The sequence below is a fragment of the Pseudoalteromonas sp. SG45-5 genome (genome assembly GCF_014164085.1).
Lineage (GTDB): Bacteria > Pseudomonadota > Gammaproteobacteria > Enterobacterales > Alteromonadaceae > Pseudoalteromonas > Pseudoalteromonas aliena.
This window is the reverse complement of sequence record NZ_JACJEM010000014.1, coordinates 1-82201: the sequence shown is the minus strand read 5'-3', so window position 1 is coordinate 82201 and position 82201 is coordinate 1. Positions and strand designations below refer to the sequence as shown.

The 82201-nt window shown below is 39.1% G+C and carries 65 protein-coding genes, 2 tRNA genes and 2 pseudogenes; 30 read left to right on the top strand and 39 right to left on the bottom strand.

What is annotated here, in order from left to right:
• Positions 1-231: 231 nt before the first annotated feature.
• Complete coding sequence (locus H5119_RS06465; RefSeq protein ID WP_182701645.1) at positions 232-1119, top strand: LysR family transcriptional regulator; 888 nt, start codon at positions 232-234, stop codon at positions 1117-1119.
• Between the two features lie 54 nt (positions 1120-1173).
• Complete coding sequence (locus H5119_RS06460; protein ID WP_182701644.1) at positions 1174-1938, top strand: YdcF family protein; 765 nt, start codon at positions 1174-1176, stop codon at positions 1936-1938.
• A gap of 78 nt (positions 1939-2016) precedes the next feature.
• Here H5119_RS06460 and H5119_RS06455 read toward each other — a convergent pair whose 3' ends face one another.
• A complete protein-coding gene (locus tag H5119_RS06455; RefSeq protein ID WP_182701643.1) occupies positions 2017-2769 on the bottom strand; it encodes a Nif3-like dinuclear metal center hexameric protein in 753 nt (250 codons plus the stop codon).
• Between the two features lie 150 nt (positions 2770-2919).
• Between H5119_RS06455 and H5119_RS06450 the strand changes: the two genes are divergently transcribed.
• On the top strand, positions 2920-3276 hold the full coding sequence (locus tag H5119_RS06450) for a hypothetical protein (protein ID WP_096792834.1): 357 nt from the start codon (positions 2920-2922) through the stop codon (positions 3274-3276).
• A gap of 109 nt (positions 3277-3385) precedes the next feature.
• Here the strand turns inward: H5119_RS06450 and H5119_RS06445 are convergent, their stop codons facing one another.
• From H5119_RS06445 to H5119_RS06425, 5 genes are all read right to left on the bottom strand, one after another.
• Positions 3386-6565: an amidohydrolase family protein gene (locus H5119_RS06445; protein WP_182701642.1), complete on the bottom strand. Its 3180-nt coding sequence runs from the start codon at positions 6563-6565 to the stop codon at positions 3386-3388.
• A 104-nt stretch (positions 6566-6669) separates the two neighbouring features.
• On the bottom strand, positions 6670-7494 hold the full coding sequence (locus H5119_RS06440) for a M90 family metallopeptidase (protein ID WP_182701641.1): 825 nt from the start codon (positions 7492-7494) through the stop codon (positions 6670-6672).
• 179 nt (positions 7495-7673) lie between these two features.
• Positions 7674-8312: a chloramphenicol acetyltransferase gene (locus H5119_RS06435; RefSeq protein WP_182701646.1), complete on the bottom strand. Its 639-nt coding sequence runs from the start codon at positions 8310-8312 to the stop codon at positions 7674-7676.
• A 185-nt stretch (positions 8313-8497) separates the two neighbouring features.
• Complete coding sequence (locus tag H5119_RS06430) at positions 8498-9538, bottom strand: Glu/Leu/Phe/Val dehydrogenase (RefSeq protein WP_182701640.1); 1041 nt, start codon at positions 9536-9538, stop codon at positions 8498-8500.
• Between the two features lie 427 nt (positions 9539-9965).
• Positions 9966-11492, bottom strand: coding sequence for a fumarate hydratase (locus H5119_RS06425; protein ID WP_182701639.1), 1527 nt, complete (start codon positions 11490-11492; stop codon positions 9966-9968).
• Between the two features lie 155 nt (positions 11493-11647).
• Between H5119_RS06425 and pabB the strand changes: the two genes are divergently transcribed.
• From pabB to H5119_RS06410, 3 genes are all read left to right on the top strand, one after another.
• Positions 11648-13006 (top strand): aminodeoxychorismate synthase component I, encoded by a 1359-nt coding sequence (pabB, locus tag H5119_RS06420; RefSeq protein ID WP_182701638.1) that lies wholly within the window; start codon positions 11648-11650, stop codon positions 13004-13006.
• A gap of 6 nt (positions 13007-13012) precedes the next feature.
• Entirely contained in the window at positions 13013-13588 is a 576-nt protein-coding gene (locus H5119_RS06415; protein ID WP_182701637.1) for a CoA pyrophosphatase, read from the top strand.
• A 100-nt stretch (positions 13589-13688) separates the two neighbouring features.
• Positions 13689-15065 carry an L-serine ammonia-lyase gene (locus tag H5119_RS06410; RefSeq protein WP_077537642.1) on the top strand — a complete coding sequence of 459 codons (1377 nt, stop codon included), beginning with the start codon at positions 13689-13691 and terminating at the stop codon, positions 15063-15065.
• A gap of 77 nt (positions 15066-15142) precedes the next feature.
• Here H5119_RS06410 and cysB read toward each other — a convergent pair whose 3' ends face one another.
• The gene (gene cysB, locus H5119_RS06405) at positions 15143-16120 is read right to left on the bottom strand and encodes an HTH-type transcriptional regulator CysB (protein ID WP_182701636.1); all 978 of its coding nucleotides are present in this window, start codon (positions 16118-16120) and stop codon (positions 15143-15145) included.
• 300 nt (positions 16121-16420) lie between these two features.
• On the opposite strand from cysB, the gene H5119_RS06400 reads away from it, so the two are divergent.
• On the top strand, positions 16421-17179 hold the full coding sequence (locus tag H5119_RS06400) for a hypothetical protein (RefSeq protein WP_138584044.1): 759 nt from the start codon (positions 16421-16423) through the stop codon (positions 17177-17179).
• 78 nt (positions 17180-17257) lie between these two features.
• Here H5119_RS06400 and H5119_RS06395 read toward each other — a convergent pair whose 3' ends face one another.
• Entirely contained in the window at positions 17258-18550 is a 1293-nt protein-coding gene (locus H5119_RS06395; RefSeq protein ID WP_182701635.1) for an NCS2 family permease, read from the bottom strand.
• Positions 18551-18668: 118 nt separating this feature from the next.
• Between H5119_RS06395 and H5119_RS06390 the strand changes: the two genes are divergently transcribed.
• The 3 genes from H5119_RS06390 (at position 18669) to H5119_RS06380 (ending at position 20376) form a co-directional block, all read left to right on the top strand.
• Positions 18669-19133, top strand: a complete 465-nt coding sequence (locus H5119_RS06390) for a tetratricopeptide repeat protein (RefSeq protein WP_182701634.1) — start codon at positions 18669-18671, stop codon at positions 19131-19133.
• A gap of 289 nt (positions 19134-19422) precedes the next feature.
• On the top strand, positions 19423-19866 hold the full coding sequence (locus H5119_RS06385; protein ID WP_138584047.1) for a SulA-like leucine-rich domain-containing protein: 444 nt from the start codon (positions 19423-19425) through the stop codon (positions 19864-19866).
• Positions 19867-19896: 30 nt separating this feature from the next.
• Complete coding sequence (locus tag H5119_RS06380; RefSeq protein ID WP_182701633.1) at positions 19897-20376, top strand: YchJ family protein; 480 nt, start codon at positions 19897-19899, stop codon at positions 20374-20376.
• Positions 20377-20845: 469 nt separating this feature from the next.
• On the opposite strand, the gene H5119_RS06375 is transcribed toward H5119_RS06380, so the two are convergent.
• Both H5119_RS06375 and H5119_RS06370 read right to left on the bottom strand, forming a co-directional pair.
• Positions 20846-21148, bottom strand: coding sequence for a DUF6172 family protein (locus tag H5119_RS06375; protein WP_002961433.1), 303 nt, complete (start codon positions 21146-21148; stop codon positions 20846-20848).
• 320 nt (positions 21149-21468) lie between these two features.
• Positions 21469-21996, bottom strand: coding sequence for a VC2046/SO_2500 family protein (locus H5119_RS06370; protein WP_182701632.1), 528 nt, complete (start codon positions 21994-21996; stop codon positions 21469-21471).
• 112 nt (positions 21997-22108) lie between these two features.
• Here H5119_RS06370 and H5119_RS06365 point away from each other — a divergent pair.
• A tRNA-Tyr gene (locus H5119_RS06365) sits at positions 22109-22193 on the top strand.
• Between the two features lie 49 nt (positions 22194-22242).
• A tRNA-Tyr gene (locus H5119_RS06360) sits at positions 22243-22327 on the top strand.
• Positions 22328-22358: 31 nt separating this feature from the next.
• Here H5119_RS06360 and H5119_RS06355 read toward each other — a convergent pair.
• Positions 22359-23045 carry a M48 family metallopeptidase gene (locus H5119_RS06355; RefSeq protein ID WP_182701631.1) on the bottom strand — a complete coding sequence of 229 codons (687 nt, stop codon included), beginning with the start codon at positions 23043-23045 and terminating at the stop codon, positions 22359-22361.
• Between the two features lie 203 nt (positions 23046-23248).
• Here H5119_RS06355 and H5119_RS06350 point away from each other — a divergent pair, with 203 nt between their 5' ends.
• Together H5119_RS06350 and H5119_RS06345 are read left to right on the top strand one after the other, a co-directional pair.
• Positions 23249-26575 carry an MHYT domain-containing protein gene (locus H5119_RS06350; protein ID WP_182701630.1) on the top strand — a complete coding sequence of 1109 codons (3327 nt, stop codon included), beginning with the start codon at positions 23249-23251 and terminating at the stop codon, positions 26573-26575.
• The gene (locus H5119_RS06345; RefSeq protein ID WP_182701629.1) at positions 26575-27567 is read left to right on the top strand and encodes a two-component system response regulator; all 993 of its coding nucleotides are present in this window, start codon (positions 26575-26577) and stop codon (positions 27565-27567) included. Before H5119_RS06350 ends, H5119_RS06345 begins: the two co-directional genes overlap by 1 nt.
• Here the strand turns inward: H5119_RS06345 and H5119_RS06340 are convergent.
• Both H5119_RS06340 and H5119_RS06335 read right to left on the bottom strand, forming a co-directional pair.
• Positions 27564-28004, bottom strand: a complete 441-nt coding sequence (locus tag H5119_RS06340; RefSeq protein ID WP_182701628.1) for a VOC family protein — start codon at positions 28002-28004, stop codon at positions 27564-27566. The two genes, H5119_RS06345 and H5119_RS06340, sit on opposite strands and share 4 nt — an antisense overlap.
• A 1-nt stretch (position 28005) precedes the next feature.
• A complete protein-coding gene (locus H5119_RS06335; protein ID WP_259398969.1) occupies positions 28006-28737 on the bottom strand; it encodes an HD domain-containing protein in 732 nt (243 codons plus the stop codon).
• Between the two features lie 64 nt (positions 28738-28801).
• Here H5119_RS06335 and H5119_RS06330 point away from each other — a divergent pair, with 64 nt between their 5' ends.
• Complete coding sequence (locus H5119_RS06330; protein WP_182701626.1) at positions 28802-29992, top strand: class I SAM-dependent methyltransferase; 1191 nt, start codon at positions 28802-28804, stop codon at positions 29990-29992.
• A 15-nt stretch (positions 29993-30007) separates the two neighbouring features.
• Here H5119_RS06330 and H5119_RS06325 read toward each other — a convergent pair whose 3' ends face one another.
• The 11 genes from H5119_RS06325 to H5119_RS06275 form a co-directional block, all read right to left on the bottom strand.
• Positions 30008-30304, bottom strand: coding sequence for a PilZ domain-containing protein (locus tag H5119_RS06325; RefSeq protein ID WP_077537629.1), 297 nt, complete (start codon positions 30302-30304; stop codon positions 30008-30010).
• Between the two features lie 8 nt (positions 30305-30312).
• A complete protein-coding gene (locus H5119_RS06320) occupies positions 30313-30693 on the bottom strand; it encodes a PleD family two-component system response regulator (protein ID WP_077537628.1) in 381 nt (126 codons plus the stop codon).
• Between the two features lie 75 nt (positions 30694-30768).
• Positions 30769-34656: an ATP-dependent RNA helicase HrpA gene (gene hrpA / locus H5119_RS06315; RefSeq protein ID WP_182701625.1), complete on the bottom strand. Its 3888-nt coding sequence runs from the start codon at positions 34654-34656 to the stop codon at positions 30769-30771.
• 272 nt (positions 34657-34928) lie between these two features.
• Positions 34929-35960, bottom strand: a complete 1032-nt coding sequence (locus tag H5119_RS06310) for an isoaspartyl peptidase/L-asparaginase family protein (protein WP_182701624.1) — start codon at positions 35958-35960, stop codon at positions 34929-34931.
• 290 nt (positions 35961-36250) lie between these two features.
• Positions 36251-36955, bottom strand: coding sequence for a SapC family protein (locus H5119_RS06305; RefSeq protein ID WP_182701623.1), 705 nt, complete (start codon positions 36953-36955; stop codon positions 36251-36253).
• Between the two features lie 337 nt (positions 36956-37292).
• Positions 37293-38003, bottom strand: coding sequence for a 6-phosphogluconolactonase (pgl, locus tag H5119_RS06300; protein WP_182701622.1), 711 nt, complete (start codon positions 38001-38003; stop codon positions 37293-37295).
• 2 nt (positions 38004-38005) lie between these two features.
• Complete coding sequence (zwf, locus tag H5119_RS06295) at positions 38006-39478, bottom strand: glucose-6-phosphate dehydrogenase (protein WP_077537624.1); 1473 nt, start codon at positions 39476-39478, stop codon at positions 38006-38008.
• Positions 39479-39736: 258 nt separating this feature from the next.
• Entirely contained in the window at positions 39737-41383 is a 1647-nt protein-coding gene (pgi, locus tag H5119_RS06290; protein WP_182701621.1) for a glucose-6-phosphate isomerase, read from the bottom strand.
• 359 nt (positions 41384-41742) lie between these two features.
• Entirely contained in the window at positions 41743-43998 is a 2256-nt protein-coding gene (locus H5119_RS06285) for an aminotransferase class V-fold PLP-dependent enzyme (protein WP_182701620.1), read from the bottom strand.
• Positions 43999-44124: 126 nt separating this feature from the next.
• Positions 44125-45198 (bottom strand): AI-2E family transporter, encoded by a 1074-nt coding sequence (locus H5119_RS06280; RefSeq protein WP_182701619.1) that lies wholly within the window; start codon positions 45196-45198, stop codon positions 44125-44127.
• Positions 45191-45409 carry a hypothetical protein gene (locus H5119_RS06275; protein WP_077537620.1) on the bottom strand — a complete coding sequence of 73 codons (219 nt, stop codon included), beginning with the start codon at positions 45407-45409 and terminating at the stop codon, positions 45191-45193. Before H5119_RS06275 ends, H5119_RS06280 begins: the two co-directional genes overlap by 8 nt.
• Positions 45410-45692: 283 nt before the next feature.
• Between H5119_RS06275 and H5119_RS06270 the strand changes: the two genes are divergently transcribed.
• The 5 genes from H5119_RS06270 to H5119_RS06250 are packed head-to-tail and all read left to right on the top strand — an operon-like array spanning position 45693 to position 49209.
• The gene (locus H5119_RS06270) at positions 45693-46352 is read left to right on the top strand and encodes a hypothetical protein (protein WP_077537619.1); all 660 of its coding nucleotides are present in this window, start codon (positions 45693-45695) and stop codon (positions 46350-46352) included.
• 1 nt (position 46353) lies between these two features.
• Positions 46354-47811, top strand: a complete 1458-nt coding sequence (locus H5119_RS06265; RefSeq protein ID WP_182701618.1) for a M48 family metalloprotease — start codon at positions 46354-46356, stop codon at positions 47809-47811.
• A 53-nt stretch (positions 47812-47864) separates the two neighbouring features.
• Entirely contained in the window at positions 47865-48212 is a 348-nt protein-coding gene (gene arsC / locus H5119_RS06260) for an arsenate reductase (glutaredoxin) (RefSeq protein WP_077537617.1), read from the top strand.
• Positions 48212-48766 carry an NAD(P)H:quinone oxidoreductase gene (gene wrbA / locus H5119_RS06255; protein ID WP_077537616.1) on the top strand — a complete coding sequence of 185 codons (555 nt, stop codon included), beginning with the start codon at positions 48212-48214 and terminating at the stop codon, positions 48764-48766. The genes arsC and wrbA overlap by 1 nt, the downstream gene beginning before the upstream one ends.
• Positions 48763-49209, top strand: a complete 447-nt coding sequence (locus tag H5119_RS06250) for a DUF2069 domain-containing protein (protein WP_138584994.1) — start codon at positions 48763-48765, stop codon at positions 49207-49209. Before wrbA ends, H5119_RS06250 begins: the two co-directional genes overlap by 4 nt.
• 277 nt (positions 49210-49486) lie before the next feature.
• Here H5119_RS06250 and H5119_RS06245 read toward each other — a convergent pair whose 3' ends face one another.
• Entirely contained in the window at positions 49487-50824 is a 1338-nt protein-coding gene (locus H5119_RS06245) for an ankyrin repeat domain-containing protein (protein ID WP_077537614.1), read from the bottom strand.
• A gap of 240 nt (positions 50825-51064) precedes the next feature.
• Positions 51065-51658 carry a phospholipid-binding protein MlaC gene (locus H5119_RS06240; protein ID WP_182701617.1) on the bottom strand — a complete coding sequence of 198 codons (594 nt, stop codon included), beginning with the start codon at positions 51656-51658 and terminating at the stop codon, positions 51065-51067.
• Between the two features lie 241 nt (positions 51659-51899).
• On the opposite strand from H5119_RS06240, the gene H5119_RS06235 reads away from it, so the two are divergent.
• Positions 51900-52436 carry an acyloxyacyl hydrolase gene (locus H5119_RS06235; RefSeq protein ID WP_182701616.1) on the top strand — a complete coding sequence of 179 codons (537 nt, stop codon included), beginning with the start codon at positions 51900-51902 and terminating at the stop codon, positions 52434-52436.
• 88 nt (positions 52437-52524) lie between these two features.
• A complete protein-coding gene (locus H5119_RS06230) occupies positions 52525-52671 on the top strand; it encodes a DUF2897 family protein (protein WP_182701615.1) in 147 nt (48 codons plus the stop codon).
• Between the two features lie 40 nt (positions 52672-52711).
• Here the strand turns inward: H5119_RS06230 and H5119_RS06225 are convergent, their stop codons facing one another.
• Both H5119_RS06225 and bamC read right to left on the bottom strand, forming a co-directional pair.
• Positions 52712-54082 (bottom strand): YjiH family protein, encoded by a 1371-nt coding sequence (locus H5119_RS06225; protein WP_182701614.1) that lies wholly within the window; start codon positions 54080-54082, stop codon positions 52712-52714.
• A gap of 64 nt (positions 54083-54146) precedes the next feature.
• Positions 54147-55205: an outer membrane protein assembly factor BamC gene (gene bamC / locus H5119_RS06220; protein WP_182701613.1), complete on the bottom strand. Its 1059-nt coding sequence runs from the start codon at positions 55203-55205 to the stop codon at positions 54147-54149.
• A 358-nt stretch (positions 55206-55563) separates the two neighbouring features.
• Between bamC and H5119_RS06215 the strand changes: the two genes are divergently transcribed.
• Positions 55564-56097 (top strand): glycine cleavage system protein R, encoded by a 534-nt coding sequence (locus tag H5119_RS06215; RefSeq protein WP_182701612.1) that lies wholly within the window; start codon positions 55564-55566, stop codon positions 56095-56097.
• Between the two features lie 10 nt (positions 56098-56107).
• Entirely contained in the window at positions 56108-56587 is a 480-nt protein-coding gene (gene bcp / locus H5119_RS06210) for a thioredoxin-dependent thiol peroxidase (RefSeq protein ID WP_182701611.1), read from the top strand.
• 122 nt (positions 56588-56709) lie between these two features.
• Here bcp and H5119_RS20685 read toward each other — a convergent pair.
• Positions 56710-56844 (bottom strand): annotated as a pseudogene (locus H5119_RS20685) (transposase); the annotation flags it as partial.
• Positions 56845-56925: 81 nt separating this feature from the next.
• On the opposite strand from H5119_RS20685, the pseudogene H5119_RS06205 reads away from it, so the two are divergent.
• Positions 56926-57357 (top strand): annotated as a pseudogene (locus tag H5119_RS06205) (NAD(P)H-binding protein); the annotation flags it as partial.
• Positions 57358-57419: 62 nt separating this feature from the next.
• Here the strand turns inward: H5119_RS06205 and H5119_RS06200 are convergent.
• Genes H5119_RS06200 through H5119_RS06190 form a run of 3 tightly spaced genes read right to left on the bottom strand, consistent with a single transcriptional unit; the run spans position 57420 to position 60826 of the window.
• A complete protein-coding gene (locus H5119_RS06200) occupies positions 57420-58565 on the bottom strand; it encodes an ABC transporter permease (RefSeq protein ID WP_182701609.1) in 1146 nt (381 codons plus the stop codon).
• A complete protein-coding gene (locus tag H5119_RS06195) occupies positions 58562-59296 on the bottom strand; it encodes an ATP-binding cassette domain-containing protein (RefSeq protein ID WP_054203417.1) in 735 nt (244 codons plus the stop codon). Before H5119_RS06195 ends, H5119_RS06200 begins: the two co-directional genes overlap by 4 nt.
• A 3-nt stretch (positions 59297-59299) precedes the next feature.
• Positions 59300-60826: an alpha/beta fold hydrolase gene (locus H5119_RS06190; RefSeq protein WP_182701608.1), complete on the bottom strand. Its 1527-nt coding sequence runs from the start codon at positions 60824-60826 to the stop codon at positions 59300-59302.
• Positions 60827-60918: 92 nt separating this feature from the next.
• Here H5119_RS06190 and H5119_RS06185 point away from each other — a divergent pair, with 92 nt between their 5' ends.
• Genes H5119_RS06185 through H5119_RS06175 form a run of 3 tightly spaced genes read left to right on the top strand, consistent with a single transcriptional unit; the run spans position 60919 to position 63373 of the window.
• Positions 60919-61293, top strand: coding sequence for a GntR family transcriptional regulator (locus H5119_RS06185; RefSeq protein WP_008167164.1), 375 nt, complete (start codon positions 60919-60921; stop codon positions 61291-61293).
• 2 nt (positions 61294-61295) lie between these two features.
• Positions 61296-62132 carry an ABC transporter ATP-binding protein gene (locus tag H5119_RS06180; RefSeq protein ID WP_169327292.1) on the top strand — a complete coding sequence of 279 codons (837 nt, stop codon included), beginning with the start codon at positions 61296-61298 and terminating at the stop codon, positions 62130-62132.
• On the top strand, positions 62129-63373 hold the full coding sequence (locus H5119_RS06175) for a hypothetical protein (RefSeq protein WP_169327293.1): 1245 nt from the start codon (positions 62129-62131) through the stop codon (positions 63371-63373). Before H5119_RS06180 ends, H5119_RS06175 begins: the two co-directional genes overlap by 4 nt.
• A 100-nt stretch (positions 63374-63473) precedes the next feature.
• Here H5119_RS06175 and H5119_RS06170 read toward each other — a convergent pair whose 3' ends face one another.
• Positions 63474-65327: a serine hydrolase gene (locus tag H5119_RS06170; RefSeq protein WP_182701607.1), complete on the bottom strand. Its 1854-nt coding sequence runs from the start codon at positions 65325-65327 to the stop codon at positions 63474-63476.
• A 152-nt stretch (positions 65328-65479) separates the two neighbouring features.
• Here H5119_RS06170 and H5119_RS06165 point away from each other — a divergent pair, with 152 nt between their 5' ends.
• Positions 65480-67243 (top strand): histidine kinase, encoded by a 1764-nt coding sequence (locus tag H5119_RS06165; protein ID WP_182701606.1) that lies wholly within the window; start codon positions 65480-65482, stop codon positions 67241-67243.
• A complete protein-coding gene (locus H5119_RS06160) occupies positions 67240-67953 on the top strand; it encodes a LytTR family DNA-binding domain-containing protein (RefSeq protein WP_182701605.1) in 714 nt (237 codons plus the stop codon). The genes H5119_RS06165 and H5119_RS06160 overlap by 4 nt, the downstream gene beginning before the upstream one ends.
• Before the next feature lie 197 nt (positions 67954-68150).
• On the opposite strand, the gene recD is transcribed toward H5119_RS06160, so the two are convergent.
• From recD to H5119_RS06130, 6 genes are all read right to left on the bottom strand, one after another.
• Positions 68151-70199 carry an exodeoxyribonuclease V subunit alpha gene (gene recD / locus H5119_RS06155; RefSeq protein ID WP_182701604.1) on the bottom strand — a complete coding sequence of 683 codons (2049 nt, stop codon included), beginning with the start codon at positions 70197-70199 and terminating at the stop codon, positions 68151-68153.
• On the bottom strand, positions 70196-73759 hold the full coding sequence (recB, locus tag H5119_RS06150; protein ID WP_182701603.1) for an exodeoxyribonuclease V subunit beta: 3564 nt from the start codon (positions 73757-73759) through the stop codon (positions 70196-70198). The genes recD and recB overlap by 4 nt, the downstream gene beginning before the upstream one ends.
• Positions 73746-77045, bottom strand: a complete 3300-nt coding sequence (gene recC, locus H5119_RS06145; protein WP_182701602.1) for an exodeoxyribonuclease V subunit gamma — start codon at positions 77043-77045, stop codon at positions 73746-73748. Before recC ends, recB begins: the two co-directional genes overlap by 14 nt.
• Positions 77046-77206: 161 nt before the next feature.
• On the bottom strand, positions 77207-78268 hold the full coding sequence (locus H5119_RS06140) for an alkaline phosphatase D family protein (RefSeq protein ID WP_182701601.1): 1062 nt from the start codon (positions 78266-78268) through the stop codon (positions 77207-77209).
• Entirely contained in the window at positions 78265-79389 is a 1125-nt protein-coding gene (locus H5119_RS06135) for an alkaline phosphatase family protein (protein WP_182701600.1), read from the bottom strand. The genes H5119_RS06140 and H5119_RS06135 overlap by 4 nt, the downstream gene beginning before the upstream one ends.
• A gap of 82 nt (positions 79390-79471) precedes the next feature.
• The gene (locus H5119_RS06130) at positions 79472-81841 is read right to left on the bottom strand and encodes a TonB-dependent receptor domain-containing protein (RefSeq protein ID WP_182701599.1); all 2370 of its coding nucleotides are present in this window, start codon (positions 81839-81841) and stop codon (positions 79472-79474) included.
• Positions 81842-82201: the final 360 nt, after the last annotated feature.

The window sequence follows — 82201 nt, the reverse complement described above, 5'->3', positions numbered from 1 at the left end:
GCAAGCTATTCCATAACAGATATATTTTCAATATCAAACATGAAGTAAACTCATCTACAACTGTTCCAATCAGTTTTTTAATTACGTAAAAAATTAATTTTTTTAATCTTTAATCTATTTATAATAAAAACTCTTTCATTTAGCCATCTAGACGTTGAAACGTATTTTATATAGAGGTAGTATGTAGTTAATCTGAGCTGTATTTACTTTTCCCCATGAGAATTTTTAAAGATGATTGGCATTAAACATTTAAAAACCATTGCAACACTAAAAGAAACCGGTTCCTTGGTTAATACAGCACGAGAACTATTTTTAACACAGTCCGCTTTATCTCATCAAATCAAAGATTTAGAGAACAAGTTGGATTGCCAATTATTTGAGCGTAAAACTCAGCCAGTGCGTTTCACTCCACAAGGCATGCTATTGCTTGAACTTGCTCACGAAATACTGCCTAAGGTAGAAGCAACTAAGTGCCGATTAAAAGAAAGTTTAAACCAGCCGATTTCTCAACTTAGCTTGAGCGTAGAATGCCATGCGTGTTTTCATTGGTTACTACCTACGATTAAAGAATTTAATAACTTTTGGCCTGATATAAAAATTGATTACGAACGCGGCTTTAGTTATGACGCTATTCCTGACTTACTAAATGATGAACTCGACTTAGTTTTGACGTCTGATATACGTGAGCCAGATAAACTCGAATATGCCCATTTATTCGACTTTAAACTCAAACTTATTGTCGCTCCAGATCACGATTTAGCAAAAAAAGCCTATGTCACCGCGCTTGACTTAAAAAACGAAACCATTATTTCATACCCTATTCCACGTGAACGCCAAGATATTTTTAAACACTTCATTCAAAATGCACGGTTTGACGGCACGTTAAAAACGGTGGATCAAGGGCTGCTTATTTTTCAATTAGTGAGTGCTGGGATGGGCGTTGCTGCATTACCTGATTGGTTAGTTACCCCTTATGAAAGCCAAGGCTTAATTAAGTCTATTCCGCTAGGAGCACTTGGGCTTACTCGCCCTATGTATTTAGCGATGAAAAAAGACATGAAAGATAACCCTGTTTATCGTCACTTTTTAAATACGTGTAAGCTAAATAACGGTCGATAATCATCAATATAATAAGTAATATCGCTGTAATTAACCCTACAGCGTTTAACTCTTATGTTTGTTATTAAAAAAATGATTGGTGGCTTACTTATGCCACTACCTCTATTTGGTTTATTTGCGTGCCTGATGCTCCTACTCGCATTTAAAGGCCGCAAATCAGCTCTCTTCTTATCTACTTTAAGCTTAATTGTATTACTTGCATTGAGCACACCCTTTATCGCCAATTTAATTATCCAAAATAATGAACCTGCGTCGCTTGCATTTAATACCCTAAAGCATCCAAAAATAGACAAAATAGTTGTACTAGGTTGCGATATAAACCCAAATCCAGCTTTAAGTGCAAATAATCAACTAGGTAATTGTGCACTAACACGCTTAGTAGAAGGTGTAAAACTTGCCAAGCACTACCCTAATGCAGAGCTTATAGTTTCAGGCGGGGGTTATCAAAATACTACTAATAGCGGGCTTATGTATCAAACAGCGGTGAGTTTAGGAATTAATAAAAGCCGTATATTCCAAAATCCAAAAGCAATGGATACTGGTGAAGAAGCTAAGTTACTGGCATCAAAATTAGTCGACTTTAAAGTTGCACTAGTAACATCTGTACTGCACATGCCCCGTGCCAAAGACTTATTTAATGCTCAAGGCATTAAAGTCATAACCGCAGCCACTGATTACCATAATTTTGCAGCGCTGCCGTGGAGCAAGCAGTTTATTCCAAATGCTCAAGCCTTACTTGTGGTTACGCAATATAGTCACGAAGTAGTAGGAAATACATGGATAAGTTTGCGCCGCTGGATAGATCCAGAGGCGCTGTAACTTATATAGTCCTAACCTGAACTCTGGACAATAAAATCTATTTCAACCAAAGTTCAGGTTAGCTAATAGATAGCCTAGTTAAACTGGGTTATCTATGTCTATAAATGTCACATAAAAACCATGCTCTTGCGCTAATAACTCACCCAAAGCTTTTACACCATAGCGCTCTGTTGCATGATGCCCTGCTGCAAAAAAATCAATATTTTGCTCACGAGAGCTATGAATTGTTTGCTCCGATGCCTCACCAGTTAAATACGCATCAATACCTTGCTCTGCAGCTAAATCAATATACCCTTGTCCACCACCGGTGCACAGCGCTATTGATTCAATCTTAGCAGCGCGTACTAAACTGGTAAGCGGTGTGCGATTCAGCACTTTTGCAATTTTGTCTGCAAATTCTTCACCACTTAATGGCGTTTTTAAATGCCCCTTCATCGCCACGCTATTTACAACAGATTCAAGTCCACCTTCTATTTCAATATCGAGTAACTTTGCAAGTTGCGCGTTATTACCTATTTCAGGGTGAACATCAAGAGGCAGATGATAAGCGAATAAATTAATATCGTTTGCTAATAATGCGCCTATACGGCGTTTTTTCATACCTGTAATTGGTTGAGATTCTCCTTTCCAGAAATAGCCGTGATGGACCAAAATAGCATCTGCTTTTTGAGCTATTGCTGCATCAATTAATGCCTGGCTTGCCGTTACACCGGTTACAATTTTTTTTATCTCGTTTTTACCTTCAACTTGCAAACCATTTGGGCAAAAATCTTTAATTGTATGAGGTTTCAAAATGTCGTTTAATAGTTGGTTAAATTCTCGACGTTGCATATAACTTACCTTACTAAGCACTGAATTTTGTGCAAATTTTGGCGTTTATGGCGTAAAAATGAAAGGAAAATCGCAAAAAATTGAAAAACTGATTCAAAATAGGTATAAATACGTCTTCTTTATCTGTGTTCACAACGTATAGGGTCTCTGATGAGCAAACTAGACAAAACAGAAGTGTTATCTGCCTTTGAAGCAGCGTACGAAGCTGCCAATGGTAAAAAACCTGAAATAACAACTAAACCTGGCTGGTACAGCATTGATGGCGGTAAAAATTTACGCCTAGCTGATTTAGTAGAGCTGACTGAAGAATTAAGCTCTGGTAAAACAACACCAAAAGCGCCTGCTAAAAAAACTAAAACCAAAGCGGCTGCGCCTGTAAAAGCACAGAAAAAAGCCCCATTCACTGTTGTTACCGAAAATGAAGAAGGTTACACAGCGGAAGAGCTTTGGATTGTAATTTTAGCTCGTAAAGATCATGATTGTCGCTTACCGCGCGGTGTTGTTTAATCAACATTTATGATTTTTAAAAGAAACCGCGCTAAGCGGTTTTTTTATGCCTGCTATTTTCAAAGCTAAAAAAAGCGGCTAATAGCCGCTTTAAAAAGTTCAAAATAAATTATAACTTTTCGAAGTAAAGTGGTTCGCGTTCTTTTTTGCCCACTTCACTCATTGTCTCTGCATTGAATAATCGACCATTGATCATGGTGTAATCTACTTTATCCGAATCTCGAATATTTTTGAGCGGATCGCCATCTATAACCATTAAATCTGCCAGTTTGCCCACTTCAAGCGAGCCTACGTTTTTATCAAGCCCTAAATACTTAGCCGGATCGAGTGTTGATGCACGTATAGCCTCAAGCGGTGTCATTCCGCCTTGTGCAAACATCCACATCTCCCAGTGTGCACCTAAGCCTTCACGCTGACCGTGAGCACCTAAGTTAACTAATACACCTAGGTCTTGCAGCTCAGCAGCAACGCGTGCGTTATTAAAGTGATTATAGTGATGATCGGGCGCTTTAATGCGGCGCATAGAGCGTGGTAATAATTGATTTTTTGGCACAAATTTACTTAAACGCGGATGATTCCACACATCAGTTTTATCATACCAGTAATTTTCACCCCAAATGCCACCATAAGCCACTACAAGTGTTGGTGTGTAACCTACATCACTTTGCGACCATAACTGCTTTATATCGTCATATATGTGCTCTACAGGGATTGAATGCTCAATACCTGTGTGTCCATCTACAATCATACTTAAGTTATGTTGTAATAATGAGCCACCTTCAGGGACAACCATCATTTCAAGCATCCGGCCTGCTTCAATAACTTGTTGGCGCTGCTCACGGCGAGGCTGGTTATACGATTTAACACTAAACGCCCCTACTTTTTTAAGGCGCTCTAAATGAAATTTAGCATCGTCTAACGAGTCAATATGCGACGTATAACCTGGCATATTTGCGCCATATAAAATAGTACCGGTTGAGAAAATACGCGGGCCAACAATCATGCCTGCCTTTTGCATTTCGCTTGCGGTAAATATTTCTGAGGTATCGTTTGATGGATCGTGAATTGTAGTTACACCCAGCGCTAAACCAGCAAAGTTTTTCCAGTTTTGCTCAGGTATAATTTCGTCACTTGCTTGCGAGCCATGTGCATGAGCATCAACAATACCAGGCATAATAGTTTTACCTGTTACATCAATAACCTCAGCACCTTTAGGGATGCTTATCTCGCTGGCTGTACCAATTGCTTTAATATGCTTGCCATCAGTGATAATTACACCATTTTCAATAACCTTTTCGCCGTCCATCGTTATAATTTTTGCACCAGTGAGCGCAATCATGCCTTTAGGCTCTGCCATTTTTTTACTGAAACCGATATTATCGCCACTTTTCACTTTAAAGTCGGCATCTTCGGCTTTGTTAATGGCAAACATCCCCTCAAGGCTTGCATGATAAAGCTCAGGCCCTAATGTCCAATAAAGTTTGTTGCTCTTAGCACTCCAGCTAATGTTTTCACCAGCACGTACCGATAACTGCTCTATTGGAAATTGACTGTCTTTAGGCCCAATATTAATTGTTTTACCACTTTGTACAAACGGGGTTACAAATACTTTAAATCGCTCTGCAAACGCTAAATATTTGCCATCTGGTGATACTCTAAATTCTGTCGCATGCTCTGACTCGTATAGTTTGCTAACTTTTTTACTTTCAAGCTCTACTACACTTAACGTTGGTTTTGGCCAAGGACTCATAATGAAAACACGATCGTTTGCATCTCCAAATTGTGGTTGATAACCACTTTTTGAAATAAGCTCACTTTTACCGCCTTTAGCGCTTACGCTATAAACCCCCGGATTAAGTGACCACTTAGGGTTTAAAATACTGCCGCCAGTGGCTTTACGATAAACAACCGTTTTACCATCTGGGCTAAACGTAGGCTCTACATATTTCCCGGGCTCTTTAGTAATTGTATCGCCACGACCACTACGCGCAGAAACCACTCTTACAGACCCTTGTTTGTTATCATCCCATGTGGTGTAAACTATTTTTTTACCATCGCGAGAGTACTGTGGAAATAATTCGTAATGATCAGTTTGCTTTGTTAAGCGCTTAATTTTACCCGACTCTAAATCACGTTTATAAATATGCCCAAGCGCTTCAAAAATTGCAGTTTCGCCATCTGGGCTTACTTGCACATTACGCAGCATTTTTACATCAAACTCATCAGTATCTAAGTTTTGTGTAAAGCGCACCGCTTTTTGGATTTTTTTAGTCGTTTGCACTTTAAAAGGAATGGTTTTAACAGATTTGTCTGCAACATCTAGCTTGTGAATTGTGCCACCAGCCCAAAATACCAGTTCTTCATTATCGGGTGTCCATGCAATGGTTGGGTATACACCATGAATAGCCCAGGTTTCTTGCATATCTCGCTCAAGCTTATCGTAAAGCTTAGTGTGCTCACCGCTGGTTAAGTCATATAAATAAAGACTAGTTTGAAAATCATCACGCTTTATATACGCCAGTTTTTTACCATCAGGTGACGGTGTAGGCCTAATGGCACCGCCCATCGTATCGATTATGGTTTCAATTTCACCCGTTTCACGGTCGTAGCGCTTAATTTTATAAATGCCCGCTACAGAATCCTTTGAATAATGAAAGGTTTTACCGGGTGTTGCATCATGCGAGAAGTATACATAACGACCATCAGGTGAAAACATTGGCTCACCTAAATCTTTTTGATCGTTCTCGCGTTTTGTAAGCTGCACACCCTTGCCACCCGCTTTATGATACAACCACACTTCACCTGCACCTAATGAGCGGCTAGCTGTAAAGTGTTTACGCGCAACTAAGTAGTCGCCATCAGGACTCCATGCAGGGCTATTTAGTAATCTAAAGGTTTCATCGGTAACAGCGTGTTGATTTTCGCCATTTAAGTCCATTATCCAAATGTTATCGCCACCACCTTGGTCGGAGGTAAACGCAATACTTTTGCCGTTAGGACTAAAGCGTGGTTGCATTTGCCATGCAATATCAGAGGTGAGCTTTGTAGCTGTACCACCACTCATTGGCATAGTATAAATATCGCCAAGTAAGTCAAATACTACCGTTTTACCATCTGGGCTTACATCAATATTCATCCAAGTGCCTTGCTCAACGTTAATTGCAGCGTCAACAAATTGCCCCTTAGGTGAATCTACGTGCCATTTTTGTTCGTCTTTTTCGGCGGCATTCACTTGCCCTATCGCTAATGACACCGACAATGCCAATACTGTATGAAGCATTTTTTTCATGCGTTTCTCGCTTGTTTTTGTTGCTGTAAAACTATTTTACACAATTGCAACAAAAACAAGCACAACTTGCCAGTGTTATATGATAAAGCGCGGTTTATATAAGTTTAATGCCAAACTATAGGGTCAAATTGATAGTAATTAACGAGCATACTATAAATTTCAGGATCGTATCGGCGCAGCTCTGCGGGTTTTTCGAGGAAGGTTTCGGTGATAACAGCAAAAAATTCGGCTTCATTAGTTGCACCATAGCTGTGAATAACGTGTGGCATGCTATAAGCAACATGACTTTTCAACTGCGTAAACGCGCGGCTAAATACTCGGCCCCACTCTTTGTAATCTGCTGAGCTTTTTAAAAGTGGCGTGCCTGTTGTTTTTCCTGTTTCTTGATCGAGTTGATGCGCAAATTCATGAAAAACTAAATTATGTCCATCACTTGGCAAGCGGTTACCTTCAAGCACGTCATGCCAACTGAGTACTAGTGTGCCGCCAGGCCAAGACTCACCAAGCCTTACTGCATTATGGTAACTCACAAGCCCTGCACTATCGCGTGTTGATTGCGGGGCGTAATAAGCACTTGGGTATAATAAAATTTCTTTTACATTTTTATATAACGGCCAAGGTTTATTAAGCACTAATACACACGCATCGGCGGCAACAATTAACTTCATTGCAGACGTTAGCTTTAAGCCATCACAACCGACAAAGCGTTTTTCGTTTAAAAACCACGTTATGTGTCGCTCTAATTTTTCTCTGTCGGCGTCGGTCATTTTTTTATAGATGGGCATGCAACGCAGTAAAATATCTTTTTGCTGCGAATTTAAAGCAAAGTCTTTATATTTACTGCGCCATAATCGGTTTTGAATTGATGGCCAACGCCAGAAAATCACCACAAAAAGAATTAAAACAACAATTAACAGTCCATTTATCATGGGGATTTCCTGAGCTAAGGTATGCTATATAAATATGTCCAGCACACGTGCTTTTCAAGGATATAAGGTTATGTATTTGAATATAAAGTAATTCGAATTGTGTGACCTATAAACTACTTATAAACTACTTATAAATTACTTACTACTTTGCACTACCGTTAAAATGGTGACTTTTAAGATTAACCTTTGCAAAAGGTGTCAAATGTATCCTGCAATGTGTTTATAAATTTCGCTACGTGCAAACCATCCATTAATGAGTGGTGTACATCGATAGCTAAAGGCATTGTGCCGGTGTGTTTATCAAACTGACCAAATACAAATTTAGGAATGCCTAAACTCTCCCCTTCACTAAATGCATGCGAAAACGCACTAAAATTCAGCCACGGCAAAACAGATATATGAATTAAATCAGCTTGCCCTTCTGTTTGAGCAAATGCATCAGAAAATAACGGCTGTTGTTTCGCTTTTTTGCTTACGTCACTTGCATGATTTGCAAACTCTTTAAAATCGCTTGCGCTATTAAAATAACTAAAAACAAATGTATCGTTTTCAGACAGCTCAACCACACTTGCGCGAACACTGTTAAGTAGCCATGGCTTACTATCTATTATACGTAGCATTATTGAATCGTACTCATGGCACGCTTTTAATGTGCAATATACATACGCTTGAAAAAAAGAAAATTGATTGGTTTTGCAATAGTCGTAAAGTGCTTGAGCATCTAAACGCACACACACATTAAAATAAGGCTGAGAAAAGTGTTTAAATAATTCAAAGTGTTGCTTTCTAGGCCAATTATCTAAATCGATAGGCTGCATAAGAGAAGTTGAGGAAGTCATAATTTGCCGCACAAAATTAAAAATAAAGTGTACCGCCGTTCAATAATAATTGCATTAGGATCTGTTGATCTTTCAAGGTTAAATCCGCAAAGATCAACACCCCTTAACTTACAGATAAACAAAAGGTGTGCAATTGCACACCTTTATTGCATTTTAGCTTAAATTTATAGACCGTTTTTAATGATCTCTTGCGCTAATTCGTCAGCAATTAAATGCGTTGATTTTTGCTCTTTTTCGCTACGGGCAAAGATTTCAGTTAACGTATTAAAAATACCTTTAACATGCTTATTTGAAGCATCGCTGCTGTAGCCTTCTGGCGCTGTTTCGTAATAAACATTAATAATACCACCCGCGTTAATTACGTAATCTGGTGCATATAAAATGCCTTTTTCACGAATAACTTCACCGTGGTGAGACTCTGCCAGCTGATTATTAGCACAACCTGCAATGATAGTCGCTTTTAAACGCGGTATCGTTAAATCGTTAACAGTGGCACCTAATGCACACGGTGCATAAACATCAACATCTAAGTCGTAAATTTCATCAATGCCAACCGCAGTCGCGCCAAAATCATTAACTACGCGATCAATTGCAGCTTGGTTAATGTCAGTTACAAACAACTCAGCGCCTGCATCATGTAAATGTTTACATAAACCATAAGCAACAGCACCTAAACCTTGCACAGCCACTTTCACGCCTGCAAAATTTTGATGACCACGTTGATGCTGTAGCGCTGCTTTAATTCCTAAAAACGTACCGTATGCTGTAAATGGCGATGGGTTACCGCTTTTACCTTCAAGACCCAATACGTAATTAGTTTCTTTATTCATCAAAGCTACATCAGCACATGTGATGTTTACATCTTCTGCTGAATAATAACTGCCATTTAATCGCTCTAACTGGCGACCGAATGCACGAAATAACTGCTCAGATTTAATTTCTTTCGCATTACCTATAATTACAGATTTACCGCCACCAAATGGTAAGCGCGCAACTGCATTTTTATAAGTCATGCCTTTTGATAAACGTAGCACGTCGTAAACAGCATCTTCGTCGTTCGTATAATCCCACATTCTACATCCGCCAACTGCAGGACCTAGGTTGGTATTATGTACAGCAATAATTGCTTTTAAACCCGACTCTTCATCAGAACAAAAAACCACTTGTTCATGGTTATCAAATTCAACTCGATTAAACACAGCCACTTAAAATACTCCGAAATAGTTAACCCGTGAGAGGGTATGCGCGCTGGAAATTGCCGAGACTTTATCACTTCATATTCGTGTTCGCTACATTGACTGAAGATAAAACCAATGAAAAAACGCTATTGAATTAAATAATCAAATTTAAACTTTTAAGTAGATAAAAAATCCATAAAATAGCGATTAGTAAGTCTTAAAAACTACAGGTTAAAGTAATTACATAGTTCACGTTTACGTGAACGTAAAATCATCATTGTGTGTAAAGTTTAGTATACAAGTGCTACTAACCCGCCACATACTGCTCCCTATAGGTTTTCAGTAAAAAGTGAGTTTTCCCGCAAACTGGTCAGAGCTGTAGGCTTGATAACAACCCTATTTGAAAAAACAAAAAAGCGAGCACTCGGCTCGCTTTTCTAATGCATAACTTGCGTTATTTTAACTTACTATCAAGCTCTTCAATTTTAGCTTTCCAGATTGCAGGGCCTTGCGTGTGCGCATTAGCGCCTTCACTGTCTACTGCAACAGTCACTGGCATATCTTCTACTTCAAATTCATAAATAGCTTCCATACCTAAATCTTCAAAAGCAACTACGCGTGCTTTTTTAATCGCTTTAGATACTAAGTAAGCTGCGCCGCCTACAGCCATCAAATAAACAGATTTATGCTCTTTAATAGATTCAACCGTAGCTGGTCCACGTTCAGCTTTACCAATCATGCCTACAATGCCTGTTTTTTCTAGCATCATATCGGTAAATTTATCCATACGAGTTGCCGTTGTAGGGCCAGCAGGACCTACTGCTTCATCGCGCACCGCATCAACAGGACCAACGTAATAAATAAATTTATTATCAAAGTCTACGCCCTCAGGTAAACCTTCACCTGAATTGATCATATCTTGCAGACGTTTATGCGCTGCATCACGGCCTGTTAAAATAGTGCCTGAAAGTAAAACGGTTTCGCCCATTTTCCATTCTTGAACATCTTTTTTAGTCAATGTATTTAAATCAACACGACGTGTGCCTTCGCCTACTTCAAATGTTACTTGTGGCCAATCTTCCAGCTTAGGTGCTTTTAAATTAGCAGGGCCAGAACCGTCAAGCGTAAAATGTACATGGCGAGTTGCCGCACAATTTGGGATCATTACTACAGGTTTTGAAGCTGCATGCGTTGGTGCTGTTTTAATTTTAACATCAACAACCGTTGTTAAACCGCCTAAGCCTTGTGCGCCAATACCTAATTTATTAGCACGATCAAAAATTTCTAAACGCAATTTTTCTTCAGTTGTTTCTGCACCGCGCTCTATTAAATCGTGAATATCAACTGGGTCCATTAACGACTCTTTAGCCATTACTGCCGCTTTTTCAGCCGTACCACCAATACCTATTCCTAGCATGCCAGGTGGACACCAACCTGCGCCCATTGTTGGTAGTGTTTTTTCTACCCATGCAGCAACATCATCTGACGGGTTTAGCATAACCATTTTACTTTTGTTTTCAGAGCCGCCGCCTTTAGCCGCAACCATGACTTCCACTTTACCACCCGCTACTAAATCAATATGCACAACCGAAGGCGTATTATCTTTCGTGTTTTTACGCGTACCAGCAGGGTCTGCAACAATAGATGCACGTAAAGGGTTATCTGGATTCAAATATGCACGACGAGTACCTTCATCAACCATTTGTTGAACGGTTAAATCTGTTTTATCCCACTTAACATCCATACCTACTTTAACAAAACAGGTAATAATACCGGTATCTTGGCAAAGTGGACGCTTGCCTTCGGCCGACATGCGTGAGTTAATTAAAATTTGTGCAATGGCGTCTTTAGCCGCTTTACTTTGTTCTTTGTTATACGCTTTTTCGAGTGCTTGAACAAAATCAAGTGGGTGATAGAACGAAATATATTGTAATGCATCTTCAATGCTATCAATAAAATCTTGCTGACAAATTGTACTCATAGTGGTTCCTTAAGTTACCGTTACGCGTTGTCGCGTAATCTAAATCAAACCGGTGACGGTGGTTTGCACTGTTTTTTGCAGCTTAGTGCTGCCAAAAAATTTGACTTATGATACCCTCCCAGCCCGTTTCGAGCCAGTTCTTAAAGGGGCAGTAAATGCTAAACAATAAAAAAAATTGTATTAAATTAGGCATAACACAAAACTGCATTGACGTTTTTGCGCATTTTTCACATTTGCCTTACGCAATTTTATTAGATTCTGCAAATAGTAATCATATAAACAGCCGTTTTGATATTATTGCCATTGAGCCGCAAAGTACCCTTGAAGTAAGAAATAATAAAAGCTTTTTAAATAATATAGAAAGTAGTGATAACGGCTTTGAAATTATGAATAATGAGCTTTCACGCCTTGATAAAACAAAAGCCGATTACAATTTACCCTTTAACGGCGGCTGGCTTGGTTACTTTAGCTACGATCTGGGGCGTACAATTGAAAACATGCCTACAATTGCTATTGAAGATATTAATCTTCCGCAAATGGCTATTGGTCTTTACTTAGATGCCCTTATTTACGACAAGCAGCAACAAAGCTGGTTTTATGTATCGCAGCCAAATACCGATCGATTAGCGCTTTATCAGCAATATTTAAATACACACGTTAAATCCCAAGTTAATACGCAGTGCTTTGCCCTAAACAGCGACTGGCAATCAAATATGAGCAAAACGGAATACGCTGCAAAATTTGCCCAAATTGAGGAGTATTTAAAAAGTGGCGATTGTTACCAAATTAATTTAGCGCAGCGCTTCAACGCTCAGTTTGAAGGCTCCCCTTTGGCAGCTTACATTAAACTACGTGAAGCAAATAAAGCGCCATTTTCGAGCTTTATAAATCACCCTCAAGGGGCAATTTTATCAATTTCCCCTGAGCGCTTTATATCAGTAAATAATAACGTTGTAGAAACAAAGCCTATTAAAGGCACACTGCCGCGAAAAGCGGATTCGCTGGAGGATCAACGCCAAGCCCAAATACTCGCAGCATCAGCTAAAGATCGCGCTGAAAATGTAATGATTGTTGATTTACTGCGTAACGACTTAGGCAAAGTGGCAAAACCTGGCAGCGTTCACGTCCCTTCTCTTTTTGCTATTGAAAGCTTTCCGGCAGTGCATCATTTAGTAAGCACGGTAACCTCTGAACTTGATGAAGGTAAAACAGCCGTCGATCAGCTAAAAGCGGCTTTTCCGGGTGGCTCAATCACCGGTGCGCCCAAAATTAGAGCGATGGAAATAATTGAAGAGCTAGAACCACATCGCCGCAGCATTTATTGTGGCTCAATTGGTTATTTAAGTGCGTGTGGAAATATGGATACGAGTATCACTATTCGCACCTTGGTGTGCCACAAAGCGCAAATTTACTGCTGGGCCGGTGGCGGAATAGTCGCTGATTCTAAAGTCGAATTGGAATATCAAGAAACTTACGATAAAGTGAATAAAATTCTTCCCTTATTAAAACAGTAGGTTGCTTTGAATAGTGAACACATTATGGCGCGGTTTCTGTTAAGCCCTACAGCTGCGCCAAACCAGTTAAAAGATACGCGTAAAAAACGCGCGAGCGCCGTGATGCTGCCAATTATTGATGTAGATAATCATGCGCATATTTTATTGTGTAAACGTCCTACTTATTTACACCATCACCCAGGGGAGATTTGTTTGCCCGGCGGCAAGTTTGAAGTAAGCGACATTACTCTTCGCACCACGGCACTGCGCGAACTAAAAGAAGAACTAAATATTGCCCAAAACAACGTTAATATATTAGGCCACTTACCTGAGTATTCAACCTTAACGGGTTTTAGTATTAGCCCCTATGTAGGTTTACTAGATAAAAGTACCACGTGGGAAAATGACTATAACGAAGTGCAAGCGAGCTTTTTACTGTCTATTACTGAGCTAAATAACGAAGCTAACTGGCAACCCCTGCCTTTTCAACGATTTGGAAAAACTGTAATATTGCAAGGATTTAAAACACCGCATGGATTACTCTGGGGTGCTACCGCAAGTATTATAAAAAACTTTACAAAACAACTCGCCCTACCAGTTTAAATCTTTGTTATTAGTAGTTACACAGTCACAATTCCACGTTATCATACTCGACCGTTCAAAGAGCAGCTTAGTGCTGAGAAACAAAGTAGAGACACACATTATGATCAGTGCATTTGATATGTTTAGCATCGGTATTGGCCCTTCGTCATCGCATACCGTTGGCCCAATGCGCGCATCACGCTTATTTGTTAATGAACTCCAAGAAAAGCAATTATTAGCAAATGTTACCGATATTAAAGTAGAGCTTTATGGCTCACTAGGTCAAACAGGCGTAGGCCATGGCTCAGGTAAAGCTGTAATACTTGGCCTGGCTGGTTACGATCCTGAAACAATAGATGCCGATTTAGTCGATGATATTTTAGCAACTATTGAAAAAGATCAGGTTATTTATTTAAACCAAACACACAAAGCAAAGTTTCCAAAACAAGGCGCAATTGTTTTTCATCGTCGTAAAACACTGCCTAAGCATTCTAATGCAATGGAAATTATCGCCTCAAACAACGGCGAAAAAATTTACAGCAAAGTATATTACTCTATTGGCGGTGGCTTCATTGTTACTGACGAAGAGTTTGAAAACGAAAAACAAGCAGCCCTCGATATTAGAGAAGAAAACCCCGCCCCATTTCCATTTGGTAGTGCAAAAGAGTTACTAGAAATGTGTAAAGAGTCAGGGTTGAGTGTTTCAAGCTTGATGATGAAAAACGAAAAAACACTGCGCACTGAAGACGAAGTAAAAGACACGCTGTTTCATATCTGGCAAGTAATGATGGCCTGTATCGACCGTGGTATGCGTACCGAAGGTATTTTACCCGGTGGCTTAAAAGTAAAGCGTCGTGCGCCAAGCTTATACTTAAAACTAAATATAGAAGTCAGTAACGATCCACTGCGTGCAATGGACTGGGTTGATTTATTTGCCCTTGCCGTAAACGAAGAAAATGCGGCTGGTGGTCGTGTAGTAACCGCCCCAACCAACGGTGCTGCGGGTATTTTACCCGCTGTACTTATGTACTATCACACGTTTGTAAAAGAAGTAGATCGCGATATCGCCACGCGTTATTTGTTAACGGCTGCTGCTATTGGTATTTTATATAAAAAGAATGCCTCTATTTCGGGTGCCGAAGTAGGTTGCCAAGGTGAAGTTGGTGTTGCGTGTTCAATGGCAGCCGGTGCATTAACTGAAATTGTTGGCGGCAATGTAGTGCAAGTAGAAAACGCAGCCGAAATTGGTATGGAACATAATTTAGGCCTAACGTGCGACCCTGTTGGTGGCTTAGTACAAGTGCCGTGTATTGAACGTAATGCAATGGGCGCGATTAAAGCAATTAATGCCTCACGTTTAGCTATTCGTGGCAGTGGCGAGCAAAAGGTATCACTTGATAAAGTGATTAAAACCATGCTTGAAACCGGCAACGATATGAAAACAAAGTACAAAGAAACCGCTCGCGGTGGATTGGCCGTTAACATTATCGAATGTTGATCTGCTCTCTATAAAAAGAAAAAAGCCGACTACTTTAAAATAGGCGGCTTTTTTATTATTCGTTTAATGTAGTGACATTATTTAACAGGTAACTCTATATCTGCAAATAACTTATCTACGTCATCTTGGTTGCGTAATAAACTTGCTCGCTCTACTCGCTCTTTAGTTAAGTGCGGGGCAAAACGTTCTATAAAATCATACATGTAAGTACGCAAAAAACTGCCCTTTCTAAAGCCAATTTTGGTTGTACTTGCTTCAAATAAGTGGCTTGCATCAATACACACTAAATCGGTATCGCTCACTTGATCTATCGCCATAGAGGCAACAACACCTACGCCTAACCCTAAACGTACATACGTTTTTATAACGTCAGCATCGGTTGCGGTAAATACAATATGTGGTTCGAGCCCGTGTGCACTAAATGCTTTATCTAGCTCTGAGCGCCCCGTAAAACCAAATACATACGTTATAAGTGGATATTGAGCAATATCAGCCACAGTTAAACTATTTGCTTTTTTAGCTAATGGATGATCTTTAGCGACAACAATACTGCGGTTCCAATGGTAGCAAGGCAACATAACTAAATCTGAATACAAATGCAGTGCTTCTGTTGCAATAGCAAAGTCGGCATCACCGCGTGCTGCTGCATCCGATATTTGTTGCGGTGTACCTTGGTGCATATGCAGTGATACTGCAGGGTATTTTTTCATAAACCCTTGAATAACATTCGGAAGCGCATAACGCGCTTGGGTATGAGTCGTAGCAATATTTAACTTACCCTGATCTGGTAGCGTATGTTCATTTGCGACTGCTTTTATGCCTTCGACCTTCGATAGTATTTCACGTGATATATGAATAATTTCTTTACCCGGACTCGTTACATGCGTTAAATGTTTACCGCTGCGACCAAATATTTGTACTCCCAACTCATCCTCTAGCATTCGTACTTGTTTAGAAATGCCGGGCTGTGAGGTAAATAAGCTCTCAGCAGTGGCTGAAACATTTAGTTTATGATTTTGTACTTCTACTATGTATCTGAGTTGTTGTAATTTCATGGCTGCATATTTTAACGTTGTTATTCATATTATATATAAAGGCAATAGATGTTATGTCCAAGCGTTATTCTACTTTAATCGTAGTTTTAGGCCAGTGTGTTTGCATTTATACGTCTGGAGCTCAAGGCTAGCACAATAAATATACTTCAGATAGCAATGATTATTCCGATTTATCTTATAATTGCGTAGACTTTCAATACATTATTAGTCTATTTTTAAGTTAATCATTGTAAAACTACCCCGTTACCATATATTTAATGTAAGATTAATTAATTAGCTTATGAATCCGAGAATTACAACATGATCGTTTCTATTATAATAGTGCTTATAGTTGCACTGATTGTGATTGCGCTTTGGGTTAATGCCGTTCAGCAACACAAAGAAAAGCAAGAAGGCAAACGTCGCAAAGAGCTTACAAAACAAAAAGCGATAATAGAAGAAACCGAAGAAGCATTAATGAACAATGCTAATATTCCGTTATCGGAACACATTATAAGAGTATTGCAACGACGTATTTATGAAGCACTTAATACCATGGTTATTAACTCGCCGGGCTCTAAAGCACTAAAAAGCCGTTTAACCGAAGCAAAAGAACACCTATCAAGCAATATTCAAGGTAATAATAGTGATGCACTATCTATTCCTAGTAACGATAAACAGCTTGTTGGCCTTATTCAAGGTATTAAAAAACTACGTGCAATTTTACGATCAGAGCATGCTAAGGGTAGAGTTGATAGCCAAGTTTTTTCAGGAGAAGACAAACGTCTTGAAAGGCTTCAGCTTAGAATAAACATAGAAAGTCAAATTAAACGTGGCGTATCTGCACAAGCAGCGAGCATGGTTGGCTCTGCAAGGCAATACTTTGAAAAAGCCTATGCAACATTAAACTCAGTTTCATTCGCTGATGAGTATGTAACAGCAAAGCTTCAAGAGGTTGAGGGTTATTTAGAGGCAATAAGTGTTGAGCTTAGAGCTTCGAACGCCACGGCACTTAAAAAGAAAAATGAGCAAGAGCAAGACGATTTAGATGTATTATTTGCCCCTAAAAAGAAATGGTAAACATTTATCTTTTTTAGTTAAGCCCATACAATTGTATGGGCTTTTTTCTGGTCAGTTGTTAATATTCATCAGCATCTATCACGATAAAAACGCAAACTTAACAACAAATAACACAGTTAAAATCCAGACACTAATTGATACTTCATCTCGCTTGCCACACAGCACTTTAACTGCAGTATACGATATAAAACCCAGTGCAATACCATGTGCAATAGAAAAAGTTAATGGCGTCATTAATAATACAACAGTCACCGGAATAGCATCGGTCATGTCATCCCAATTTACAAATTTCAGATTTTGCAGCATTAATACAGACACATATAAAATGGCTCCAGCCGTTGCGTAAATAGGCACCATTTGCGCAAGTGGCGCAAAAAACATCATTAGTAAAAAGCAAATACCAACAACAACAGCCGTCAAGCCTGTTCGCCCACCTACAGATACACCTGCAACCGACTCGATATAAGATGTTGTTGTTGAAGTACCCAACATTGCACCTGCAATTGTGGCAGTGCTGTCTGCACTCAATGCTCGTCCTAAGCGAGGCATATTGCCCTTTTCATCAACCAATCCCGCTTTTTGTGTTACAGCAACTAATGTCCCTGAAGTATCAAATAAATCAACAAACAAGAATGCAAAAATAACACTGAGCATTGAAAGCTCAAATGCCGCACCAAAATCAAGCTGCATAAAGGTAGGTAAAATAGAAGGCGGCATAGCAACCACACCATGATATTCAACAAGCCCTAAACCTAGTGCTATAACAGTCACCAATAAAATGCTAATTAAAACACCACTTTTAAAATCGCGATATAAAAGTGCGGCAATAATAAAGAAGCTAAAAATAGCTAACAATGGGCCCGCTGATGTTATATCGCCTAGCTGGACTAAAGTAGCTGGACTCGCGATGATGATCCCTGCATTTTTAAGCGCAATTAGCGCTAAAAATGCACCAATACCTGTTGCAATAGCCTGTTTTAAAACTAAGGGAATCGCATTAATGATCCACTCTCGAACTTTAAATAAGCTTAAAAATAGAAATATACAGCCCGACATAAACACAGCACCTAATGCGGCTTGCCACGTGTACCCCATTCCCAACACAACACCGTAAGTAAAAAAGGCATTCAATCCCATACCAGGCGCAAGTGCTAATGGATAATTAGCCCATAAGCCCATAATAAAACAACCAATAGCAGCAGCAATACATGTAGCGACAAAGGCTGCTCCTTGATCCATTCCTGCTTCAGCTAACATTGCAGGATTCACAAACACGATATAAACCATGGTGATAAATGTAGTTACCCCAGCGATACACTCACGGCGAACCGAGGAACCATTTTCATTAATTTTAAATAAGGCTTCGAGCATAATAAACTTATGATAATAAAAAGTGACGAGATTTTATCATAAAAATAATTTTTTACAGGACATTTTACCTTGCGGTATACTAAACTATTGAAGTAGCTAAAATAACAAAAAGACGAATATGATAAATACAACACCAACAGGCCAGAATTTAGAGCAACAATTAGACAATATATTGTCTTTTGTAACGCAACCTAATGATGCTAATTTAGCGCCAAATAATGAGGATCGCCCGCAAAGCTCTCTTAATAAGGCACTTTATTATTTAAAAAATGACCAACATCCACTTGCCGCAAAATGGATGCGTTTGGCTGCTATGTCGGGAGATCACCGAGCACAATTTTATTTGGGACTGTTTTTTGTTAAAGGGCAAGGCGTACCGCAAAGTGTTTTTCATGCTGCAGCATGGCTAAGCTTATCAAGTAGTCAAGGTCATAAACCTGCGACGGCGGCTTTAGCCGATCTACGTAAACATATTGAAACCAAACGCTTTAAAGATGCACAATGTTATGCTGCTAGTTTGTATGAGCAAATTCACCAGTTGCAGTTTTCTCATTTGATCTCTCATACTTCCCCTACAGAATAATCATCTACGTATTTTATTCATAAAACACCTGTATAAAGTCACCGTAAAAACGCTGCAATCACCTGCTAGCTAAGTCATAGTAGCAATAGCACTCTATAATTAAAATTTAAGCTAGAAGTGGTATGAAATATAAAAATATTAATTATCAAGGACCTACTTAAAAATCAAATCTAATTGAATATTTAAAAAAGAATAACTGTACAAATAAATAGCAAATAATACTTGCGCAAAAGCACTGTATAAACTACTGTATATAAATACTGTATATAAACCCAGTGAGATAACTAAAATGTTACAGCCTATTACAATTAGAACAGTTAAAAGCTACCAGCAAGACGATAAAAGTGATTGTGTTAATTTAATTCAAATTGAAGATGAGATATCTGCGACATTTGAGTTATTAAAGGTCCTACATCAGTACAATAATCTAAACGCTTGGACATTATTAATCGCACCGGATAACGTGCCTAGTAAAGCATTACTTGATTCATGCTCTATTGATACAAGTAAATTACTTGTTATTAGACAAAAGCACCTAGTCAATTTAGAGTATGTATTAAATTCGGCGTTACATAACGGTAATTTTTCAGCAGTAATTACATGGACAGACATAGTAAATAACCAATTACTTAATAGCTTATCTTTAGATCTGAGTAAAACACGAACAAAACTTTACTGTTTTACAAAAAATATTCAAATTACAAAGATACCCCATAGCCAACAAGCTTGTTAAACTAACGCTTTTATACTGTGTAGAACAACTATGAACTCACTGAACTCTATAAGCTGTTTATGTGGCAGTCAGCAAGAATATGCAGACTGCTGCGAACCTCTTCATTTAGCAAAACAACAAGCTCAGACTCCTGAACAACTAATGCGTTCGCGTTATACGGCTTATGTACTTAAAAATGCAAAATATGTTTACCAAACCTATGCAAGTGAAAAGCAAGCTGAAAATCCTGTTAAAGAAATCAACGATTTTGCTAACAGCTGTCGATTTATAAATCTTGATGTCATTAGCTCACACCATGATGAAGATAAAGGTGAAGTAGAATTTAAAGCTCAGTACTTTTACCAAAGTCTGTTTTGTGAACTTCACGAAAAATCGCAGTTCATTAAAGAAAATGCTCAATGGCGTTATTTAGATGGCACTATATTTCCAGTTACGGATATTAAGGTGGGTAGAAATGATGATTGTCCATGTGGTAGTAATAAGAAATACAAAAAATGCCACAGTGTGTAATATATAATTTTATTTAACCCCTTTACATAAGTAAGGATTGTTGATTGTAGGCAGTCCTTTATTGATATAAATACACTTAAGCCCTCCTCTACTCTTGTAGCTACCTTATTCATGTTTATGTTAATTATTGCGGTGTGTAGTTAGCGCTTAAACGCTACATTTACCAGCGCACCAAACTTGCTTATACCGATTCGCTTAATTAAGTGATCTATTTTGAGGGAAGGAAATCGTGTCGATAACAAGGCAAAAATTTTGTTCTTTAGTTGTTCTATATCAGGAATTTTTAACGATGTTAGCGTCAGATTTAATCCCTCAAATTGATTAAGTATTATTGCGGATTGGTATTATTTAAACATGCCTCCTCTGTTTTAGTTAACAACCGATAAACGCTCCACACTTAATATTTATAGCGTAAAACAAAAAATGAGCCACTTGGGCCCATTTTATAATTTCGAATACTGATTAAATATTATTCGTCATCATCTAAGTCTAACTGTTGACGCTGAGCTGGTCGTGCTAAAATCTCTACATAGAAAGAAGTCAGACCTTGCTTTTCAATTTCACCAATTTGGTTACTTAATTCAGCTACGTGTACAACTTGCGCATCTTCAGCTGTGTTACCAAACTTACAGTCAAATGCCCAATAATCTGCATCTTCAGGTAGTGTTTTATTGCGCTCTCGTTTCAAATATTTTTTCACTTCATGCTTTGCAGCATCAACCATACGAGGGTATTTGATTTTCTCGTGATTCAGCGTGAATGTTTTCTTCATTACGTTCCTAATTACCTTGGTTTAATGATAGCGGCATTTCATGTCATACCATTTGCGATCATTATAGCAATTGCAATTAACTTTTGGATGCTTTTTTTGCACTAAATCAATTATTAGCCAATATCATTAAATTAATCAGTAATAGTGATGCGAAAACACAAAAAACAACATATAGGGTTACTCGATATGCCTAATTTTTAAAGCTGTAAGAAGGTAAATCAATCAGTAAGCAAGAGTTAATTTCCTAGGTTAAATTATAATGTGCTTTTGTCCCTGAATCACATAAATAACACGCTTGCTGCTCCCTATTAGATATTTTCTCAAGCAGTAACTAAGTGTAAAGGCTCATGTAAAGCATCGTTATTAAGGTGATCGTAAAAAGCAGCGGCGTCCATCGCTGGATTAGAAAGTTGCGTTTCTGTGTTTTTTATACGTCTACGCACAGCAAGCTCGCAATTATCAATGATATTCAACGGAATATGCGTTACATCATCTCTTATAAAGAGGGGCTCTGGATTCAAACAATGATTCAATTTAATATCGTTCATTCCAGAGCGTTCTCCAGCACTGATCAGTAGTGAAGCGTTGTGTTGACCAATCAACATATCAAATTTATCTGGCGCTAAAAGTTGCTTAGGACCAACACCCAATTGTTTGCGAAGCGCATCATCGGTAATAATTGCGTCTTCGAGTTCTGTTTTCGGTAAGTGAAATTGGCTAAAATCAAGTGCGTCATGCGATAACATTGCGAGCAAAAGAGAAAACTCTCCTCTTCGCTGTTCGTGCACACTTTTATTAAGCCGTGTGCTTAATTGGTTCTCAGTGATCAACAAACCATCGATTTGCATAGTCTTTAGCCGATTGTTGTAGGTTATAGATATTTATCGGCTTTTTTTCATTTTTCTTTAGTTTTTTTCTTTACTTAAATACATATTTTGCTATTATCAGCGCCGTTGCATTGGAGGGGTTCCCGAGCGGCCAAAGGGATCAGACTGTAAATCTGACGGCTCAGCCTTCGCTGGTTCGAATCCAGCTCCCTCCACCACTTTTCTTACCGCTAAGTTAAGTGGGGCCAAATGTAACAAAATTAGTGTGGAGGGGTTCCCGAGCGGCCAAAGGGATCAGACTGTAAATCTGACGGCTCAGCCTTCGCTGGTTCGAATCCAGCTCCCTCCACCACTTTTAATTTCCCCCTAGTAATCAGTAAAATCTAAAATACCCACTGTAAGCCCATTCCATTAATTTTTAACCATTGTGATGCTGATTTATAATCAGGGTAAAATTTTTCAACTCGCTGCCAAAATGCTTTACTGTGGTTTAAATGACGCAGATGTGCTAACTCATGAACTATTACATAATCAATTATGTGCTGTGGCGCACCAATAAGGTGTAGATTAAAGGTCAAATTACGTTTGCTGTTACAACTCCCCCACTTTCTTTTATAAATCGCAATACTCAAATTGCGTGGTAAAGCCTCGTTCATTTGTGTACAAAAATACGTAAGTCGCATTTCTATATAAGCTGTTAGCTGCTCTTTTAAATACTCTTCTAATAATTTTTGATACTTTAATTGTTGATGTTTAACACGTTTAGATACCGTAATTAACAAGCCTGCTAACTGTGGTTTTACACCAGAGCAGTGACCTTGCTCAAACTGCACATTTACTTGCTCAGAATAAATACATATTTTTTTAGTTTCAAAGGGATATTGCTTGCAGTCAACAACAGTGAGTTGCTTAAGCAATTGCGCATCAACCCACGTCTTTTTTTCTAAAAGCCAGCTATCAATTTGCTTTTTTGCAATATAGCTAGGTGCATATACAGTTACCTGTTGGTTATGAACTTTAATCGCAACGGTTTTTCTTCGTGCGCTTTTTTTTAGCTGATATTCAAACACTTCAATTTCTCAAATATAAATATTATTTACCCATCTAGGTAATATATTAGCATCATCTTAATTAAAAAAATTAGCTTTATTAGTTAAAGTACTCTCGTATTCAGTCGTTATGAAATAGTGCTTTATTAACTGCAGTAAATTAACTGTTTATTAATTGCTTAATTATATTAAACTAAAATAGTGATATTACATTGTGAGTTATTATGCTGTCAGCTTTTTTCATTACGGACCAAGATCCTAGTTTAATTGTAAATGGGGTTTACGATCCTGTTTTAGTCTCAATGTCCGTCCTAATCGCTATATTTTCTGCATTTTTTACCACCAAACTCATTGATTTAGCAAAAAGTACTAAATTCCCAAGCTACCAGCGTTTAGCCAATGTTACCGCAGCCACTGTTTTTTCTGTCGGTATTTGGAGTATGCATTTTATTGGTATGCTCGCTTTTTCACTCTGCACTAATATTCAATATGATCCCATGATTACATTATTGTCATTTATACCTGCATTTTTGGCCTGTCAGTATGCTGTGGCTATGCTGGTAAATAGTGATGGAAATTTAAAAACACTTGCTACTTGTTCGATTTTACTTGGTGCAGGCATTGGTACTATGCATTACAGTGGCATGGCTGCTATGCAACTTGCACCGTTATTACGCTACGATCCTATAATATTTGGCTTATCTATTATTATTGCTATCGCACTGTCATTCATTGCTTTGTATAGTCGCTTTAATCTTGAAATATTTTTTCCTACATTAGCCCCCTTTCAAAGCCGATTAATAAGCGCTGTGATTTTAGGTTTAGCCGTCGCTGGTATGCACTATATGGGCATGGCCGCAACACGGTTTGTTGCTACATCCCCTATTTTATACGAAGATGCGGATGCCACTGCTGGCTTAACATTTATCGCTATTGCAGTAGCAACTGCAACAATAGCTATTACGAGTGTGGTTGCAGTACTTAATGGCATGGTGCGCTACAGAATGTTACTAGAAGCTAAATCAACGGACGAATCGCGCCTAAATGCAATTTTAGGTACTGCGATTGATGGAATTGTAACCATTGATCACAAAGGTATTATTTTAAGTTTTAATAACTCCGCAACAAAAATATTTGGCTGGTGCGAAAGTGAAGTACGAGATCATAATGTTAAAATGCTCATGGACGATAGCATTGCAGCAAATCACGATAATTACCTATCAAAAGCCGAAAATATTGATTTAGGGAAAGTTATAGGTGTCAATCGTGAAATATCCGCTAAACATAAAAAAGGGTATTTATTTCCGATTCGATTAGGCATTGGTGAAGTTAATCAACCTGGCCAGAATCCTCTGTATGTAGGCTTTATTACTGATTTAACCGAGCAACGAGAGTTGCAACGAAGTCTAGTAGAAAAAGAACAACAATATCGCTCTTTAATGAATAATATGCCAGGCGTTGTGTTTAGATGTAAATTTGATGAAAATTGGACAATGCTATTTATTAGCCCGAGTGTTCTTGAATTAACGGGGTACCAATCAAAAGAATTTATCGAGCATTGTATTGAATTTAATGACCTTGTCTTGAAAACTGATCAGCCTGCTATTCTTGATGCTATAAATAATGCCATTGCACAAAAGCGCCAGTACTCTATTGAATATCGGATCCGTCACCGCAATGGAAAAATGCTATGGCTACTTGATAAAGGAACTTTTGATTTTGATAAGCATGGAAATCCGCAATGGATTGACGGTGTACTAGTTGATATAACAGAGCGAAAAGAATACGAGAAAACGCTTGAAACTGCGAAACTTCAAGCAGAAGAAGCCGCTAACGCTAAACAATCTTTCATGGCTAATATGAGCCATGAAATACGAACTCCTATGAACTCAATTATTGGTTTTAGTGACTTACTCATGGATACCCCACTTGATCAAGAACAACAAAAACATCTCATTACTGTTAACAATGCTGCTCGTTCATTATTACGCTTACTCAATGAAGTTCTTGATTCTGCAAAATTAGAGCGTGGAAAGCTTGCAATAGAGCCTATTCATTTTAATTTGAAGCCTGTTATAGATAGTATTATTTCTACTTTTTGGTTAGAAGCGAAAAAGAAAAACTTAAGTTTAACACTTAATATTAAAGAATCAGTAAGGACAACCTACTGCGGAGACGCTGATCGACTCAGACAGATACTTACTAACCTCATAGGGAATGCTATAAAGTTCACACAGCAAGGATCTGTGACTATAACTATAAGTACAACACAAAATGGACATCTCTTTTTTGAAGTGCAAGATACTGGTATTGGTATTGTAGAAGATCGCAGACAAGCCATATTTCAGCCCTTTGAACAAGCAGATGGGACAACAACGCGACGGTTTGGTGGTACAGGACTTGGAACTACTATTAGTAAACAGCTTGTTGAACTAATGGGAGGCACTATAGATCTCATAAGTGAGGTGGGTAAAGGCACATGTTTTTATTTTTCATTACCGCTTGAAGTCGGTGACGAAGAAAAAATAGATTACTTTGATGGATTACATACTCAGCTTCCCTCACTTAGAATACTTGCTGTTGATGATATTGAGCAAAACAGAGAGCTTCTTTCACTATTACTTTCGCGAGATCAACATACCGTAATCAAAGCAAATAATGGTTTTGAAGCAATAAGTATGTTTGAGCAACAAGACTTTGATGTGATTTTAATGGATATTCACATGCCTGAATGCGATGGTATTGAAGCAACACTCAAAATACGTGAAATAGAAAAACAAAGACAATTAAAATATACACCCATCATAGCCTTAACAGCCAGCGTATTGCAGCAAGATAAATTAACCGCTAAAAAATCTGGAATGAATGGCTTTACTAATAAACCAATTGATATAAATCAATTAAATCAAGAAATTGCTCAAGTTCTTGGACTGGGTTTAGCCAAAGAACTTGTTATAGCGCAAACCGATCCCGATGCCAAGCATATCGATTTTGAAAAAGGTTTGGCCTTATGGGGTTCAAAATGCAAACAGCTCACAGAAATTACGAAATTTACAAATGAAAATAGTAACAAATTTGCAGCGCTTATAAATAATCCGTTGACTGATATAAACAATTCCAAAAGTTTAATACATACATTGAAAGGTGTTGCAGGAAACTTAGGTCTTATAACATTAATGAAGTTGCTTAATGATTTAGAGAACGCCGAAAATACTGAAATAAACAATATACTCAATGCCATAGAAGAAGAACTAGATATAATAGTTCAGTTATTAGCAAACAATGTATGTAAACGGCCAAAAAATAGCGTAAAAAACAGTCGTATTTTGTCTTTTTCAGAACTAAAAACGCTTTGTGAGGTATTACATAAATATGCTTTCAATGCAGAACTTAACGACAAGCTCATTGACCAACTAATACACAACTCGGATACACAATTTACGGATGAAGTAGAAAGTATAAGCACCGCATTTGATGAGTTTGACTTTGATACTGCACAAACAAAACTAGAAGCTTTGCAAAAGAAACTATCACTAATGAGTATTAATTAATGGACTTTTCAGCCAATAGGCCTCGTATTTTAATTGTTGACGATGAACCTGCTAATTTGAAAGTAATGCGAGAAGTGTTAGGTAATCAATATCGCATGTCATTTGCTAAGTCAGGGGAAGCCGCACTCGCTTTACTTGAAAAAGATCTACCTCAACTTATTTTACTCGACATAATGATGCCAGATATGAATGGCTTTGATGTTTGCCAGCGAATAAAAAATAATGCTAGCACGTCTCATATTCCTATTATTTTTGTCACTGCATTAGATGATGAAAGTGATGAGTTTAAAGGCTTTGAGCTAGGCGCAGTTGACTATATCACCAAACCAATTAGCCCGGCTATTGTCAGGGCGAGAGTGAAAACACATCTCTCATTAGTTCAAGCGGAGCAATTAAAACAAGCACATGTTGATTTAGTTCAACGCTTAGGGCGGGCCGCTGAATATAAAGACACTGATACTGGCGAGCATATAGTACGTATGAGCCAATACAGTAAAGTACTTGCCTTAGCGCTGGGCATGCCAGAACACCAAGCAGAATTACTGCGTCAAGCGGCACCAATGCATGATGTTGGTAAAATAGGCATTCCAGATGCTATTTTATTAAAACCAGGGCGCCTTACCAGTGAAGAATTTGAGCACATGAAAAAGCATGCTTTAATCGGTGGACAAATCTTAGCAAATTCAACCTCCCCACTATTACAACTAGCTCATAAACTCGCAATTGAACACCATGAAAAATGGGATGGCTCTGGCTATCCAAATGGTACTCGTGGTGAAGATATATCCATTGAAGGAAGAATTGTGGCCATTGCAGATGTTTTTGATGCCCTTACGTCAAAACGTCCTTATAAAGAAGCATGGAGTGTAGAAAAAACAGTTCAACATATGCAAGAGCAAGCAGGAGCTCATTTCGATCCCGCTCTAATCGAACTATTTGTAAAAAATTTAGACGATATTATTGCTATAAAAAATGCAAATCAAGAAAGCTAATTCTTTTTAGCACTGTGGGAGCCAAGCTCAACATTTGGGTAATAATATTTTATATACCGATAGTCATGTGACGTAATTTCATGGCTATTGCCACTTTCATCTTTAAAGTACATTGAAAACGTTACACCATGATCCGCAAGAACCGCTTTTATATTTAGGTTTTCAAAGTAGTTAAGCCACTCTATAAATTGCTCCCCTGTTGCCAAAAATGCAATTCCTTTACTGCGCCCCTCACCTTCAAAAAGTGCTAAGCGGGTTGTTGAACTAACATCCTCGAGCGTTAAAGGGCCTCGTCCGTCCTCATCCCAAAAGGCAAGTTCGGGTACTATACTAAAACCTAAAACGCGCTCATACCATTTAACGGCATTCGGTAAATTCTCAACATTCAAATGGCAATGATCAATACCTGACAATTTAGGCATATTTTTATTATTCACGTTACTCACCAATTTCTGACTTTAATTGCTCTAAGAACTCATGCATGTAAGCTGTACGCCTATTCGCTTCTGCTTTAGCTGATGGGGTATTCATGCTTTCAGCAATATGTAATAGTTTTATAAAAAAATGATCGAGTGTATATTTTTTATCATCGGCTTCACGTTCAATGCAAAAAGGGTCGTCTGGGTTATACAATAACCGAGAAATTGAACCGCCAACTTTCATACATCGACTCACTCCAACCGCACCCAATGCATCCATTCTGTCAGCATCTTGTACTATTTGCGCCTCAACTGTTTTAATTTTTATATTTGCGCTGAAACTATGCGCTGCAATAGCATGATGAATATCATCAAAAAGTGACTCGTCATAATTAATCGATTTTAAAAATTCCAATGCCTTATCGGCTGCCATAGTAGAGGCTTTTGCACGATCAGGGTGGTTTTTAGCCACCGCCACACAGTCATGCATCCACGCTGCAGGGAGTACTACTGACATATTAGCCTGCTCTGCATCACACAGCTGTATTGCTACGCGCACTACTCGCTCTATATGGGTTATATCGTGGGCTACATCGGCATGCACTAAAGAGGTTATAAACTCTCTACATTGTGAATTAAGTATTTCTAAATCAGGGCTTAAAACGGCATCAGGCACTTTCAGGTTCCAAAAGCTAATTAATAAGTGAATTATTAGTACTTTACCGTGCTTTATAGCCCTCTTGCAAAACATTCATTGTATGTTGCCCGCTGCTTGACTAAAATACAGCGCTTATTTATTACTACTGAGAAGCCTTATGTCATCTGCCGTTTACCTACAAGCTGGTCGCGATAAATCATTAAAAAGAAAACACCCTTGGTTATTTTCAAAAGCCATCAAAAAAATTAAAGGTAAACCTGGATTAGGCGATACAGTAACGATTCACGATAGTGAAGGTAAATTTTTAGCCACTGCAGCTTATAGCCCTCATTCGCAAATTCGTGCACGTGTATGGAGCTTTGACGAAAAAGAAATCATCGATCAACACTTTTTTGAACGCCGTTTACGCCGTTCGTTAGAAGCACGCAGTCAAGTCATAGATGAAGGTGGATTAACAGGCTTTAGATTATGTGCAGCTGAGTCTGATTACTTACCAGGCGTCACTATCGATAAGTTTGATAATGTACTAGTTTGTCAGCTATTAAGCGCTGGAGCCGAGCGTCATAAAGGCGAGATTGTAGGCGCGTTAATGGCTATTTTTCCAGGTTCTAGTATCTATGAGCGATCAGATGTAGAAGTACGCACAAAAGAAGGTTTGGAGCCAATTAAAGGTGTTCTTTGGGGTAATGAGCCAACACAACCTGTACTTATTGATGAAAACGGTTTTAAAATTGAAGTAGATATAATTGATGGACATAAAACGGGCTTTTATTTAGATCAACGCGATAGCCGTGCTGCACTTGAGCGTTTTTCAAAAGGTAAAACGGTACTTAACTGTTTTAGTTATACAGGGACATTTTCACTATACGCCCTGCGTGGTGGGTGTGAGCATGTAACTAATGTTGATGTATCGCAACCAGCGTTAGATACCGCTAAACGTAATGTTGAGCATAACAACTTAGACTTAAATAAAGTTGATTTTGTTAAGCAAGATGTATTTAAGTTACTGCGTCAATACCGCGACGAAGGCAGACAATTTGACACCATCGTAATGGATCCACCAAAATTTGCTGATAATAAAGCACAACTAACAGGTGCGTGCCGTGGTTATAAAGATATCAACATGATTGCTATGCAAATACTTAAACCCGGTGGAACATTATTAACGTTCTCTTGCTCGGGTTTAATGGAGCAAAATTTATTTCAAAAAGTTGTTGCTGATGCAGCGCTTGATGCAGGTAAAGATCTACTTATAATGGAACGCCTAAATCAAGCAGCCGATCATCCCATTGCTGGCAGCTACCCTGAAGGTTTTTACCTAAAAGGTTTAATCTGTAAGGTCTATTAATAGCTAAGTAGCTAATTAATTAAATTCTATTATTTCAAGCCCTGCTGTTACCGTGCCATCATCTTCTTTGCTGGCACGTATTACTTTTGCCGTTGCTTTTAAAGGGGCAATACTTGGGTGTGTTGATGCGATATCAACCGATAAAATAGTTTCAGGCTCAAGCAAATCATCTAAATGCAGTGATAATCCTGTTGCACTTAAATCAACGCATTCTGCCGTGTAATTCAAACCAGCTACAGGCTCTATCGTGGTTAAATTTGCCGTTGTATTTACCTGCATACGTCTGAAGTTTCGTTTGTCATCTGTAAACATAATTCCCTCTATACAATTGTATTAATTTGCTCGAGCAATACGCTCATCGAAAATGGTTTGACTACATAGGCATCACATCCTGCATCAAACCCTGCCTTTTTTTCCAGCTCAGATTCAAGGCCAGATACCATAACAACCGGAATGTTTTTTGTCTCCGGCGTATGCTTCAACATTCTGCACGTATCGTAGCCATCAAGGCCTGGCATACATACATCAAGTAAAATTATATCTGGAGGATTCGCAATCGCTGACGCTAAACAGCTCTGCCCAGAGTCCGCATAGCTAACATCAAATTTGGACGCGAGTGCAGCTTTGAGTATCTCATAATTAAAATACTCATCGTCTACAACTAATAAATTTCGTGTTTTTGGTTCAATCAATGAGGACATGTTTATGTCGTTTCCTTCTCAAAGCAAAAATAAATCCTTCCATTAAGGTACTAAGCTTAATACGAAATGCAAGCTTTATTCAATTTCTTTTATCGCATTTAAAATTCGCTTCGACGATATTGGATAAGGAGTTCCTAATGTTTGAGCAAATAAAGAAACTCTTAGCTCTTGTTGCATCCAAAAAATTGCCGTTATGTCTTGTGGTATTGGCATGCCTTTGGGCGTTTTATTAACTAATTTTTTGTATTCTTGAGCAACTTTATCCAGTTCCAACACACATAACCTATCTCGATTAGGATCAACAGGTAATTTTTCTAAGCGTTTTTGAATAGCTTTTAAATAACGAATTAAATCTGTTATTTTATCAGCGCCATGCCCGCTCACAAAACCTTTAAATATAAGTGACTCAAGCTGTGATTTTATATCGCCGTGCGCGGTTATCATGGTTAAATCAACGCGCCCTTTCATCTTTTTATGCAGCGCGTGAGCAATACTTAATACTTGCTCAACCTGCGTTGCAATCGATACAACGGCATCGCCCAGCTCACCTCGTATTTGCTCTTTTACTGTTTCAAATGATTTTTCGTCACGTATATCACCGTGTTTTACTAATAAACTATCAACACCAGCGGCAATACAGTCATCAATTAAATCAGCGATTTTACCAAATGGGTTAAAGTACAAACCCAGCTTTGCCTTATTCGGTAAGTTTTGTTGTAAGTACTTAATTGGCGATGGCACATTGAGTAAAACTAAACGGCGCAGACCTTGTTGATGTGCTTGCTGCGCTTTTGCTTCGCTATCAAAAAGTTCCACTGCGGCGGCTGATTTTTTATCCACCAGCGCAGGGTATGCTTTTATCTCATATTGACCTTGCTTTTTAACGTATGACGCTGGCAGCTCACCAAAATCCCATTGTGTTAAGTCTGATTTTTCAATGCCTTTATCGGCTACTTTCGACAGTGTTTCGGTTACTTCACCTTGCAGCTGTGCTTTAAGCTTGGCTAAATCAAGCCCACGAGCAAGTAACTTATCGTGTTCATCACGTACTTCAAACTGCAATCGTAAATGCGGTGCAAGCGCGGTTAAATCCCATGCTTCTATATCAACTTTTACACCGGTCATTCTCAATAAACGCGTCGTTAATGCATCAATTAAGCTCCCTTGCATTGGCTCAATGGCTGCAAGTACCGCATCAGCGTAATTCGGCGCGGGTACAAAATTACGACGAAGCGATTTAGGCAATGACTTTATTAGCCCACTTATTAGTTCATGCCTAAAGGCAGGTATATGCCAATCAAAGCCACTTTCTTGTACTTGATTTAGCAGCGCTACCGGTATTTGTACCGCAACACCATCAACGGCTTGGCCTGGATCAAAATGATAAGCAAGCGGTAATATAATATTGTCTTGCTGCCATGTGTCAGGGTAGTCAAACTCGGTTATATTACTTGCGCCATGCTGCATTAACTCTTCACGAGTCATATGTAGGTAATGTTTATTTTGTTGCTTTTGCGTTTTATACCATTTTAAAAATGCAGCGCGATTATTAATCTCTTTTGGTATTTTTTTATCGTAAAATTCAAATAATGTTTGCTCATCAACTAAAATATCACGACGACGTGACTTATTTTCCAGTACTTGAATATCTTCAATAAGCTCACGGTTAAACGCTAAAAAGCCCTCGTTTAAGCCCAGCTCTTGCTCAACTAAAGCAGTGCGCACAAAAAGCTCGCGACTCACTTTAGGGTCAATATTGCTATAAACACAGCGGCGTTTATTTACAACGAGCAGGCCGTACAAAGTTTGCTGTTCAAACGCAATTACCGCACCAGGCTTTTTCTCCCAGTGTGGCTCTGTGTAACTGCGTTTTACTAAGTGCTGTGCTAATGGTTCTACCCAGTTAATGTCTATTTTTGCATTGGTGCGAGCATATAATTTACTAGTCTCTACCAGCTCCGCTGACATTATCCATTTAGGACTCTTTTTAAATAAGCCCGAGCCTGGAAAAATATGGAACTGACTATTACGTGCACCTTTGTATATTTGTTTCTCATCTTTAAAGCCAATGTGGCTTAGCATTCCGCTTAATAACGCTTTATGAACAAGTTCGCCATCAGCCGCTTGGCTGGTTGCTTTCATCCCCATTTCGTTGCATACAGTACTTATTTGATAAACAATATCTTGCCACTCACGCAGGCGCATATAGGCTAGGAAATCTTTTTGACACAGCTTTCTAAATTGGCCGTTAGTCAGCTCGCTTTGCTGCTCTTCTAGGTAATTCCATAAGTTTAAAAAAGCAATAAAATCTGAATCTGGGTCGTCAAAACGACCATGTTTTTCATTGGCAGCAGCACGTTTTTCTTGTGGCCGTTCACGTGGGTCTTGGATAGACAATGCTGCCACAATAATAATCACTTCACGCAATGCACCAAGTTTATGAGCCGTGAGCACCATTTTAGCTAAACGAGGATCAACCGGTAATCGGCTAAGCTCTCTACCCGAAGCGGTTAAACTCGTTTTGTTATCACGTTTGTCTGGCTTTACTGCTTGTAGCTCTTCTAATAACGATAAACCATCACTTATATTACGGCTATCTGGCGCTTGCACAAACGGAAATTGCGCCATATCACCAAGCCCTAGCGCTAACATTTGTAAAATAACAGACGCAAGATTAGTGCGCAGTATTTCAGGGTCGGTAAACTCTGGGCGAGATAAAAAATCATCCTCAGAGTACAAGCGTATACAAATACCCGCTTCAACACGTCCACAACGACCCATACGCTGATTAGCACTTGCTTGCGATATAGGTTCTATTGGCAGGCGCTGAACTTTTGTACGATAACTGTAGCGGCTTATACGCGCAGTACCTGGATCTATGACATAACGAATACCCGGCACAGTGAGTGATGTTTCGGCCACGTTGGTCGATAAAATAATATGACGACGAGAATGTGGCGCAAATATACGGTTTTGCTCTGCGTTAGATAAGCGCGAGTAAAGTGGCAATACATCAGTGTGTTTTAAATTACGCTTGCTAAGTGCATCAGCGGTATCGCGTATTTCACGCTCACCGTTTAAAAATATCAGTATGTCGCCAGGACCTTCCGCGCACAATTCGTCAACAGCATCAAAAATACCTTGCAGTTGATCGCCCTCGGCTTCCATATCTTCTTTATTAATATCGGCCGTTGGGTTGTAACGTACATCAACAGGGAAAGTACGGCCTGATACTTCTATAATGGGCGCATCATCAAAATGCTTTGAAAAGCGCTCAGGATCGATGGTTGCAGAGGTAATAATTATTTTTAAATCGGGGCGTTTTGGAAGAAGATTTTTTAAATAACCTAAAATAAAGTCGATGTTTAAACTACGCTCGTGCGCTTCATCTATAATTATGGTGTCGTATTGGTTTAAAAATCGATCTTGCTGAATTTCTGCCAGTAAAATACCGTCAGTCATTAGTTTAACGTACGTATTATTAGAAACCTGATCGCTAAAACGAATTTTAAAACCGACTTGCTGACCAAGTTCGCACTTCATTTCTTCAGCAATACGGTTAGCCACCGTTCGCGCTGCTAATCGGCGTGGTTGAGTATGGCCTATTAAGCCATCAACACCACGGCCAAGCTCTAAACACATTTTAGGTATTTGAGTAGTTTTACCTGAGCCAGTCTCGCCTGCAATAATAACCACTTGGTTATTTGCAATGGCGTCTTTAATTAATTCCTTTTTTTGACTTACTGGCAATTGCTCAGGGTAAGTCACTTTAGGAAGGCCAGCTAAACGTTTTTCGCGAAGTTCTTGGCTACGGGTTATATCAGCCGCTATTTTTTCAAGCGCGTTGGTATGCTTGTTTTCATCGGTTATTTTTTTTACGCCATGTAAGCGTTTTTTGAAAATGAATTGATCTTTTTTCAAGCACGTTTTTAGCTCGCCAAACAACTGACCTAGGTTTACCACCCGCATACCTTATAAAATTAGTTAAAGAACCATAATTGTATCAAATTAAACGGCCGGGGTTAATCCTACAAAATGCATAACACGGGGTTGTTTGTTATATAAACGCTGCGATTCACCTAAACTGCGAATAATAAATCTATCTCAAGCAGTTATTTTCAGCGCTAACTGCACTGAAAATAACTGGCTAGTAAAAAATGAATTCAAATATCATTGTGGTTCAATATGTTAGTAAATCTCTTAACCAGAGTTGAGGTTAATTAAATTACTTTGGCTTATTCGTCGTTAAAAATGCCCACGTAGGTCGCTTGCGTATTCGATTTACTTGCCCGATACATGCCAGAGGTATTAAATGGCAAGCTAATATTCCCCTTAGTATCAATGATAATAACACCTCCAGTGCCACCAATTGGCTTAAGCACACCGTTTATAACTTCATCTCCAGCTTCGGCTATGGTTTTACCTTGATACTTAACGCGCGCACATATATCGCTCGCTACGTTATAGCGGATAAAATACTCACCATGCCCAGTGGATGAAACAGCACATGATTCATTTTCAGCAAAAGTGCCGGCACCAATTACGGGGGCATCGCCGATACGGCCATAACGCTTTGCCGTCATGCCACCGGTTGATGTACCTGCCGCTAAGTTACCGTTTTTATCAAGCGCCACTGCGCCAACCGTGCCCATTTTGTAAGAGTTAGGCAATGCTTTGTGCGCGGCTTGGTACTCTTTACTGGTTGCTTTCGCTTTATCTAATTTTTGTTTTGCTTTTAGAAGTGCCTTGTAACGAAATTCGGTATCAAATAAGTTATTTTCGATAAGCTCAACACCTTGCTCTTTAGCAAACTCCTCAGCGCCTTGCCCATTGAGCATGACATGTACAGAGTTATCCATGACCAAACGCGCTAAACTAATTGGGCTCTCAATATGTTTTACACCTGCAACTGCGCCTGCTTCTCGGTTTCGACCATCCATAATAGAGGCATCAAGTTCATGGCTACCATCGTAAGTGTAAACCGCTCCACGTCCCGCATTAAAATAAGTCGATTGCTCTAATATCGTAATTGCAGCAATTACCGCATCTAAACTTTCGCCACCTTGATCAAGTACCTTGTAACCCGCCTCAACTGCCTCGGTTAGTTTAGCGCGATACGCTTTTTCTTGCTCGGACGTAAATTTTTCTTTTTCAATTGTGCCTACGCCACCATGAATCGCGATGGCAAACGGAGCCTCTGCAGCTAATACGCTGTTACTTAAAGCAAGAAAACTACTCGCAAAAATTGCTAATAAGGGTGTTTTCATAATGAGTTCTTTTATGGGGAAGTTATAAACTAATGTGAATGGTTGCGAGCTTAATTTCAACTAAAGTGAGTTTAATGGTACAAAAAAAGCGCCTTAAGGCGCTTTTTAAAATTTAACGTGTTTGTAATACCAATTTTATTAAAAACATGATCATTCTAGCGTATTAAATAGCTCACTAACTACGTTGAAAATTATTTATATAGAACAACTATGTATCATAATTTTAGCCTTGTTATTGCGCTATTTTCTTATCGCTATAATAGATCACTAATTTAATGCAATTGGTATAATTAAGCTTGTTGAGCTTTTAAACGCGCTAAACGTGCAACTTGATGAGTCGACGTTAAGAAAGAATAAATTGGTGCTAAATAACCGCGCTTACGAAGGTCTAGGAAATCTGCATCGCTTAACTCATTTAACTTTTTCTCGTCGATAAGATAGATACCATTGATATCTTTTTTCTCACCTTTAATGTCAACAGTCAATGTTTGTGCAATTAAAAGCTCTTTCTCAGCAAGAAATTTAGTAAATGCATCTGTCACTTGAGAAAATTCAATAAATGATACTAGCGCTTCTTTACGACGTTTTAAGTAATCAGTCTCTTCGCCATTTTCAAATAACGCGTTACCTTCGTCTTCACCAACAAGCGAGCTTGCTTCGTCAATTACAATACCGAATTGATCTTGCTCTGGGTGTTTAACTAGGCCTAATGGGTAGCGAGTCGTTGCCATAGGTGCGAATGCTGCGGTCCATTTACCATTTTCAACAAATAAGTTTTCGCCTGGCTCAAGACCAAACATAGCAACGGCTTGAAACGTGTCGCTTTCATTATTTTTAACAAAAGACATAGGAAATTCATTAGCTACACGTGCAAACTCATGTGCAACTACTGGCACTAAATGTTGCGTTTTCATAAATTCTACGTTGATGCCATTTTTGATTTTAGTGTTGGCATGTTTTTCGTTGTGTAAAGGCTGTACTTGTTGCTCCGCCATGTTACTGCTCCGTTTATTTTTGGTTTATGTGTTTCATTGTTAATACCTTTAGGCTAATGCTTTTGAGCTAAAAAAGGAAGGGAAACTTTTATGACAACCGTCATGAAAAAATAAAATTTAACTAAATCCATGCGTTGCTAAAAAACATACAACTAAAACTCATAATTTTTGTTCAAAAACAACACATTTCATGGTTAATTTTAATACAAACCAAAGTTACTCATTAACATTGGTTAACAGTTCAAGACTATTTTTTTGCAGTGTTTAGGCTTAAATTTGAGCAAATAAAAAAGGCCGCTTATATAAGCGGCCTTTAAAAGTTAAATTAGCATCTAAATTAAGGTGCCCAATATACTTCAATATTGATACTTGGATGGTTAAGCACAGCGCGTAGTGGCATATCATTCACATCGCCTCCCGCTTTTGCTTGCTTATAAACAGCCAGTTTTTCTTCACCACTAATTAAAAGCTTAACTACTTTAGATTGCGCAATGGCATTTAAAGTGAGTGTCATACGCTCGGTGATACTACCTGTAACGTCGCTTTGTATTGCATTGATAGCACACACTGATTGTGTGGTTGTTAAACCGTGATCTAAACCTTCTGCATTTGGGAATAACGACGCTGTATGACCGTCTGGGCCCATACCTAAAATGGTCACATCATATGGCGTTTTTAACGCACTGTATGCTGCGTCACACACTTCACTGCCTTGCTGTGCGGTTGCCGCTTCGTTTTTCATGGTAATAAAGTTAGCTGCACTACCGTAGTTTTGTAATAATGTATTTTTAATAAACACTTCATTACTTTTTTCATGTGTATTGTCTACCCAGCGTTCGTCAACCATAGCAACATCAACGTTTTTCCAATCTAAATCAAGCGTTGATAAGTGTTTATAGGCCGCTGCTGGTGATGAGCCACCTGATACCATGAGTACTGCACGGCCGTCGTTTTCAATGCCGTCACGCAGTGATTGCTCAAGCGTTGCTGAAAGCTCTTTCGTCAACGCATCTTTATTATCAAAAAATTTCTCAACTAATGTTGCCATATTTATGCCTTTTCACCGGTGTTAAACCACACATGATTTTTTTCAGCCAATAATTCATCAGCATCATCTGGACCCCAGCTCCCAGCTCGATAAAGCGCCGGTTTGCCTTTTTCTTGCCAGCGGTCGATGATCGGATCAATCCATTTCCATGCTTGACGAACTTCATCTCGGTGAATAAATAGCGATGGGTTATTTGCAGCGGCATCAAGCATTAAACGCTTGTACGCATCTGAGTGAAAACCATTGCTGTAAGCTTGTGAAAGCTCAATATTCATTGTTACTGGTTCAAGCTGCATTTCAAGGTTATCAAGGCGCTTTGACATTAGCGTTAATTGAATTGTTTCCTCCGGCTGCAAACGAATAACCAGGCGGTTTGGTTCAATATTACCTACGTTATCTTCATATATATTGTGAGATACTTTTTTATATTCAACCACAATCTCAGCACAACGTTTCGTCATTCGCTTACCAGTGCGAAGATAAAATGGCACTCCTGCCCAACGCCAGTTATCGATATGTGCACGGATAGCCACAAAGGTTTCTGTTTTACTTGAACCTTCATTTAGCTCTTCTAAATAGCCTGGTACAATTTTACCATTTAAGTCGCCTGGTACATATTGCCCACGTACTGTGTGCTCATCAACGTCACCACTAATAAGTGGACGAAGCGCTTCTAATACTTTTAATTTTTCGTTACGAATACTATTTGCATTTAATTTATTAGGCGCTTCCATTGCAACTAAACACAGTAGTTGTAATAAATGATTTTGAACCATGTCACGCAGTGCGCCAGCTTTATCGTAAAAACCAGCACGGCTTTCAAGGCCCACTGTTTCTGATAAGCTAATTTGAATGTTATCTATTGATTTAGCATCCCACATATTTTCAAACAAAGAGTTTGAAAAGCGCAGTGCCATTAAATTTTGTACTGTTTCTTTACCAAGATAGTGATCAATACGAAAGATTTGTTCTTCTTCAAAAAACTCTGCAATTTTAGAGTTGATTGCTTCTGCAGATTCACCACAATAACCAATTGGCTTTTCGACTACAACGCGTGATGTTGGTGTAATTAAACCTTTGCTAGAGAGTATTTCGCAGCAAGTGCCGTATACCGCTGGCGGAAGAGATAAATAAAACACGCGAGACTTAGTGCTATCGTGCTCATCTAAAATATTTTTGAGCACATCCCAGTTATTATCAGCTTCGGTAACATTACTCACCACAGGCACTAAATAAGTAGAAAATGCCTTCCAATCTTTAGCGTTAAACTCACCTTTGCTTAAAAATTCTTGTAAAGCCTTGTGTGCTGTTTCTATGTACTCGGATTTTTTACTTTCTTCGCGTACCGTTGGCAAAATACGTGAGCCTTCAGGTAAATTACCTTCTTGATATGCTCGATACATTGCAGGTAATAATTTGCGTAACGCAAGATCACCACCGCCCCCAAAAATTATAATATCAAAAGGATTAAGCATCGTTACTCTCTACGTTTAGGATACCCATCGCTGCCACACGGCACGAAGGTATGCCACTTCTTGGATGATGTTGACTTTATGTTCAAAAAGCCTGCTGAATTGATCTTAGTTAATGATGTTTTATTTTTATTTTATCATCTGCGCTAATTAAATGAGCCTTAGGGGCTCTGTATCTCCTCTCACAAAAATACAGACCCTAAGTACTCCAGCGCTACCCGTTCAAAGGTACTCGGTTTACTTACTTGCGTAAGCGAATTTTTACTGCGTACGGTTTTGCTTGTAGTACGCCATTAAGCCGTTTGTCGAACTATCATGAGCGTGTTTAACACTTTCATCAGTGAGTTCACTTTCAATTTTAGATGCTAGACCTTTACCAAGCTCTACACCCCATTGGTCAAACGAACATATTTCTAAAATAATGCCTTGGCAAAAAATCTTGTGTTCATACAGCGCAATTAAGCGCCCTACTGCTTTAGCATCAACTGTATCCAATAGCATAGACGTTGTTGGACGATTCCCCTGATGAATTTTATGATTTAACAATTCATCTATTTGCGCTTGCGATTTACCCTTAGCGGTTAAATCAGCAGTAACTTGCGCTGCATCTACACCACTCATCATTGCTTCTGTTTGTGCGAAGAAGTTTGATAATAAAATATCATGATGCTTATCAACATTAACTTGTGGTTTAACTGATGCAATAAAATCGGCAGGTACGACTACATTACCTTGGTGTAAACACTGATAAAACGCATGCTGACCGTTAATACCCGTCATGCCCCAAATAATAGGAACTGTAGTATAAGGCACAGTTTCGCCGGCAAAATTAACATGCTTACCGTTACTTTCCATCTCACCTTGCTGTAAATAAGCTGGCAACATATGAAGCGCTTGATCGTAAGGTAAAATAGCCTGTGCCTTATAACCTAAAAAGCTGGTATTCCATACGCTAAGCAACGCCATGATTAATGGTATATTTTGCTCAAATTCTGCTGCTTTAAAATGCTCGTCTACTTCAAACGCGCCTTCTAAAATCGCCTCAAAAGCCTCATACCCTAAATACAACGCAATGGGTAAGCCTATCGCACTCCAAAGTGAAAAGCGACCGCCTACCCAATCCCACATAGTGAATACGTTTTCGTCGCTAATCCCAAAGGCTGCCGTTTTTTCTAAGTTTGTACTTACCGCAACAAAATGTTTTGCAATTGCGCTTTCATTTTTCGCAGTTTCTAAAAACCAATCCACGGCTGTTTTTGCATTGGTCATGGTTTCTGATGTCGTAAATGTTTTTGAGGAAATAACGAATAACGTTGTTTCAGGGTCAATTGCTTTTAAAACAGATGCAATTTGAACGCCATCAGCATTAGATACGTAATGCACATTTAGTGTATCGTCAGCTAATGCTTTAAGTGCTTCAGTGGCCATTTGTGGCCCAAGGTTAGAGCCGCCAACACCAATGCTTACAACATCTTTTACAGTTTTACCGGTATAACCTACCCAGTTACCACTTCGTACCTTTTCAACAAATGTTTTAATTTTAGCTAATTCGTTATCTACCGCTTGTGTTACGTCTTCACCATCAACAAAAAGTGGCGTATGAGCACGATTACGCAGCGCCGTATGTAACACTGAACGATTTTCAGTGATGTTAATTTTTTCACCACTGAACATTTTATCGCGCCACGATGCAATATCGCATTCTTTAGCAAGCGACATTAAGTTAGCAAAAACATCGTTATCAATAAGTTGCTTAGAGTAGTCGAATAATACGCCGGGTATTTGAGTCGAAAACTGAGAAAAGCGTGTGTCATCTTGTGCAAATAACGTTTTAAGATGAGTTTGCTTCATCTTAGCTGCACTTTTCTCTAGTGCTTGCCAGCTTGCTAATTGCGTTCGGTTAGACATGGAAACACCCCTTAATTTTTTCAACCAATTGATTTAAAGTTACTTTTATAAAAACAAAACTCTAAACACGGATTATTAACACTAAAAAAATGCCGTTAATAGTTTAACTAGAAACGCAAAAAAAGTGCTGTTTTTATAATTTTAGATGCAGATGATAACGCAAATTTTAGCTTTTGACACCGGTATCATAAAAAAATTATAAATTAATTGACCTACAATTTTAAAGGCGCAGAAATAGCTTAATTGGTTAAAATGAAATATTAATGAATCTTACTAATTTTTTTGTGCAATATTTTAGCAATTCCCTTTAAATAAAAAATCGGCCATTTAAGCCGATTTAATATGCACCTACGATGTACTTAATGACTCAGCGCTAACCCACCGCTTAAGTTATAAACCTTTTTATAACCCAATTGTATTAAATTAGTGGCTGCTACTTTTGAGCGGTTACCACTGCGACACAATAAAATATAGTGCTTACTTTTACTTAACTGCTCTTCTACGATGGCATTCGCCATACGACTCAACGGTATGTTGAGGGTTTTATCATCATCTGTATTAAATAGCTGCGCCACGTTATTAGCATCATGTTCGTATGGTTCGCGAGTATCTATTAAATAGGTATTATTTGCTTTTAACATTTTTTTAGCGTCATCAAAACTCAGTTGTTGTGTCTCAATTTCAGGCAGTGCATTTACATAACCACACAATTGCGTGCTATTAAATTGTTTAACTGCATCGTAACTTTGCTTTTTAATTGCAAATTCATCAGTATCAATACCACGAGTGATCAATGCATTTAGTAATGGCGTTTGTGCTTGTTGCACAGCCCAGTTCATAGCAAAGCATTGTTGGTAATCATGGCCCGAACAAATAACGCTCGTGTCATTTAATTGTGCGTCTAGCTTTAAAATAGACTCCGCCATTTTTTTAGCATCACCACCGATAAGTGATGTATTACCCAAACCTGCTGGTAGTATCAAATCGCCACAAAAACAGTAACTCATGTTACTTTTAGCGTTTTTAAGAATATAACTAACACTATCTTGGCTATGCCCTGGCGTGGTTATTTTTTCTAACACATCTTGGCCCAATTCTATGTGTTGATCATTTATAGGCCAGCCTAACTCATCAACATCGGCTTTAAGGATACGATCAGCTAGTACACTGCTTAACAAAGTAATTGCTGAACTTCGCTCTTGATGCATATGCGTATTTAATACCCCCTTAATAAAAAGGTTCTGCGTATTAGCTATTTTTTCAAAGCGAGGAATAAGCTCTATTATGGGATCAATAATAACGGCCTGCTTGTTATCGCTCACATAAAGCCAACTACATGCACCTAAGTGCCTAAACTGAGTTAAACCAAGCGCGCACACTTCTTGCTGAGGTGTTGTACTGTCAGATACTATTAAACAATTTGCCTGCAATATCACCTTAAGAGCCCGTATACGCGTACAAGCATGATCAATATCTTCCTTCGTTGCCGCAGGCCCAAACGATAGCCTAATCGCGTTTTCGCTTTGCCACTTACTTGCACCCATTGCATCTAAAACAAAACTGGTTGATGCACCTGTACTGCAAGCAGAGCCACCACTAACACGAATTCCCGCCGCATCAAATAAGTCTATAACTTCTTTACTGGTTAAATCGTTAACAGCAAAATTCAGTGTCGTTGGCACACTACAAGTAAAGTCATGATTAAATGTAATATCACCAAAGGTATCTACAATGGCACTTTGCAGCTGACTACGATAAGCGTTAAGTACATCAGCCGATTTAAATGTGCGCTCAGATTTATCAAGCAACATACTAAATAGTTTATTTAGGCCCGCAATACCCGGTAAGTTTTCGGTTCCCGAACGCATACCACTTTCTTGACCGCCACCGGCAATAAAAGGCGTATATGCACTGCCCTCACGAATGTATAAAAAGCCAATACCTTTAGGCGCATACAGTTTATGCCCAGAAAACGGTGCGTAATCTATGGTTGTGTCACTCAATGTTAACGCTTGCTTACCTAATGCTTGAACGCAATCAACCATCCACGATACATCATTGTTGCGGCTACGAATTGTGCGTTCAATAGCATTTAAGTCTTGATATACGCCCGTTTCGTTATTAACCGCCATGGTGCAAATCATCAAAACGTTATCTATATGTTTAGCTATAAAATCTAAATCTAAAATACCGTTACTATCAACCGGAATAGCTAACACTTGTGCATTGATTTCGAGCACACTGTTCCAATGTTTTAACGTGTTTGGGACCGCTTTATGCTCTGTCGCGCCGTATAACAGCACAGGGTTTTTAATCGGATTTTTTTTAGCGTTAATAAGCGTAGAGACCACCGCAGTTTGAATACCTTCGGTCGCACCAGAGGTAAATAAAATATCACCACTGTTTGCACCAATAACCGTGCGTGCTTTTTGGCGTGTTTGTTCTAATAAATGCTTTGCTTGAATACCTGTAATATGAGGGCTGGATGGATTACCAAAACAAATTTGCATGGTATGAGAAACAACATCAGCAATACAAGGCAATACTGGCGTTGTTGCGTTTGCATCAAGGTAAACTTGTTTTACTGGCTCATCGTGCAATAAAAACTCAGACATTAAAAAACGCACCTTATTACTAAAAAATATATCTTATTCCCAATGGTACATAAATTTTAGGGGAATGAGTAATAATCAATTAGCACTAGTGGTGCGTTTACTATTCTTTTTTATACTAAAAATCCATTATGCGAGCTCTTTAGTGAGCTCTTCATGGGTTGATGACCAAGCTGTTATTAGCGCTTTTACTAACGAAGCCAGAGGGATTGCAAAGAACACTCCCCAAAAGCCCCATAACCCACCAAAAAATAGCACCGCTACAATTATAAACACGGGATTTAAATCAACCGCTTCAGAAAAAAGTAATGGGACAAGCACGTTACCGTCTAACGCCTGAATAATTCCGTAAATAATTAAAATAGTCCAAAACTGGGTTTCTAATCCAAATTGAAATAAAGCCACAGCTGCAACAGGAATAGTCACAAGCGCCGCCCCTACGAACGGGATCAACACCGAAAAGCCAACAAGTACACCAAGTAACGCCGCATAACGTAAATCTAAGACCGTAAACGCAATAAATGAAATACCGCCTACAATCAAAATTTCAAACACTTTACCACGAATATAATTCATGATTTGTTGGTTCATTTCATTCCATACTTGTAAAATCAAACGTCGCTGTTGAGGGATCAATTTAGCTACGCTTCCTGTCAGTTCTAACTTATCTTTGAGCATAAAAAACACAAGTAGTGGCACAAGCACTAAATAAATCAGCCAAGCTACGACATCTTTTAAAGACGTTAACGAAAACGACAGCAAAACTTGACCAAAATCAATAACTTTAGTCTCAACCGTTGCAACAATTGCTTGTACTTGTTCAAGATTAATTAAACGTGGGTATTGCTCGGGTAAAGCCATTAAATAAGACTTACCCTGCTCAACCATATGAGGCGTTTCTTGCACCAAGTTACTCGTTTGCTTCCAAAGCACAGGGCCAATAACCAAAATAAGCGTGAGCATAATGCCGGTAAATATTAGCATCACAATGACAGTTGCTGTAAATCGTTTTAAACCAAAACGTTCTAGATGTACAACGGGCCAATCAAGTAAATAAGCAATAACCAAAGCCACCAACACTGGAACAATTAACGAGCCAAAAAAATACAACAAGGCAACAGAGGCCAATAACAAAAATAATAAGGTAACCGAATGAGGATCCGAGAACTTCCTTTCGTACCATGTTTTTACATATTCAAACATGTAATGGCTCCACTAATAACAACCCGTGTTGTTTATTTAAATTATAACGATAAGAATTCTTTTTCAAAAATCGTTCTATATCATTTATGTCTTCATTATTATTTAAACTAAAAATAATACTTTGTTTTAACGATGATGCTTTACGTAACCCTAATTTAAACTGAATAAATTGTTGAGGGCATTTGTAAATGCGTAAATTTTCTTTCAACATACCCACATTTCCAATGTGTTAAATGAATAATAAGCGGTATAACCTCACTCTAATAACGTATAATACTAATTTGCTTAAATATGGCATCAATTTAACGATAAAAAATTATATCTAGTTGTTCTAAAATAAAAAACTTTATCGACGTGATGGAGTGATTTAATACATTAAATTGTTTAAATACTTGTGCCGAATTGGTATAAGATGCGAACAAATGTAACTTTTTCTTAAAACAACCACCGCAATGGTTTATCCTTATACCATAGTTAGCTGTAAGGACCGATTAATGCCCAGCCCTCATAATAAAGCGCACCTTCCAAGTAATCCAACACTCAAAGACATTAATTTTTTTAAAAAACAAATTAATTGGGGGGATCTCGCACCGTTTTACCATCTCGTTGCGTCATCAATTAGCGAATCCGAGGGTATTTTAGAGCATGGGTTTGATAATGCGGTTAAAAGATTACTTGATAAACGTAATTGGAATACAGACTTAGTCGATGGTCAGGAAGTCAACCCTGGTGACATGCATAACCAAAGTAAACCTCGTATAAACCTTCACCGCGTTTTCACTGACAGAGGGTTTGAACTGTGGGCTCAGCCTTATTCCACAGAAGAAATAACGGATCACTATATAAGGGGAAGCAACTTTATAGATTTTAAAGAATGGGACCCGCTTGTAATGAAAAACTTGATCCGCATAAACCAGCTGCATACATTTATTGGCTTTTATTTTAAAACCGGCGATAAAGCCGATAAAGCGCTTATTTTACATGCTCATAAAGTAGTAAATAGAATTATTGCTTTTTTACAACGCGAATTGAACGTTGTAAAGCTCGATGGTGTCACAATAAAAGAACTATACCAATCTTATGAAAAAGACAGTCATGAAAATGACGATAAAATAAGTACAAATGCCCTTAGTAAATCGGTTAATAAGGAATAAAATGCAACTAAAATCAGCCTTTACCGCGCTATGCAGTGCCGTGATCACATTTAGCTTATTAGTTAGTGAGCCTTTAAAAGCACAAACTAATTTCACGCTTCCTGATTTAGGCACATCTGCATTACAAGCTCTTCCGCTCGAAAAAGAGCGTGCTATTGGCGAAGTGATGATGATGCAAATACGTGGCTCTTCTCCTGTCATTAACGACCCTGTGCTTGATGAATACTTAACAACGATTGGTCGTAAGCTTATTGCTAACGCGAATGATGTCCGGTTTCCGTTTTCGTTTTTTTGGATAAATAATACTGAAATAAACGCATTTGCGTTTTACGGCGGGCACGTCGGCGTTCATACGGGTTTAATTGCGCAAGCTGATAACGAAAGTCAGTTCGCTTCGGTCCTTGGTCACGAAATTGCCCATGTAACCCAGCGCCACCTAGCCCGTAGAATTCAACAACAACAGGATAATAGCGCATTGACGATTGCGGGTATGATTGCTGGTATATTAGCAACTGTTGTGGCACCCGATGCAGGCATTGCTATTATTTCAGCAAGTCAAACGCAATCTGCTTTTAGCCAATTAACACATAGCCGCTCGGCTGAGCAAGAAGCAGACCGTATCGGTATGCAAACACTTAATAATGCAGGTTTTGATGCGCGTGCATCCAGTGAATTTTTAACCAAACTAGCTGCGCAAATTCGATACAAGTATAAGCCACCTGCTTTTTTGCTAACTCACCCACTACCAGAGAGTCGTGTATCTGATGTACGCTTACGTGCAGAACAATTTCCTATGCGTCGCTTACCTGCCAGCCTCGATTTTGATTTAGCCAAAAGTCGAGTGATTGCCCGTTACGATAACAAACCAGAAGATGCTGAATCCTTATTTAGAAAATTAATGCGTGAAGAGAGTTACCATAGCGTTGCACTAGAATACGGTTTAGCTATTAGCCTAGTGGATCAAGATAAATTAGATGAAGCACAGCCTATTTTAGATAAGTTATTAAAAAACGACCCTAAAAACCTTTTTTATATCGATACTAAAACCGATTTATTTATCGCTCAAAAAAACGCGGCTGAAGCGGTTACATTTTTAGCCGAACGCAACAAATATCGCCCTAACAATCAAGTTATTACACTTAACTATGCCAATGCAGCACTTGAGGCAGAACAATATGAGCTGGCAGAAAATATACTTAAAAGTTTTTTACTTGAAAAGCCAGAGCACAGCTTAGGAAAGCAGCTACTTGCCGATGCTTATCAAAAACAAGATAAACTCGCGGCGTATCATGAGGCGAATGCCGATGTTTTATCGCAATATGGGGCATACTTAAAAGCTGCTGATGAAATCCAAAAGGCACTTAACTTCGTAGAGCCTACAGAGCTTATAAAACAGCAACGATTAAAAGCATTACTTACCCAATACCGTCGTTTACAAAAAGAGCTTGCAAGACTTTAAGTCTGTAAGCACTTGCCCTAAAATAGACGCAACTCACACTTTGGATACATTTTATGTCTGTTACTCTTTATCATAATTCGCGTTGCTCTAAATCACGTGAAACGCTTGCTTTATTACAAAATAATTCTATTGAGCCGACAATTGTCGAATATTTAAAAACACCATTAACTCATCAACAAATAACAACACTTATTAGTCAGCTTGGTTTTTCATCAGCCCGTGATTTAATGCGCACCAAAGAAGATGATTACAAATCACTTAATTTAAAAGATGAAACAAGTGAAAACGCACTAATTAATGCAATGGTGCAAAATCCAAAGCTTATTGAACGCCCTATTGTCGTCAATAATAATAAAGCAGCAATTGGACGCCCGCCAGAAAACGTACTAAGCGTTTTATAATGAGTACAACCATAGTGGTACTTTATCACTCAAGCCATGGCTCCGTTGAAGCCATGGCTCATGAAATAGCTGAGTCGATAGAGCAACAAGGCGCTACCGCCTTGCTGCGTACGTTTGTGGCTAAAAACGCGCATGATATAGTGATCTCCAAAGAAGACTTGATAAACTGCGATGGGCTTGCCTTTGGTACACCAACACGATTTGGCATGATGGCCTCCCAAGCAAAAGCGTTTTGGGAAACCACCAGTGATCTATGGCTAAAAGGTCAATTAATAGATAAACCCGGCTGTGTATTTTCATCATCAAGCAGTATGCATGGCGGGAATGAAGCCACTTTACTTAATCTATCGCTGCCATTACTGCATCACGGCATGATGTTACTTGGGGTGCCTTACGATGTCCCTGAGCTGCTAGCCACGCAAACAGGCGGCACGCCCTACGGTGCGAGTCATGTTGCTGGAAGCAGTAACTGCGCTCAGCTAAGCAAAGACGAAATTAAAATATGCCAAAGCGTAGGTAAGCGCCTCACAAAAATTGCGAGAAAACTTCAATGAATACAGCCCAAAACCCAGCTAAAAAGCCCATTACAATTAAATTTCAACGCACTGCGATAGTTGGCTATATCGGACTGTTTATTTTAATGCCACTGTGGATGTATGTTGTCCCCCCTCAAGAAGGCCCAGTCGACTTAATATCTCTGCTTTTGCCTATTATTCCGCTATTGTTGCCTCTTAGAGGAATAATTAAAGACAATACATACACGTATGCTTGGGCAAACTTTATTGTCATGCTGTATTTTATTCATGGACTTACCATGCTCTGGGTTGCTCCTGATGAGCTAATATGGGTTTTATTGGAACTGGTATTTGCATCTGCTATGTTTATTGGCTGTACGTATTACGCTAGACATCGCGGACAAGAGCTAGGTTTGAAAATTCGTAAACTTAAAGAAGAACTTGCTGAAGAAAAAGCGGCAAATGAGCATAATACTCATTAAGTTAGACCGGCTCTTTATACTGAACTAAAAATAAAAAGCACGCTTACATTAATTTAAGCGTGTTTTTTATTGTACCAACTCACTAAGATGACTCTGTTTTAAAAAGTAATCTAATACCAATCTGCTTATATGTGGGGTCTATTTAACGTTAAGAAAATTACGCTAGAACTAGGCGAAAATTTTTATATCTAGTTGTTTTAAATAAAAAATTTTTAACGACGTTATAGTACAATTTAATTCGTTAAATTGATCAAAAATTTATGCAGCTTGGTATAAATTAAACTAAATCACTCAAAGCCGTGAGCATAACAATACCTGCCAAGCCTAACTGAGCTATTAAGCTAACTAACGAAAACCCTCTCAACACAAATAAGCCCCAAGGGTGCTTTATGTGTGGATAAAGTGCACAGCGCTTTAGACTCATGGCAAAGAAAAAACACACCACAGTGATCATGGTTAAACCCAGTGTTAATTCACTTTTTACAGTAAGTGTATCGTCAAAAAAGAAAAATAACTGCAATGGAAAAAGTAACGTAACAATGGCATGCAAAGCATGTACTTTTTTTATGCGGTCAAACTGCCCATCAGGTGATAACTCTTTTATTCCAAAATCACGTTCTAAACATTTAACTAAATTTTGTGCTTTAAGACTTACCGCTAATCGATAACAGCTTAAACCTTCTTTGTTGCGGGCTCTAAAGTCGTAACCTGCTTTAATTAACAGCACCATTAACGATTCATTTTTAGAATGAACAGCGTAATGTAGTCCAGTGTTACTTAAGCTATCCGTGGCTTTCTTGTCTTGTTTTGAAAGCAGTGTTTCAACTACATTCACAAAGCCTCTTTCGGCAGCCCACATAAAAGCGGTTTTATTGTTCTCATCGGCCAAAGTGCCTGTGGCTCCTTGCTCTATAAAGCGCATAGCCATAGTTTGCTTCGCTGTTTTTTTACGTAAATGAGTCAACAACGCTTTTTCAAGTAAGACGACAGAGTCAACGTCTGGAGAGACTTGAGTCAGTAACGTAAAATAATCTTTACCGTTGGCTACTTTGTCACTGGCAAGTTCAGATAACTTATCTAGATCTGCAATGGATGCTGGAATAAATGAACTTAATCGCTCTCTAAAATCTAGTTCTTTCCAAAGTGCTAATGTATCAACGGCCGACATTTTACTGTCATTAGTTAAAGCATGCTCTATCAGTGTAAAGTAGCGCTTACTAAAAAATAAGCTGAGTAATGAAACAGGTGTGGTTATGGCATTTTGCGCCGCAACGCTTGCGTACTTTTCAAGCCGTTGACACAACAGAAGCACAAGACTTTCAGGAGTATATTCATTATCGTAATAATGGGTTTTAACCGCATTGATATATGCTTGTGCATCTTCGTCATATTCAGAAATATGCTGAAAAAAACATTCTTCAAAAGGCTCTAATGGCGTTAACCATGCCAAATAATAAATAGGCGGCAAAACGGTAGTGCACACACCATCGTCTTCATCAGTAGAACGACACGCGGGCCAAGCTTCCAAAGCATCTAAAATAAAGGCACCATTTTGCTCTACAAGCCCTTTAATAAGTAATGGGTATTCCTTTGGCCAAATTAGTACGTTTTCCATTAAAACAACACAACTCCAGTGTACTTGGGTAGACAGTCAGTTATAGCAGCTTTTAGCTGACACCACGCTTAATCAAAGAGGCAATATTCTAGCACACCTTTGTTTAGCTACTAGCGCAAAATTGATGAATAACTACAATCCTTTGGATTACTTCACTGAAGAATATAAAAACAGCCAAGTCCATAGGAAATTGGCTGTTTTTTGGTTGGAGTAGGACTTAATCAGAGCCAGACAACTATTTTATTTCTTTTTCAGCTCGCTGGTAACTTGCTCTAAACCTACGTCCGAAATACGCTGAATAATCTCTTTTTGCTTAGCACTGAGTAACGAAATACCCTCAGCAACAATATCGTATACTTTCCACTCATTATTTTTACCTAATCGTAACTTAAAGCTCAAGTCGATTGTTGGTGCATTTGGTTCAATAATTTGTGTATTAACGGTTGCGTACTCAGAATCGCTTTTTGTATTGTTACGTTCGAATACAACTTTTTGGCCCGTGTATTTCATTAATGCGCTTGCATAGGTACCTTTTAAATAATGCTCTACCGCATCAATAAACTGAACAGCTTGCTCGCGCTCAATTCCTTTAATATGTTTACCTAATAATTTAAATGACACAAATTTTACGTCGATATGTGGCATTAAACGTTTCTCGACTATTTCAGACATTGCCTCTTTACTTGCATTCCCTTTGCTATTTACTTTAGCAATGTCAGCAAATAATGTATCTGCAACTGATTCCAAAAGTCTGTCAGGAGATTGTTGTGTTTGTGCAAAAAGCGAACTGCTCAAAAATGCAGTTACAACCAATAATAGCTTAATGAATTTCATAATAAATTGTCTGTATGATTAATATTGCTGTAATTTACGCGAAGTATACGCATCAAAAAAGGCATAAATAAGCAACTTATTAATGCTCAATTTGCACCAATAAAATAACTAAATGTAATTCAACTAGTTAGCAAAGTCTATTAACAACAGATAAACAACCGGCATTTTGTCCTCATTGAAATAGTTAATACCCCGCCCTTATCATTTAGTTATTATTTTGAATCCAACTAAATTAGTCTTTATGAAAACGTCACTTAAAACACTTATTATCTCTTTTTTATTAGTAGTTTCACTATTTGGTAAACATACTTTTGCTCAATCAGATCATGGCTATGCCGTTGATTTTCTCAAAGGCGAGGGCAACGTAAATGGCATAAAATTAGCGTATCAATATCATGCGCCGAATATGCAAAATCTCATTGGCTATGCACGCTTTTATTTTGAAACCAGCGTAAACATGTGGGAATACCGTCACGGCGATGAAACACAATCAAACCTAGTACTTGCAATGTCACCTGTACTGCAATTCCCTGCTTTTAGTTTTAATAACACCCCGTTTTACATTGAAGCAGGCATTGGTGTTGCGCTGATTGATGAAACCAAATTTGCAGGTGAAAATATTAGTACACATTACCAATTTGAAGATCGCATCGGCCTTGTTGCCAACTTTGGTCATACCAACGTAGCACTTAGAGTAATACATTACTCTAACGCAGGCTTTAAAGAACCAAACCCAGGGCTTAACTTTTTAACGCTTTCGGTTACTAGACGTTTTTAAAGTTATTGATTGTGTTTCAAGTAATTTAATTGCTGTTATAGCGTAAAGCGGTCACACTTAAATCTGTTATAAATTAAGTGGTATTGTTATGCAAACTTGGCATATTGTTGCTATCGTCGCCGTTGTTTTTACAATTATTATTGGTAATATCGCGCTAGTTAAGTACTCTGCAAGAGTGGAGTTCAAAAAGCCCGACGCCGATATTAAAAATACAACAGACACAAAAAAACCCTGATCAATCAGGGCTTTTTAATGTGTACTAAATATAAGATTATTTAACCGACTAACCAATGCGCCATTAAAGCGATAATAGGTAGCGTGATTAATGTTCTTAAAATAAATATCACAAACAATTCGAGTATATTCACAGGTATTTTACTGCCTAATAAAAGCGCCCCTACTTCAGACATATAAATTAGCTGCGTTACACTCATCGCTGCAATTATAAACCGTGTAACATCACTTTCAATAGTACCTGCGGCTAAAATTGATGGAATAAACATATCAGCAAAACCAACCATAATAGTCTGTGCTGCGGCCTCTGCTTCTGGCACTTGTAGTAATTCTAAAAATGGAATGAACGGCATACCTAAATATTGAAAAACAGGCGTGTATTCAGCAATAATTAACGCAAATGTACCTACAGCCATAACCACAGGCAATACCGCAAACACCATATCAAAGGCATTATGTAAACCTTCTTTAACCGTACCTATAAAACCAGGTGCTTTATGCGCTTTAGCCAATGCTACATCTAAAGAGTGCCCTAATAATGTTTTACCTTGCGGCACTAACTCTGCGTTAGCATCAGGTGCACTACCATCAATTAATACATCTTTTTTGAAGCGCAGAGGCGGCAAACGAGGAACAATGATAGCAGCGACTACACCCGCTAAACATACGGTTAAATAAAACGGAGCAAACAAGTATTCAAGCTTAACTTGACCAATAACGACTAAACAAAATGTAATGGATACCGCTGAAAAAGTGGTTCCAATAATAGCTGCTTCACGTTGTGTGTAATGTTTATCTTCATACTGACGAGCAGTCATTAAAATACCAACACTGCCATCCCCTAACCAAGATGCCACGCAATTCACTGCACTTCGTCCAGGTACGCCAAATAAAGGCCGCATTATTTTAGTAAGTAAGGTGCCCATTAATTCTAGTAACCCAAAATTAAGCAGTAGTGGTAACAATAAACCAGCAAGAATAAACACAGAAAATAACACGGGCAACAAGTCGTTTAATACAAGTGCACCTGTATTTTCAGAAATAATAGCATGGGGTCCAATTTGTAAGGTGGTCATTAAAACAAATGCCATACCAAAAAGACGCGTTACCAGCCAAATCCAACTAACATTAAATAAATGATTAATTAAGAATATGTTACACAATACTTTTGGTTTAAACACACTCGTTATAAATGACAGTACGCCCGTTATACAGATAGTTATTGTAATAATAATTTTTGCAGAGTCTGAAAAATAAGACTGTATTGCTTTGGCCATTACCGCGATAGGTATTGTCATTATTTCACCAGTGGGCACTGGCGTCATAAACAAAAAAACGCCAACAAGTGAAGGAACTAAAAAAGTAAACCAAGTACGCCAATCGTACTGCGTTGAGGTAGGTAATTGAGACATATTGTTAACCTATAAAACTACAAAAAGAGCTTAACGCCCTTTTTGTTGTTAAATTTATTATTATTTAAATTTTAATGCCACGCTTAATGAGAGCGGCTTCTAGTGCTTGTTGCAGCCCATTCATCGTGCCTGGCTCAAGCGTTTCACCCTTGTCATCCATCCACGTTAAACTTGTACCGCCTTCTTTAGTTTTACTTACTAAAATTTGATACTGACCTTCATCAATAGGAAGCTGAGCAATTTCATCACCCCAAATTGAATCCCAAACGCTGGTTTCTGGTGCGCTATAATCGGCAGTAATTAAACCTGTCTCTTGGTTAATTTCAACAATCGTGAAAGATAAACGCTCTAAAAAGCCAGAAAAGCGATCGAATACAGCGTCATAAGACTGCTCAGTAACCAATGCTGCATTACCTTTATTATCAAAGCCCATTTCAAGTGAAATAACACCTTGGCGTTTACGCATTTCTACTTCAAGTTGACGGTAACGATAGTCAAACTCACTCACTACTTGATTGAGCGCACGTACTTCTAATTGCTGTTTTAGCAAATCAGTAAGTGCGTTATCACCTTTAAAATCAATAAGCTCAACACGTAAAGAGGCAGTTCGTTGGTGCGACTTTTCTTCAATTGTGAATCTGAATTTTTCTAGGTCTGCATTTTTGTCGCTGCCCCAAAGCCAGCTTTCCTCAGTTTTAATTATTGCGTACCAATCAGTTTCAATAACGCCTAATAGTTTATCTTCTTTGGTGGTCGCTGCCTCATTATTGGCTAGCACTGATTTAATCGCGTCCCAAATAAACGCATCTAAATCAGCAATACCATCGCTTTTATCAAAATAAACACGCGCTATTTTATCTGTTTCTTCAACCCAACTGCCTTTAGCTACGGTAAGTACTTGAGCAGGCGGACGATAATTAGTTGCGTCGGGGCTATTATCGTATTGACCTACTTCCATTTTATAAACCGGATCTTGGGCTGGTTGAGATAATGACGCGGGTGCCTTCACAGGCTCATGTGTGCGGTAATTACGCTCACTATGTGCACTATTAGTAAATACACTACACCCTGATAAACTTACCAATACACTTACTGCAAGTGCTTTTGGGATCCAATACTGCACAGATAATTCTCCTTAGCGTACCCTTTAATTGTTTTAACAAAAATATGAGTGGGTTACGCCGATTTGGTTCAGTGTAAAGTCAATATTAACTCTACATTATTATTTGGCTGTCTAATTGCAATAAAGTTCAGCACTTCAACTTAGAAAAATCTAAGTGCAAATAAACAAATTTTAGCTATGGTACTTTCCTGTGCCAGTAAAAACAAGAAACACCGTACTTTAAAAGTGCTTAATTAGTCGGTGTTGTAGTTTAGGTAAGGTTTTGTGTTAAACTTCGCCGCCGTGCAACTTATTGTGTGTATTTAATGTTGTTGCCAACCCAGTTGTTATAATCCAAGTAACTTAGGTATTTTTACCCATGACTGCATTTTCAAATCATCAAATTGTTTTAACTGCTATTGGCGAAGATAGGCCGGGTATTGTAAGCGAACTTACACAATTAGTAAGTGATTGCCATTGCAATATAATTGACAGCCGTATTGCTATTTTAGGCTGCGAATTTACCTTTATAATGCTGCTAAGTGGCGATATGTCAGCAATCAGCCGTATTGAACACGTGCTCCCCACCAAAGCGATGGAGCTTGGCTTGCTTACCATGATGAAGCGCACATTAAGCCACACACCTAGTGAGTTTTGCGCAGGGTACACTTTAGAATACACAGGAATAGATACGCCAGGTACTCTGAGCAAAGTGACGCGTTTTTTTGCCGACAACCACATTAGCATTTGTTCATTAAAATCAGATACCTATGATGAAAATACTGATACAAAAATGCGTTGTGAACTTGAGTTTAATATTCCTGTTGACGTAGATATAGATCAATTTAAAGTTAGTTTTGAAAGCCTTTCGCACACATTAAACGTAGATTATATTTTTAAACGAATTCGTTAAGGATACCAACATGAAAAAAATCAGCCCATTACAAGCTGGCGACGCAGCCCCTGCTTTTAGTTTGCAAAACCAAAACGACGAATCAATTAGCTTAACGTCGATTTTAAAAGAGCAACAAGTTCTCGTTTATTTTTATCCAAAAGCCTCTACACCTGGCTGTACTGTACAAGCCGAGAACTTACGCGATAAACATGCTGAGCTTGCTAAATTTAACACCCGTGTTGTAGGTATTAGCCCAGATCCAGTTAAACGTCTTAAAAACTTTGAAACAAAAAAAGAACTTAACTTTGACTTGCTAGCCGATGAAGATCACGCTACTGCAGAAGCATTTGGGGTATGGGGTTACAAAAAATTTATGGGAAAAGAATACGAAGGTATTCACCGCCTTACCTTTTTAGTCGGCCAAGACGGTAAAATAAAACACTTGTTTGATAAATTTAAGACCAAAGATCATCACCAAGTCGTGCTGGATTATTTAGCTCAAAATTAAAGTAGCCCTCTAAAAACGGCCTCTAAAAATTAAAAAGCGTTGCATAATAGCAGCGCTTTTTTATGCCGTACGCAGCGCGATATACGCTTATCCAGCAGCATAGTAAACAACAGCATATGCTAACCTCTGCGATGCTCGTAAGATTGTTCAGTAAAGTCATCTTCGCCACACAAAAATGTACTTCGTACACAACGTGAAATAAAGTGATAATGGTTTGTATCAATCAAACTTACTTGACGCTTTCTTACGATTGCAATCTAACACCCTAACTACTATTTGAACTAACTAAAACGTAGTCTTTAACTTTTAAAAGTACAAAAATTAAGATGAGTGTCATCGTAATACCTACCGCAAGCTCAGGTGGTAGTACGGGTGATGATAAAACGTTATTAATTGATTTATGGGCGGCAACTAAAGCCGTAAATTATGCAAAACAATATGGCATTAAGCGCTTAATCATGGTCAGTTCAATTGGTGCAGATAACCCGGATGCAATCCAAAGCGATTTAAAACCTTATTTAGTGGCAAAAGACATGGCTGATGAGCATTTAATAAATAGTGGCTTAAATTATACAATCGTACGCCCAGGCTCACTCACCGACGAAGATGCTTCACTAAAAATTACCACACAACAACCCAGTGAGCGAAATGAGGCTAAAATCAGTCGAGAAAACGTTGCGAATGCGCTATTACAAATAGCCAACCATTCAACAAACGAAAATAGCATCTTTGAGTTATTCGATGGCGATAAGCCAATCACTTCACTTTAATCGCATTCCATATTAAAAGCGGCTCAACGGCCGCTTTTAATATGTTTTTAAGGTTTTTAAACTTACAAACCAAATACTACTTTTTCGCTTTTAAGCATACGGCTACTTAAATAACTAAATACGCCAAACAATATAATTGTAATCAATGTTGATAGCACTAATTGTGGCACCGGTATTGGGTTGCCTTTAATAAACTCCATGAGTGCAAATTGCTGCGCAGCAATAGGTAACCATTGCACAATATCTGTCGCAATATCGTAAGTCGTTACCATGCTTAATGCCATCGGAATAAATAACACCATCGTCACGTAAGATTGCGCCTCTTTAAATGATTTTGCCGTAAACGAAACAAACACCTGCAAACTGGCTGACATAAATGCAATTGGCAAACACACTACGGCACAAAAAAGCATAAATGACGGTGTAATGGTTACGCTAAACCCTAGCTGCTGCCACGGCACCATACCGTAAGAAAACTTCGACACCACTAGAATGATCGCTAATCCCAGCATAGAGAATGTAGCTATCGCCGCCGATTTTGCTAATACAATGTGTAAGCTACTTAATGGGTGACTTAACAATAATGATAAAGAATTACGTTCACGCTCCCCAGCACTGGTATCTATTGCCAGGTTCATTGCAGCATAAAATACAGTTAAAATCATTGATAGAGTTGCAATCCCCAAGAACATACCCCCTTTAGAATCAGGTGTTGCTTGATCATTGACCTCAACCGCAAGCACTCTCATTAGTTGCGGGTCGACACCCCGTGTGATTAATCTTAAGCTAGCCACTTCAGAATTATACAAAGCAAGCGTTTTTTCCACGCGTTGAATATGTTTACGTAGCTTATCATCTGATTTATCTGCAATGAGCGTTACAGTCGCTGGGCGACCTTCGCGCATATTCTTCTGATAATCATCACTTATTTGCAATATAATTGGCTTTAATTTGCTATCCGTATTATCCGTTCCCATTGCGATATCATTGTTTTTTAAATGAGCCACTAAGTTAGGTGCTGAAAGACTATTTTCAATCGTTATTTTTAATGCATCAGGCGATGCAAGCTGTTGTAATAGCAATGTAAAAAGTATGCATATGCCAAGCGGGGCACCAATTGCATAATAAAGTCCTGCCAATACTGAACGTTTGTCACGACTGGCATCCATGACTTCTTTTTTATATAACACTTTTAATAAATTAATCATGCTGCAATTCCTTCGTCACTGCCTATCAAGTCTATGAATGCTTCTTCTAAACTGTCTTTACCTGTTCGCTCACATAACGACTCTACTGAGCCCTCTGCAACCACTTTACCATTGGCCATAATCACCACGTGGTCGCACAATGCAGCCACTTCTTGCATAACATGCGATGAAAACAGTACGCAGTGCCCTTGCGCTTTAAGTAGCAATAATAACTCTCTTAAAATACGTGTACTCATAACATCCAAACCACGTGTTGGTTCATCTAAAATAATGTTTGATGGGTTATGCACAACCGCTTGAGCCAGTGCTGTTTTCATACGCTGCCCCTGTGAAAACCCTTGGCAACGACGATCTGCAATATCATCCATGCTTAATTTTTCGAGCACTTTTGCTGTCGCTTCTTTTGCCGCAACCTCTGACATCCCGCTCAACTGCGCAAAAAAGGTTATATATTCTCTGGGCGTTAATCTCTCATACAATCCACAAGGATCAGGAAACAATCCCAAATTTTGTTTAGCTGCCATTGGATTTTTTGCAACATCAATACCATCAATCTCAGCTGTACCTTTATCTGCTTTTAGCAAACCAAACACCGTTCTTAAACACGTTGTTTTGCCCGCACCATTGGGGCCAAGTAAACCCGTTATTTTACCATTTTGTGCGCTAAAGCTAAGATCGTTTAACGCATTAACATCACCAATTTTCTTTGTTAAGTTAGTTACTTTAATCATGGTTTACTCCTTGTCTTGTGCGTTTAAAGTTGCGGTCTGAGTATGCATTGGTGCAACACCATTGATATTCATAAAGAACTGTTTATCGTTTTTATCTTTGATACAGTCGGTATTAATATCTTGCATATTTTTTTGATCAATAAATTGGGCGATTATTTTAGGCGCACACGTTTGCGAGCCGATCCCATGAGTTGCCGTGGGTGATACCAAATGCGTTGCTTCACTCATGCTTACCATAGCAAGTTCAGCCCAACTTGGCGGTGTTGCTGGGTCACGCTCACCAGATAACAGTAACGTAGGTGTTGAGCTGTTAAGCGGTTGATAAAATGATTTATCTACGGCTGTTACATTTAATATTGGGCACATAATATCGAGCCCCTCTATCATCAAGCTGCCCACATACGTTTTATTATATTGCTGACGGGTTTGTGTATTTAATTGTGGCCAATCTTCGCCACAAACGATGGCGTTATGCATACCCATGGCGAGCATTTCTGACATATCAACCCCTGCCATTAAACCCGCAAGTGCTGAATAATTACCTTTTGCAGTTTGTGTAATCACCAGTGGCACAATCGCACGACGTGAATGACTATACAAAGCCATACGTATTGCCCCGAAAAACTTTGTTTTTGTAACAGCGAGTGTAATAGTCTCATGTGTACGCGGATGTAAAACCTGCACCTCGACTGGTTGAGCATCGAGTTTAGCCAATAAAGCTGTAAACTCAGTTTTCAAATCAGGGTATTGCTGAGCACACTGTGCGTTGGCTTCACAACGACTAAATAGGGCCGCAAGCGAGCTATCAATAGCCTCACCAATGGCAGCTAAACTTTGTTGCATAGGTACAACACCATCAAGCGTGCTGGTGATCACTGAACTTGAAAATTGACGCGTATATTCTTGCGCTATTCGCGTGCCGTAGGACACCCCATATAGATGAAACCCTTTGTAGCCAAGCGCTTTTCGTACCGCTTCAAAATCTTTAGCGGCAATGGGTGTAGTGAAATGACTTAAATCAATATTGAGCTTATCTTTACACTTTTGCGTGTCTTGCGCGCCCAGAGCAGGTAAATCAGCAAAGGCTTCATTAAATGCAAACTGCGTTTGTAAATCATCACTGTCACACTGCAACTTATTTGAATAACCCGTGCCACGCTGATCAATCAATACTATATCGCGTGTTTCACGGGCAAATTGTAAGTTTCTATTAAAGATAGCAGCGAGATCAATTGCGCCTTGCCCTGGACCTCCGGCAAAACCAAGAATGGCTTCGTCAGGGTAACTTGGTTTAATAGCTGGAATTACAGCAAAGTGGATATCAATATTACCATCCGCCGGATTTTGCGATAAAGACTGGCTAATACTGCCGCACATCAACCTATCAGCAAGCCCTTCCATGTAGCAAGGTGTGAGTAATGGTTGGTTTTTTTTATTATTATCAGCTAATACAGCTGTTGAGCCGGCCAATAATATTGGTAATATTGTAAGCTTTATCAGGCTTTTACGTAAATTAAACATGATTTTCATTAATCTTTCCCTTGTTGCATTTTACACTCAATATGATAACTTAACCTTAGTGTATCGGTGTATTAATGTATTAATACAGTAGAGAAAGAGTAATGCTAGAATTTATTAATGTCAACCCTAATAATGGCGATCCAATCTATAAACAATTGCATGAGCAAATTGTGCGCTTGATTGTGGGCGGGCAATTATTAACCGGTGAAGAGCTGCCATCAGTGCGTAAAATAGCAGATCACTTTGCTGTAAACCCGATGACGGTATCACGTGCAATCGGTCAATTGGTCGATCAAGGCTGGTTAGAGCGTCGTCGCGGTCAAGCCACCCGTGTGGCACAAAAAACATCGCAACAACCTGATCAACAAGACACCTTGCTTTTTAAGGCTATCGATCAACTCGTTCAACAAACAAAACAGCTTGATGTATCGCAAGAAGCGCTCGTCGAGCTTATAAAAAAACGATGGAAATTATAAACATGGAACAGCCCCTTCTTAGCTACAATAATATTTATAAAAGCTATGACCAACGCAGTGTATTAAACAATGTTTCGCTTGCTTTAGAGCCAGGTATGGTCATTGGTTTACTGGGTAAAAATGGTGCAGGTAAAACGACATTATTACGCAGTGCGCTTGGGTTGATAGCACCTGATCAAGGTGAGATACGTGTTTTTGGTGAACCCAGTGATAAGCTCAGCGCACAAAGTAAAGCCCAAATAGGTTATGTGCCACAACAAACATTTGGTTATGAAGGCTTTAAGGTCGCTGACGCTTTGGCACTACACCGCAGCTTTTACCCTACATGGGATCTGCAATTAGAAGCTAAATGGCTCAAACGGTTTGAGCTGGCGACTGATGCTGCAATTAACGAGTTATCTATCGGCCAACGTCAAACTTTAGCGCTGATCATGGCTATGGCTTATCATCCCAAATTACTTATTTTAGATGAACCAGTAGCCAGTTTGGATCCAATAGCACGACGCGAGTTTATGGGCGACTTGTTCGACTTAGCATTAGACTCAGGCTCTGGTATTTTATTTTCCTCACATATCACATCCGATATAGAACGTGTAGCCAGTCATATAGCCCTAATAAAAGACGCCGAGCTTATCTTGATTGACGAATTAGATGTCGTACGCGATACCATCAGAAGAGTCAATTTTACAGAGCAAAACATCGATCTAAGTCCCTACCGCGTGCTTAATTTGCAAGCAAACTCAGCCATTATTTATGGCTACCAAGGAGAGCCTATTCCGGGCGCACTTGCCATCAACCATTTATCACTAGAGCAACTATTTGTGGAGCTGCATGGATGATGAATGCAGTAAAACGACCTTGGTATCAGGGTAGTCTCAATTTTTGGTTTAAAGATTTGGGCTGTGCCAGCTACTTAATTCAGGCTATTTTAGCCGCAGCCGCATGTATCATTTTTATTCGTGTGGAATCGTTATCAACTATGATGATGATATTTGCTGTTGTGTGTGCTTATTGTGCGCTTGCATGGCAAAGTATTCGAATGCAAGCAACTGAATGGCAATGCTTAGTCGCTGATTACTGCAAACATGTAATGTTTCAAGGTAAAGTCTTTATTGCCTTAATAAACCTCATTCTGCTGTGTAGTATTGCCCTATCGCCTAGCTTAAATAACATCAACATGCTGTTACTAGCAAACACCTTGGGCTTAAGTATTTGGTTTACTTGCCGCGTTACAAGCCACTTATTTACAACATGTTGTTATTTAGCATTCACATTCACAATTATTATATCTATCTTTTTTGAACACTTACCTTTGTGGTTAATACCATGCTCCTTACTGGTTTTAAGTCTAATTTTACTATGTAAAAACAAATTAGGTATGCCCTATATATGGCAAGCCGATGCACTTGTAAATTACCGCCAAGGACTTCAGTCAGGTTGGTCGCCCGTACCAAGTGGATTTTTATCAAATTACGGCACAGCCATAAATAAACAACTATTCCCATTGAGTTATTTTGTTGGATCTAGTTTATCGCAATACATTATTTTATTAGTGCTCTTTTCTATCATAGCAATAGTGATAAACTTTTTTTATAACATTGCAGAGCATGTATTATTCGCTTTAACATTAATGCTGTTAGCTGCGGTTACGTTATGCCAATGGGCAAAAGCACAACGTTCACAATCGTGGGAATTACTCACCACTTTACCAATTTATAATGGGAGTCACGCAGTTAAAGTTGCCCTTAGTAACAGTGCACTTAAATTTTCATTGTTAATTGGTATTCTGTGCTTCGTTAGTGCATCTATATTGCTACTGACCCATCAACAATGGCAACTTCTAAATGTTGCAAGTTATGCGGTAGCTTGTATAGCAGCTACATTGACAAGCTTTGTTCTTGGCAATGTATTTAAAAATATAAACGTACTGAGTGTTTTATTATGTTTATCGTGTGGCGTGAGTATGGGAACTGTCAATGTAATGATTGAACATGGCGATAGCATATTGAAGCTTTTACTTATTTCACTTTATGCCAGTGTTTTGGCTGTTTTGAACCGCTTTACAATAAAATACTTATAAACTACTTCAAAAGCCCTTTGCCTTTAGCAATGCTTAGTTTAGCGGGTGTTTATCAAAAAGATTTAACACCCGCTATTCCACATTCTAAATCTATAACTACTTATTGCTTTTTAAGAGTATGTATCATCTTTTCTGCATTTGCATTTTGTGGGTTCAATTGCAAAGATTGCTCATAGTTTGCTATCGCATTAACAGTATCTCCAAAGAGCATGTACGCTTCTGCTAAACTATCAAATGCATTTGCATCATCAGGATATAGATGGCTATAAACCCTAAAAAGCGTTATAGCTACTTGGTAGTCCTTGTTACCTAACGCATTATATCCGGCATTATTAATTGCATTAGCTGAAAGAAATTTTGAATCAGGATAGTTTTTTTTCCATGCTTTATATGCCTTTAATGTGCTTATAAAATCAGCGTGTTTTGCTACTTCAAAAGGAAGTTGTTCATCTTTTTCAAGTTTGCGCATCGCACGCTCAGTTAAACCACTCCCGACATTATTTAGTACTAAAAAATATTTATTAGATAAAGGGTTCATTACAACACTTATCTGATTAGGGTTATTATCTACAGCAAACATCCCACTTCCTTGATAATGCATTTTAACGCCTTTTTTGTTTAGAAGGGGATCTTCATATATCAAGTCGTTACCGGATTTTGATAATGTAATCGTCACTATTTGATCAAACTGAGATAAATACCTGCCGAGCATTTTCTCTATTTGATGCTTGGGGGGTTTTGCTGTTGCTGAAATTACACGTGCCCATTTCATTTTTTTTATCGTACTGTCAATAAACGCATCTATTGCAGGGTTTCTGTGCTCTGTTGTCGCATTCATAAAAACCATAATGCCTTTACCACCTTGCATTGTTGACATAATATGCCCGCCAGTACCAGTGTTTGAGCCTCCATGCGAGAACCACTCTAGATTACCTTTGGCCTCAAATCTCATCCAACCCGGTGACCACCCACCTATTTTTTTAAGCGTGTGAATATCCGTTGTGGTACGTGCTACGAATGTTGAAATAACCGACGTTACTTTACCTGCTAGCGCCTTTTGATATTCAATTGTGAATTTGGCCATGTCTTGTGGCGTACTCCATAGCCCAGATGGTGCTATTTGCGGACAAATTGGTATGCCATCTCTTATAACCTGCTGCTGACGATCATGAACCTTCGCAACATTAGTTAAAAATTGTTTATCTCCATTTTGATACATCGTTGTATTTTTCATACCTAATGGATCAAATAGCATCTTTTGAGCTAATGCTTGCAATGGTTTACCGGTTATATCTTCAATCGCAACTTGTACTATTACATACCCTCCGCCACTGTATTGCCAATCAGTGTCAGGGGCAAATAGCATCGAAATCGGACGTTTATATCGTGGTAGCTTTTTACCCTCAAGCACATCTATAAGGGTTGGAATATCATCCCCTAAATGAAAGTCAGCATACCCGCCTTGGCTCATCCCTGCGGTATGCGACAACAACTGCCGAATAGAAAGGTTTTTTGATGACTCAAACACTGATGAAGGTAACACCCAGCGTTTTAAATAGTTACTCACAGGTGTATCTAAATCTAATTTACCTTGCTCTGCGAGCATTGCTGCAATTGTTGCAGTGACAGGTTTTGCAATAGATGCCGTTGAGAAAGCAGTAAATTGATCAATTTTCTGCTTACTTTTAGTATCTTTAACGCCTGCAAAATTAGTATAAATCACTTTATAATCATCAATAACAGCAAAACTTAGCCCTGGTATTTTGTAGTTATCAATAAACTGCTGATAACTATATTCTTCACCTACCGGTGACGTAAAAGTAGTTAATTGATGTGTATTACCAGTTATAGATAGTTGCGTCTTTTGAGTGTTAGCGACACACACACTAGCCACAATTAAACTTAGCGCTGCGCAACATTTACTCAAAGTCATGATAGTTTTTTTAATAGCCATAGGAGCATCTCGTTCTGTAAAGTAAACCTCAGTGTGGCGCATTAGCCGACTTAAATAAGCAACTTATGCATGAACGGCTCGTATAATTCCTCAACACCTCGAATGTTTTCCTTTTTTATTGCTAAGATGGGGAATATAAAAGAGGGAACACAATGCTTAAGTATCAGCTCATATTCGTTTTATTTTTTACAAGCTTCGCTACCTATGCGCAAGAGCCTGATGCTATCTTTGCCGAGCACTATTATTTAATTGATGATGACGATATTGCTTATTCATTACCTATCGTAAACCGCTCTGTGTGGCAAAAAAATACATTTCACGGTATTAAAAATTCAAAAAATATTCGATGGGTGCAAATGGACTTTAATTTTGAAAAAAAGCCCTCGTCTTCGCTAGGTTTGTTTATTAGTATTTTGGGATCGTTTGAGGCTTATTGGGATGGTGTTTTAATAGGTAAAAATGGCCTTGTAGGTGATTCTCAACACACTGAAGTTGCGGGCCTGATCGATAAAATAATGCTGTTGCCTAATACTGCAACTGATAAAGGCACACATACTTTAAGTTTACGTATTTCTAATCAGCGCGTTTCTTCTGAGGTAGATTATGTCTCGTTTACAAGTGCGATAACAGAATATGACTATTTAATACAGCTGCCTTATAAAAAAGCCAGTTTACCGTTGATAATGACCAGCGCCTTACTCTTAATTGCTTTGTACTCATTGATTGTATTTATTACTAGTTACCGCCAACCCAGCTACTTAATATTTAGCATATTATGCTTAAGTATTTTGGTTCTTATTTTTGTAGAATCATGGCGTGGTCTTATGCCTTACCCTTACGATTGGCAAATTCCTCGCTTACAAATAGTTTTAGCATTGTCGTGCTTAATTTCACTGCTTTTCACCTGTTTTTTTGCATGGTTTTTTAAATTATCAAAAACAAATCGTACAATATGGCTAGCATTTGTTATTTGCTTGCAAGCTGTGTTGTTAATCGCGGTTGGTGGATATGACAATAGAAGCTTATATGTATTTTTAGTGGGCGTTTTTAGTGCTGTGTGCATTTGTATCAAAGCTATCATTACGCAACAAGCCAATGCAAAATTAATGGTTTTGGGTTTAGCTCTATTCATTGCACCTATTTTTATAAATAGTTATTCATACATGGATCAGTACTTTTTCCTCTCTTTTGCTGGGTTAATCTTTTTAATGCTCTACACCCTTGCACAAACCATGAGTGCTAATACCAAACAACTTGAACAAAGTAAAATTAATGCAAGTCGCCTTGAGCTTGAATTAGTCAAACGTAATCTACAACCTCACTTTATCTTAAACACATTAACAGCTGTTGAAGAGTGGATTGAAGACTCACCTGCAACAGCGGTAAAATTTATACACGCCTTAGCGGATGAGTTTAGATTTATGGCGCAACTGTCTGCAAAAAAAATAATCAATCTCCAAGATGAAATCGACTTATGTCGTTCCCACTTAAAAGTTATGACATATCGCTCAAATATAAATTACTCCCTAAGAGTGGATATATCTCACCCGAACAACTGCATTCCACCGGGTATTATTTTAACATTAATAGAAAACGCAATTTCGCATAACCATTACCAACAAGGCCATATTACCTTCTTTTTTGAGCAAAAAATAATAAATAACACGCAGTATTTAACGTTTATCGTCCCTATAAATGCGATTACTCATAATTCAAACAAAAATGCTACACAGACTAAAATAGGCGCAGGTATTGGTAATAAATACATAGCAGCAAGGTTAAATGAAAGCTTTTCTAATCAATGGTCTTTATTTCAGAATATTGAAAAGCAACAATGGGTTACAAAAATATCAACGCCGTTAATAGATTATGATGATCACCGTGCTAATAATAGCAACCTCAAGGATCCCCTATGAAAAAAGTATTAATGGTTGAAGATGAATTTATGGTAGCAAAAAGATTAAAGCGCTTTATTGAGAACGCCTTTGATGAACAAAAAATCGAATTGCATATTTGCACTAATCTTGACGACGCCTACGATTACTTAGCCGATCACCCTATTGATGTTTTATTTTTAGATTTAAACCTGCAAGGAAAAGATGGTTTTGAGTTATTAAAGCACACCCTCTGTGAGAGCTTCCACACAATTATTGTTTCTGCTAATAGCGATCGAGCGATTGACGCGTTTGATATTGGCGTACTCGATTTTGTAGCGAAGCCATTTACTCAAGAGCGTATTAAAAAGGCAATAAACCGGTTACAACAGCAGCATAATGGGGCTAGCAAATACTTAACCTATAAATATTTAGGAAAAATCGAATTACTTCCAATAGAAGATATTCTCTATATCAAAGCTGACGGCCATTACAGTGTGATTGTAACTAAAGCCCAGCAAAACAGAGGCACTAAACAAATTTTACACGATAAGAATTTAGATAAATTACTCGCGTTATTGAGCCCAGACTTTATCCGGATACACCGCTCGTATGTATTGCCAATATCTAACATTAAGGCATTACTCAGTGAAGAAGGCAGCAAATATAACGTGCAACTTCATACCGGTGAACAGCTCCCTATAGGCCGTACCAGACTAAGTAGTTTAAGGACGAAATTGTTGTTTAACTAAATAACCTAAACTCTGGATAATAAATCTATCTCAAGCAGCTATTTTCAGCGCTAACTGCGTTGAATTTACTCGCAATAGGCCCGCTATTGACGCGTAAATTCGCCTTGTTTCCACTGAAAATCTCTGGCTAGAGAAAAAATTTAAATATCACCATGATTCAATAGGTTAGTAAATCTCTTAAGCAGTGTTCAGGTTATTTATAACTTCAATCTTTGATACAAACCCGATGCTCTCGATACGCTTTTATTCATCGCTAGTTGCAGTACTTTTTTATCTGCAACCAGCTCAAAGGTGTTTTTAGCGCGGGTTATTCCCGTATACACTAATTGCCTGTTGATCCCCATACGGGCTTGTTTTAGCGGTGGCAGTACCATAGCGGTGTAGCTAAATTCTGAGCCTTGTGATTTATGAATAGTCATTACATATACTTTATCGTGTGCAGGTAGTCGTGCTGGCGAAAATGCTCGTTGGTTACCTTGCTCATCAATAAATATGGCTTTGAGCTGATTACTTCTATCGGGCATTAAAATACCAATATCGCCGTTAAATAACTTAAGCTGGTAATCGTTTTGAGTCACCATAATGGGCATGCCTGTATAATGATGAGTATTAGGGCTAACTGTTATTAAACCTTGCTGTTGCAATACGCGCTCTATCCGCTGATTTAAGCTATGCACGCCGTAATCGCCCTCTCGTACCGCAGCTAAAAGCTGATAACTAGCAAAAGCAGCATGCACCTGCGCAACATCTGCACCTTGGGCAATTAAGTTAAGATATTTTGCATAATGACTTGCTGCACTTTTAACGAGCTTTTCAATTGGTTTTGCTACAAAGTCGTAATCTAAAATTACATCGTTAAAACGCCCTTCAACACTTTCTTGCTCTACGTAATTTAAAATACCGGTGTTATTGGTGTTTACCGCAAGTGCGAGTTGACCAATGCCGCTTTGTGCATCAAATCGATAACTGTGCTGTAAAAAGGCAACGCAATCTGCGAGTTTAAATTCACTCACGCTTTGCGCTACGAGCTTAGGCTCATTATTAAAACATAAGCTATTTAGCTCATCACAACGTGCTTGCGAGTAGCTTGGCGTTTGCCCAAGTGTTAAACCTTGGCATAAATCGCTCATTACGCTGCCGGTATCTACCGAGGCAAGCTGATCTTTATCACCTAGGAGTATTAATCGCGCGTGCGTAGGCAATGCTTCTATTAATTTAGCCATCAGCGATAAATCGACCATACTGGCTTCATCAATAATTAGTACATCTAAATGCAGCGGATTGCTTTTGTTATGTCTGAATTTATTAGTAAACGGTTTTACGCCTAATAAGCGATGAATAGTTTGAGCGCTTTGCGGGATCAGCGTTTTTATATCATCAGGAATCGTTGTGAGCTTATTTTTAGCGCCCAAAATAGACTCACTTAAACGTGCAGCAGCTTTACCTGTAGGGGCCACCAGCTTAATACTAAGGGGTGCTGTTTCATAAAGTGACTGCAAAATAGCCAGCAACTTAGTCACTGTGGTAGTTTTACCTGTACCTGGGCCACCCGTGATCACACTAAAGCCTTTGGTGGCCGCAATCGCACACGCCACTTTTTGCCAATCAGTTTCAATTGCAGAATCTGCAGGAAAATAGGTATTTAAAAGTTCAGCCAATACTTCATTATTAATATTGAGCTTTCGCTCGCTCATGCTTAATAGTCTATCCGCGAGTGTTTGCTCATAACCGGCAAGGCGCGCAAAATAAAGTCGCTCGTTAAACAGTTGCAGTGGTTTATTTTCGCCCACGCTTTCATGGCTTTGTAAATAATTAAGCGCCGTATGTACGTTAAAGTCATCACTAAACGGGCTTAACGTACTGGGTACATTGCCATCGAGTTTATTAAAGTCACTGTTGCGCAAGTTAAAAGGATTGCTCCAGTCAACCTCATTTAAAGTTAGACAGCTATGCTGGCTTTGCTGCGATAAGCACAGTAATAAAATAATATAAAACAGCTCATTATGAGTTTGCTCAATGTCATTAGCACACAGTAATTCTGCGAGTTTAACATCAACCACACGTAGTCGATTTTGCGCTAATAAATACTCAAGTAACGGCACTTTGGTAATCGTATTATTTAACACAATGTCCTCTAATGGGGTATCTTGTGCTACATTTTTTGAAGTAAGAGGCTCTGCTGCCTCATTATTAAGTGTCTCTTCTATATCGTCAAACAAGCCAGGTTGTTCATTTAAATCGCTCATAGCATGGCTCCTTGGCTAAATAAGCCATCTAAAATAATCACTTGTTCTTCAGTTAGCTTTTTAAAGTACACGCCTTGCCCTGCCGGCATTCCCCGTAAAAAAGTATAATACACACCGCCTAAATGGGTTTCTATTGAGTAATCAGCTATACGTTGTTTTAATAAACGATGCAGTGCTACGGTGTAAATTAAATACTGTAAATGATACTGATGACTGCTCATCGCTTGCTCAAGCATGTCGCTCTCGTAATCAGCTGGCGTGCTACCTAAATAATTAGACTTATAATCTAAAATATAATATTTGCCTTGGTAGCAAAATATTAAATCGACAAAGCCTTTTAACAAGCCCTTTACGTGCGAAAATTCAAGCTTACTTTGCGTAAAGCCAAAATGTTTAACCAGCATTTCGTTTAGCTTAGGTGCACTTAAACTCTCAAGAGGTAAATTAAATTCCATTTCGACTAGGCAATCATTGGGTGTAAGCACACCTAATGAAAGAAGCCCCTCATCTAGAGGACACGCAAGAACATCAAGCACCCATTTTTCAGCCACTTCTCGCCATTGATCACCTATGTGGTACTTTTCAAGGCTGCGCTTAACTACCTCAGATAAGTTTTGCTCGGTATTAGTTGGGTGAACCATTGGGCTAGTAAAATCTATTTGTTCAAATATTTCGTGTAAACAGCTACCAGGCTTTGCCCCTTTAGGAAAACTATAAGGTGATGGTAGTTCGTCCTCTTGCACTGCAAACTCGTCTTTTTCGTGATCTTCATCACTTCGCCCTGGGGCTAATTGGTCGCTGTGCTTTTTAAAGCTCAACGCACTGAAGCTGGTTGCTCGCCAGTTTCGCTCAATATTTGCTGTTACTTTATTAACACTTAACGTTTGCTGCGCACTTTCACTGTTATTAAAACAAAGTGTTCCCTGCTCTAATAATGTGTGTGAGGTAAATTGCTGATAGCTCATCGCGCTATTAGCGTCGCAAAACTCACTTAAATGCGTGCGCCATGCTTGGCTACTGGCAAGCTCAAGCCCTGCAAATAACACATGCCCTAGTGCACTACTTTGCATAGCCAAGCGGCTACTTTGTCCTTGCCCTATGTTATAAACACCAAGCGCACAAAAATGCACGGCGCGAGTAAGTGCTACATAAAGCAGGCGTAAATCTTCAGCTAGGCGTTCTTGTTCTGCTTTTTGAAGGGCATCTTCGTCTTTACTTAAATCGTAAATTAGCTTGCCGTTATCGTGATAAAGCGCTTCTTTTGTTTCGCGATAGCCACTGGCAAACGGCATAAATACCAAAGGGTATTCAAGCCCTTTTGAGGCATGCATAGTGACAATTTTAACTAAGTTGGCGTCACTTTCTAGGCGCACTTGTACTGTTTCGCCGTCTTGTTGGCTTACCTTTTGTGCAAACCATCGCAGTAAACGCAGCGTACCTTCAAGCTCTATTTGTTTTTGCTGAAGTATTTCGCCCAAGTGCCTAAAGTCCGTCAGCCAACGCTCAACGTTATATCCTAACCCTTGCCATTTAGCGCTAAGCTGGTTATGGCTCATTAAGCGCTCAAGCATTGCCATAGCGCCTTGCTTGTTCCAAATGTGGCTAAGTTGTGCAAAAAAGTTTAAATGCTCTTGCCATTTATTTTCATCATCGGCGAGTGCGTGTATTTCGTTATAACTTAAACAAAATAGTGGTCCGGCTAAAACACCGCGCAGCAATGACTCGTCATATTGACCATGCAGCGCTGTTAAAAAGTTAAGTAGGTGATGGCTAAGCTCTTGGCTAAAAACGCTTTCTCGCGATAAATACACGCTGGCTATTTTGGCTTCACTAAGCGCTTTTTTCATTATTTGCGCTTCAACACGGTCGCGCACTAATATACATATATCTGCAGCGCTTACAGGGGTACTGCCAATACACGCATCCCCCTGTTTTGCTTTTTCAAGCAGGGTCACTATTTTATTAGCAAAGTGAGTGGCTAAATGTGCTTGCCCTACACCTTTGTTGGTTGGTTTGTTTTTTTCATCGGCGGCTTCATCCACAAATACATTAAATTCGAATGCGGTAGCGGGTTTGCCATCAATTAAAAAAGAGTCATCCGCTTTTTTACCTTTAGCAGCTACTGCGTTAAAGGGTATAGCGTCGTTATAAATAAAGCTATTAGCGTGTTTGCCAAATAAACTATTAACGCTATTTACTATATCGGTGCTTGAGCGAAAGTTAGTACCCAGCGTAAATTGCTGATCAATCTGTACAGCTTCTTTTGCGCCAATGTACGTAAAAATATCCGCTCCCCTAAAGCCATAAATAGCCTGCTTGGGATCGCCTATCATGGCAAGCGTGGTATTTTGTTGCCCATAAATTTTACTAAAAATACCGTACTGAATCGGATCGGTATCTTGGAATTCATCAATCATGGCAACCGGAAACAACTGCGCAATTTTTTGCGCCAGTACGTCGCCTTGCTCGTTATTAAGCGCACTGTGTAAATTGGTCAATAAGTCATCTGGGGTGATAACGCTTTGCTCTTGCTTGCACTTAACTATTGCGGCTTTTACCCAGCGTGCTGCGTGTTGTACAACCGCTATTTTAAGCCCTTGGTTTATGGTGTTATTAAGGGCGGCAAGCTCGTCAAATTGACTTAGTAATGGGTGCACAAATAATGGCTGATTCTTTTTATAATTAGCTACATCGCTCAGGTTTTCTGTACTCCACACTTCAAACGAATACTTGCTAGTGCCAAATTCAAAAAACAAATCGCCGCCTAAACAAAATATTTCAAGCGCACTCAGGCTGCCTTTTCGTGCTGGCGTTTTAGACCCGCTTAAACCCGAGCCTTTAATAGCACCTATAAACTCTTGCTCTAACACCGCTTTTTTAAATGCAGGTACACGGGTTATGTACTCGTCGCGGGCTTTCCACACATCGTCTAAATTTATTTGTGGCGTAATGTGCGCATTAGCTTTATTTAAAATGCTCGCCACTTGAACGAATAAAGCCTCGGGTGCGGCAAATACATCTAAAATAGCATCGGTGCGTTCTTTATTAAGTGGGTATACAAACGCACGCCAAAAATCTTTAATAGTTTCGAGCAGTATGTCGCGCTCATCTAAAATAAATTCGAGATTAAACGCCACACCCGACTCAAACGCATGTTGTTTTAACATCCGCTGACAAAAGCCATGAATAGTAAAAATAGCGGCTTCGTCCATTGATTTAGCAGCTGCATCGAGTAAATCAAAGGCGCGGTGTTTATCGTCAATTTTGGCAATTACGCCTTCAATGAGTTCGTCGTTTGGGTTTTGCCCAAGCAGTGCGTCGCGCGCAGCAATAATTCGGCTGCGTACGCGGTCTTTAATTTCTTGAGTGGCAGCGTCGGTAAAGGTTACTACCAAAATTTGCTCAACACTGAGCGGCGTATTTAACTCACCTTCTATTTGCATACCTAGTAAGTAACGTAAATACAGCCCCGTAATTGTATAAGTTTTACCGGTACCCGCACTGGCTTCTATTAAACTTTGACCTATGAGCGGCATAGTAAGAGGATTAAGCGCTTGCATGGTCACTCTCCTTTGCGTGTTCAAATAATGGGATGAGCAATTTATCACTCCATTTTATAAATTCGTCTTGGCAGTCGTTTAGCGATTGCACCGTTAAGCGAATATACGGATTTTCGCCCTCGCCTCGCCCTATGTATTGCGGGCTAAATTTGCTCATTGCTTTTGTTATATCGCCGCCGCTTTTGACGTATTCATAACCACTTACCGGAAAAAACGGCACAGGCTCTGTGCGCAGCGCTTTGTATAACTCAAACCAATCAAGTAGCAATGCATCGGCATCAGCTTTATTAATTGGCGCAAAGGTAATTTGCTTATCGAGCCCAAGTAACAATGTTTCTACTTGTTGATCCATACTTTGCGCTGAGAGGTGATAAATAAAGCCTTTAATTAAATCTTTCGCTTTAATACTCGCACTGCGATAAAACACTTGTTTTTGCAAATAAACATGATTGAGCCAGCCTTCTATTTTGGTGCCTTCAATGGTAAGCAAAACTTCTATTGGATCACTTTTCCCGCCTTTAATCTGCTCTTTTACTTGCCCTGCAAGCGCATCAACTCGGTGCTCCATACTCTCAAATATGAGGCTGCCTACATTGGCTTGAGGTAACTCACCCCGCTGCAGTATTTGCTCGGTACTCAGTGGTTGCTCGTTTATATTGGCTTTAAGTATTTCATCAAGGTAAAAATAACGTCGCAGCGCATCTAGGCTAAATGGTTCTTCGTCTTTTGCCACTTCGTTAAATTGTGGCAGGCGTAAACCTAATGTTTGTTGATAAAAGCTCTCTTGTGCGCTGCACACACTTCTAATAAACACATCGAGATCTAACTGCTCTGGCACAGTCACATCAAGTGCAATAACTGGCTCTGGTTTAATTGACTCACTTGGCAGCCAAATTGGATTGTAACTGTGGTTGCTCAGCACAGTATTGGCTTGCTCATCGGCTAAGTAATAATGGCTATTAAAGGGCTGTAAATGCTGCTGGTTAATTAGACATGCGGGCAGCGTTTTTTCGCTTTTATCGTTTAATACAAAACTACGCCCAATATATTCTAACAGCTCACTTACAAGGGTTGATGGCATGCGCGGTTGGTTATCAAAACACGAGCGACCAATGTAACTCATGTATAAGTTGTCGCGGGCACTCAGTAGCGCCTCTAAAAATAAGTAACGGTCATCTAATTTACGTGACCGGTCACCTTTTTGCTTTTTAGAATACGGCACTAAGTCAAAACCAATAGGCTGTACGTTACGTGGGTAGTCGGCATCATTTAAGCCCAGCATACATACCACTTTAAATGGCACGGCGCGCATGGGCATAAGTGTACAAAAGTTTACTTGGCCTACTAAAAACCGCTGCCCTACGCCTTTTTCTTGAATGCCTTGTTTAATTAAGTAACTAACAATACGCTGCGAAACTGCTTTGCTGTAATCGCCGTTGTCGTGGTGTTTTTGTAACTCTTCCAGCACGTTTTGCAATACTAATAAATCCCAGCTGTCATCGCTTTCACTTTCGTATATCGCGTTTAACAGCTCGCTTAAAATATGCGCTTTATTGGTGAGCGTATCGTCGGGTGTTAGCTGCTCTTTAAAGCTTTGCAGTACATCAATAAAGTGCACGAGCTTATTGAGTGTATCAAGCGCCATGCCTTCTACTTCGTCAGCGCTGTAAATACCGTTAAACGGGTATTGCTCGTCGCGCATGGCAATGCCAAGCAATAAACGGTTGAGCCCATGTTGCCAGGTATTTAAATCGATAGCGGGTAAATCAAAGCTACTTTTATGCGCTGCGTTTATACCCCATTTAACCCCAACACGTTCAAGCCAGTATTGAATTTGCTCATATTCGTGCGCTTCAAGCCCAAATTTTTCGGCTATTTGCGTCACTTGTAATAAATCGAGAATATCCGACACACCAAAGCGCGAAAACGGTAAGTTAGCTAAACTCGCAAATGAACTAAGCACGGGCTTTTCTTGCTCTATGGCTAAATCGGCCAATGCATAAGGAATAAAGCGACTGCCTTGTGCCCCGCCAAATACGGCTTCAATATAAGGGCTGTAAGTGCCTACATCGGGCATCATGACGATTATGTCTTTAGGGGTAAGCGCTGGGTTTTGATTAAATAAGTTAAGTAAGTAGTCGTGCAAGCGCTCAACTTCTCTAAGCGGTGTATGGCAATCGCTGAGCGTAATGCTGGTGTCGGTTGCGCTGATTGGTAATTTACCTTCGTCGTTTATAAACCACTCTTTATTATCGGTCAGCGATTCGCCTTTAAACGCAAGCTGATAAATCTCACTTTGTACTTGCCCTAGTAAGGTGTCGTCAAACACATCAATAAAGCCATCAATCCAACGAGCATCTAGCTGTACAAGTTGTTCAAAATAGTCGCGACCTAATTTACCCCACGACGATAACAACGGATTACCTATAAAGTAGTATTCTTCATCTGGGTTGGTTTGTTTTTTTTGTTGCGCTTCCACCAGCGGCATTTTGGCGTATTTAGCGCTTATTTTAGCTGCTGTTTTTTCATCTATAATATCGCCCCAGTAATGCTCACTCGGGTTAAAAAAGAATAATATAACTTCGGTTTTTTTACTCAGCGCTTCAAACACCTCTAGCTGGGAGCTGGCAATCGCCGATATACCAAATAAGCTAATGCGTTGTGGCAGTATGCTATTGTCCATAGTCTCAAGTGCTGCAAGTAACTGCCCTTGCATATTAGCGCGATGAAATTGGCTTTGCCCAAGCTCTTGGCTTAGTGTTACAATGCGTCGCCATAAATCAGGTTGCCATGGCGCAATGGTTACATCTACATCATCAAGCTCATCTTTGCCGCTATCCCATGTGGCTATCCAGTGCGGTCGGTACATTAAATATTGGTCGTACACATCCGCTATTTTTTCACACAGCGCAAAGGTTTTTTGCCCGTCTATATCGCCCTCTAAATAGGTTTTTAGCGGCAAATATAATGGCTCGTCAATACAGTTTGGTAAAATTGCAAACAGTTTCCAAGCAAGGTTAGGTTTATTGAATGCCGACTCTTTAGGGACATTTGGTAGCAATTGCTGATACAACTGCCAAATAAAGCTCGACGGCAGCGGAAAATCTACCTGCGCTGCGACCCCTAAGTTTTCGCTCAAACCTATTTTTAACCACTGCGACATACCCGGCGATTGCACTAGCACTACTTCTTTGTCGAACGGGCTTGGCAATGGGTTTACTTTTAACAGCTGGTGGAACTGCGCTTGCAGGGCTTCCATGCGGTTTGATTGAATAATATTTAGCATATAACACTGACCTTGCTTGAGATAAAACCAGTGTAAGATATTTTCAATATTAGGGGTAGCGCAAACGGGTAATTGGCTTTAATAAATCAGAGAGTTAAGAACTAATTTACAGATTTTTATACGCACAGCATCTATTTTACATACTGTGCGTAGTAGTGAGTTTATTTATAAGGGCTAATACTTGATAAACTAAAGTCACTTTGCATTATTACTTCGCCATCAATGCCTTTTAATTTAAGTGAAATGGTGGGATCAGTTTGCTGCCAGTTTATGCTTAAATCACCATAATTTACGTTATGAGTAAAACCCCCTACTCGGTGCTTGTTAGGACTGACGTCTTTCCATTTTTCAGTTAAGCCAGAGCTGGTCATCTCAATTAATGGGTAATCTAGATTTTGCTGATACTTTGATATTTCACCCCAGTGTGTATCGCCGCTGATGATCACTACCCCATTTACTTTATGCTTTTTAATCAATGCAAATAAACGGTTTCTATCTTCAGGAAAGTTTGCCCATGACTCCCACCCTGTAAAATCGGGTAAAAGCTGTAAGCTTGAGGCAATTAGTTTTATTGCTGCGGGCTTTTTAAGCTCTTGCTCAAGCCATTGCCACTGCGCTTCACCTAACATTGATGCGCCCTTTACTTCACTGGGACTATACGGGCCTTGGTTATTAAGTTTGCGCTTAGTGTAATACTCAAGCTCGCTTACATGGTTTAGCGCATCACGGTTCCAACGCAAATCAGGCATTATTACTTGTATGGTTTGCTCATTTTCACCATACATGTACGAGGTATAAATTCCATCAGGGCGAGTGCGACGCGCTGAGTTTGCAGGTTCATCCCAAAAATTAAGCATAATTTGGCGTGATTGCTCTTTATGCGGATACTCTTTACCTGCATCGTTTTGACCATAATCGTGGTCATCCCACATAGCAATGATAGGCGTTTGCGCTTTTAACGTTTTAAAACCAAGCTTTGCCCCCAAACGTTGGTACTTATCGGCAAGTACACTCATATTATTGGTGTCGCCGTAAATATTGTCACCCAAAAATATAAACAAATCCCCTTGCTCTTTATTAATTGTATTAAATATGGGTATGTTTTTATCTTGGTGCCCACATGAGCCAAACAATATTTTTGATGGCGCTGCCATTGCATTGCCACTAATTATAAGCGCGAGCAAAAGCGCTGCTTGAGTCAATGCATTTAGTAGATGTTTCATTTTAAAATCTCGTTAATGGCAGGTGCCATAGCAGGGTTAATAGTGTATGGATTTTGCCCTAATGCTTTTAAAACAGTGGCAGCAACTTGCGCTTGTTTAAACCCATTTTTAGTTTTAATTAGACCACTGCCTTTAATGGCGGGTCCAATGGCTGCAAGCCAAATATACTCAGAGCCAATAATCCCCTCAGGAAACGCCTTTTTTCCCTGTGCAGATTTAGCCAATGCACGCTTAGAACTGTGATGTTGCCAGTCATCGGCGTTGCTGCCACGGCCATGATCAGTGGTAATAATAAGGGTGGTGTTATTTTTATAACCTGCTGTAGTTTGAATGGTTGCCCATAAGTCTTTTATAAACGCGTCACTTTGTCTTGCCGATTTAAGGTATTGATCGTAGTGACCATCATGCGCAAAGTCATCGGTTTCGCCTAAACTTATCACTAGCAATTTAGGCGTTTTAGCCAACATATAGGCTTTAGCAAAACGATAGGTAAAACTGTCTAGGCGCACGTTATGCCAAGGGCTCGGGATTTCTTTTTGTAACGCATTTAACAGTGGCGCATCTGCAAATAAATCCTCTGCAATGGGCATAAACCCCGCGTTTACATAAACATCGCTGCGTTTATTATTTACAATGTATGGAAATACATCCCAGCTACCAAATAAAGCAGTGCTGTTTTTAAACTCCGGTAACTTATCTAAACGCTCTAAAATAGTTTTATTTGGGTTGAGGACCTTGTCGTTACTGTTAAGGTTTTCGTCAACTTCACCGGTGAGTATTTCGTTATAACCAGGGTATGAAAAATACCACGGGTTACTTACCGACATAGTAGAGCCGTTAGCTCTATCGCCAATTATAACCCCTTTTTTAGCCACTACTTGCGTTAAAAAAGGCATTAGTAATTGCTGGCGCTCATTTGCTGTTTTTGCCCAAAACTGGGTCTTTAATTGCTCTGGCTTTTTAACAAAATCAGTATTATTAATTAAGTTTTTATCAGCCCCATTAAATACTTCTTGCCAGCGTACACCATCAAGCGTTACCAGCACTACATTTTGCGCTGCTGCAAAGTTACTTACTAATACACTTAAGCTAAATACTGTTACTTTTATAATCGTTTTCATCGTGTTTTTGCGCCCTTTCATATAACAAAGCCCATCAGTGATGGGCTTTATTTTAATTCAATTGCTAATCCTAAACTTTAACTTAAAAGTCCGCAGTGAATGTCACGGCAGCAGTGCGAGGTGCACCAATAAAGTATGTAGAACCATTACCAGTACCACCAGCTAAATAGCTTTTATCTGTAACGTTATAAACAACTAACGATATATCAATTGCTTTAAATGGGCCCGCATCTACATCAGTAGAGTAGCCCGCATTAAAATCAAGTACCGTGTAGCCATCTACTTTGTTTCGCGAGCGTGTGTTTTCATCATTCCATGCACCTAAACGCTCACCAGTGTACTTAGCAGATAGACCAATACGAAAGCCATCGCTAAAGTAATCTGTAGACACGACAAATAAATCTTCTGATGAATCAATTATGCTATCGCCATTTCTAAAGCTAGGTGCTACGTCGTTACCATTTTCATCTTTTAGTAATACACCTTGCGAATCGTATGCACTTGGATCATCAGACGTGTACTCTGAGCTGCTATTAGTATAAGACGAGTACAGGTTCCAGCTTGGTGTTAACATGTAGCTTGCTGATAATTCTAGGCCCGCTGAATCAATACCACCTACATTAAGATAAGCGCCATTAGTTCCGATGCTGTAATCAATCCCATCTGAACCACTACCTGGTGCAATAAACGTAATACGATTATCAAACTTAACGCTATAGGCTGTTGCTGTAAGCGATAATCTATCGGCTTGGTAGCGCACACCAAAATCAATATTTTCAGCTGTTTCTGGCTCTATCTCAGTCAGTGTCGAGCTGTCTCGTTCAAGTACACCGTCTTTAATTGCTGCAAAATTCTCACTGTAGCTGGCAAATAATTCAGTGCTATTATTTAGCTGATACAGCACGCCACCACTGAGTAAAACATCCGAATCGCTATCTACTTTATCTGAGCTTTCATTAGCAAAGTGATCGTACTTTTGTAGCTCAACTAAATACTGCTTAGCACCAATATTTAACGTTAAATCACCAAAGTTAATCGAATCTTGTAAGTACCATTTAAAAGTATCGGTCTCAAAGGTATTTTTGTATTGTGTCCAGTAAGGTGTGCTATCAAAATGATGATAAATACGCGCATCAATAACTTTGTGCCAATCACGTGATTCATCACGCTCACTTTGTTCGTACCAAAAACCCGCTTCTATATCATGCATGCCAAGCGTAGCTTGGTAGTTTGCTGTGACGCCTAAACGATCTTTGTTGTAATGTGTATGACGATAAGACATAACGGGTGTTGCTGTGGCATCGTAGCACGCAGGATTTAAACTAGGGCCTGACGCCCATGGCCAACTTAAGCTTGCTGTACATCCCTCACTTGGTGCAAGTGGGTTGCCTTCGCTATCAGCAAAACCATAACTACCCGCACTTTTACCGCCTTGAGTTGTCGCATCGCCATTTTCATCAACAGGTGTTTCTAGATAGGGAGGGATCCAATCACCACGGCCTGAGTTTTTGTGATAATAAGGGCTCACTGTTAATAGTGACGTTGGTGAAATCGCGTACTCGAACTTTAAATAACCTAAGGTATTTTCACGGAGCGTCCCCCAACCTTCTGCAAACATTTGGTCAAAATGCGGAACCCCTGTCCAGTTCCATATGAGCTGATCCCAATCGGGTGTTTGTTCAAACTGTTTAAGGCTTACACTGTTGTAGTTTGTTTCATTTACGTCGTCGTAAGATAAACGCCCAGTAATTGTTAAATCCGCAAGCGTTGTTACCGATTTAATTTCTGCATGTTGGTTATCTTTACCCCCATTACTACCCGAGCCAACCCAGCGACTTGTGTTAGTTTGTGAGTAACTTGCATATGCCTGAGTATTACTAAAAACAGTGCCCGTTTCGTGTTTAACATAATAACGAGTGGCATCGTGGCTGCCTGAGGTATAAGCAAAAGTAGTGCCTTTTTCAAGGCTTGGTGCTTTACTTACAAAATTAAATGTTCCGCCGAGAGCTTCAAGTGATGCCGATTTAATATCAGACGTACCTTGACCAACCTCGACCGTTGCTAAGTTTTCGCTCTCTAAATAACGGTTTGCTTTTGCGCCACCGCCATAATTAGAACCACCATTTGGAATACCATCAACCGTCATACCTAACTGCTGTTGATTACCATCAATACTAAAACCACGCATAGTAATTGTTGTAGACCAATCGTCACCGCCAAATGCATCGCCTTCGTTTATGCTAATACCTGGTAAGTTATCTATTACTGATAATATGCTCGATACCGAACTTTGTTGCTCAAGCATTGCAGGCTCAATCACATTGTTAGCATAACTAGTTGGCTTAGCGACAACGGTTACTTCCTCTATTGTGCTGTCGTTAGCATAAGCTGATGTTGATACAGCCATGGCAATTGCCATGCTCAAAATCGATTTACTTTTTAAAGCGTACATTGTTGTCCCGTTTGGTAATAAACCTGAACTCTGGATAATAAATCTATCTCGAGCAGCTATTTTCAGCGCTAACTGTGTTGAATTTACTTGCAATAGGCCCGCTATTGACGCGTAAATTCGCCTTGTTTTCACTGAAAATCTCTGGCTAGAGAAAATAAATTTAAATATCTCCATAATTCAATGCGTTAGTAAACCTCTTAACCAGAGCTCAGGTTAATAATTATAAAAAAGTGTTAATTATGAAAACGGGCACAGTATGAGTTTTAAATATGACAGCTAAGATGGAGTTTATTTACATAAAAATTAAACTAATATGGGAGATTTATGGCGGGAATATGTATAAAAAAAGACACCTAAAGG

Bases quoted from the DNA above. Each gene is read 5' to 3' on its own strand.
- H5119_RS06465 (WP_182701645.1), top strand. From the start codon at position 232: ATGATTGGCATTAAACATTTAAAAACCATTGCAACACTAAAAGAAACC.
- H5119_RS06460 (WP_182701644.1), top strand. From the start codon at position 1,174: ATGTTTGTTATTAAAAAAATGATTGGTGGCTTACTTATGCCACTACCT.
- H5119_RS06455 (WP_182701643.1), bottom strand. From the start codon at position 2,769: ATGCAACGTCGAGAATTTAACCAACTATTAAACGACATTTTGAAACCT.
- H5119_RS06450 (WP_096792834.1), top strand. From the start codon at position 2,920: ATGAGCAAACTAGACAAAACAGAAGTGTTATCTGCCTTTGAAGCAGCG.
- H5119_RS06445 (WP_182701642.1), bottom strand. From the start codon at position 6,565: ATGAAAAAAATGCTTCATACAGTATTGGCATTGTCGGTGTCATTAGCG.
- H5119_RS06440 (WP_182701641.1), bottom strand. From the start codon at position 7,494: ATGATAAATGGACTGTTAATTGTTGTTTTAATTCTTTTTGTGGTGATT.
- H5119_RS06435 (WP_182701646.1), bottom strand. From the start codon at position 8,312: ATGCAGCCTATCGATTTAGATAATTGGCCTAGAAAGCAACACTTTGAA.
- H5119_RS06425 (WP_182701639.1), bottom strand. From the start codon at position 11,492: ATGAGTACAATTTGTCAGCAAGATTTTATTGATAGCATTGAAGATGCA.
- pabB (WP_182701638.1), top strand. From the start codon at position 11,648: ATGCTAAACAATAAAAAAAATTGTATTAAATTAGGCATAACACAAAAC.
- H5119_RS06410 (WP_077537642.1), top strand. From the start codon at position 13,689: ATGATCAGTGCATTTGATATGTTTAGCATCGGTATTGGCCCTTCGTCA.
- cysB (WP_182701636.1), bottom strand. From the start codon at position 16,120: ATGAAATTACAACAACTCAGATACATAGTAGAAGTACAAAATCATAAA.
- H5119_RS06400 (WP_138584044.1), top strand. From the start codon at position 16,421: ATGATCGTTTCTATTATAATAGTGCTTATAGTTGCACTGATTGTGATT.
- H5119_RS06395 (WP_182701635.1), bottom strand. From the start codon at position 18,550: ATGCTCGAAGCCTTATTTAAAATTAATGAAAATGGTTCCTCGGTTCGC.
- H5119_RS06390 (WP_182701634.1), top strand. From the start codon at position 18,669: ATGATAAATACAACACCAACAGGCCAGAATTTAGAGCAACAATTAGAC.
- H5119_RS06385 (WP_138584047.1), top strand. From the start codon at position 19,423: ATGTTACAGCCTATTACAATTAGAACAGTTAAAAGCTACCAGCAAGAC.
- H5119_RS06380 (WP_182701633.1), top strand. From the start codon at position 19,897: ATGAACTCACTGAACTCTATAAGCTGTTTATGTGGCAGTCAGCAAGAA.
- H5119_RS06375 (WP_002961433.1), bottom strand. From the start codon at position 21,148: ATGAAGAAAACATTCACGCTGAATCACGAGAAAATCAAATACCCTCGT.
- H5119_RS06370 (WP_182701632.1), bottom strand. From the start codon at position 21,996: ATGCAAATCGATGGTTTGTTGATCACTGAGAACCAATTAAGCACACGG.
- H5119_RS06350 (WP_182701630.1), top strand. From the start codon at position 23,249: ATGCTGTCAGCTTTTTTCATTACGGACCAAGATCCTAGTTTAATTGTA.
- H5119_RS06345 (WP_182701629.1), top strand. From the start codon at position 26,575: ATGGACTTTTCAGCCAATAGGCCTCGTATTTTAATTGTTGACGATGAA.
- H5119_RS06335 (WP_259398969.1), bottom strand. From the start codon at position 28,737: ATGTTTTGCAAGAGGGCTATAAAGCACGGTAAAGTACTAATAATTCAC.
- H5119_RS06330 (WP_182701626.1), top strand. From the start codon at position 28,802: ATGTCATCTGCCGTTTACCTACAAGCTGGTCGCGATAAATCATTAAAA.
- H5119_RS06325 (WP_077537629.1), bottom strand. From the start codon at position 30,304: ATGTTTACAGATGACAAACGAAACTTCAGACGTATGCAGGTAAATACA.
- H5119_RS06320 (WP_077537628.1), bottom strand. From the start codon at position 30,693: ATGTCCTCATTGATTGAACCAAAAACACGAAATTTATTAGTTGTAGAC.
- H5119_RS06310 (WP_182701624.1), bottom strand. From the start codon at position 35,960: ATGAAAACACCCTTATTAGCAATTTTTGCGAGTAGTTTTCTTGCTTTA.
- H5119_RS06305 (WP_182701623.1), bottom strand. From the start codon at position 36,955: ATGGCGGAGCAACAAGTACAGCCTTTACACAACGAAAAACATGCCAAC.
- pgl (WP_182701622.1), bottom strand. From the start codon at position 38,003: ATGGCAACATTAGTTGAGAAATTTTTTGATAATAAAGATGCGTTGACG.
- zwf (WP_077537624.1), bottom strand. From the start codon at position 39,478: ATGCTTAATCCTTTTGATATTATAATTTTTGGGGGCGGTGGTGATCTT.
- pgi (WP_182701621.1), bottom strand. From the start codon at position 41,383: ATGTCTAACCGAACGCAATTAGCAAGCTGGCAAGCACTAGAGAAAAGT.
- H5119_RS06285 (WP_182701620.1), bottom strand. From the start codon at position 43,998: ATGTCTGAGTTTTTATTGCACGATGAGCCAGTAAAACAAGTTTACCTT.
- H5119_RS06280 (WP_182701619.1), bottom strand. From the start codon at position 45,198: ATGTTTGAATATGTAAAAACATGGTACGAAAGGAAGTTCTCGGATCCT.
- H5119_RS06275 (WP_077537620.1), bottom strand. From the start codon at position 45,409: ATGTTGAAAGAAAATTTACGCATTTACAAATGCCCTCAACAATTTATT.
- H5119_RS06270 (WP_077537619.1), top strand. From the start codon at position 45,693: ATGCCCAGCCCTCATAATAAAGCGCACCTTCCAAGTAATCCAACACTC.
- H5119_RS06265 (WP_182701618.1), top strand. From the start codon at position 46,354: ATGCAACTAAAATCAGCCTTTACCGCGCTATGCAGTGCCGTGATCACA.
- arsC (WP_077537617.1), top strand. From the start codon at position 47,865: ATGTCTGTTACTCTTTATCATAATTCGCGTTGCTCTAAATCACGTGAA.
- wrbA (WP_077537616.1), top strand. From the start codon at position 48,212: ATGAGTACAACCATAGTGGTACTTTATCACTCAAGCCATGGCTCCGTT.
- H5119_RS06250 (WP_138584994.1), top strand. From the start codon at position 48,763: ATGAATACAGCCCAAAACCCAGCTAAAAAGCCCATTACAATTAAATTT.
- H5119_RS06245 (WP_077537614.1), bottom strand. From the start codon at position 50,824: ATGGAAAACGTACTAATTTGGCCAAAGGAATACCCATTACTTATTAAA.
- H5119_RS06240 (WP_182701617.1), bottom strand. From the start codon at position 51,658: ATGAAATTCATTAAGCTATTATTGGTTGTAACTGCATTTTTGAGCAGT.
- H5119_RS06235 (WP_182701616.1), top strand. From the start codon at position 51,900: ATGAAAACGTCACTTAAAACACTTATTATCTCTTTTTTATTAGTAGTT.
- H5119_RS06230 (WP_182701615.1), top strand. From the start codon at position 52,525: ATGCAAACTTGGCATATTGTTGCTATCGTCGCCGTTGTTTTTACAATT.
- H5119_RS06225 (WP_182701614.1), bottom strand. From the start codon at position 54,082: ATGTCTCAATTACCTACCTCAACGCAGTACGATTGGCGTACTTGGTTT.
- H5119_RS06215 (WP_182701612.1), top strand. From the start codon at position 55,564: ATGACTGCATTTTCAAATCATCAAATTGTTTTAACTGCTATTGGCGAA.
- bcp (WP_182701611.1), top strand. From the start codon at position 56,108: ATGAAAAAAATCAGCCCATTACAAGCTGGCGACGCAGCCCCTGCTTTT.
- H5119_RS06200 (WP_182701609.1), bottom strand. From the start codon at position 58,565: ATGATTAATTTATTAAAAGTGTTATATAAAAAAGAAGTCATGGATGCC.
- H5119_RS06195 (WP_054203417.1), bottom strand. From the start codon at position 59,296: ATGATTAAAGTAACTAACTTAACAAAGAAAATTGGTGATGTTAATGCG.
- H5119_RS06190 (WP_182701608.1), bottom strand. From the start codon at position 60,826: ATGAAAATCATGTTTAATTTACGTAAAAGCCTGATAAAGCTTACAATA.
- H5119_RS06185 (WP_008167164.1), top strand. From the start codon at position 60,919: ATGCTAGAATTTATTAATGTCAACCCTAATAATGGCGATCCAATCTAT.
- H5119_RS06180 (WP_169327292.1), top strand. From the start codon at position 61,296: ATGGAACAGCCCCTTCTTAGCTACAATAATATTTATAAAAGCTATGAC.
- H5119_RS06175 (WP_169327293.1), top strand. From the start codon at position 62,129: ATGATGAATGCAGTAAAACGACCTTGGTATCAGGGTAGTCTCAATTTT.
- H5119_RS06170 (WP_182701607.1), bottom strand. From the start codon at position 65,327: ATGGCTATTAAAAAAACTATCATGACTTTGAGTAAATGTTGCGCAGCG.
- H5119_RS06165 (WP_182701606.1), top strand. From the start codon at position 65,480: ATGCTTAAGTATCAGCTCATATTCGTTTTATTTTTTACAAGCTTCGCT.
- H5119_RS06160 (WP_182701605.1), top strand. From the start codon at position 67,240: ATGAAAAAAGTATTAATGGTTGAAGATGAATTTATGGTAGCAAAAAGA.
- recD (WP_182701604.1), bottom strand. From the start codon at position 70,199: ATGAGCGATTTAAATGAACAACCTGGCTTGTTTGACGATATAGAAGAG.
- recB (WP_182701603.1), bottom strand. From the start codon at position 73,759: ATGCAAGCGCTTAATCCTCTTACTATGCCGCTCATAGGTCAAAGTTTA.
- recC (WP_182701602.1), bottom strand. From the start codon at position 77,045: ATGCTAAATATTATTCAATCAAACCGCATGGAAGCCCTGCAAGCGCAG.
- H5119_RS06140 (WP_182701601.1), bottom strand. From the start codon at position 78,268: ATGAAACATCTACTAAATGCATTGACTCAAGCAGCGCTTTTGCTCGCG.
- H5119_RS06135 (WP_182701600.1), bottom strand. From the start codon at position 79,389: ATGAAAACGATTATAAAAGTAACAGTATTTAGCTTAAGTGTATTAGTA.
- H5119_RS06130 (WP_182701599.1), bottom strand. From the start codon at position 81,841: ATGTACGCTTTAAAAAGTAAATCGATTTTGAGCATGGCAATTGCCATG.